This is a genomic window from Saccharophagus sp. K07 (assembly GCF_014336955.1).
Taxonomy (GTDB): Bacteria; Pseudomonadota; Gammaproteobacteria; order Pseudomonadales; family Cellvibrionaceae; genus UBA5868.
Genome location: NZ_QRAI01000001.1, coordinates 1,266,371 through 1,381,713 on the forward strand (window position 1 = coordinate 1,266,371; position 115,343 = coordinate 1,381,713).

97 protein-coding genes and 2 pseudogenes (1 of these 99 cut by a window edge) are annotated in these 115,343 nt (G+C 49.8%); 42 read left to right on the forward strand and 57 right to left on the reverse strand.

The genetic code is table 11. The annotated features are described in order from the left end of the window. The first annotated feature begins 52 nt into the window (after positions 1–52). Entirely contained in the window at positions 53–1,954 is a 1,902-nt protein-coding gene (locus DWB84_RS05470) for an ATP-binding cassette domain-containing protein (RefSeq protein WP_187408707.1), read from the forward strand. Here the strand turns inward: DWB84_RS05470 and DWB84_RS05475 are convergent. After that, positions 1,951–2,382, reverse strand: coding sequence for a universal stress protein (locus tag DWB84_RS05475; RefSeq protein WP_187408708.1), 432 nt, complete (start codon positions 2,380–2,382; stop codon positions 1,951–1,953). The two genes, DWB84_RS05470 and DWB84_RS05475, sit on opposite strands and share 4 nt — an antisense overlap. A gap of 120 nt (positions 2,383–2,502) precedes the next feature. Between DWB84_RS05475 and DWB84_RS05480 the strand changes: the two genes are divergently transcribed. Next, positions 2,503–3,036, forward strand: a complete 534-nt coding sequence (locus DWB84_RS05480) for a hypothetical protein (protein ID WP_187408709.1) — start codon at positions 2,503–2,505, stop codon at positions 3,034–3,036. Here DWB84_RS05480 and DWB84_RS05485 read toward each other — a convergent pair. Further along, the gene (locus DWB84_RS05485) at positions 2,969–3,760 is read right to left on the reverse strand and encodes a hypothetical protein (RefSeq protein WP_187408710.1); all 792 of its coding nucleotides are present in this window, start codon (positions 3,758–3,760) and stop codon (positions 2,969–2,971) included. The genes DWB84_RS05480 and DWB84_RS05485 overlap by 68 nt on opposite strands. A 365-nt stretch (positions 3,761–4,125) precedes the next feature. Between DWB84_RS05485 and topA the strand changes: the two genes are divergently transcribed. The 3 genes from topA to DWB84_RS05500 are packed head-to-tail and all read left to right on the forward strand — an operon-like array spanning position 4,126 to position 7,625. Continuing rightward, entirely contained in the window at positions 4,126–6,780 is a 2,655-nt protein-coding gene (gene topA, locus DWB84_RS05490) for a type I DNA topoisomerase (protein WP_187408711.1), read from the forward strand. Positions 6,781–6,794: 14 nt separating this feature from the next. Further along, positions 6,795–7,307 (forward strand): hypothetical protein, encoded by a 513-nt coding sequence (locus DWB84_RS05495; RefSeq protein ID WP_187408712.1) that lies wholly within the window; start codon positions 6,795–6,797, stop codon positions 7,305–7,307. A 54-nt stretch (positions 7,308–7,361) separates the two neighbouring features. Beyond that, the gene (locus DWB84_RS05500) at positions 7,362–7,625 is read left to right on the forward strand and encodes a hypothetical protein (protein ID WP_187408713.1); all 264 of its coding nucleotides are present in this window, start codon (positions 7,362–7,364) and stop codon (positions 7,623–7,625) included. Positions 7,626–7,638: 13 nt separating this feature from the next. Here the strand turns inward: DWB84_RS05500 and DWB84_RS05505 are convergent, their stop codons facing one another. Both DWB84_RS05505 and lexA read right to left on the reverse strand, forming a co-directional pair. Continuing rightward, entirely contained in the window at positions 7,639–8,061 is a 423-nt protein-coding gene (locus DWB84_RS05505) for a cell division inhibitor SulA (protein ID WP_187408714.1), read from the reverse strand. A gap of 2 nt (positions 8,062–8,063) precedes the next feature. After that, complete coding sequence (gene lexA, locus DWB84_RS05510; protein WP_187408715.1) at positions 8,064–8,666, reverse strand: transcriptional repressor LexA; 603 nt, start codon at positions 8,664–8,666, stop codon at positions 8,064–8,066. 377 nt (positions 8,667–9,043) lie between these two features. Between lexA and DWB84_RS05515 the strand changes: the two genes are divergently transcribed. The 12 genes from DWB84_RS05515 (at position 9,044) to DWB84_RS05570 (ending at position 20,813) form a co-directional block, all read left to right on the forward strand. Then, positions 9,044–9,700, forward strand: a complete 657-nt coding sequence (locus tag DWB84_RS05515) for a TetR/AcrR family transcriptional regulator (protein WP_187408716.1) — start codon at positions 9,044–9,046, stop codon at positions 9,698–9,700. A gap of 63 nt (positions 9,701–9,763) precedes the next feature. Next, on the forward strand, positions 9,764–10,801 hold the full coding sequence (gene nagZ, locus DWB84_RS05520; protein WP_187408717.1) for a beta-N-acetylhexosaminidase: 1,038 nt from the start codon (positions 9,764–9,766) through the stop codon (positions 10,799–10,801). 184 nt (positions 10,802–10,985) lie between these two features. Continuing rightward, a complete protein-coding gene (thrS, locus tag DWB84_RS05525; RefSeq protein WP_187408718.1) occupies positions 10,986–12,905 on the forward strand; it encodes a threonine--tRNA ligase in 1,920 nt (639 codons plus the stop codon). Between the two features lie 86 nt (positions 12,906–12,991). Next, positions 12,992–13,492 (forward strand): translation initiation factor IF-3, encoded by a 501-nt coding sequence (gene infC / locus DWB84_RS05530; protein WP_187408719.1) that lies wholly within the window; start codon positions 12,992–12,994, stop codon positions 13,490–13,492. A gap of 71 nt (positions 13,493–13,563) precedes the next feature. Next, positions 13,564–13,758, forward strand: coding sequence for a 50S ribosomal protein L35 (rpmI, locus tag DWB84_RS05535; protein WP_187408720.1), 195 nt, complete (start codon positions 13,564–13,566; stop codon positions 13,756–13,758). 37 nt (positions 13,759–13,795) lie between these two features. Then, positions 13,796–14,155, forward strand: coding sequence for a 50S ribosomal protein L20 (gene rplT / locus DWB84_RS05540; RefSeq protein WP_187408721.1), 360 nt, complete (start codon positions 13,796–13,798; stop codon positions 14,153–14,155). A gap of 139 nt (positions 14,156–14,294) precedes the next feature. Next, a complete protein-coding gene (gene pheS, locus DWB84_RS05545) occupies positions 14,295–15,311 on the forward strand; it encodes a phenylalanine--tRNA ligase subunit alpha (RefSeq protein ID WP_187408722.1) in 1,017 nt (338 codons plus the stop codon). A gap of 53 nt (positions 15,312–15,364) precedes the next feature. Next, positions 15,365–17,746 carry a phenylalanine--tRNA ligase subunit beta gene (pheT, locus tag DWB84_RS05550; protein WP_187408723.1) on the forward strand — a complete coding sequence of 794 codons (2,382 nt, stop codon included), beginning with the start codon at positions 15,365–15,367 and terminating at the stop codon, positions 17,744–17,746. Positions 17,747–17,751: 5 nt separating this feature from the next. Continuing rightward, on the forward strand, positions 17,752–18,063 hold the full coding sequence (gene ihfA / locus DWB84_RS05555; protein ID WP_187408724.1) for an integration host factor subunit alpha: 312 nt from the start codon (positions 17,752–17,754) through the stop codon (positions 18,061–18,063). Continuing rightward, entirely contained in the window at positions 18,038–18,388 is a 351-nt protein-coding gene (locus DWB84_RS05560) for a MerR family transcriptional regulator (RefSeq protein WP_187408725.1), read from the forward strand. Before ihfA ends, DWB84_RS05560 begins: the two co-directional genes overlap by 26 nt. A gap of 182 nt (positions 18,389–18,570) precedes the next feature. Then, positions 18,571–19,377, forward strand: a complete 807-nt coding sequence (locus DWB84_RS05565) for an FHA domain-containing protein (protein WP_187408726.1) — start codon at positions 18,571–18,573, stop codon at positions 19,375–19,377. A 20-nt stretch (positions 19,378–19,397) separates the two neighbouring features. Then, positions 19,398–20,813 carry a type VI secretion system contractile sheath domain-containing protein gene (locus tag DWB84_RS05570; RefSeq protein ID WP_187408727.1) on the forward strand — a complete coding sequence of 472 codons (1,416 nt, stop codon included), beginning with the start codon at positions 19,398–19,400 and terminating at the stop codon, positions 20,811–20,813. Positions 20,814–20,847: 34 nt separating this feature from the next. Here DWB84_RS05570 and DWB84_RS05575 read toward each other — a convergent pair whose 3' ends face one another. The 3 genes from DWB84_RS05575 to DWB84_RS05585 form a co-directional block, all read right to left on the reverse strand. Continuing rightward, the gene (locus tag DWB84_RS05575) at positions 20,848–21,954 is read right to left on the reverse strand and encodes a 6-phosphofructokinase (RefSeq protein WP_187408728.1); all 1,107 of its coding nucleotides are present in this window, start codon (positions 21,952–21,954) and stop codon (positions 20,848–20,850) included. A gap of 174 nt (positions 21,955–22,128) precedes the next feature. Then, on the reverse strand, positions 22,129–24,759 hold the full coding sequence (locus tag DWB84_RS05580) for a response regulator (protein WP_187408729.1): 2,631 nt from the start codon (positions 24,757–24,759) through the stop codon (positions 22,129–22,131). A 272-nt stretch (positions 24,760–25,031) separates the two neighbouring features. Beyond that, positions 25,032–25,463, reverse strand: coding sequence for a hypothetical protein (locus DWB84_RS05585; protein ID WP_187408730.1), 432 nt, complete (start codon positions 25,461–25,463; stop codon positions 25,032–25,034). Positions 25,464–25,827: 364 nt separating this feature from the next. Between DWB84_RS05585 and DWB84_RS05590 the strand changes: the two genes are divergently transcribed. From DWB84_RS05590 to DWB84_RS05625, 8 genes are all read left to right on the forward strand, one after another. Beyond that, complete coding sequence (locus DWB84_RS05590) at positions 25,828–28,536, forward strand: autotransporter-associated beta strand repeat-containing protein (RefSeq protein ID WP_187408731.1); 2,709 nt, start codon at positions 25,828–25,830, stop codon at positions 28,534–28,536. Beyond that, the gene (locus DWB84_RS05595) at positions 28,508–30,595 is read left to right on the forward strand and encodes a putative Ig domain-containing protein (RefSeq protein WP_187408732.1); all 2,088 of its coding nucleotides are present in this window, start codon (positions 28,508–28,510) and stop codon (positions 30,593–30,595) included. The genes DWB84_RS05590 and DWB84_RS05595 overlap by 29 nt, the downstream gene beginning before the upstream one ends. Before the next feature lie 235 nt (positions 30,596–30,830). Beyond that, positions 30,831–33,476 carry a glycoside hydrolase family 3 C-terminal domain-containing protein gene (locus DWB84_RS05600; protein WP_187408733.1) on the forward strand — a complete coding sequence of 882 codons (2,646 nt, stop codon included), beginning with the start codon at positions 30,831–30,833 and terminating at the stop codon, positions 33,474–33,476. A gap of 448 nt (positions 33,477–33,924) precedes the next feature. Beyond that, positions 33,925–37,230 carry a TonB-dependent receptor gene (locus DWB84_RS05605; RefSeq protein WP_187408734.1) on the forward strand — a complete coding sequence of 1,102 codons (3,306 nt, stop codon included), beginning with the start codon at positions 33,925–33,927 and terminating at the stop codon, positions 37,228–37,230. Positions 37,231–37,317: 87 nt separating this feature from the next. Next, on the forward strand, positions 37,318–38,064 hold the full coding sequence (locus DWB84_RS05610; RefSeq protein WP_187408735.1) for a SapC family protein: 747 nt from the start codon (positions 37,318–37,320) through the stop codon (positions 38,062–38,064). A 28-nt stretch (positions 38,065–38,092) separates the two neighbouring features. Continuing rightward, on the forward strand, positions 38,093–39,142 hold the full coding sequence (locus DWB84_RS05615) for a cupin-like domain-containing protein (RefSeq protein ID WP_187408736.1): 1,050 nt from the start codon (positions 38,093–38,095) through the stop codon (positions 39,140–39,142). Between the two features lie 73 nt (positions 39,143–39,215). Beyond that, the gene (locus DWB84_RS05620) at positions 39,216–40,700 is read left to right on the forward strand and encodes a tryptophan halogenase family protein (protein ID WP_187408737.1); all 1,485 of its coding nucleotides are present in this window, start codon (positions 39,216–39,218) and stop codon (positions 40,698–40,700) included. Positions 40,701–40,717: 17 nt separating this feature from the next. Next, on the forward strand, positions 40,718–41,416 hold the full coding sequence (locus tag DWB84_RS05625; RefSeq protein WP_222868008.1) for a DUF6445 family protein: 699 nt from the start codon (positions 40,718–40,720) through the stop codon (positions 41,414–41,416). An 86-nt stretch (positions 41,417–41,502) separates the two neighbouring features. Here DWB84_RS05625 and DWB84_RS05630 read toward each other — a convergent pair whose 3' ends face one another. The 5 genes from DWB84_RS05630 to DWB84_RS05650 form a co-directional block, all read right to left on the reverse strand. Next, on the reverse strand, positions 41,503–42,024 hold the full coding sequence (locus DWB84_RS05630) for a hypothetical protein (RefSeq protein ID WP_187408738.1): 522 nt from the start codon (positions 42,022–42,024) through the stop codon (positions 41,503–41,505). Between the two features lie 114 nt (positions 42,025–42,138). Then, the gene (locus DWB84_RS05635; RefSeq protein ID WP_187408739.1) at positions 42,139–42,771 is read right to left on the reverse strand and encodes a hypothetical protein; all 633 of its coding nucleotides are present in this window, start codon (positions 42,769–42,771) and stop codon (positions 42,139–42,141) included. Positions 42,772–42,955: 184 nt separating this feature from the next. Continuing rightward, the gene (locus DWB84_RS05640; RefSeq protein ID WP_222868009.1) at positions 42,956–44,950 is read right to left on the reverse strand and encodes a sialate O-acetylesterase; all 1,995 of its coding nucleotides are present in this window, start codon (positions 44,948–44,950) and stop codon (positions 42,956–42,958) included. A 180-nt stretch (positions 44,951–45,130) separates the two neighbouring features. Continuing rightward, entirely contained in the window at positions 45,131–46,837 is a 1,707-nt protein-coding gene (locus DWB84_RS05645) for a response regulator (protein WP_187408740.1), read from the reverse strand. 38 nt (positions 46,838–46,875) lie between these two features. After that, entirely contained in the window at positions 46,876–52,320 is a 5,445-nt protein-coding gene (locus tag DWB84_RS05650) for a HAMP domain-containing protein (protein WP_222868010.1), read from the reverse strand. 482 nt (positions 52,321–52,802) lie between these two features. Here DWB84_RS05650 and DWB84_RS05655 point away from each other — a divergent pair. Beyond that, positions 52,803–53,690, forward strand: a pseudogene (locus DWB84_RS05655) (PAS domain-containing protein); the annotation flags it as partial. 3 nt (positions 53,691–53,693) lie between these two features. Further along, positions 53,694–54,893, forward strand: a complete 1,200-nt coding sequence (locus DWB84_RS05660) for an ATP-binding protein (RefSeq protein WP_370589683.1) — start codon at positions 53,694–53,696, stop codon at positions 54,891–54,893. Here DWB84_RS05660 and DWB84_RS05665 read toward each other — a convergent pair. Beyond that, on the reverse strand, positions 54,890–57,610 hold the full coding sequence (locus DWB84_RS05665) for a cation-transporting P-type ATPase (protein ID WP_187408743.1): 2,721 nt from the start codon (positions 57,608–57,610) through the stop codon (positions 54,890–54,892). The two genes, DWB84_RS05660 and DWB84_RS05665, sit on opposite strands and share 4 nt — an antisense overlap. A gap of 261 nt (positions 57,611–57,871) precedes the next feature. Here DWB84_RS05665 and DWB84_RS05670 point away from each other — a divergent pair, with 261 nt between their 5' ends. The 4 genes from DWB84_RS05670 to arsH are packed head-to-tail and all read left to right on the forward strand — an operon-like array spanning position 57,872 to position 60,443. Beyond that, positions 57,872–58,204: a metalloregulator ArsR/SmtB family transcription factor gene (locus DWB84_RS05670; RefSeq protein ID WP_370589684.1), complete on the forward strand. Its 333-nt coding sequence runs from the start codon at positions 57,872–57,874 to the stop codon at positions 58,202–58,204. 20 nt (positions 58,205–58,224) lie between these two features. Next, the gene (locus tag DWB84_RS05675) at positions 58,225–58,701 is read left to right on the forward strand and encodes an arsenate reductase ArsC (protein ID WP_187408745.1); all 477 of its coding nucleotides are present in this window, start codon (positions 58,225–58,227) and stop codon (positions 58,699–58,701) included. Continuing rightward, entirely contained in the window at positions 58,701–59,717 is a 1,017-nt protein-coding gene (arsB, locus tag DWB84_RS05680; RefSeq protein WP_187408746.1) for an ACR3 family arsenite efflux transporter, read from the forward strand. Before DWB84_RS05675 ends, arsB begins: the two co-directional genes overlap by 1 nt. A gap of 9 nt (positions 59,718–59,726) precedes the next feature. Continuing rightward, positions 59,727–60,443 carry an arsenical resistance protein ArsH gene (arsH, locus tag DWB84_RS05685; RefSeq protein ID WP_187408747.1) on the forward strand — a complete coding sequence of 239 codons (717 nt, stop codon included), beginning with the start codon at positions 59,727–59,729 and terminating at the stop codon, positions 60,441–60,443. 64 nt (positions 60,444–60,507) lie between these two features. Here the strand turns inward: arsH and DWB84_RS05690 are convergent, their stop codons facing one another. Both DWB84_RS05690 and cueR read right to left on the reverse strand, forming a co-directional pair. Beyond that, complete coding sequence (locus tag DWB84_RS05690; protein WP_187408748.1) at positions 60,508–60,837, reverse strand: four-helix bundle copper-binding protein; 330 nt, start codon at positions 60,835–60,837, stop codon at positions 60,508–60,510. Positions 60,838–60,943: 106 nt separating this feature from the next. Further along, the gene (gene cueR / locus DWB84_RS05695; RefSeq protein ID WP_187408749.1) at positions 60,944–61,354 is read right to left on the reverse strand and encodes a Cu(I)-responsive transcriptional regulator; all 411 of its coding nucleotides are present in this window, start codon (positions 61,352–61,354) and stop codon (positions 60,944–60,946) included. Positions 61,355–61,457: 103 nt separating this feature from the next. Between cueR and DWB84_RS05700 the strand changes: the two genes are divergently transcribed. Further along, complete coding sequence (locus DWB84_RS05700; RefSeq protein WP_187408750.1) at positions 61,458–63,734, forward strand: heavy metal translocating P-type ATPase; 2,277 nt, start codon at positions 61,458–61,460, stop codon at positions 63,732–63,734. Continuing rightward, on the forward strand, positions 63,731–64,090 hold the full coding sequence (locus DWB84_RS05705; RefSeq protein WP_222868012.1) for a cupredoxin domain-containing protein: 360 nt from the start codon (positions 63,731–63,733) through the stop codon (positions 64,088–64,090). The genes DWB84_RS05700 and DWB84_RS05705 overlap by 4 nt, the downstream gene beginning before the upstream one ends. Positions 64,091–64,093: 3 nt before the next feature. Here the strand turns inward: DWB84_RS05705 and DWB84_RS05710 are convergent, their stop codons facing one another. The 4 genes from DWB84_RS05710 to DWB84_RS05725 are packed head-to-tail and all read right to left on the reverse strand — an operon-like array spanning position 64,094 to position 68,391. After that, entirely contained in the window at positions 64,094–65,803 is a 1,710-nt protein-coding gene (locus DWB84_RS05710; protein ID WP_187408751.1) for an EAL domain-containing response regulator, read from the reverse strand. A gap of 11 nt (positions 65,804–65,814) precedes the next feature. Next, entirely contained in the window at positions 65,815–66,249 is a 435-nt protein-coding gene (locus DWB84_RS05715; protein WP_187408752.1) for a response regulator, read from the reverse strand. After that, on the reverse strand, positions 66,246–67,802 hold the full coding sequence (locus DWB84_RS05720) for an ATP-binding protein (protein WP_187408753.1): 1,557 nt from the start codon (positions 67,800–67,802) through the stop codon (positions 66,246–66,248). Before DWB84_RS05720 ends, DWB84_RS05715 begins: the two co-directional genes overlap by 4 nt. 7 nt (positions 67,803–67,809) lie before the next feature. Beyond that, positions 67,810–68,391: a YfiR family protein gene (locus DWB84_RS05725; protein WP_187408754.1), complete on the reverse strand. Its 582-nt coding sequence runs from the start codon at positions 68,389–68,391 to the stop codon at positions 67,810–67,812. A 782-nt stretch (positions 68,392–69,173) separates the two neighbouring features. Between DWB84_RS05725 and DWB84_RS05730 the strand changes: the two genes are divergently transcribed. Both DWB84_RS05730 and DWB84_RS05735 read left to right on the forward strand, forming a co-directional pair. Further along, a complete protein-coding gene (locus DWB84_RS05730; RefSeq protein WP_187408755.1) occupies positions 69,174–69,602 on the forward strand; it encodes a serine kinase/phosphatase in 429 nt (142 codons plus the stop codon). A gap of 109 nt (positions 69,603–69,711) precedes the next feature. Further along, positions 69,712–70,164: an MgtC/SapB family protein gene (locus DWB84_RS05735; protein WP_187408756.1), complete on the forward strand. Its 453-nt coding sequence runs from the start codon at positions 69,712–69,714 to the stop codon at positions 70,162–70,164. Positions 70,165–70,265: 101 nt separating this feature from the next. On the opposite strand, the gene DWB84_RS05740 is transcribed toward DWB84_RS05735, so the two are convergent. Further along, positions 70,266–71,210 (reverse strand): IS5 family transposase, encoded by a 945-nt coding sequence (locus tag DWB84_RS05740; protein ID WP_187408757.1) that lies wholly within the window; start codon positions 71,208–71,210, stop codon positions 70,266–70,268. A 140-nt stretch (positions 71,211–71,350) separates the two neighbouring features. Between DWB84_RS05740 and DWB84_RS05745 the strand changes: the two genes are divergently transcribed. Continuing rightward, positions 71,351–72,130 carry a DUF4010 domain-containing protein gene (locus tag DWB84_RS05745; RefSeq protein WP_187408758.1) on the forward strand — a complete coding sequence of 260 codons (780 nt, stop codon included), beginning with the start codon at positions 71,351–71,353 and terminating at the stop codon, positions 72,128–72,130. Here DWB84_RS05745 and chrA read toward each other — a convergent pair. From chrA to DWB84_RS05830, 17 genes are all read right to left on the reverse strand, one after another. Next, complete coding sequence (gene chrA / locus DWB84_RS05750; RefSeq protein WP_370589673.1) at positions 72,122–73,318, reverse strand: chromate efflux transporter; 1,197 nt, start codon at positions 73,316–73,318, stop codon at positions 72,122–72,124. The two genes, DWB84_RS05745 and chrA, sit on opposite strands and share 9 nt — an antisense overlap. A gap of 65 nt (positions 73,319–73,383) precedes the next feature. Next, on the reverse strand, positions 73,384–73,971 hold the full coding sequence (locus DWB84_RS05755) for a biliverdin-producing heme oxygenase (protein WP_187408759.1): 588 nt from the start codon (positions 73,969–73,971) through the stop codon (positions 73,384–73,386). Between the two features lie 25 nt (positions 73,972–73,996). Beyond that, positions 73,997–74,560: a CinA family protein gene (locus tag DWB84_RS05760; protein ID WP_187408760.1), complete on the reverse strand. Its 564-nt coding sequence runs from the start codon at positions 74,558–74,560 to the stop codon at positions 73,997–73,999. Beyond that, positions 74,553–74,792 carry a hypothetical protein gene (locus tag DWB84_RS05765; RefSeq protein ID WP_187408761.1) on the reverse strand — a complete coding sequence of 80 codons (240 nt, stop codon included), beginning with the start codon at positions 74,790–74,792 and terminating at the stop codon, positions 74,553–74,555. The genes DWB84_RS05760 and DWB84_RS05765 overlap by 8 nt, the downstream gene beginning before the upstream one ends. Before the next feature lie 129 nt (positions 74,793–74,921). Further along, positions 74,922–75,434: a DUF411 domain-containing protein gene (locus DWB84_RS05770; protein WP_187408762.1), complete on the reverse strand. Its 513-nt coding sequence runs from the start codon at positions 75,432–75,434 to the stop codon at positions 74,922–74,924. A gap of 26 nt (positions 75,435–75,460) precedes the next feature. Next, positions 75,461–75,760 carry a lipid asymmetry maintenance protein MlaB gene (locus tag DWB84_RS05775; protein WP_187408763.1) on the reverse strand — a complete coding sequence of 100 codons (300 nt, stop codon included), beginning with the start codon at positions 75,758–75,760 and terminating at the stop codon, positions 75,461–75,463. Further along, complete coding sequence (locus tag DWB84_RS05780) at positions 75,757–76,446, reverse strand: phospholipid-binding protein MlaC (RefSeq protein WP_187408764.1); 690 nt, start codon at positions 76,444–76,446, stop codon at positions 75,757–75,759. Before DWB84_RS05780 ends, DWB84_RS05775 begins: the two co-directional genes overlap by 4 nt. 23 nt (positions 76,447–76,469) lie before the next feature. Further along, on the reverse strand, positions 76,470–76,934 hold the full coding sequence (gene mlaD / locus DWB84_RS05785; RefSeq protein ID WP_187408765.1) for an outer membrane lipid asymmetry maintenance protein MlaD: 465 nt from the start codon (positions 76,932–76,934) through the stop codon (positions 76,470–76,472). Between the two features lie 29 nt (positions 76,935–76,963). Beyond that, positions 76,964–77,746 (reverse strand): lipid asymmetry maintenance ABC transporter permease subunit MlaE, encoded by a 783-nt coding sequence (gene mlaE / locus DWB84_RS05790; RefSeq protein WP_187408766.1) that lies wholly within the window; start codon positions 77,744–77,746, stop codon positions 76,964–76,966. After that, entirely contained in the window at positions 77,746–78,558 is an 813-nt protein-coding gene (locus tag DWB84_RS05795; RefSeq protein WP_187408767.1) for an ABC transporter ATP-binding protein, read from the reverse strand. The genes mlaE and DWB84_RS05795 overlap by 1 nt, the downstream gene beginning before the upstream one ends. 121 nt (positions 78,559–78,679) lie before the next feature. After that, complete coding sequence (locus DWB84_RS05800; protein WP_187408768.1) at positions 78,680–79,324, reverse strand: GNA1162 family protein; 645 nt, start codon at positions 79,322–79,324, stop codon at positions 78,680–78,682. Beyond that, on the reverse strand, positions 79,321–79,689 hold the full coding sequence (locus DWB84_RS05805; protein ID WP_187408769.1) for a DUF4810 domain-containing protein: 369 nt from the start codon (positions 79,687–79,689) through the stop codon (positions 79,321–79,323). Before DWB84_RS05805 ends, DWB84_RS05800 begins: the two co-directional genes overlap by 4 nt. Before the next feature lie 14 nt (positions 79,690–79,703). Next, positions 79,704–80,378: a CsgG/HfaB family protein gene (locus DWB84_RS05810; protein ID WP_187408770.1), complete on the reverse strand. Its 675-nt coding sequence runs from the start codon at positions 80,376–80,378 to the stop codon at positions 79,704–79,706. A 104-nt stretch (positions 80,379–80,482) separates the two neighbouring features. Further along, positions 80,483–81,175 (reverse strand): molybdate ABC transporter permease subunit, encoded by a 693-nt coding sequence (modB, locus tag DWB84_RS05815; protein ID WP_187408771.1) that lies wholly within the window; start codon positions 81,173–81,175, stop codon positions 80,483–80,485. A gap of 97 nt (positions 81,176–81,272) precedes the next feature. Next, on the reverse strand, positions 81,273–81,686 hold the full coding sequence (locus tag DWB84_RS05820; protein WP_187408772.1) for a biopolymer transporter ExbD: 414 nt from the start codon (positions 81,684–81,686) through the stop codon (positions 81,273–81,275). 1 nt (position 81,687) lies between these two features. Continuing rightward, on the reverse strand, positions 81,688–82,425 hold the full coding sequence (locus DWB84_RS05825) for a MotA/TolQ/ExbB proton channel family protein (protein WP_187408773.1): 738 nt from the start codon (positions 82,423–82,425) through the stop codon (positions 81,688–81,690). 47 nt (positions 82,426–82,472) lie between these two features. Then, positions 82,473–83,156, reverse strand: a complete 684-nt coding sequence (locus tag DWB84_RS05830) for an energy transducer TonB (protein ID WP_187408774.1) — start codon at positions 83,154–83,156, stop codon at positions 82,473–82,475. 554 nt (positions 83,157–83,710) lie between these two features. Between DWB84_RS05830 and DWB84_RS05835 the strand changes: the two genes are divergently transcribed. Further along, complete coding sequence (locus tag DWB84_RS05835) at positions 83,711–84,331, forward strand: hypothetical protein (protein ID WP_187408775.1); 621 nt, start codon at positions 83,711–83,713, stop codon at positions 84,329–84,331. Positions 84,332–84,377: 46 nt separating this feature from the next. Here DWB84_RS05835 and DWB84_RS05840 read toward each other — a convergent pair whose 3' ends face one another. The 5 genes from DWB84_RS05840 to DWB84_RS05860 all read right to left on the reverse strand — a co-directional run bounded on the left by DWB84_RS05840 (position 84,378) and on the right by DWB84_RS05860 (position 90,645). Continuing rightward, a complete protein-coding gene (locus tag DWB84_RS05840) occupies positions 84,378–84,986 on the reverse strand; it encodes a porin family protein (protein WP_187408776.1) in 609 nt (202 codons plus the stop codon). Between the two features lie 231 nt (positions 84,987–85,217). Then, positions 85,218–87,389, reverse strand: a complete 2,172-nt coding sequence (locus DWB84_RS05845; RefSeq protein WP_187408777.1) for a TonB-dependent receptor — start codon at positions 87,387–87,389, stop codon at positions 85,218–85,220. A gap of 241 nt (positions 87,390–87,630) precedes the next feature. Next, on the reverse strand, positions 87,631–88,569 hold the full coding sequence (locus tag DWB84_RS05850; protein ID WP_187408778.1) for a FecR family protein: 939 nt from the start codon (positions 88,567–88,569) through the stop codon (positions 87,631–87,633). Further along, positions 88,548–89,057: a sigma-70 family RNA polymerase sigma factor gene (locus DWB84_RS05855; RefSeq protein WP_187408779.1), complete on the reverse strand. Its 510-nt coding sequence runs from the start codon at positions 89,055–89,057 to the stop codon at positions 88,548–88,550. The genes DWB84_RS05850 and DWB84_RS05855 overlap by 22 nt, the downstream gene beginning before the upstream one ends. A 448-nt stretch (positions 89,058–89,505) precedes the next feature. Continuing rightward, positions 89,506–90,645, reverse strand: a complete 1,140-nt coding sequence (locus DWB84_RS05860) for an amidase (RefSeq protein ID WP_222868014.1) — start codon at positions 90,643–90,645, stop codon at positions 89,506–89,508. Positions 90,646–91,326: 681 nt separating this feature from the next. Here DWB84_RS05860 and DWB84_RS05865 point away from each other — a divergent pair. Further along, positions 91,327–92,148, forward strand: coding sequence for a TlpA disulfide reductase family protein (locus DWB84_RS05865; protein ID WP_187408780.1), 822 nt, complete (start codon positions 91,327–91,329; stop codon positions 92,146–92,148). 46 nt (positions 92,149–92,194) lie between these two features. On the opposite strand, the gene DWB84_RS05870 is transcribed toward DWB84_RS05865, so the two are convergent. After that, entirely contained in the window at positions 92,195–93,772 is a 1,578-nt protein-coding gene (locus DWB84_RS05870) for a cellulase family glycosylhydrolase (RefSeq protein WP_187408781.1), read from the reverse strand. 279 nt (positions 93,773–94,051) lie between these two features. Here DWB84_RS05870 and DWB84_RS05875 point away from each other — a divergent pair, with 279 nt between their 5' ends. Continuing rightward, positions 94,052–95,029 (forward strand): cation diffusion facilitator family transporter, encoded by a 978-nt coding sequence (locus tag DWB84_RS05875; protein ID WP_187408782.1) that lies wholly within the window; start codon positions 94,052–94,054, stop codon positions 95,027–95,029. Positions 95,030–95,061: 32 nt separating this feature from the next. Here the strand turns inward: DWB84_RS05875 and DWB84_RS05880 are convergent, their stop codons facing one another. The 12 genes from DWB84_RS05880 to metE form a co-directional block, all read right to left on the reverse strand. Next, positions 95,062–96,078 (reverse strand): FAD:protein FMN transferase, encoded by a 1,017-nt coding sequence (locus DWB84_RS05880; protein ID WP_187408783.1) that lies wholly within the window; start codon positions 96,076–96,078, stop codon positions 95,062–95,064. Positions 96,079–96,256: 178 nt separating this feature from the next. Continuing rightward, positions 96,257–96,487 (reverse strand): hypothetical protein, encoded by a 231-nt coding sequence (locus DWB84_RS05885; protein ID WP_187408784.1) that lies wholly within the window; start codon positions 96,485–96,487, stop codon positions 96,257–96,259. A 48-nt stretch (positions 96,488–96,535) separates the two neighbouring features. Beyond that, positions 96,536–96,772, reverse strand: a complete 237-nt coding sequence (locus DWB84_RS05890) for a hypothetical protein (RefSeq protein WP_222868015.1) — start codon at positions 96,770–96,772, stop codon at positions 96,536–96,538. Positions 96,773–96,795: 23 nt separating this feature from the next. Beyond that, on the reverse strand, positions 96,796–97,557 hold the full coding sequence (locus DWB84_RS05895) for a DUF1698 domain-containing protein (protein WP_187408785.1): 762 nt from the start codon (positions 97,555–97,557) through the stop codon (positions 96,796–96,798). A 79-nt stretch (positions 97,558–97,636) separates the two neighbouring features. Next, positions 97,637–98,743 carry a glycosyltransferase gene (locus DWB84_RS05900; protein WP_187408786.1) on the reverse strand — a complete coding sequence of 369 codons (1,107 nt, stop codon included), beginning with the start codon at positions 98,741–98,743 and terminating at the stop codon, positions 97,637–97,639. Positions 98,744–98,839: 96 nt separating this feature from the next. After that, a complete protein-coding gene (locus DWB84_RS05905; protein WP_187408787.1) occupies positions 98,840–99,949 on the reverse strand; it encodes a glycosyltransferase in 1,110 nt (369 codons plus the stop codon). Positions 99,950–99,962: 13 nt separating this feature from the next. After that, the gene (locus DWB84_RS05910; RefSeq protein WP_187408788.1) at positions 99,963–101,126 is read right to left on the reverse strand and encodes a glycosyltransferase; all 1,164 of its coding nucleotides are present in this window, start codon (positions 101,124–101,126) and stop codon (positions 99,963–99,965) included. Continuing rightward, complete coding sequence (locus DWB84_RS05915; protein WP_187408789.1) at positions 101,123–102,304, reverse strand: glycosyltransferase; 1,182 nt, start codon at positions 102,302–102,304, stop codon at positions 101,123–101,125. Before DWB84_RS05915 ends, DWB84_RS05910 begins: the two co-directional genes overlap by 4 nt. Beyond that, a complete protein-coding gene (locus tag DWB84_RS05920) occupies positions 102,301–103,392 on the reverse strand; it encodes a Gfo/Idh/MocA family protein (protein ID WP_222868016.1) in 1,092 nt (363 codons plus the stop codon). The genes DWB84_RS05915 and DWB84_RS05920 overlap by 4 nt, the downstream gene beginning before the upstream one ends. Before the next feature lie 201 nt (positions 103,393–103,593). Next, positions 103,594–105,672, reverse strand: coding sequence for an NAD-dependent epimerase/dehydratase family protein (locus DWB84_RS05925; RefSeq protein WP_187408790.1), 2,079 nt, complete (start codon positions 105,670–105,672; stop codon positions 103,594–103,596). Positions 105,673–105,802: 130 nt separating this feature from the next. Further along, positions 105,803–106,795: an NAD-dependent epimerase/dehydratase family protein gene (locus tag DWB84_RS05930; protein WP_187408791.1), complete on the reverse strand. Its 993-nt coding sequence runs from the start codon at positions 106,793–106,795 to the stop codon at positions 105,803–105,805. 411 nt (positions 106,796–107,206) lie between these two features. After that, positions 107,207–109,498: a 5-methyltetrahydropteroyltriglutamate--homocysteine S-methyltransferase gene (gene metE, locus DWB84_RS05935; RefSeq protein WP_187408792.1), complete on the reverse strand. Its 2,292-nt coding sequence runs from the start codon at positions 109,496–109,498 to the stop codon at positions 107,207–107,209. Positions 109,499–109,788: 290 nt separating this feature from the next. Between metE and azu the strand changes: the two genes are divergently transcribed. Further along, entirely contained in the window at positions 109,789–110,238 is a 450-nt protein-coding gene (azu, locus tag DWB84_RS05940) for an azurin (protein WP_187408793.1), read from the forward strand. A gap of 419 nt (positions 110,239–110,657) precedes the next feature. Next, positions 110,658–112,715: a TonB-dependent receptor gene (locus DWB84_RS05945; RefSeq protein ID WP_187408794.1), complete on the forward strand. Its 2,058-nt coding sequence runs from the start codon at positions 110,658–110,660 to the stop codon at positions 112,713–112,715. A gap of 39 nt (positions 112,716–112,754) precedes the next feature. Here the strand turns inward: DWB84_RS05945 and DWB84_RS05950 are convergent, their stop codons facing one another. Both DWB84_RS05950 and DWB84_RS05955 read right to left on the reverse strand, forming a co-directional pair. Beyond that, a complete protein-coding gene (locus tag DWB84_RS05950) occupies positions 112,755–113,996 on the reverse strand; it encodes a site-specific integrase (protein WP_187408795.1) in 1,242 nt (413 codons plus the stop codon). 474 nt (positions 113,997–114,470) lie between these two features. Beyond that, the gene (locus DWB84_RS05955) at positions 114,471–115,058 is read right to left on the reverse strand and encodes a Tn3 family transposase (protein ID WP_187408966.1); all 588 of its coding nucleotides are present in this window, start codon (positions 115,056–115,058) and stop codon (positions 114,471–114,473) included. Between the two features lie 8 nt (positions 115,059–115,066). On the opposite strand from DWB84_RS05955, the pseudogene DWB84_RS05960 reads away from it, so the two are divergent. Continuing rightward, a pseudogene (locus DWB84_RS05960) lies at positions 115,067–115,343 on the forward strand (efflux RND transporter permease subunit) (its annotated part continues 754 nt past the right edge of the window); the annotation flags it as partial.

The following is a 115,343-nucleotide window of genomic DNA, read 5'->3' on the forward strand; positions in this document are numbered from 1 at the left end:
CCCGGTCGTTCATGCAAGATGCCGCGCTGTTTCATTTATATGGTGCGCTGCTGTGAATCTGATAAAACTCGAAAACCTTCAACTGCACCACGGCGAGCAGGTTATTTTCGACAATTTGTCGTTGTTAATCCGCAAAGGTGATCGCCTGTGCATCATCGGCCGAAACGGAGCGGGCAAATCCACTTTGCTCAAAACAATAGAAGGATCCGTAGATCCCGATGTTGGTTCCATTTGGCGCGAGCCCGGATGTGTTGTGGCGGGTTTACAGCAGGATTTGCCCGAGTTTTCTGCCACTTCAGTTTACGATTTTGTTGCCAGTGGTCTGGCCGCTCTCGGACAGGATCTGGCCCGCTTTGCGCAATTGGCCAAGCAGAGTGATCCTGCCAGTCTGGCGGAGTTGGGGCGTGTTCAGCAGCGCATCGAAGCGGTGGATGGCTGGTCGGTGCAAAATCGTATTGAACAGGTGCTGACGCGCCTGGAACTCGATGGCAGCAAGATGTTGTCCGAGCTGTCCGGTGGCTGGCGGCGTCGAGTGGCATTGGCCAAAGCATTGGTGACTCAACCCGATGTATTGTTACTGGACGAGCCAACCAACCACTTGGACATAGTTTCGATTGAGTGGTTGGAAAATCAGCTTAAGGATTTCGCTGGTGCCGTAGTGTTTGTTACTCACGACCGAGCTTTTCTGCGAGCGGTCGCAAATCGTATAGGCGAGCTTGATCGCGGACGTTTGACTCTTTGGGACGGCGATTATTCGTCCTTTTTGCAATTTCGCGAGCAGAAATTAGCGGAAGAAGAAAAGAGAAATGCCGAATTTGATAAAAAACTCGCGCAGGAAGAAGCCTGGATACGCCAAGGTATAAAAGCCCGCCGCACCCGCAACGAAGGCCGGGTAAGAGCGCTGAAAGAAATGCGCCAGGAACGAGCGGCGCGCTTGGAACGCCAGGGAAATGCCCGCATGTCAGTGGCTGGCGATCAGGCATCCGGCAAGCTGGTGGCGGAATTTCGCGATGTCAGTTTTTCCTGGGGCGCTGAGCCCATCATTTCTCATTTCACAGGTTCAGTATTGCGCGGCGACAAAATCGGTCTTATAGGCCCCAACGGCGTCGGCAAAAGTACATTTCTCAAGCTTCTGATGGGCGTGCTCAAGCCGACGTCGGGTGAAATACGCCTGGGAAGCAAATTGTCCATCGCCTATTTTGATCAGCTGCGCGATGAACTCGATCTCGATAAAAGTGCCATGGACAATATTTCGGAAGGGCGCGAATACATCGAAATCGACGGCAAAAACAAGCATCTGATCGGTTATCTGCAGGATTTTCTTTTTACTGGAGAAAGAGCGCGAACCCCTATTCGAGCTTTATCCGGAGGGGAACGCAACCGGGTCCTGCTCGCCAAATTGTTTTCCAAACCAGCAAACTGTTTGATCATGGACGAGCCGACCAATGATCTGGACGCTGAAACGCTGGATCTTTTGGAGGATTTACTCCTTTCCTATACCGGAACTGTTCTTCTGGTCAGCCACGACCGGGAATTCCTCGACAATGTCGTGACCAGTACCATCGGTTTTGAAGGTAAAGGCGTACTCAAGGAATATGTCGGTGGCTATCAGGATTGGGTTCGCCAAGGTGGTGTGTGGTATAAGCCAGAGTCGGTGGTTGACGCTCGTCCCCGCCCAGAGCCCGCTGCACAAACACCGCAACCAGCGGAGAAACGCCAAAGCGGTAAGAAGTTGTCCTATAAGCTGCAAATGGAACTCGATGGCTTGCCTGCGCTGATCGAAAAGCTGGAACAAGAGGTTGAAGGGTTGCAAGCGGAGATGTCGGATCCCGCCTTTTACCAGCAAAGCCCTGCGGATATTGCGCGCAAAACCGCAGAGCTCACGGAGAAAAATGAGGCACTAAGCCGGGCTTACCAGCGTTGGGAGGAGTTGGAGTCCATGCGCGACGGCTAAACGCGAACGGCTAAAACGTCGCATTTGGCTCCATGCAGGACATCTGAAGCTGTTGAACCCAAAAGCAGGGCGAGGCCGTGGCGGCCATGGCTGCCAACCACGATAAGATCTGCGCCCAACTGAGCTGCGGTTTCGCGCAATTCAGCCGCCGTTTGCCCTATAACAACTTTGCTGCTGTGAATGGGGTGCTCGAGTTGAGCTGCTAGTGACGTCAGGCGTTTTTCCGCTTGTTCTTCAATCGCCAGCTGAGTTTCCGTCAGATCCATGGGAATGTCTCCTGCATAGGCAAAAGTAACGGGCTCGATAACGTGCAGGAGGCTGAGTTTCGCTCCATACAACTTGGCTAACTCTACTGCTTTGCGGGCAACTTGCAGGGACGAGTCGGGCGATAGATCGAGACCGACCAGGAGATGGGTGTAGATGCTCATAAATCACTCCTCCTTATAGATGTTTTGGGTGATTAGGCGTTTTTGCAGCTGTAAGCGCCTATTGAGCAGTGTAATTCAAAAGCCAAGGCCGATAGTGGGCTTTTTGTTAGGAGTTTCTTGGTGAATTGGTTCTTCTTTTTATTGTTGTTTCTCGTATTTGCGATGATTGTAGGGCCGATTCTATTGATCAAGCCCAGTCCTCGACAGCAACGCATTGCGCAATTGAGGACAAAGGCGGGTTCCCTTGGTCTGCGCGTCAGCCTGCAAAATCACGCCGGACAATCCATCGCAGTGTATGAAAAGCCCTGGCCGCGCAATGAGCAGCAGCGCTATGGAGGGCAGGAATGGTCGCTGGAACGACAATCGTATCAACATGAAATTCACTTTAATGAATGGTGGGCCTGGAAGGGGAATAAGCCTCGTGCCGATGCGGTTCTCGCCATATTGCAGGAGAAGCTGACAGAGTTGCCAAAAGGTGTGATGGCAATTGAAGCCAACGGCCTGGGACTCAGATGCTATTGGACGGAGCAGGGGACTGAAGAAACCTTAAAGCAGTTGGCTGGTTGGTTAACCGACACAAGCGACGCTATTTGGCCTTATGTTCGTCGACCAGAGGCTTCGCCGACTCCAGATTTGTTGGATTCAGATTACTGAAGATAGGCTTTTGCGTTGGATTAAATGCCGATTCCGGCATTAACTCCTCGTCCAGCGCCAAACGTTTCCCTTCCAGAATTTCGTCGATTTCCCGCACCAGCCGATGTCGTCGATCATCTTGCAGGTGCGAGGTCATCAGCAGGTTTTGGGCACGCTTGTAATATCCGTAGGCCACCACGGGATCATTGCGATTGACCGCCTGATGTCCCAACACCACCAGAGATACGACATCCAACATCATGTGTGACCATCCGAGTTCTCGAATGCTCGATTCCATGTCTGCATTCTGTATGCGTCCAAGTGCGTGGTGTCGCCGCACAATACGGCCTGCCTCGGTGAGAAATTGTTTATGTTTGGCGATGGCGGCTTCGTCTGGCAAGACTCGGTAAAAGGGTTGGGACCGTTGGCCTGCAGCAAACTTTTCTGCTAACTCCTTTGCTTGTTCTAACTTTATATCGATGGATGTTGCGTTTGGGTCGAGCCGTTTGATGCTTTGAGCCAAGTCGAGTATCTCATCGTTAATCAGCCTGGGAACCAGGATCGATTCGATAAGAGGCTCAACTCCCGCGCAAATCTCCTCCAGTTCGCCAATACGCAGTGTCATTTGCTGAAGTTTATGTTGCAGTACGTGACGGCGTGTCTGCATATGATCGGCAAATCCTACGAGCAGTAAGGAGGCTGCGATCAGAAAGAGAAGAACAAGGACACCGGTAAAGCCGCTCATATCACCAAGTTGTGAGAAATAGTGTAAAGAATGGACCGCAGGCTGCGCCGGTCATATGGTTTAAGAATAGCAGAGCTCCAACTTGACAATGCCTGTTTAAAAGCTAGGGAAATCAATAGGTTAAAGTTGGCTGGCGAGAGGACTTGGGCGACTGCTGAGATGGGAGGTTAAGAGCTTGGCTTAGATCACAGCTATTGGCACTTTACTTGACCTTATAAGCCTCAGGACTTATATATGCGCACCTCATGTGTCAGACGGCTCGGAAATGCCTTGATTCGCTTGGCTCTGAGCCTAACGGAGTCCGGAGGCGGCCATAAGGCTAATCTCCGGGACACGATTTTCATTTAATTCGATAGCAGGCACCTATGGGGAAGTCACTGGTAATCGTGGAGTCGCCGGCAAAGGCGAAAACCATTAACAAGTATCTGGGTAGCAACTACATCGTTAAATCGAGTGTTGGCCATATCCGCGATTTGCCCACCAGTGGTTCTGCTGCTCCCGTGGACACTAAGGCGCGCGCCGCAGAAGCGGCCAAAACCCGCAAAATGACGGCGGAGGAAAAGGAAGAATATCGGCGTCGCAAAGCCCGCGACCAGTTGATTAAACGTATGGGGGTCGACCCCTACAACAACTGGGAAGCTCATTACGAAATTCTGCCGGGCAAAGAAAAAGTAGTTGAGGAGCTGAAAAAGCTCGCCGCGAGTGCCGATGAAATCTTTCTCGCGACCGACTTGGATAGGGAAGGAGAGGCGATTGCGTGGCACCTTCGCGAATCCATAGGCGGTGATCCCGAGCGCTATCGCCGGGTAGTCTTTAATGAAATCACCAAAACTGCGATTCAACAGGCGTTCAAACAGCCAGGCCGGTTGGACATCAACCGAGTTAACGCGCAGCAAGCGCGACGCTTTCTGGACCGCATCGTTGGCTATATGGTCTCGCCGCTTTTGTGGGAAAAAATAGCCCGCGGTTTATCAGCAGGGCGCGTACAGTCCGTAGCTGTCAGATTGATTTGTGAGAGAGAGGCTGAAATCCGCGCTTTCGTGCCGGAAGAATATTGGACCTTGGCTGCACTCCTCAGCACCGCGAAAAAAGAACAAAGCAAGTACGAAGTCTTTAAATACAAAGGCGAAGATTTTGCGCCCAAAACAGGCGAGCAGACTCAGCAGGCAGTTAAGCAGCTGGAGAACGCGCAATACAAAGTCATCGCCCGGGAAGACAAACCTACCCAATCAAAACCTTCCGCGCCTTTCATTACGTCAACGCTACAGCAGGCTGCCAGTACGCGTTTGGGTTTCGGCGTGAAGAAAACCATGATGCTGGCCCAGAAGCTCTATGAAGCGGGTTACATCACCTACATGCGAACCGATTCGACCAACTTGAGCGCCGACGCCATACAGTCATGCCGCTCTTATATCGAGGAGAACTACGGTAAGCCTTATCTGCCTGAGAAGCCAAACTACTACGCCAGTAAGGAAGGTGCTCAGGAAGCTCACGAAGCGATTCGCCCCTCAGATGTGTCGATTCTGCCGAATCATTTGTCTGGCATGGATCGGGACGCGGAGCGCCTGTATAACCTGATTTGGCAGCAATTCGTTGCTTGCCAGATGACCCCGGCGCAATTTACCAGCACCACTGTCACTGTGGCGGCAGGGGATTATCAGCTCAGGGCCAAAGGACGCGTTATCCGCTTTGATGGTTTCCTGAAAGTGGCTCCGCCAGTGGCCAAAAAGGACGATGAAGGTCTGCTGCCGGATGTGAAGGTCAATGACATTCTCACTCTCGATCAGCTTGTACCAACCCAGCACTTTACCAAAGCGCCGCCGCGCTACAGTGAAGCGAGTTTGGTGCGAGAGCTGGAGAAACGAGGTATAGGGCGTCCCTCCACCTACGCATCCATCATTTCCACTATTCAGGAGCGCGGTTATGTCCACCTTCAGAACCGTCGCTTTTATGCCGACAAAATGGGAGACATAGTCACAGATCGTTTGGTTGAAAGTTTTAGCGATCTGATGGATTACAGTTTTACCGCCAATATGGAAGAAGAGCTAGATGATGTAGCGGAAGGTAAGCGGGATTGGCATGAATTGCTGGACACCTTCTATGCAGACTTCTCCAATAAATTGACCAAAGCCCAGGGCAGTGAATTCGGCATGCGTGGGAATGAACCCACAGAAACCGACATCGTCTGCGACAAATGCGGGCGTCATATGCAAATTCGCATTGGCTCGACAGGTGTTTTCCTGGGGTGCTCCGGATATGCGCTGCCGCCTAAAGAGCGCTGCAAAAATACCAAGAATTTGGTTCCCGGCGACGAGGCGGTGGATGTCGATAAAGACGAAGAGGCCGAATCCCGTCAGTTGCGTAACAAGCGCCGCTGCAAACTGTGTAATGCAGCTATGGATAGCTACTTGTTAGATGAATCGCGCAAGCTGCATATCTGTGGCAATAATCCGGACTGTCCCGGCTATGAAGTAGAGCAGGGGGCTTTCAAGCTCAAAGGTTACGAAGGCCCAGTAATCGAATGCGACAAATGCGGCAGCGAAATGCAGCTGAAAACGGGTCGATTTGGTAAGTATTTCGGCTGTACTAACGAATCTTGCACCAATACTCGCAAGCTGCTGCGCAACGGTGAAGCCGCGCCACCCAAAATGGATGCCGTAGATATGCCTGACCTCCGTTGCGATAAAGTGGACGACCATTATGTCCTGCGCGACGGCGCATCAGGTTTGTTCCTGGCGGCCAGCCAGTTCCCCAAAAACCGCGAGACTCGCGCGCCTTTGGTACGAGAGTTGATTCCTTATCGAGATCAAATTGATCCCAAATATCATTATTTACTGGATGCGCCTCAGGCTGATCCGGAAGGGATCCCTGCGGTGATCCGGTTTAGTCGTAAAACCCGCGAGCACTATGTGCAAGCCGAGGTGGACGGCAAACCTACAGGATGGAAAGCGTTTTTCGATGGTAAGCGCTGGCAGGAATCCGATGGTGGCAAAAAATCGACCGCCAAGGCCAAGTCGTAAGTGGTGGAGTTCTAATGTCTAGAGCAGCGCGCCGAGTCGACCAGCATCTGTCAATCTGCCAGGAATTAGTTCACTTGGCAGAAACTTCCGGGGCAAGTACGGCGCTGCTGACTTCTCTGTGTTTGCAGTTGGAACTCAGTATTTGCCTCTATCTTATAGAGGTGCAGCAGCCCGGCGGGAAGAGTGTGGTTGCACCGCGCTGGACGCTCGATCGCGATTACTTGGTGGCAACCGCGCGGCCCACATCCAATCCTGATCTGAAAGAGTTGGCTGATTTGGCGGAGGATGAAGATTCTTGGTTAAATCTACTCTTGGGTTATTTTTACCGCCTGCGGATGGTGGAGTCGTCTCCCTCTATAAAGGGGGCGATTTTCGAGTCAGATCTTGAATCTCCAGCATCTGCGCCATTGATTGCGTCATCTCGGCAACAGCCGTTACCGGTGATTGAGCTTGCGGGTTTGAGCAATGGACTCCACAAGTTCAAAGAGCTGGTTGAGCGACAGCGGCTTGCTCGCGAAGAATTTTGACGTTTATTAACAATTGTTTTCCCTCTAATTCCGCCGTGCGGTTTCAAGGTCAATATGCCGATTTTTGAAGACTCCTCCTTTTACGAGATTGTTGAGCTGGATAATGGAGATATCGCGTTGCAACGATCAGACGATAAAAATGAAGAGCCTCTTGTGACGGTGCACTTTTCCAAGTTATCTGATGCCTATCTTGGAGCAGCGCGTTTTGAAGTGGCGAAAATCATGATTGAAGCAGGGCTGGACGCTGTTGCGGACCTGGCAGAGGAGCAGCAGGATGATCCTCAGGGTTTTATTGAAAGCTCAAGTCTCCTGCACTAAGCCTTAGACTCTTCTACCCCTCTATCTCGCCGTTGCGTCCTCGCAGTAATAAACCATGACAACGCCCCACGTGGGCGGCAGTTTCCAAACGCATGATTTGACTTTCTGTAAGTCTGCCAAGACTCCCTACCACAGTGTGGCTATTACCTTCTTCCAGCGCTCTGACCAGTATCGAGAAAGTGTCAGCGCTTGAGTCCGGATAGACGAATCGGGTTCGATAAAGATCAAATCCATAGAGCCGTAAACTTTCTTTATCGACCTTTTCTGTAACGACCCAAGTCAACCAGCGGCTATCTTTGGTTTGACTCAGAAAAGCAAGAGACGGCAAATAAACTGAAGCGTGCTGATCATCTGGCAGGATGATCTCAGTAATACCGCCAGTTGGTGCTTTACTGGTGGCATTACTGTTTCGGGCAATGGCTCTGATGGATGACATGATTAGCTCCTTCGGATAATACCGACGCTCAAGCCTTCAATAGCAAAAGTTGTATCTCGCAAATCAACTTTAATGACATCAAATTCCGGGTTCTCCGGCCAAAGTTCAATAACAGAGCGGTTGCGCTCGCGGCGAAAACGTTTGACCGTTACTTCGTCTTCGATACGCGCCACCACTATGTCGTTATTGTGTACTTGGGTGGTTCTGTGCACGGCGAGCAAATCTCCGTCGAGAATGCCCGCGCCCTTCATGCTCATGCCTTTCACGCGCAGGAGATAGTCGGCTCTCATGCGGAAAAAATTCTCTGGGATGGGGCAGTACTCTTCGATATTTTCCTCGGCCAGAATGGGATGACCTGCTGCGACCCTGCCAACCAGCGGTATGCCGCGAGCGTGATCGGGTAGCCGTATGCCTCTTGAGGCGCCTTCGACGATTTGAATCACGCCTTTTCTTGCCAGCGCCTTGATGTGCTCTTCTGCAGCATTGGCCGATTTGAAACCGAGGATCTGAGCAATTTCGGCTCTGGTCGGGGGGAATCCAGTCTCTTCAATCTGATCCTTGATGAGTTCAAATACTTGGCGCTGTCTCTGGGTGAGATCGCTCATGCTGCCTCCGGAAAGGGCTGTTGATATGTACAGGTGCTGTAATTATATACAGTGGTGGACCGATGGCAAGTGACATGATTTGCGGGGTAGGGTAGGGAAAGGAGGGGCATGGACTGGGGAGGGTTTCCGCCCCGAATGAAGAAGGTGTACGAAAGTAAACAAAATCTAACTTGTTAATACATTTGAGATCCCTTTGTAGGGGTGATTATGTAATCAATATTTTTGAAAGTTTTAAGGAGGGTGAAAATAAGAGTGCAATCTCACGACGCCAAGAGCATTGGCTCGACAATATCCAGTGTTTTATAAGGGGTTTTCTTGACAAATTTGCGAGTGCGCGCGTATTTTCCCGAACTTCATGGTTTGAAAAGGGCACTCTCATGGCTAACGGAGATACGGTAGAAAGAATTTTGCGTGCAGCTACGATTTTGTTCGCCGAACGGGGGTTCGCAGAAACGTCGTTGCGCACCATCACCGGAATGGCCGATGTGAATCTTGCAGCCGTTAACTATCATTTCGGCACAAAAAAGTCGCTGATACAGGCTGTTTTTAGTCAGTTTCTTTCCCCTTTTTGCCGAGAGTTGGAACGTCGTTTAAATGACATGGAGAGTTCTCTAAGTCCGGGGCAGGTGCCTGGCGCGGAGCGGCTGCTACGGATATTGATCGACTCCTTAACCGAGTCCGTCCACTCAATTAATGAAAAGCCACAGCGTTTTATGCGCTTGCTGGGGCTTGCCTATACACAGTCGCAGCAGCATCTGCGCACATATCTTTCGCACACTTATGGTTCAACCTATAACCGCTATATCGGGTGGCTGAAGCGAACTCAGCCAGGTCTAGATCCCATAGTCTTTTACTGGAGGCTTAACTTTATTTTGGGTGCGTCCATTTTTACTCTGGGAAGTTTTGAATCCATTCAAGCGATCCTGCGAGAGGATCACCAGGAAGAAACCGATATGAGACAAGCGTTGGTTTATTTGGTTGATGCATTGACAGGCTTGTTAAACAGTCCAACAAGTGAAAAAACAATAGCTTGATGAGCTGGCACACCTACGCCAAGTGATCAGATAGAATGGTCAATTTTAAAAGTGGCCTCAAATATGCCGTCTCGTTCCGACTATCCGCTTGGTCCTGTAGTGCTCGATATTGCGGGCACAGAATTGCAACCCGAAGAAGCTGAAGTCCTTCAGCACCCGCAAGTCGGCGGGTTGATTTTGTTTAGCCGCAACTTCGAGTCTCCTGAGCAGCTCTGTTATTTGGTGGGGTGTGTCCGCTCCGTCCGTCCTAATCTGTTGTTGGCTGTGGATCAGGAGGGCGGGCGAGTGCAGCGCTTCAAAAGTGGATTTACTCGTTTGCCCGCATTGCGCGATGTGGGTGACCTGTTTGAGCAGGATTCGCAGCGTGCAATACAAACTGCCCGTGAATTGGGGTGGTTGATGGCGTCGGAGGTAAGAGAGTGCGGCGTGGATATCAGCTTTGCGCCAGTGGTAGATGCTGATGATGCATTTGGCTCCGTGATTGGCGACAGAGCTTTCAGCCCGGATTTTGCGATCGTGGCCGAACTAGCCAAGGCTTATATTGGTGGTATGGGCGAAGCCGGTATGGCTGCGACCCTCAAACATTTCCCTGGGCATGGGGCTGTTGAAGAAGACAGCCATGAAGAGTTGCCCGTGGACGAGCGATCTTTCGAAGAGGTTTGGGAAGAGGATATGCGGCCTTTTCGCGCTCTTCTTCCTCTGGCTGGCGCAGTCATGCCGGCTCATATCTTGTTTGCTTCTGTTGACCCCAATCCCGTCGGCTTTTCTTCATTTTGGTTGCAGAAAATACTCCGCCACAAACTGGGTTTTGGGGGGATCATTTTTAGCGATGATTTGTCGATGGAGGGTGCCTCGGTCATGGGAGATCATTGTGATCGAGCTGAGGCTGCTCTCGCTGCAGGTTGCGATGCGGTGCTGGTATGTAATAAACCTGCCAAAGCCATTGAAGTAATTGAACGGCTAAACGCGGTAGCTCATCCTGCGAATAATCGTTTATCCCTTATGTGTGCCCAAAAAGCGACTCCCTCCGGTTCGCCGGCAACCCTGCAAAAGGCGGAGAGATGGCGCAGAGCGGTTGCTCTGGCAGAAACGCTTCTGTGAGGTGGCTCTGACCAGATTGGTTCAGAGTTAGCAAACGAGACTTCTATTGTTTGCGCGGCATCAGGATTGGCCCCGAAGACTGGCAATCCTCTGATGCTGTCTATATACTGCGCGACTATTTTTCTTTTCCCTCCCCATCATGTGGCCTTTGGTAGGGGTCACCACTGAGTAAGGACTGTTTTGAATGCCTCTGATTACCTTGCCTGATGGCTCCCAGCGAAGCTTCGATGCTCCTCTAACTGTGCTTGAATTGGCCCAGTCGATAGGTCCTGGTCTGGCAAAGGCGACCTTGGCCGGTGTTGTCGACGGCAAAATGGTTGATGCGAGCTTTGTCATCGAGAAGGACGCTTCTGTTTCTATCATTACCGATAAGTCGCCAGAAGCTCTCGAAGTTATTCGTCACTCCACTGCGCACTTGCTTGCCCAAGCGGTTAAGCAACTGTTTCCAGAGGCCCAGGTCACCATTGGCCCTGTGATTGAGGATGGGTTCTACTACGATTTTGCGTATAAGCGCCCGTTTACGCCGGAAGACCTCGCGCTGATCGAAGAGCGCATGAACCAATTGGTTCAGCAGAATATCGATGTTCAACGCCGCGTTTTGCCGCGCGACGAGGCGGTGGCTTATTTCCTTGGTCTCGGAGAGACATATAAAGCTGAAATCATTCAGGCAATTCCCGCAGATGAGCAGCTTTCTTTGTATCGTCAGGGCGACTTTGAAGATCTTTGCCGCGGTCCGCACGTCCCGTCCACAGGTAAATTGGGTCACTTCAAATTGATGAAAGTGGCGGGCGCCTATTGGCGTGGCGACTCGAAGAACGAAATGTTGCAGCGGGTGTACGGTACGGCCTGGGCCAATAAAAAAGATTTGGCTGCCTATCTGCATCGCTTGGAAGAAGCGGAAAAGCGGGATCACCGCAAACTGGGTAAAAAGTTCGACCTCTTTCATATGCAGGAAGAGGCTCCGGGGATGGTGTTCTGGCATCCGCGCGGTTGGATGCTGTACACGATCATTGAAAACTATATGCGCGAGATCCAGCGCGCGAACGGTTATAAAGAAATCAAAACACCGCAAATCGTGGATCGCACGCTTTGGGAAAAGTCCGGGCACTGGGACAAGTTTCGCAACAACATGTTTACGGTGGAGTCGGAGTCGCGCGACTATGCTGTTAAACCTATGAATTGCCCCTGCCATATCCAAGTGTTCAATCAGGGATTGAAGAGCTATCGCGATCTGCCTTTGCGTCTGGCGGAATTTGGTTCATGCCATCGCAACGAAGCGTCTGGTACTTTGCAAGGACTTATGCGGGTAAGAGGCTTTACACAGGATGATGCCCATATCTTCTGTGCTGAATCGATGATTCAGGATGAGGTTTCGCGTTTCACGGATTTGCTATTTAGCGTCTATGCTGATTTCGGTTTCAGCGATGTCATAATCCGCATTTCCACGCGCCCTGAACAACGCGTAGGCAGTGATGAAATCTGGGATAAAGCCGAGAAAGCATTGGCTGATGCTTTGGATGCGAAAGGCTTGGCTTGGGAGTTGCTGCCGGGAGAGGGTGCGTTTTACGGTCCGAAAATCGAGTTCTCGCTGAAGGATTGCATAGGCCGGGTTTGGCAGTGCGGAACCATTCAGGTGGACTTTTCTATGCCAGCCCGTCTGGACGCCCAGTTTGTGGCGGAAGATGGATCGCGTCAGACGCCCGTTATGCTGCACCGCGCGATCCTCGGTTCGTTCGAGCGTTTTATCGGTATTTTGATCGAACATTACGAAGGTGCCTTCCCTGCATGGCTCGCTCCTGAGCAAGTGGTGGTGATGAATATTACGGATAATCAGGCAGATTATGCTCGATCTGTCGAGAACTCCCTTAAAAACAAGGGGTTCCGAGCTGTATCTGACTTGAGAAATGAAAAGATCGGCTTTAAAATCCGCGAGCACACAATCCAGAGGACGCCGTACTTGGTCATCGTAGGTGATCAGGAAGTGGAAAAGGGGACTGTTTCAGTTCGCACCCGTGATGGGAAAGACCTTGGTTCCATGACGCTGGCGGAGTTCAGTGAGCTTCTTTCCAAAGATGTTGCTCAACGTGGTCGCACGACTCACTGACGACACGCTCTGGTGTTTATTAATTTTTAGAGGAGCATTTTATTATTAACAAAGATAACGGAAAGGCCCCCCGCGCAAAGAAGGCCATGATCAATGATCAAATTCAAGCGAAAGAAGTCCGCTTGATCGGCGCCGACGGCCAACAGGTCGGCATAGTATCCATCGAAGAGGCATTGGCGGCGGCAAGAGCGGCCAGTCTGGATTTGGTGGCCATAGCGGTGGAAGCGGAGCCGATAGTCTGTAAGGTGATGGACTATGGCAAACACCTTTTCGAACTGAAGAAATCCAAAGCTGCTGCCAAGAAAAAGCAGAAGCAGCAGCAGATTAAAGAAATGAAGTTTCGTCCAGGGACGGAGGAGGGCGACTATCAGGTGAAACTGCGCAACCTGATACGTTTCCTGGAAAATGGGGACAAAGCCAAAGTATCGCTGCGGTTTCGCGGCCGAGAACTGGCTCACCAAGAGCTTGGTATGGAAATGATGAAGCGTATCGAGAAAGACCTTGAAGATTTGGGCATCGTTGAACAACAGCCCAAAATGGAAGGTCGTCAGATCGTAATGGTGATTGCCCCGAAAAAGAAAAAATAGCCGGGCTTTTTAGCTGCCTTGCTGTTTTCTAAAAAACCTGTGCAAATGCACAACAATGCGGAGATTTATCTATGCCAAAAGCTAAAGTACACAGTGGTGCTGCTAAGCGGTTTAAAAAGACCGCCGCTGGTTATAAGCACAAGCGCGCTTTCAAAAGCCACATCCTCACCAAAATGACAACCAAGCGTAAGCGTCAGTTGCGTGGTACTTCCACGTTGAACGGTTCTGACCTGCCTTTGGTTAAACGTATGCTGCGCTCCAACTGAGTCGCGTCATTAATAGTCGAATTGAGAGGATAATCTTATGGCACGTGTAAAACGTGGTGTAACGGCGCGCAGAGCCCACAAAAAAGTATTGAAAGCAGCAAAAGGATACTACGGAGCGCGCTCCAGGGTATTCCGAGTTGCCAAGCAAGCTGTCATCAAGGCTGGCCAATACGCGTATCGCGACAGACGAGTTAAGAAGCGTGATTTTCGTGCGCTTTGGATTGCTCGTATCAATGCTCAGTCTCGCGCTGAAGGTTTAAGCTATAGCCGTCTGATCGCGGGCTTGAAGAAAGCGAACGTTGCTCTGGATCGTCGAGTTCTGGCTGATCTGGCTGTTCATGACAAAGCTGCATTCGCAGTTATTGTAAACACAGCGAAACAAGCGCTGGCCGCTTAATTTGCTGTTGTTTTGAAAGCTTTGAGGGGGAGAAGCGCATTGCTTCTCCCCTTTTTTATTTGGGATTGCTGATACTGTATCGCTCAGGGACGTGATCCACTAAACTGCCGCATTGTTTTGATTCATCGGGAAACCTTAAATGGAGAACTTATCTTCTTTAGTTAACGACGCATTGGCCTTGATTGAAAAGGCCGAGAATCTGGACCAGATTGAACAGATTCGCGTCGACTTTCTCGGCAAAAAAGGTCACCTGACGGGCCTGCTCAAATCCCTTGGCCAATTGTCACCGGAGGAGCGACCTGAAGCGGGTGCCAAAATTAATTTGGCCAAAGAGCAAATTCAAAATGCCCTGGCTGATAAAAAGCAGCAATTGGAAGAAATTGAAATTTCTCGGCGTTTAAGCGCTCAGTCAGTGGATGTCACTCTTCCTGGGCGTGCCGAAGAAGTCGGCGGTTTGCATCCGGTTAGCAGAACCTTGGCGCGCATAGTCTCGATTTTTCAGAGTGCTGGATACAGCGTAGCTGAGGGGCCTGAAATCGAGGACGATTTCCATAATTTTGAAGCGCTGAATATTCCGGCGCACCACCCGGCGCGAGCCATGCACGACACTTTCTATGCAGGTGATCGCCATGTGCTGCGCACACACACATCGCCCGTGCAAGTTAGGACGATGGAGACAAATGAGCCCCCTATTCGAATCGTTTGTCCCGGCCGGGTTTATCGCTGCGATTCTGATTTGACCCATACTCCAATGTTCCATCAGGTAGAAGGGCTTGTCGTTAATAAAGATGTCAGCTTTGCGGATTTGAAAGGAACCGTGGATCAGTTTTTAAAAGCCTTTTTTGAAGCAGATGCACCGGTTCGTTTTCGCCCTTCTTATTTCCCTTTTACTGAGCCTTCAGCGGAAGTGGATATTCAGTGCACCCAGTGTGGTGGCAGCGGTTGTCGAGTGTGTAAAAACACCGGTTGGCTGGAAGTCATGGGATGTGGAATGGTGCATCCGAATGTGTTGCGCTCGAGTGGTATAGACCCAGAAGTCTATACCGGTTTTGCGTTTGGTATGGGTGTGGAGCGTCTGGCGATGCTGCGCTATGGCATAAATGATTTGCGCCTGTTCTTTGAGAACGATCTGAATTTTTTGCGTCAGTTTAAATAAAACGTGTTCTGGCACAGCATCGACAACCTTTGAATTTCGAATGACAGCGGATTATGAAAATTAGCGAAGCCTGGTTAAGAGAGTGGGTCAAACCGGAAATAGGTACCACGGAATTAGTTGCACAACTGACGATGGCGGGTTTGGAAGTTGATTCGGTAGAACCTGCCGCTGCCGCATTTTCTGGCGTTATCGTTGGGGAAATTATTTCCGCTGAGCCGCATCCGGACGCGGAAAAATTGCGTGTATGCAAAGTGAAGGGGCATCCAGATGGGGAGCTTCAAATAGTATGCGGCGCTCCAAACGCGCGCCCAGGAATCAAGATTCCCTTCGCCACAATTGGTGCCGAGCTTCCGGGTGATTTCAAAATCAAGAAAGCCAAACTGCGCGGCGTCGAGTCGTTTGGCATGCTGTGCTCTCAAACAGAGCTTCAGATAGGCGATGACGATTCCGGTTTATGGGAACTGCCTGCAGATGCTCCTGTGGGCCAGGATCTGCGCAAATATTTGCAGTTGGACGATTCGGTTATCGAAATCGACTTGACTCCCAATCGAGGAGATTGCCTGAGTGTTCGAGGTTTGGCTCGCGAAGTGGGAGCCTTGAACCAAGCGGATGTCAGTGCGCCTGTTATTAACGCTGTAGCTCCGCGATCCAACGACCAATTTCCAGTTTCTGTCGAAGCGCCAGCCGCGTGCCCGGTTTATGTGGGGCGGGTGGTTCGAGGTGTGGATTTGAGTCGACTCACTCCGACTTGGTTGCAGGAAAAATTGCGTCGCAGCGGCCTGCGCAGCATCGATCCCGTTGTGGATGTGACCAATTACGTGATGCTCGAATTGGGGCAGCCGATGCACGCTTTTGATCTCGACCGCCTTCAGGGCGGTATCGAAGTCCGCATGGCAAAAGCTGACGAATCCTTGAAATTACTGAATGGTCAGGCGGTTGCTTTGCGTGAGGATACGCTTGTTATTGCGGATAAAAGTGGCGTATTGGCAATAGCGGGAGTTATGGGCGGGGCTGAGAGTGGTGTGAATTCTGCTACTCAATCCATCTTCCTGGAAAGTGCTTTCTTTGCACCAGAAGTGATTGCAGGTAAAGCCCGTTCATACGGATTGCATACGGATTCGTCTCATCGCTTTGAAAGGGGTGTGGACCATCAATTGCAAACCTTGGCCGTCGAGCGCGCTACTCAGTTGCTGATGGAGATCGTTGGTGGCGAGCCTGGACCGGTTATTGAGGTCAAAAGTCAGTCCCATATTCCCGCAGAGCGAGTAGTGCAATTGCGCCGCTCCAGACTGCGCAGTGGGCTGGGGCTGAGCGAAGAGGTGAATGTTGTCGATTTGCTCAGTCGTTTGGGTTTGATGTTGGTGGGTGAATCCGAGTTGGGGTGGAGTTTTAAAGTCCCGACTTATCGTTTCGACATAGCGATTGAGGAGGACCTGCTGGAGGAAATTGGACGGGTGTATGGCTATGACAAGTTGCCAACTCGACCTATGACCTTTGAAACAAGCTTGGCACCCAATAGTGACACTGCAACTCCTCTGTCTTCGGTGAAACAGCATTTGGTCAGCAGGGGTTACCAGGAGGCGATAAGTTACAGTTTTATTGATCCGAAGATTCATTCGCTGCTTTATTCCGAACAGCCTGCAGTCCTGTTGCGAAATCCCATTAGTGCGGATATGTCGGTTATGCGAACGTCTTTGGTTCCCGGGTTGCTGCAGACTCTTCTGTACAACCTCAATCGCCAACAGACTGCCGCTCGACTCTTTGAAACAGGAATGATTTTTGAGGGCGACACGGCGGATTCTGTGCAGCAAAGCAACCGTTTGGCCGCTTTGGTTTACGGTTCTGTGAGAAGCCAAAGTTGGGCGGAAAAGCAGCGGGATGTGGACTTTTTCGATCTGAAAGGGGACTTGGAATCTCTGCTGGCGACCAGTGCGCGTGGTGTGTCCATTCGATTTGCACCCTGGACTGACAGTGGTTTCCTGCACCCTGGTCAAGCCGCGAAGGTGTACGCGGAAGATGTTTATATAGGTTACATAGGCGCGCTCCATCCGGTGAAACAAAAGGCTCTGGATCTCAATAAGAGTGCATATGTTTTTGAACTCGATTTGCGATCAGTGGCCCAGGCGAAACTACCTCGTTTCCAACCTCTGTCCAAGTTCCCAGAGGTTACCCGTGACCTGGCTGTATTGGTAGATAAGGCGCTGTCCGTCGCAGATCTCGAGAGAAGTATTCGAAAAAATGCGGGCGATATGCTAAAAGCGTTGAAACTGTTTGACGTTTATAGCGGCGAAGGTATTGATCCAAAAAGAAAAAGTCTTGCTTTCAGCCTGACTTTCCAACATCCTTCCCGAACGCTCAAAGATGAGGAAATTAATGCGTCCATTGCTTCTGTTGTTCAGGGGCTGGAGCGTGAGTTTGGGGCAAACCTACGGTAGATCCTATGTCTGAGTCTTTAACGAAGGCCGATCTGGCGGAAAAACTCTACGAAGACCTCGGTTTTAACAAGCGCGAGGCAAAGGAGTTGGTGGAAACGTTCTTTGATGAGATCCGCGAGGCGTTGGAAAGCAATGAGATGGTCAAGCTCTCGGGTTTTGGCAATTTCGACTTGCGGGATAAGAAGCAGCGTCCAGGACGAAATCCAAAGACCGGGGAGGAAATTCCGATCACGGCGCGACGCGTCGTGACTTTTAAGCCAGGACAGAAATTGCGGGCGCGGGTAGAAGCCTATGTTGGAAGCAAGCCACAACAATGAGCTGCCGGTTATTCCGGGTAAGCGTTATTTCACCATTGGTGAAGTTAGCGAACTCTGCGCGGTAAAACCCCATGTATTGCGTTATTGGGAACAGGAGTTCCCGCAGCTAAAGCCCGTCAAGCGCCGGGGAAACCGGCGCTACTATCAGCGCCAAGATGTTTTGACCATCCGCCACATCCGCTCGCTGTTATATGAGCAGGGCTTCACTATCGGCGGTGCGCGACAGCAATTGAACTCCGAGAACAAAGTAGAAAGCCGTCAAGAACCGGACACTGATGCTCTCATTGCTGAATTACAGGATATCCTGAAGATTCTACGCGGCTGACCCCGGAAGGATTGATGTGGCAGGCACTCGGAGATGGACGCGCATTAATTTACCTCTGCGCTAAGGGAATGTGGCGCCAATTTCTATTCATTTTGCCAAGCGGTTGATGAACAATGCAGGGCAGACCCTACCTGTATAGTTTTCGGGCCTTTCACACCCAGCTAGCCCATTAGGTAACCTCAATGCAGACAAAATACCGCCTGAAAAGTCTGGGCGACGATCGAACTTATCCTTTGGATAAGTCTTCGACTCTCATAGGTCGCAGCGCTCAGTGCGACATCAGCATTGATTCCGGACTCCTTTCCCGTCATCACGCTTCCGTTTTGGTGGTCAATTCAGACACCGTAATTTTGAAGGACCTGGATTCCACCAACGGTACCTTCGTCAATACCATGCGAATTACTGGCCCAACCAGGCTCAAGCATGGGGATGTCATCACTATAGGGGATGAAAAATTTATTTTTATTGATCTCGATTTTGGCGAAGCCCAGGTCGAGTATGAAATGGCCGCATCCTATGAAATGGCGGGATTGGCGGATGGTGCCAACCACACGATGATTGAGTCGGCCTTCTTTCGCATGGTGAGTTTGCCTGAAGTCGCGGTATCAGAGCCTCCACCCATCGATGACAATTCGCTTTTTATGGCGCGCGTTCTCGGTAAAAAAACGCTGGATGCAAACCTGACCCCCGCTGTTTTATTGGTGAAAACAGGGATTAAAAGAAACACCCTGATTGAGCTGAAATTGCCGATGGGAGTGGATCGGGAGTGGAGCCTGGGACGCAGCCAGTTGTGTGATGTGGTTTTAGAAGATCCGACGGTTTCGAATCTTCACGCTTGGATTCGCTGGGAAAATGGCTTTTGGGAAATTCAGGATAATCATTCGACCAATGGTGTGTCGGTCAATGGGAAAAAGGTAACGCGTTCGATTTTTCAAAATGGCGATACCTTGACCATTGGTAATATCAAAATGGTTTTTCGAGTTCTATAACAATTAACTAAGGAGTTTTTGTGGCGGTCATTAGTGTGCGTTCAGGGATGATGGTGTTTGGCGAAAATCGCCATCAAGAAATTCAATCCTCTGCAAAATCTCCAGCGTTAAAAGTTTTGATTATCGGCAATTTTTCTGGCGCAACGGATCGTTCATTACCGTTGCATGCCCGCAAACATCTTCGAATTGATGCCGACAGTTTTGATGAGGTTTTTGCTCGTCTCGGCGTTTCGATAGCCATTCCGTTTTCTCAGGAACCCCTGAAGTTCGCAAGTTTCGACGAGCTGCATCCGGACCATCTTTACGACAACGCTGCTTTATTTAATCGCTTCCGCCATCTAAAAAAGCAGCTGCAGTCTCCTTCTCAGTTTGACGCTGCGGTTAGTCAATTGTGGCAAGAGGGCATTATTGAGCAACCTCACTTAGCCGCTCCTACAGAAACCAAATCAGCGGAAAATTTACTGGATTCACTGCTGTCCGGTACCCTTAGTGACAGAACGCCGGGAATTGCCGATCAATTGATTCAGCAAGTCATAGCCCCTTACGTGCAGCCAAAGGAACATCCAAAAGCGGCGGAATATGTGACTGCGGTGGATTTTGCGGTTAACCAAGTTATGCGGCAAATCATGCACTCTGCGGCGTTCCAGCAGCTGGAAGCAAGTTGGCGCGGTCTTGATTTTTTGCAGCGACGACTCGACCTGGATCACTCAGTTCATTTATCCATTCTTGATGTCACATCCGAGGAAATTCGACAGGGCGCTCTTGAAAGCGAAAATATTGAATCCACAGATTTGTGGCAAAACCTACAGGCGGTAATGGCAGGGAAGGGTAATTACGATGTGATTTTGGTCGATGAGATACTCCTGCCAAACAGCGAAAGTTTGCAGGTTCTCAAATATTTTTCTCAGCTCGCAGAAAAAGCTGATGCAATTTTGCTTGCGGGAGCGGATTTAAAAATTGCAGGTGGTGTGGAAACAACATCTGCTGGAGAAAAGGTGGTTTTGGCGGATGCGGTGGCAGATGCCTGGTCTTCGCTGCGTCAGGAAACCTTTGCTGAGCGAGTGTTTGTCGCCGCACCGCGTGTGCTTTTGCGTTTGCCATATGGCAAAGCCACCGCACAGACTGAGCAGTTCCGGTTTGAAGAGCTACCTGAAAATGGGGCGCATGAATACTACCTGTGGGGAAATGGCGCTTACCTGCTGTTATGCGGTTTATTACAAAATCGCGCTTCCCAAGTCGGTGCAAGTTTTATCGATAATCTACCGCTGCATATTTATCGCGATTCTTTTGGCGATGAAACCATTAAGCCATGTGCGGAAACTTATCTGACTGAGTCGCAAGTCAGTGATTTGGAAAATTCAGGTTTTACAGTATTGCAGTCGGTGCGCGCCAATAATCGCGTAATGATTCAACGCTGGCGCTCTTTGAAGGCCTGATTCAGGTAATCAGGCCGTTAAGCGAATTTAGATATCAGCGCAGACGCGGATGAGCTGCTTCAGGTTCATACAAAAGCTTGCTGATATCGCGCACACCAAAGCTCACTCCTGAATAAATGGCGCTGAGCAGCGTCATATCGTCTTTTGTAACGGTTCTGGTTCGATTAGCTACATCAGCCAGTGCTACTGACGTCAGGCTATTGCTCAAGACGCTTACCATGCGGCCGTATTCTTTTTGGATAACCAGGCGAGCCGCGTAGCAGCCCAGATTGGAGGCAAAAATTCGGTCAAATGCGCTGGGTTGGCCTCCGCGTTGTACATGGCCGAGGACAGTTGTGCGCACTTCCATAGGAATATGCGGTTCGATTTGCTTTTGCAGAAAATGGCCAATGCCACCAAGGCGGATTGGGTCAGGGCTATCTGCGATATTCTGGGCGACTACCAGTTGCCCATCTTTAGGTGCCGCACCTTCAGCCACAACAAGCATTGAATAGTGATGGGTTTGGGCTCGCTCATTAAGCACCCGTATTACCTCGTCCAATTCATACGGAAATTCGGGCAAGAGAATCATATCTGCACCGCCAGCCACACCGCCGTATAGAGCAATCCATCCTGCATATCGTCCCATGGTTTCTACAATCATCACCCGACCGTGACTGCGGGCTGTTGTGTGCAAGCGGTCCATGGCTTCGGCAACTATGCCGACCGCGGTGTCGAAGCCGAAACTGCGATCGGTGTGCATCAGGTCGTTATCAATGGTTTTAGGAATTCCTACGAAATTCATACCTTTCTGCGACAGCGCATGGCACAACGACATGGTGCCGTCACCACCAAGCGCAACTATGCAGTCCAGATCTAGCTCGCGATAGAACTCCAAGACGCTGTCAGAAACATCCTGACCTTTGTAGTTGAGGGGGGAAGAGCGATTGCAGGTGCCCAGAATGGTGCCGCCGGATTGGATCAGACCGATACAATCCGATGCGACGAGCGGTCTGACACGGCGTTGAATCAATCCCAAAAAACCGTCCTGAATTCCGATCACTTCGGCCTTTGCTGTTTCGATCAGCGTTTTGGTGACGCCTTGTATGGCGGCATTCAGGCTGGAACAATCGCCACCACCGGTCAAAATTCCTACGCGCATAAAGTTCGCTCCGTATTCATAAGTATCTGATCGTTGCCGATCGTTTAACGAATCACTTTCGCCTCTAGACATACGTCTTTGGCATCTGATAAGGCCATTATGTTTCATTGGCCTTGCATTGCCTTTGTTTAGTATCAAGCGCAATTAAAGTTTAGCTGATTCTAGGCGAAGCACTCAGTTCAGGTGGTTGCGGAGCAGATTCAACATTTGCCCCTTGTCGAGGGGTTTGCCGATATGGCCGGTAGCTCCAGCGGAAAAACAACGATCGCGGTCTTCAAAACTCACATTGCCGGAGACAATATAAATCGGCATATCGTGTCCGAGTGCGCGGATTTTTTCGGTGGCCAGTAATCCCCCCGTTATAGGCATTTCCATATCCATCAAAATCAAGTCAAATTTATGCTGATTAACGAGATCTACAGCCATTTCTCCATTGGCGGCGAGGGAAATCTGGGCATTTTCATTCGCTTTGGTGACATAACGAAATAAAATCATTTGGTTGACTTCATTATCGTCAGCAATCAAAACTCTGCAGGTTGAGGTTGGCGGTTTTTCTTTTGCAATTCGTCGAAGAGTGGCAAAAAGTTTTTCTCTGGCAATAGGTTTCTCTACGACGCCAGCAAATCCCAAATTTTCGTATTCATCAATTTGGTGCTTCATCACATTTGCGGTAAAAGCCACTATAGGTGTGGTGATGCCTCTTTCCCGAATAAGAAGTGCAGCTTGATGACCGCTCATAGTTGGCATCTGCATATCCATCAAAATCAACGTGTATTCTTTTTGGGTAGCGGCTTCCACGGCTTTAAAGCCATTGTCGACAACATCGACTTCCATTCCAGCCTGTTTGAGCAACCGCTCGATTAAACATTGATTTTCCTGATTGTCTTCTGCAACCAGGGCTTTGCCGGAGATTTTGATAATACGGCTATAGGATTGCGCTTCTAAAAGTTTATCTGTCAACTTTTGGAAGTCGTCTTGGCTGCGGACGAAATCGGAAGTTCCTGTGCTTAGCGGAAGCGAGAGGGTAAATGTGGCGCCGGCACCTTTTTTACTATTAAAAGTGACGTCGCCTCCTAACAATAAAGCGAGATTTTTGGATATATAAAGACCAAGGCCTGTGCCTCCAAACAACCGGGTAGTGGAGGTGTCCGCCTGATCGAATGCGTTAAAAACCCGATTCTTTTCATTTTCATCTATTCCTATCCCGGTGTCAGACACTGAGATTTGCAGCTGGTGTTCCGCTGCCATACGTACATTAATTGTGATATTACCTTGTGCGGTGAATTTAACTGCGTTGTTGCATAGATTGAGCAGAATTTGTTTGAGGCGAGTGGGATCTGTTACCAGATGTAGTGGAATAGGGAAAGCGATAGAGAGATCGTAGGCGAGATTTTTCTCCCGTGTTTTGATTTTCATATAGGAGTCGATATCACTCAAAATCTCCAAAAGATTACATCTGAGGAGTTCTACTTCGATTTTTCGTGCCTCGATTTTCGATATATCGAGGATATCGTTGATCATGCTCAAAAGATGTTTGCCGTTGCGTAAAATATGGCTGATAAAGCTGGTGCGTTCTTCGTTGGTAATGCCTTCTTCGGTCAGAGCGTCCGAATAACCCATGATGGCTGTCAGAGGGGTCCTAATTTCGTGGCTCATGTTAGCGAGAAAGCGACTTTTGGCTTCCTCCGAGGATTGCGCTTTTTTTCGTGCAATTTCGGCATTCTCTTTTGCCAAAGCAAGTTCCTTAAAGAGAGTGGCGTTACGTACAGCGGTGCCAACTTGCACGAGAAATTGCTGGATGCGCTCGATATCGCGTTGACTCAATTGAAATGGGCGCTCGTAGTTGATAAACGCCGCGCCTGCAACCACCTTATCCTTTACAAATATCGGAAAGTAAGCCAGAGACACACTGGGTTTGACCCGGTACAACTCGTAATCGATTTTGTCTCCCTGACTTACCATGTGTTCGTCTATATGAGGCAGATAAACCGCTCTGCGTTTGATCAAGGTTTTAACAAAAATACTGTTGTGATCGCGTGCCGTATCGAAGCGCAAACTGCGAAAAGCTGCGTGTTCCTCTTCAGTAATGGATGAACCGTAAATCCCCAAAACCTCCAAACGTTGAGCGGTTTCATCAAATGACAGAATGTACAAAGCTTCGAACGGATAGAGTTGCTCGATGGTTTGCATCACGCTTTGCATGATTACGTCCACATCGAGATTGGCATTGACCGCCAATGCCAGAGTATTGAGATGAAGCAATTCCTCGCGCTGGTCCCGCAGGCTGTTTCTTATGGCGCGCAAGCGGCGATTGATTTTGTAAATCTTCATTCCTAGAACCGCCATAAACAGCGTCAACCCTGTGGCGGTGATGAGTTGGGTGGAAATAGGCAGGTAAGGTCGATAATAAAAATCCGCGATCAGTCCTCCCGCTAAAGCCCCGATACCCAAAAATACAAGACTGCGCCTCAAAGCAGGCAGGCCTCCGGCCGCAGCATTGACAATACTGTTCGACGCAATATACGCGGATGCCAAGAATAGGTTGTAACCCCATATACCAAGACAAAAGCTGTAAAGCGTCGAATCAATTAGAAGGTTATAGGAGGAGTTGCGGCGAAGAGGGGGCAGATAATAAAGAACCGAGGCGTAGAACAATAAATGGCAGGTCGCAAAAATCCATAGCAACAGATTGTCACTTCCCCAGAAAAGAGAGAGGTGAATCAGTGCGGTTACGGTTGAGGCTCCCTGGCGAATTACAAAATTTGACTTATTTTCAAAAGCCTGAAGGGTGCTGGTTTGAATCATAGACTTTCCTTAATCGTGCTCCCAGGTTGCGTGGAGTATAACAAAGCGGCACTTGCAATTCTCTGCAGAGCCTATGCGCCATTGTTCAGCCGCTTCGTTTGTGACTCGTTCCGTGTCGGAGGCATACGATCAACATCCCGGCAATTAGTGATATCTGCTCTAAATTTATTGAGTGTCCTTGCCCGCTGGTGCATAGAGCCGTGTTAATCGTCATGAGCAGGAGTTCTACGCAAAAGTGGGCTTCCGGCGGGATACGATCTGCAAATTGGTGATCAGCGAGAATGGGTTAAACGAGATGGGGATGACTGGGTCTGGGGAGTGAGTTTACCGTCCCGGCTTATCGTAATCTGAAGCTTGGCGCCAGTTTTCAAACCACCGCCTTGAATGGGGATCGTTTGACCTTGCTTGGGTTGAATCTGCAATACCATTTTGACGTTCGCAGAAGCCAATAGCATATCAGGTGCTATTGAGTTCTCTTCAAAAGGAAGTGCCTCGCCACTTCCTTTTTTCTTCATGAAAATCTGAATTTTGCTGCTTTTTGGTGCGCGCTTTGTAACCGGCAAAACACCAGTCTCTCGCTCTAGTCGTCCTTCAAAATTTTTTTGGCGCCGAATGATGCGTTTGCAAAGATCGCTGCTAATCTCAAAGCGGGACCAACTACCAAAGGAACTGGTTATAGCGGCACGGTTTGCCTCTTGATTCATACGATCATCAGTAGATGAGGGGAGATTTGATTGCCGCGCTGTCGTTTTACCTCTGTGCTCCCGCGCTCTGAGTCAGCCTGGCTTGCTGGCATCCGCCCTCAAATTCCTCAGTCTCACGCCTTCATGATCAGCCCGGTTGTCGGGTTGTTCAATGGGGCGCTTTCGCCGCTCATCTTCGACACAAGTCGTCAATGGACGGAGCGTTTGCATCAATTGCTCGAATTCTTCGCTGACTTCAAATTGATTGGTCGCGCGCGAATCCGTATGTGGATTAGGGACGCAGGGATGAGATGACGCATACCAGAAAATGATTTTGAAAAATTCTTGTTTAAAACTATTTAATTGATCGTATCGAGAAAATCTTATGTCGCGGATGAATTCCAGCAAGGCTAAAAATGTTAAATGGCTTATTTTTGTCTGCGCACTTTTTCTAGGCTTGATTCAAAATGTTTATGCGGTTCCGGCTGATGAGAATTACGACGATAATTCTGGAGCCACATTTAACAATACAAATACCTTCACTCTGGATGGCGTCAAATACACCATTACCGGGAGTACCACCTATAGCTCAATAATCTCAAACAGTCCAATATTCTCGCCTCTGGGCAATGGCGCAGACGATTACTTCATATTGTTCGATAGCGACGCCGAATTCAATGTAACGAGCATCACAGTCGAAGCTAGTGACTCCAGCTATTTCAGGCTCAGCGGCATGAGTTTTGATGGGGTGGCAGATTCCAACATCACGATTACTCCCTATAACGGTGTAACCGCAGGAACGGCGATTAACTACTTAAGCAATGGTGACTTCATAGCGCATCAGAACATTGATTTGTCAGGCAATACTAATTTTCAGTACATCACCAGCTTCACAATCTCGGGAAGCAACATCTCGTTGGCTCTTGATGACCTCAACTTCGAGCCCGCTATTTCCCCCAATACCAACCCCACCATCAGTAACCTCAATGGGGACAGCGTTAACTGGGCCGGTGTTAATAACTGGGTAACGCTCGATGCAGCCAACAACGCCACAGTTGCCGATGCCGAACTCGATACCACTAATAACTGGGCCGATGCCACCCTGACCGTACAGCGCGTTGTCAGTGGTGTGAATAAACCGCTCGCGGCAGATCTATTTCAATTTAACGAAACCGGCTTCACCGTCAGTGGCAATAGCTTGCAAAACGGTGCAACTACTTTTGCGACTTTTAGCAATAGCAATGGCGTTTTGTCCGTTAATTTTAATTCCAGTGCCGATGCTCCTCGGGTCCAAAGTGTTATACGCGGTATCCAGTACCGCAACGACATGCCAACCGGCGATACAGTGATTCGTTTTACTTTGAGTGATGGTGATGGCGGTTCCGCCAATGCCGATGTGATTGTCACCAGCGACACCATTTACGTCACCTCTGCCACTGACACTACGGTCATGGATGTCAGCGATGGTGTGAGCTTCCGCGAAGCTGTGGCTATTGCAGCAGCGGATTTTACCGGCAGCCAGACCATTGTCTTTTCCAGCTCGCTGGCCGGTTTGACGCTGGGCATCAACGCCCCGACCATTAACATCAATGAAAGTCTTACCTTTGGTATGGATGCCACCAGCGGTATCACCCTGAGCGGCGACCCCATCTCCCTGGGTATGGGTACTACACAGACTTTCATCAATGGTGCGGGTGACACGGCCACTATAACCAACGCCATCCAAGGTCCAGGCGCCATTACCAAGACAGGCGCTGGTAACCTGATACTGTCGGGCCTTAATAGCTTCAGCGGTGCTACGACCATTTCTGCCGGTACACTCACCGTCAGTGGTGCGGGTGCCATCTCGACCAATAGCAACGTTTCCGTCGCCGCGGGCGCAACCCTGGCACTTACCAGTAACGCAACCATTGGCAATCTTTCCGGTGCGGGAGATATCGACCTGGGCAGCAGTGTTCTGACCACAACCCAGACAGCCGATACTGTTTTCTCCGGTAATATCAGCGGTACAGGTGGTCTGACCGTCACCCAGCATATCAACGGGGGCTATTCGCTGAGGCTCTCGGGCACCAATAGCTATAGCGGCAACACCACCATCACCAATTACGGCTGGGTGCGGCTCAATGGCGAAGCTTCTGTCTCCGCCAACAGCGCCTTGCTCATACAGGACAGCAGCAAGGTCACACTCCTCTCCGACCAGACTGTCGGCAGCCTCGCCATGAACCTTACAAGTACCACGCTGGATCTTGGTGTTGGAGGCTACACCCTGACCGCCGGTGGCAATAACACCAGCACGGATGTTCTCGGCGTTATTTCCGGCTCCGGCAATCTGTGGAAACAGGGCACTGGTACCATGACAGTCACTGGTATAAACAACACCTATAACGGCAACACCATAGTCACAGGCGGAACCTTGTCTATTGCCAGTGATGCCGGCCTCGGCAGTGGCGCTGTTGAACTTGCTTCACCAGACGCCACTCTGGCGATCATAGGCAACACCACCATCGACAATGCCATCGACATTACGGACACGGCCACCATCAGCGTTTCTGCCAATGCGACCATTTCCGGCATCATCAGCGGCGACAACCTGATAAAAGCCGGTACAGCGAAATTAACGCTTTCGGGCAACAATACCTATACAGGAACCACCAGTGTTAGCGCCGGTATCCTGAGCATTGGCGCCAGTACCGCCCTTGGTGCTGGCAATATACTGCTGGCTGCGGGTACCACACTCGAAGTGACAGGCGTTACGGATATTACTAACGGCGTAGTGCTGAGCGGCAACGCCACCATCAGCAACTCCGCAAATGCCACTGTCTCCGGAAATATCAGCGGCCTCTACCATTTGACCAAGTCTGGCGGTTCTACGCTGACTTTGTCTGGTGAGAACTCCTACACCGACACCACTGTAAGCGCAGGTACTCTCAGTATCGCCAGTGACAACAATCTCGGCGGTGGAACTGTGAGCCTCGCGGGTGCAACCGCTTTGTCGATCATTGGCGATACCACCATCGATAACTCTATTGCCTTGACCGGTAATGCCACCATCAACGCAGCAGCCAATGCCACTATCTTATTTACCTGCGTTTAGCATCACGGTAGTCAATGTAAATGATGCTCCGGAAATTTTCGGCACTCCGACAGCCAATATTAATCAAGGAGAGCTTTACAGCTTCACCCCAACGGCGAGTGACGTGGATGTCGGTGATGTTCTGACATTTATCGTTACGGGTTTACCAAATTGGATGACGTTCGACCCTGCAACCGGCGCAGTTTCCGGGACACCGTCGAATGACGATGTCGGTACTACGGGTGCCATCGTGATCACCGTGAGCGATGCGGCGGGTGCAACGGCGGATTTGCCTGCATTCAGTATCACTGTTGCGAACGTAAACGATGCGCCTGTCATCTTCGGCACTCCGGCAACCAGTGTGAGTGAAGGTGAGTTGTATAGCTTTACCCCGACAGCGAGTGATGTGGATGAGAGCGATACACTGTCGTTCTCCGCCACAGGTTTACCAGCCTGGTTGTCATTTGATTCTGCAACCGGCGCAATTTCCGGTACGCCGTCCAATGCGGATGTAGGCACTACTGATTCCATCGTGATCAGCGTCAGTGATGGCACTCTTTCTGCCAGCTTGCCAGCGTTTAGCATCACCGTAGTGAACGTGAACGAGGCACCGGTCATAGTGGCAGATCAGTACAGCGTGGATGAAGGTAGCGCCCTAACCCTCGATGCCGCTGAAGGTGTTCTCGCCAACGATTCCGATATTGACGCAGGCGATACATTGACAGCGATTCTCGTCAGCGGGCCTCAGTACGCCAGTCAATTCACCCTGAATGCAGACGGCGGTTTCCAATACGTGCATGACGGTTCGGAAACCCTGGCTGATAGCTTCACCTACGCCATCAACGCCGATCTGAACAACGACGGCTTGGCCGATGTGGTTATCTACGAACCTAATAAAGAACAGGTGGATGTGTATCTGTCGGATCCGAAAGGTGACACAGGGGATATGGCGGATGTCTCTGTCAGTGCCGCCGCTCAGGCAGTGCACGGTGCCAGCAAACAAGTGGCCTACAACCTGACCTTGAGCAACCAAGGACCGAGTGAAGCCCTCAACGTCAGGGTCACGGTTTCCCTGGACAACCTTGGTGTCATCAACCTGCCAGTCAACTGTGTGCACGATGCAGAAGTCGCTGAGGTTCACTGTACCGTGGATGCTTTGGCGGCCGACGCCGAAGAAACCTTGAACCTTATATTAGGCAGTACCAGTTCGGTCACTTCACAAACCGTTACCGCTGTTGTGCGCTCCGATGCCCTCGAACGGAATCCGGCTGACAACACCGCAACCACCACATTGTCCGGCTTGTTCGAACCCGTGCGTGCCCGGGTCAAAGGCGGTGGCGGCAGCGTCAATAGCCTGTGGCTGACCAGTCTTTTAGGCTTGGCGGTATTCCGCCGCCGAGGCAAACACACAGGAAGAAAATCCGAGTGGTGGTGCAAAGCGGCCGCACTGCTTCTGCCGCTCACCGCTGGGGCTGTGGTTCTGCCATCGCAATCGGTGCAGGCGAATGACAAGAATTCCTATGTGGAAGGCACGTTCAATGCTATCGGCAGCAGTTGGAACTCTCGGAGCTTCTACCAAGACTTGTCCGATAGCACGCAACCCGACGTCCTAATGGAAAAAGATAGCCAGCGGTTTGGTTGGCAATTGCTGTACGGCTATCGTTTTCATCCACAAATTGCCCTGGAGCTGGGGTACCTCGACAGCGGTCAAACCGAATTGAGCGTGGGTGCGGAAGTCTCGGACCCCGAACCTTTGCGGCAAGCGCTGCGCAAACATGCGCCTATAGCGGGGGAGGGGCCTTACGCGGGTATCCGCTTGAGCCTGTACAACCCAAATGACCTGGAGTTCTACGCCAAGCTAGGCATTTGGTCCTGGGCTGCAGGTTACGATTTGCAAATCGGTGATCAACGGGAATGGATCAAACGCGATGGAAACGACTGGGTCTGGGGTGTGGGTTTTACGGCACCGGCCTATCGCAATCTGAGGTTTGGGGCGAGTTTTCAGACCACGTCGTTGAATGGGGATCGCTTGACCCTATTGGGAATTCAGGCGTCCTATATGTTCAGCGTCACCAAGTAAGTTCTTCTATCGCCTGTTATTTGCCCCTTTGTCCTGCAAGTGCACAGGGGCAAAATTCCCGCTAGTTCTGGCCAATCTTCCATCTGCAGCTACACTGCTTGATAGCCCCGCGAAAACTTGGCCCATTCGCGGGGTCATGATTCCGGGCTCAAGTCGGTCAGCGTGTCGAAAACAAAAGAAAAAGAACACGCAACGCTTGAGATTCATACCTATAAAAATTGTTTGGACCATCAACATGAAGAAACTAATACTCGCCGTCGCTCTCGGTATTTCCATCGGGTGCGCTCACCAAAACTCCAAGGATGAATCTCAAGTCGATTTCCGCAATTCCTCTCTTGACATGGAAGCGCGGTTGGATGATCTGGTGTCCCGCATGACCACCAGCGAAAAAATCTCCCAGCTTTTTAACGATGCCCCTGCCATAGAACGCCTGGGAATCCCGGCCTATAACTGGTGGAATGAAGCTTTGCACGGTGTCGCCAGGGCGGGGAAGGCGACGGTATTTCCTCAAGCTATAGGACTTGCCGCTACTTTCGATGAAGATTTGATGTTCCGGGTTGCCACTGCAATATCAGACGAAGGTCGAGCCAAATACCACCACTATATCGACAACGATGTTCACACCATTTATGGCGGACTTACTTTCTGGTCTCCCAATATCAATATTTTCCGCGACCCGCGCTGGGGAAGAGGGCAGGAAACCTACGGCGAGGACCCTTATTTAACTGGTCGTATGGCCGTTAATTTTGTCCGCGGTATTCAGGGCGATGATGAAAAATATTTAAAAGCTGTAGCCACTATCAAACACTACGCCGTACACAGTGGCCCGGAAAAATCTCGCCATAGCGATGACTATCATCCGTCCAAAAAAGATCTGCATGAAACTTATTTGCCAGCGTTTCGCACAGCCATAAAAGAAGCATCGCCCGAATCCTTGATGTGTGCCTACAACCGCGTAGACGGAAAGCCCGCATGTGGAAATGAAGAGTTATTGCAAAAAATTCTGCGCGAAGACATGGGGTTTAAGGGATTCGTTGTTTCCGATTGTGGAGCGATTTCTGATTTTTACGATCGCAAAGCGCACGACGTGGTGCTCGCTCCAGCCGAAGCTGCAGCTTGGGCATTAAAAACTGGAACCGATCTGGAGTGCGGTGACAGCCACCTGAATACCTACGTGAATTTGCATACTGCGCTGCGCGAAGGTTTGGTATCCATGGACGATATAGACCTCGCTGTAAAACGCGTATTTCGTGCGCGCTTCAAGCTGGGAATGTTCGACGAACAAAATCGCGTTCCTTACAGCTCCATTCCTTTAGCCAAAGTTGCCTCCGCAGAGCATATTGCTCTAACTCAGGAAGCTGCGGAAAAATCTCTGGTGTTGTTGAAAAATGATGGGATCTTACCTTTGAAAGAAGGTGTGAAGGTGGCCGTGATCGGGCCCAATGCAACGAATTTCGAAGTCTTGATAGGAAATTATTCTGGATATCCTTCGCAACCGGTATTGCCGATACAGGGTATTATCGATCGTATAGGAGCAGAAAATGTCGTTTACGCTCCAGGTTCTGCAATAGCGGAAACAGCTTATCGTCACCACCAGGTCATCCCGGCAGTGAATTTTTATCATTACGATGACAACAGTATGCTGGTTCCAGGGTTGCAGGCAGATTACTACGTTGGCAATTATGGCCCGAAAGAATGGCTGGAAAAAATTCCGTCCGCAAAACCCGATTTAACTCGCGTGGATTCCAATATTGATTTTTATTGGGATAAATCGCCGGTGAATCAGAAATTGGACGAGCAGTTTTTGGTAATTTGGCGCGGTGTAATCAAACCGGAAAAAACCGGCAACTACAGTTTTTCTGGCAATGTCTTGCTAACCATAAATGGTGAGCGGGTCACCAAGCCCGTTGAATTAAAGCGCGGCCAAACCTACAACGTTGAAGCGCGTTATTTCGCTTTTAAATGGTGGCCGATTAATTTGGGATTGGAAGCCAATGCACGATTGACTTGGGCGGATGTGTCGCTGCCGCTTGAAGCAGATGCTATAGCTGCAGCTAAAAAAGCGGATGTCGTGCTTTTTATGGGAGGAATCGATCCAACCTTGGAAGGCGAAGAAATGGCCGTACAACTGGATGGCTTTGAAGGTGGAGATCGTACCCATATCAATCTTCCAGAGGTGCAAACCAAATTACTGAAGAAACTCAAATCACTCGGCAAGCCAATTGTGTTTGTTAATTTCAGCGGCTCAGCTATGGCGATGAATTGGGAGAGCGAAAACCTGAATGCTATTGTTCAAGCGTTTTACCCAGGTGAAAAAGCAGGAACTGCGATAGCGCGGGTTTTGTGGGGTGATGTGAATCCCTCTGGTAGGCTGCCCATTACGTTTTATCGCGGCGTGGAGGACTTGCCAGCTTTCACTGATTACACAATGAAAAATAGAACTTATAAGTTTTATTCCGGCAAGCCTCTTTATCCTTTTGGCCATGGACTCAGCTATACCAGCTTCCGTTACGAAAACTTGGTTGTTAAGGAAAACAATGCTGGATTGGATATTTCCGTCAAGGTGACGAACGTTGGTGAGAGAGCGGGAGAAGACGTTCCGCAACTCTATATCAGTCTGCTGGACGCCCCAGCGGGAAGTCCGATTCGTCAACTGAAATCGTTTACACGGGTTCAGCTCACAGCGGGTGAAAGCACCCAGGTAATCTTTAATCTTCCTTCACAACACATCAGCTTCATCAATGATCAGGGAGAAGAGGTTAGCTATAGTGGCCGCGTGAAAATTTCCGTCGGATCCGGCCAAGAAGGTTACGTTGCAAAAGAAAGTATTGATCAAAAAACAATCAAACATGGAAAGATTGCTGGTGCATTGGGACGGTAAATGATGCATTGGAGGCCGCAAAGAAGATTAAAATCCCATTGTTTTGGTTAAAAAATGATCTTTTTTGTGGCCAAAATCTTTTTTGTTTGTTATTTTTTCTCAAAATAGTGGTATAACTTTGTCCGTTCGTCTTATTTGCCAATATTTCCTAAAAAAAACTCTATAAAGCATTGCGTAAGTAGGAAGTTGGACGTAAAGTTTCGGAGAATATATAGGTTCGTTTCATAAGGTCTCTAATTTTAACTATTGCCTTAGAAATGAAACCAAAAAAGCATCGGTTTTAAAGCTATAACAACAATAAGTGGTTTTGGGCAAGGAATCAGAGCGCCTTCCGCATCGCGGAAAGTGTTTTGCATGGTTGGTCTCATAAGTTATCTGACTTCACTAATCAGGCAGTTTGTGGGCCATCAACACAAAGTAGAACCATATCTCCTGGGGAATCTCATCTATGCTTTTGAAAAAGAATAAACTTTCGGCCGCTATTGTGACCCTTCTGGCTGGAGGGGCCAATTATGCGATAGCTCAAGAAAACCCAATTGTTGAAGAAGTCATTGTTACTGGTATCCGAGCTTCTGCGCAGGCATCTATGGATGTTAAGCGTGACGCGACCGGGGTTGTGGATGCCATTACCGCAGAGGATATGGGTAAATTCCCTGATACCAACCTGGCGGAATCTCTTCAACGTATCACAGGTGTTTCCATCAGCCGTACCAACGGCGAAGGTTCTGAAGTAACCGTTCGCGGATTTGGTGGTGAATTCAACATGATTACCTTGAACGGCCGTACCATGCCGACCGCTAACGTATATGGTGGTGGTAGTGGCGCCGGTGGTACCAGAGGCGGTTCTACTCGAGCTTTTGACTTCGCCAACATCGCTTCCGAAAACGTATCAGCGGTTGAAGTTTATAAAACTGGCCGAGCTAGCGTAGCTACCGGCGGTATCGGTGCGAGCATCAACGTAAAAACTGCTCGTCCGTTGGATAACCCAGGTTTGCAATTCAGTGTTGGTGCCAAAGCCCTGCACGACACCACCAATCGCACTGGTGACGACATTACTCCTGAATTGTCAGGTATCATCAGCTGGACTGATGACAGCGAGAAATTCGGTGTCGGTCTGTCATTGAGCCGTCAAGAGCGTCACTCAGGATCCACCGGTGTATCTGAGAACGAATGGCAAATCGGTGTATGGGGTGAAGATAACCTGTTCTCCTTTGCTCCAGGTGTAGTGGAAAAAGGTGGTGTTCCTGATCTGAATTCACTGCGCAATGGCACCAATCAGCCTTTCCCAGAAGAACTGAAAGGTATTTATAACGCGCCTGCAGCCGGTCAGTTGTACGGCCGTCCTAACGATATCCGTTATGTATTCTCCGATATGGAGCGTACTCGTACCAATGCTCAGTTGGTTCTGCAATTTGCACCCAACGAAAATGTTCGCACCACTTTGGATTACACCTTCGCGAAAAACGAATTGTTTGAGCGTCGCGGTGAATCTACTAGCTGGTTGGCTAACGAAAACTCTATCGATGCGGTAGTGTTCAGCAATGATGCGGTAGCTACTCCAATCTTCATTCATGAAACTGCTGGTCCACGCGACCAAGGTTTCGAGCAGCAATTGCGTCAACAAGAAAACACCTTGGAGTCTTTGGGCTTTAACTTGGAATGGCAAGCAACCGATAAACTCAAGCTTGCTTTCGACGTCCATGACTCTTCAATGGAAAGCTTGCCTGTTGGCCCCGGAAAAAGCGGTGAAATCGCTGTTAGTATCGGCGCCCCAATTCAGACTTCACACTGGATTGATTTCAGTGGTGATTTGCCGTTGTACAACATGAACTTCAACGACGGTATCCAGGCAACAAAAACTATCAGAGACCCGCGCAGTCCAGATTACGCGCCCAAAAACTACCAGGATGCTAATGGTGCAGATATTCGCTTCCCTGACTGGGTGCAGGATTGGGAAGTGGCAACAGATGCTGCTGGCAACCCACTTTTCGATGCTGATGGTAATCCGCAACAACTCTTTGGATCGGGCGTTACCCCGACTCCTAAATACCGTGGAAATAACAACAACGAATTCGACGCGGGTGACATAGGTTCACAAGTGGTTCGCGTGTTCTATGCATCGCAAGTTACTGACGTAACCCAAGTGCGTTTGGATGGATCTCTGGAATTCGACAATGGTCGTTTCGATTTCGGGGTTGAAAAACGCTCTCTGGAAATGTCCGCTCAAGGATCTGATCGCTACATGGCGATGGGTGACTGGGGTATTGCTAATGTTGGTGATATCCCTACGGATTTGTTCGAGTTCTATAACCTGTCCGATTTTGATGACTATGATGCGTCACAGTCATTCCAATTCGGCTTCAAAGGCAATGCTGAAGACCTCGCGCAAGCCTTGGTTGATCGCTATGGCACTGAGGACAATGGTTATGTAGTTGCCTACAACCCGAACATGTCTTTGAATGACCGGGTTAAAGAGGATATTACTGCCGCTTATGTTCAAGCGCATTTGCAAGGTGCTCTTGGTAACTTCGAAACAAACACCATGATTGGTTTGCGTTATGAAACCACTGATGTGACTTCTGTTTCGGATATGCTGGTTCCCAAGTATCTCCAGTGGCAGGATAACAACGACTTCCAGGTCATCCGAGCTGATGAAATTACTCCGTTCTCTGCTAAAGCAAGCTATGACAACTTGTTGCCAAGCATCGACTTTGACATCAAGTTCTCTGAAGACCTCGTAGGTCGCGCTTCTTACAGCAAAACCATTGCTCGTACTGGTTTCGGTAACCTGACTGCGTCCGCGAGTAACTTCTCTGCAGGTGGCGGTTCCGTATATAACGGTTCTCAGCCTACCGTTAGCTTGGGTAACCCAGGGTTGATTCCTCTGGAATCCAACAATATGGATGTGTCTTTGGAATGGTATTTTGCTGACACAAGTTATGCGTCTATCGGTTTCTTCGAGAAGCGTGTAAATAACTTCGTTGGAACAGAGCAAACTATTCGCCCATTGTCGGAATTTGGTCTGATTCAAGACGTAACCAGCGGTCCACGAGTGCAAGAGGCAGCTGCTGAGTTGGAGAGATTGGGTATCCCGCTCAACGATACTTCTCTGTTTACTATGACTGCGCTGATTGCTAATAACGAGGACCCGACCAGATATTCAGCTGCAATTGCAGCTGACAACCAAACTGCTTTCGAGCAGGAGATTGCCTTCCTGTATGACATCGACGCAGTAGCTGATGACCCAGAAACTGTTTGGCAAGTTAGCCAGCCTGTTAACAACAGAGAAGCCAAGTTGTACGGTTCTGAATTGGCTGTTCAGCACTTCTTTGGTGAGACTGGTTTCGGCGTAATGGCCAACTACACCCTGGTTCGTGGTGACGTGAAATATAACGACACTGCTCCTCCAACCGAGGCTCAATTTGCTCTGTTGGGCTTGAGCGATACTGCCAACTTGGTATTGATGTACGAAAACTATGGTTTGCAGGCTCGTTTGGCTTACAACTGGCGTGACAAGTACCTGAGCAACGCTAGCCGCAGCAACGCTCGTAACCCTGTGTATGTTGAAGACTACTTCCAAATCGACTTCAGCATCAGCTACGAGATCCCAGCTGTTGAAGGCTTGAACGTGTCATTGGAAGGCTGGAACATCACTGGCGAAAACATTCGCACTCACGGCCGCTCCAAGGCAATGGTTGAAGAGTTGTATGATCTGGGAGCTCGTTACGCTCTCGGAGTTCGCTACACCTTCTAATGCATTGCTATTGAGTTGACAGTTGTTATCATACAAGGCCGCTGCAAAGCGGCCTTTTTATTTTTGGTCTTGTCGTGAGCGTCTCAAATGCCTAAGTACGTTTTATTAAATAATGTCGAACACAAGGATTTAAGGGTAAAACTGGGTTACTCAACCGCTTATGGGGACAATGTTGCTAGCACACTGACATTTCCCTCCGAATTTGGAGATGTTCACAAGGAATATCCCATTCTTTTCCAAAAGAACTCGGAAACAGGAAAATTTCAATCAATCGTCTTGCTGGGTTTTAAAAAGGGAGAGAATCTTTTTTTGAGTAGTAATGATAAGGGCATAAATCCTGGTTGGAATGCAAACTATGTTCCTGGAATTGTCGCGCGAGGGCCGTTTTTAATAGGTTTTCAGGATCAATCCTCGCTGGGCGGAAGTGAGCAGGAGCCTGTAATTTATGTGGATATGGAGAGTCCCAGAGTGGGTTATGAAGAGGGGGAGCGAGTTTTTCGAGAATTTGGCGGCGCAACTCCTTACCTGGAAAATATCAGTGATATTTTGCGTGGAATTCACGCAGGCATGGAAATCAGCAATGCCATGTTTGCCATATTTGAAGAGTTTGGGCTAATTGAACCGATTGCCATCAAAATTGAGCTGAATAACGGCGAAAAATACAGCGTCGAAGGAAATTATACGATTAGCGAAGAGCGTCTTAGAAGTTTGGATGGCGCTGCTCTTGAAAAGTTAAATCGATCTGGTTTTCTTCAGGGTGCTTTTTTGGTTTTGTCCTCATTAGGAAACGTAAAAAGATTGATTGACATCAAAAATGCCAGCTTGAATGTATGAGATGTTGAATGCATCGGGAGGGCTTGAAATGTCCGAGATGATTGTTGCTAATAAGGTTGAGCAAATAGAAGGATTTAATGCGGATAATATTCCGGATGAAATCTTTTGCTCTGATAAGCCGGTGCTTATCAAACAAGCGGTTCGAGATTGGCCGTTGGTAAAGGCAGGTATGCAGTCAGTTGCATCTGCAATTGATATTTTGCGGCAGCATTATTCCGGTCATCCGGCCCCAGTTTATTTTGCTGATGCAGAAACGAAAGGGTATCTTGCATACAATCAAGACGTAAGTGCTCTTAATTTTAAATCGCAAAAGGCGGATCTTGCGGTTGTTCTGAATGAGTTGCTTGAATTTTCGGAAATCCCTAATCCGCCAGTTCGATATATTCCTTCTAATATTGCGGATGTGTTTTTCCCTGGTCTGCGTGCGGCGCATGAGATCAATTTCAATAAACAATGTTTTGTTAATGCGCCTCTAAGTAACGCAAATCTGTTGTACGGCATTTGGATTGGTAATAGAACCACAGCACCGTGTCATTACGATGCCCAATCCAATATGGCGTGCTGTGTGGCGGGCCAACGACGCTTTACTTTATTTCCGCCCGAACAAATTCACAATCTGTACCCCGGGCCATTGGATCTCACGCCTGGTGGGCCTGCCATATCAATGGTGGATTTCCGCAATCCCGATTTTGACCGATATCCACGATTTGCCGAAGCTGTAAAAGCAGGTTTGGTCGCCGAAATGGAACCGGGAGATGTTCTATACATCCCGTGTATGTGGTGGCATCACGTAGAGTCTCTGGCCCCATTCAATATTCTGATTCAATACTGGTGGAACACCTTTCCAAAGGTGCAGGGGCAAGCTATTAACGCTTTCGAGCTGGCTTTGTTATCCATTAGGGATCGGCCCATGCAGGAAAAAATGGCCTGGAAACACATATTTGATTATTACATTTTTGGCGATTCCAATATCCCTCGCGAACACATTCCAAATTCTGCCTGGGGTACTTTAGGAACTATTGATGACGCGCTCGCCAGACAAATGCGAACCAAAATTATCAACAAATTAAACAGATAAATCAGTTGATATTTGTTGAAAATAAATTCATTAGCGGCATTGGGCCGATAAATCAATCAGAGCTTTGTTAATCATGATTAAAAGGGTTGTTATCGCAGGGGGCGGTACTGCGGGGTGGATTACCGCTGCTGCACTTTCAATTCAAATGGGAGAGCTTTTAGAAATTATCCTGATTGAATCAGATGCTATTGGCACAGTGGGTGTCGGCGAAGCTTCTATTCCGCCCATGCGAACATTTCATAAGCTGTTGCGAATCGATGAACAGGAGTTTATGAAAGCCACCTCCGCCACGTTCAAGCTTGGTATTAGCTTTGAAAATTGGGGAGCGCTTGGTGATCACTATTTGCACGCATTCGGCAAAGCGGGTAAGGAAACATGGCTGGCTGATTTCCATCATTTTTGGCTATGTGCAAAAGAAAAAGGATTGGCGAATGATGAAATTGGCGAGTACTGCATTGAGCATCAGGCGGCCAAAGCCAATAAGTTTGCTACCAGCCCTGATTCACCGATAAGTTATGCATATCATCTGGATGCAGGGCGTTATGCCGGTTTTCTGCGCAAAATAAGCGAAGAAAAAGGCGTAACGCGGATCGAAGGAAAAATTACTCGAATCAATCAAAACAGTTCCACGGGTTTTATTGAGTCAATTGATCTTGAATCGGGCTTGTCGATCAAGGGTGATCTTTTTGTGGATTGTACGGGCTTTAGAGGTCTCTTGATTGAGCAGACTCTCCATACCGGGTATGAAGATTGGTCGCACTGGCTTCCGTGTGATTCGGCCGTTGCTGTGCAAACGACAGCGGTGGAACCTGCAATACCCTATACCCGCTCTATATCTCGAGATTATGGTTGGCAGTGGCGGATCCCTCTGCAGCACCGCGTAGGTAATGGCTTGGTTTATTGCAGTCGTTATTTATCGGATGAGAAGGCTAAAGAGAATTTGTTGCAAAATGTGGTTGGGGATCCTTTGTCACAACCACGAGTCATCAAGTTTAAGACAGGAAAACGCCGGAAATTCTGGAATAAAAATTGTGTCGCCATCGGACTTTCGAGTGGATTTTTGGAGCCCTTGGAGTCGACAAGTATTCATCTGATTATGATGGGTGTTACACGTCTGATGCAGCTATTCCCATTCTCGGGCATCAATGACTCAATTGTGAATCACTATAACCAAGCGTCCAGCGACGAATTTGAGCAGATTCGAGACTTTATCATTCTTCACTATAAGGCCACTTCCAGAGAAGATACGGCCTTCTGGCGGTTTTGTAAAAATATGGAAATCCCCGATACCTTGCGTCAGCGGATGAATTTGTTTGTGGAAAACGCTCAGGCATACCAAGCTGGAGGAGAATTGTTCCGGGTTGATTCATGGTTGCAGGTGATGATGGGGCAGGGAATTATGCCCAAGTCATACCATCCGTTTGCCAGATTGATGCCGGATAATCATTTGCGCGAGTTTCTGGGACAATTGAAATCGCAGGTTGCTCAAGTGGTGAATAGACTTCCAGAGCACGAAACTTTTATCAAATCCTATTGCGCTTTCAGTGGAACCAAATAGTTATCATGTCTGATTCTGTGATCGATATAGCTCCACATCCCCAAATATCTGTCAGAATACACTTTATCGGTGCGGAAAAGACGCCGTTACTGATTATCGATAATTTGGTGGCAGATCCAGAAGCATTGATCGATGTGGCGGTCCGATCAAACTTTACGCCTTATGGGCGTTTTTTTCCTGGGGTTCGTGCGCGCGCCCCTATGGAGTATGAGACATTTTTGCGGCAGGTTTTAACACCTTATTTAAAAGAGCATTTTGCGCTGGGGGAGCGGGAGTTGAAATTTGTGATGTGTCACTACTCTCTTGTCACCACTCCCGCCAATAGACTGAATATGTTGCAGCGTATTCCTCATTTTGACTCTGTGGAGCCGAATGGCTTGGCGTCGGTTCACTATCTGTTTAAGAAGGATCTTGGTGGGACAGCATTTTATCGCCATCGAAAAACGGGATATGAAAGCATTGACCTGGGTCGACAGGAAAGTTATTTCCGCTCTCTGGAAGGGGAGAACGACGGCCCTAATTTGCCTGATGCAAAATATATTAACGGTGATACCGCTCTTTATGAGCAGCTGCTTAATGTGGAGGCGTGTTTTAATCGTCTAATTATTTACCCGCGCAATTCTTTGCATTCTGGGTCAATTGGTGAGAATTTTGTGCCTGACCCAAATCCTGCAACTGGGCGTTTATCAATTAATACTTTTATCGATATGGTGTAACTGCTGATCAAACCCTCTTGCGCAACGTCACGGTTTTGGTTGACTCTAACTGAGGTGCCCGTCAGAAATCTGACGGGCCAGATACATCATTTCTTGTATATACGGAAATTATTGCAGTCTCCCTCTGAACGATAGTTGGCATTTTCTCCGGAAAGAGTGCACCAGTTACTTTGGTTGGTTTTGGAAACTACCAATAGTGCTTTGCCATCTTTGGCGATCTCATAAGCAACCGTATTGCCGCTACCAGCGATCCCTCTTTGTGTGCAACCGGGAGTTGTGCCGGTACGGGGGTCGTTGAACTCACAAACTTTGGTTCCTGGTGCCGGATCGCTGCCGACAAAGCGTATGTCGGGAGTGACACAGTTTCCGTAGTTGGCATACTGGTTATTGTTAATCGTGAGTGAACATGAAGGGGCTACTTTTGCTTGTACGGTGACTGTCTTTGTTGCCAATACGCCATTAGCTTGGCAAGTAAAAGTATTGGTGAATGTTTGATTGTTAATCGAAAGGCCGCTCGGGATCCAAGTGCAGTCTTCTGCGTTTGCGCTGATTGAGAATGATCCTATGAATGCGGCAAGAGTGAAGGATGCAAGTGTAAATTTTTTCATAACTGTCTCCTAATTAATAATGATATTTCCATGATTGTCAGCAATACTCCAAGCTGACTCATTTCCATCCGCTGGAAATGATTTTCGACATGCCAATGTCGAAAATTCCTAGTTTTATTTTTTGTCACTTATGTAAAGTACGGCTATGCCGCTCGGGGTATTGAGATCAAAGGCAACACTCAGTTCTTGAGATTCAGACATAAGTCTTTCCACGAGTTTATTTGTTATATCGTCTCTTTGGTTCTCGTCATTCAGAAGGAAAGAAAGTTTGCACTGAATGCCTTCGCATTGGGCTTCGGAGAGCACAAAGCCGGCTAGCGACTCCTCTTCACTAAATAGATTTATATAATAATTTTCCTTTTCAAAAGCCCAGTGAGGATTAGGCTCTTCCATGTAATTCGGCTCGAGCACTGAAATTTCCTCATTAGAATCGGAGTTCGTCTTATCATGGGTGTCAAGCTCCGAAATCGGCTGGGTTTCGATTGATATTTGTGAAATGCGTGTTTCGTCCTTTATTTCATGAGGCTTTTCATTGTTTGTTATTAGATTGTTGGTTGTAACAGGAGAGTTGGGATGCGTGGGCGTGATGTTTGTTGCTTGTTGAGGGTGCCCTATTATTTCTTCATCTTCAGAATTTGATGGGTAATAAAAATAGGCAAGGGTTGCGATAAGAAGCGAAATGCCAAGTATGGTGTATTTTTTAAGCAAAGATGGCATCAGAAAAATCCTTTTAATTTTGGTTGGCATTGGAATTCTTCAATGCTTTGTTGAATTTGTTAAGTTGTTATTTGGTGGGCGCATTATATGCGATTGAGGGATGCTTGCAATAAGCACGGGAAAAGAATGGCGCAGAAATTTTTGATATGGCGGTGTGGAATTTAATGAAAGCTAAGAATCTGAGAGACTCTTAGCTTCGCTCTTTGATTGCGGCTTATTTGTTTGCTTTTATTTCTAAGGACCCAATCGGCAATCCCGCTGAGTTAAATAAATTGGCTCCCTCGGGGTTATCCGCCCAGGCATAACGAACCCAAGTTGGTTTTTCAATGGAGTCGTGCCACACGATCAATCGGTTGCCATCTATTTTTGCATTTGCCCAGACAAATTTTTTGTCATCGCTCGCAATGGCCACATGTTGCGGCGAAGGGCCGCGGACTTGCAGCTCTTTACCAGCATTGTGGAATTGAACAATCAACTGGTTGCCCTTGCGCTTGACGGATTTGACTGTTGGACTTTCGGCGAGCAGGGATTTTTCGCTGTAGGCGATTTTACGCGCAGTGAGAGCAAGGCGATGGCCTACGTCTTTTTTATTGAGCGGGTGGATATCGTTCCATTCGCCAATATCAAGCGTGACGGCCATCCCAGTATTTTTTAGCTGCAATGCTGCAGCTGCAGCTTGACGCAGGCTCGCCCATTCGCTGTCACCAGGCTCGCTCTGCGCTGGACCGAAGTTGGGCAATTGCACGAACAGGAAAGGGAAGTCGCCTTGCTTAAATTGTTTACGCCAGTCGCGGATCAAGTCCGGGAACAGGGTTTGATATTCTTCCGCCGAAGTGGTTGTTGGAATCAGGTCTTGCGGAATAGGATGCAGGCTTTTTGAACGCTGAACATTGGATTCGCCCTGATACCAAAGAACGCCTTTGATATTGAATGCAAAAGCTGGAGCCAGCTTGGCTTTGAAAAGGCTGCCGGGCAGATAGTGCAGGGTAGTGGTAGGCTGCATAGGCTCAGCGTGCATGCCAATTTTGTATTGCCATTCGCCTTGCAGATCCACTTTTTGGTCGCCGATTTCCAATGCGTAGGTTTTATCCGGGGTAAAACCAGGGTTGCCGGAATAGCTGGTCAATCTAATCGTGAGGATATTTTTGCCGGCTTTCAGAACGCCAGTAGGCACGGGGTAAATGCGCGGTGGATATTGATAACCGATACCACCAATTCTCGCACCGTTGATATAGGTTTCATCGCCATCAACCAAGGTGCCGAGCCATAGGGTAGCATTGGGCTGTTTGGCTTGGGCTTCGGTCAGCTCAAATGTTTTTTTCAACCAGACAACACCGTGCTTAAATTCTATGTTTTGCTCGCCGAAATAGCCCGGAACTTTAAATTTGGGCCAGTCTTCAGTATTGGTGCCGACAGAATGCCAAGCTTTTTCACCTTTTAAACCTAAATCTTCGTCTTGTGATTTTTTATACCAGGCGTCGCTGCTGCTTTTGTCTTTTTCAATGGTTTTTTGCAGATAATCAGGGTCCTTAAATAAATTCGCTTCTGCTAAATAGTGCGGATATTTTTGCAGCGCTTCTTCGCTTATCCACGCTTGCGCAGGCGAGCCGCCAACAGCGATGCTCAAAATACCAATAGGTACTTGAGTGTGTTGATGGATTTCTTCGGCAAAGAAAAATCCAACGGCGGAAAATTCGGGCAGATTTTCCGGTACTGCAGGTTTCCAGCTGCCTTGTTCGTAATCCTCTTTGACTTTATCTACGGAATAAATCAAAGGAACCGAAAATTGCCGCACTTGCGGCAGATTGGTGTTGGGAATAACTTCAGGATAGCGTTGCGCAACGCGTCGCAATGGCAGCTCTATATTGGATTGGCCGGCGGCGATCCAAAGATCGCCAAACCAAACGTCCTGCAATTCGATTCGATTATTTCCCTGGACAACAATGGAATGCGGGCCGCCCGCTTTTTGTTTGGGAAGAGCAACTGACCAGCGACCGGATTTAGTGGTGGTTGTATAGGTTTTTCCGCCAAATTCCACTGTGACTTTTTCGCCTTCGTCTGCCCACCCCCATATTTCTAGGGGTTTTTCCCGTTGCAGAATGGCGCCATCGCTCAACAAGCGCGGCAGTCGAACATCTGCAAAGGCAGGTGCGGAAAGGAGTAGGGAGGATACGAAGAAAAGATTCAATTTGCGCAAGAATGTGATCATTGGTTTCCACTTATTATTTATTGGAGTTCAAGCGATCAATCAAAATTAGCTCATCCACGAAAAAATGCTTAAGCGTCACCGAGCTTTTTCCGTAGAGGCCAAAGGAGGGTAGGTGTTCCCTGGCGGGTGAGGTTAAACATCTTTTGCTTTGAAAAGAACACCTTTTTGCCTGGAGATCTCTTACGCAGCGCAGGTTTGCGCGTCCAGCAGGTCCAACAGTTTGACCAGTTCTACCGGCTTGACTAGATAGTGGTTAAAACCAGCTTGTTCCGCACGGTTGCGATCAGCTTCGCCGCTGTAACCCGTCATGGCAATGATGCAGATTTCCTTCAATTCTTGTTCTCGTCGGAGGCGCTGTGCGACTTCGTAGCCGTCGATATCGGGCAGTCCTATGTCGAGCAACACCACATCAGGCCGTTGGAGCCGCGCCGCCATAAGGCCCTCTTTTCCGGAGTGAGCGACGCGTAGGTCGTAACCTTGGCTTTGCAGGCAAAGGGAGAGTCCGGTAGCGGAGTCGCTGTTGTCGTCGATGATCAGGACGCGCAGCGGCTGCGAGGAGCGCGGCGGGGTGGGGATGGCGGTCTGTGCCTGAGGCACCCGGTCGACCAGTGGCAAGCAGACGGAAAACTCTGCGCCCAGTCCCGGGCCATCGCTGGTGACCCGCGTGGCGCCGCCGTGCAGCTCGACCAGCGCCCGTACCAGGGCGAGGCCAATACCCAAGCCGCCCTGCGCCCGATTTAGCGCTGAGGGCGCTTGTACGAATAAGTCGAAGACCTTGTTGAGCAGTTCTGCCGGAATCCCTACACCGCGATCACGCACGCGAATCTGCGCGACCTTGTCGCCCTGTTGCTCCAAAACCAGATCGATTTGGCCACCGTCGTCCATATATTTCGCGGCGTTGGTGAGCAGGTTGCCCAATACCTGCGACAACCGCACTGTATCGCCTTCGACATAGAGAGGCCGGTCCGGCACTACTACCTTGAGCTGATGGCGATGTTTTTTCAGCAGTGGAGCTATGGTATCCGCAGCGTGATTCACCACCTGGGCCAGATCGACCACCTCGGTATGCAGCTGAATGCGGCCGTTGGAAATGCGCGATACATCAAGCAGGTCATCCATCAGGCAGGTAAGGTGTTTGACCTGCCGTTGCAGCAGTTCATGCGCCCAGGCTTGTTGCTGCTCGGAAGAGGTCGGCATTTGCATCACCATAACCGCGTTATGGATGGCCGAGAGCGGGTTGCGCAGTTCGTGCGCCAGCACCGCGATATATTCGTCTTTACGTTTCATCGATTGAGACAGTGCCTGCTCAGCGCGTTCTCGCTCGCCGATTTCCAGTGTCAGTCTATTGTTGGTGGCGGTTAGAGCCGCGTTGGCTTGTTCGAGCGTCTGGTTGAGCTCTTGCAGTTCGCGCATATTGCGCGCTTTTAACTCTTCGTGGGCTTTGGCTAATTCGGCGTTTGTCTGGGCGAGTTTTTGATTGAGGCGCGTGAGTTCAACGCGCTGCAAATACAATTGCACTAACGCCTGCACTTTTCCGCGCAGAATTTCCGGAATAACCGGAATTTGCACATAATCCACCGCGCCCATGGCATATCCCTTGCGTTGATCCAGGTCCGTGATATGCAAACCTGTGACAAAAATAATCGGTGTTTCTTCAAAACGCGGATGGTTGCGGATAAGTTCGGCGGTTTCGAATCCGTCCATATCCGGCATGCTGACATCCAGCAAAATCGCGGCAAATTCCATCACCATTAATTTGCTCAGTGCTTCTGTGCCAGACTGCGCCCGTACCATGTTGTAGCCCAGACTTTCCAGGGCTACTTCGTAGCTCAGCAGGCGTTCTGGCTTGTCGTCTACCAAAAGAATATTCACTTCGTGAGACGCCATAGCAAATTTCCCGCTGTCCTCGGTCGATATGTTTTTCATCAGCGATGCAACCACGTGCGCAACAGAGCTACCAGTTGTTGGTTGCTGACCGGTTTGGAAATGTAATCCGATGCGCCGGCTTCCAAACATTTTTCCCGGTCGCCTTTCATGGCTTTGGCGGTCAATGCGATGATGGGGAGTTTTTGAAATTCTGTGCGGGCGCGGATTTGCCGCATGGTGGTGTAGCCATCCATTTCCGGCATCATGATGTCCATCAAGACCAGCGCCATATCGTCAGTGCGTTCGATTAATTCAATGGCATCGCGACCGTTGTTGGCGGTGATCACTGCCATATGATGGCGCTCGAGAATGCTGGAAATCGCAAATATATTGCGCACATCGTCGTCCACTACCAGAACTTTTTTGCCCACCAGAGCTTCATCACTTTCATTGAGTTTTTTCAGCATGGCTTGTTTGGCCGCGGGCAAATGTGCGACCGGGTAATGGAGAAATAACACTGTGTCGTCGAGCAGGCGCTCGGTGGAGCGCGCATATCTGAGCACTGAGGTTTTGGTCAGAGTGCGGAGATATTCTTCTGCATCGACTGGCAGTTCTGCCGGGCAGGCGACAATAATGGGTACGCTGCGCAATTCCGCGTCGCGCTGTACTTCCGCCAGCAATTCAAATCCTTCTCCACCCGGAAGCAAAAGATCGAGCGCAACAGAATCGAATAGTTGTTTGCGCAAAGCGTCTAGCGCACTTTTACCGTCGATAGCGATAGTGGTTTCGACATTTTCCAGATTAAGTAAGTCCACCATGTCGTGATTTTTATCATCCGGATTTTCAATAATCAGCAAACGACGAGTGCGCTGCGAGGTAAACGCAAACAGATTTTGCAGCGCTTCACCAATTCGTTCGGAAGAGGCGGATTTATTGAGATATGCAAAAGCTCCGCGCGTCAGGCCGTGTAGGCGCTCTTCGTCCACGGTCACTATATGTACGGGAATATGGCGGGTTTCCGGATTTTGTTTTAAATGGCTGAGAATCGTCCAGCCGGTGGTGTCCGGCAGGAAAATATCCAGTGTTACGGCGGCCACATTGAATTGTTTGGCGAGATTGAGTGCTTCAGCTCCGCGCATCGCCACCACCCCTTTAAAACCTTGTGCGCGTGCCAGGTCGAGCAGTATATGGGCGTAGTGGGGATCGTCTTCGACGATCAATAAGACTCTGTCCTGCAAATCAATATTGTGGCGATCGTCGCTGACGTCCTCGGAGCGCGCCGCGGCAACTAGAGTGGGCGGATAGCTATTGTCTGTATTACGCAGCTGCGGCAGAAAGCGTGCGGTAGGATCGCCGTAATTCAAGGGCACATACAGCGTAAAAGTACTGCCTTGGCCGGGCGCACTTTGCAGACGAATTTCTCCGCCGAGCAATTGGGCGAGTTCGCGGCTAATGGCCAAACCGAGTCCTGTGCCACCGTAGCGTCGGGCGGTGCCAGCATCCGCTTGCTGGAATGCTTCAAAAATCAGTTTTTGTTTATCGAGAGGAATACCGACTCCGGTATCGGAAACGGAAAATGCAACCACTGTCTCCGCTGCATCCAAAACGGGATGGCCTTGCGTCCAGCCGGATTTCACGACATCCACACGCAGTTGCACACCGCCTTGATCAGTGAATTTAAAGGCGTTGGAAAGCAGGTTTTTTAATACCTGCAACAAACGTTTTGGATCGGTGTAAATAAAGCGGTTGAGCAGATTGCTGCCGAAGTCCGTAATAAAAGCCAATTTGCGCGTTTCGGCCTGATGGCGGAAATTGCGCTCCACGGTTTCGCGCAGGTTGGCAAACGGCAGCTCTTCGCATTCCACAGTGACGGTACCGGATTCGATTTTCGACAAATCCAGAATATCGCTGATCAAATTCAGCAAATCAGTGCCGGCGGAATGAATGGTGTGGGCAAATTCCACTTGGCGCGGCGTTAAATTGCCGTCGACGTTCTCCGCCAATTGTTCACCGAGAATCAAAATACTGTGCAATGGCGTGCGCAGTTCGTGCGAAACGTTGGCAAGGAATTCGGATTTATAGCGCGAGGTGAGGGCAAGCTCGGCGGCCTTTTCTTCCACTGCGCGTTTGGCCTGATCGATCTCCTGATTTTTACGCTCCACTTCCGCGTTCTGCGCGGCAAGCAATTGGGCTTTTTGCGCAAGCTCTTCGTTGGTTTGCTGCAATTCGAATTGGCGTGTTTGCAGTTCGGTTGCCAATTGCTGCGATTGTGCGAGCAGACGTTCGGTGCGCATGGTCGCTTCGATATTGTTGAGCACGACTCCCACTATATCGGTGAGTTGCTCCAGAAATGCGGCATGGGACGCGTTAAATTCTTTCAGAGAGGCGAGTTCAATAACGGCTTTGACGTGGCCTTCGAACAGTACCGGCAGAATCATCACCATACGCGGCGCGACTTCCAACAGGCCAGAGGTAATGCGCAGAGGTTGCTGATCCACGTCTTTGATAATCAGGCGATGGCGTTCCAACGCGCATTGGCCGACCAAGCTTTCACCCAGCCTATATTCGCGCCCCAGCGGGTCTCCGTAGACATGATCGGCGTAGCCAGCGAGCTGGCGCAGGCGATAGCCGTTTTCAGTTTCCACCATGGCGTACATCACACCCTGGTGTGCTTCCACCAGCGGGGCGAGTTCGCACAACAACATTTGTGCAACGGCGGTAAGGTCGCGCTGCCCCTGCATCATGCGGCTGAATTTCGCCAAGTTGGTTTTCAGCCAGTCCTGTTCGGTATTGCGCTCGGTGGTTTTGCGCAGGTTGCCGATCATGGCGTTGATGTAATTTTTCAGGTCGGCCACTTCGCCGCTGGCGTCCACCTGAATATAGCGGGTGAGGTCACCAGTGGTTACGGCCGTCGCTACTTCGGCGATGGCGCGCACCTGGGTAGTCAGATTGGCGGCCAGCAGGTTTACGTTGGCGGTCAGGTCTTTCCAGGTACCGGCGGCACCGGGCACGTTGGCCTGGCCGCCCAGGCGTCCTTCCACACCCACTTCGTGGGCGACGGTGGTCACCTGGTCGGCGAAAATCGCCAGGGTGTCCGTCATGCTGTTAATGGTATCGGCGAGCGCCGCCACTTCACCTTTGGATTCCACGGTGAGTTTTTGGGTGAGGTCGCCGTTGGCCACGGCGGTCACCACTTTCACAATGCCGCGCACCTGATCGGTCAGGTTGTGCGCCATGACGTTTACGTTGTCGGTCAGGTCCTTCCAGGTGCCGGCGACACCGGGTACACGCGCCTGTCCGCCGAGTTTGCCTTCCGTACCCACTTCCCGCGCTACCCGCGTTACTTCGGAGGCGAAGGCATTGAGCTGATCCACCATGGTGTTGATGGTGTTTTTCAGTTCGAGAATTTCACCTTTTACGTCGACGGTGATTTTGCGCGAGAGGTCGCCGCGGGCGATGGCGGTAGCCACTTCTGCAATGCCGCGCACTTGGTCGGTCAGATTGGCGGCCATTACGTTTACGTTATCGGTCAAATCTTTCCAGGTGCCGGCAACACCGGGCACACGCGCCTGTCCGCCGAGTTTTCCTTCCGTGCCCACTTCGCGGGATACCCGGGTTACTTCCGAGGCAAAGCCGTTGAGCTGGTCCACCATGGTGTTGATGGTGTCTTTCAGCTGCAGAATTTCGCCTTTTACATCCACCGTGATTTTGCGCGAGAGGTCACCGCGCGCTACCGCCGTGGTTACCTCGGCGATATTTCGTACCTGAGCTGTCAGGTTGCCCGCCATGGAATTCACATTGTCGGTGAGGTTTTTCCATGTGCCTGCGACGCCGGGCACTTCTGCCTGTCCGCCGAGTTTTCCTTCGGTACCTACCTCGCGCGCCACCCGCGTCACTTCTGCAGCAAAGCTGTTGAGCTGGTCCACCATGGTGTTGATGGTGTCTTTCAGCTGCAGAATTTCGCCTTTTACATCCACCGTGATTTTGCGTGAGAGGTCGCCGCGCGCCACCGCTGTGGTCACCTCAGCGATATTTCTTACCTGAGCGGTGAGGTTGGTGGCCATGGCGTTTACCGAGTCGGTCAGATCCTTCCAGGTGCCGGCGACGCCGGGCACGATTGCCTGGCCGCCCAGCTCGCCTTCGGTACCCACTTCGCGCGCTACACGGGTTACTTCGGAGGCGAAACCGTTGAGCTGATCCACCATGGTATTGATGGTGTTTTTCAGTTCGGAAATTTCGCCCTTAACGTCCACGGTGACTTTGCGGGACAAATCGCCGCGCGCTACTGCGGTGGCCACTTCGGCAATATTGCGCACCTGGGCGGTGAGGTTGCCCGCCATGGAGTTCACATTATCGGTGAGGTTTTTCCAGGTGCCGGCAACGCCGGGTACTTCTGCCTGTCCGCCGAGTTTTCCTTCGGTGCCTACTTCGCGGGCAACCCGGGTTACTTCCGCAGCAAAACTGTTGAGCTGATCCACCATCGTATTAATGGTGTTTTTCAGTTCGAGAATTTCGCCTTTTACGTCGACGGTAATTTTGCGTGAAAGATCGCCGCGCGCGACCGCTGTGGTCACTTCGGCGATATTGCGCACCTGGGCAGTCAGGTTGCTACCCATGGCATTTACCGAATCGGTCAGGTCCTTCCAGGTACCGGCAACACCGGGCACGATTGCCTGGCCACCGAGTTTTCCTTCCGTACCTACCTCACGCGCTACCCGCGTTACTTCTGAGGCGAACGAACGCAATTGATCCACCATGGTGTTGATGGCTTCTTTCAATTGCAGAATTTCACCGCGGGAATCCACGGTAATTTTGCGCGAGAGGTCGCCGTTGGCCACGGCGATGGTCACCTCTGAAATATTGCGCACCTGATCCGTCAGGTTGCTGGCCATGGAGTTCACGTTATCGGTCAAATCCTTCCACGCGCCGGATACACCTTTTACTTTTGCCTGTCCGCCGAGCTTGCCTTCCGCGCCCACTTCGCGAGCCACCCGCGTTACTTCGGAAGTAAACACGTTCATCTGCTCGATCATTTTGTTGACGATTTTGGCGGAGTGGAGAAATTCGCCCTGCAGTTCGCGGCCTTCAATTTCGAGGGGAACGGTTTGAGATAAATCGCCTTTGGCTACAGCGGCGATGCTGCGGGTGACTTCGGTGGTGGGCCAGAGCAGGTCGTCGATCAAGGTGTTAACGGAGGTTTCCATCGCGCCCCAGGCGCCGATGCGGCGATCGCATTGCATGCGCTGACGGGTTTTACCCTCCTGGCCGACGGCTTGGCCGACGCGCTCCAGCTCGCTGGCGACGCGGGCATTGGCGATGGCTATGTCATTAAAGGTATCAGCGATTTTGCCTTCGATGCCGGTCCAGTGACCGGGAAGGCGCACCGTGAAATCACCGTCGCGCATGGCCTGCAGCGCGCTGAGAAGAATGCCTGGATCGTAGCGGTCAGCATTTTTCGGTCGAGTGGGTTCTTCCATCACAACAACATCGTCATGGTTTCGCACGCGCAATTCCCGGGAAATCGAAAAGCAAAATTGTGGGTTATGTATCGCCGCGTCAACGGTGGTTTACCGAACAGACGGGACATTCGGTGTCAAATTTTCTGAAGCAGTGCACGTGCGCTGTATATAAAGATGCATAAAGTGCTCTGGACGTGTGCCAACCGATATACAAAACGCCAAAAGACTGAAAAAATCCCGCTCCTTAGCCTCACGTCTCCCGGAGACTCCTTTTGTTTGTAGAAGCCGATACTCATACACCGGTTGTTCTGCTATTGGATGACATACCGGAAATTCGCGGCCTGGTCGAAAAGTGGCAGGAACAGCATGTTCGATTAATCTGCGCAGCGAGCCGGGAGGAAGGGCTGCGAGCTACAGACATCGCGCCCGATCTGATTATTTGTCTCTGCTATTCCCAACTTCCCGAGTGCACGGAAATCATCGGCCGCATTCGCGGCAACCCGGCGCTTACCCAAGTGCCTATATTGATGATCCTGGAAAACATTCTGGGAGAAGTGCCGGCGAGTGTGGTGGACGATCCTCTCCAGGACTTTCTCTACCGGCCGTTTCATCCGGCGGAGCCGCTGATCCGCTGTCAGAAACTACTCGCTCTTAAAAGTGCAACCCAGCAATTGGCAGCGCGCGAACAGGAGCGCTCGGCGCAATTGCTGTTGAGCGAAAATCGCTTTCGCCTGATGGTGGAGAGCGTGGAAGACTACGCCATGTTTATGGTGGACCTGCGCGGCCGCATTACCAGTTGGAACCGCGGCGCGGAGCGTCTTACCGGCTACACCGAGGCGGAAGCCATCGGCAAACCCTTTTCCATGTTGTATCCGAGCGAGGATCTGAACTCCGAACACGCCCTCTACGAATTGGCCATGGCCCACAAAAATGGCCGCTACGAAGAAGAGGGGCTGCGGGTGCGCAAGGACGGCTCAAGTTATTACGCGCAAATCCAGGTTTGGCCGATGGAAAATAAATCCGGCGAGATTATCGGCTTTGTGAAAATCACCCGGGATATCACCGCGCGGCGCTACGCGGAACAGGCGCTCAAAGAGAGCGAGGCGAAATTCCGCACCATTACCGATGCCATGCCGCAAATGGTGTGGTCGACGCTGCCTGACGGCGATCACGATTATTTCAACGAGCAGTGGTATGACTTCACCGGTGTATCTCTGGGGGAGATCAATGGCGGCAACTGGAACAGTATTCTCCACCCGGAGGATCAGGACAGGGCCCTCAAAGCCTGGCAGCACAGCTTGAGCACTGGATAGATCTACGAAATCCAATATCGCCTGCGGCATTTCTCCGGCGGCTATCGCTGGACTCTCGGCCGCGCGCTGCCGGTGCGCGATGAGTCCGGTGAAATCGTGCGCTGGATGGGAACGCTCACCGATATTCACGAGCAAAAGCAGGCGGAAGAAGCGCTGAAAGATGCCGCCCGCCGCAAAGACGAATTTCTGGCGATGCTCGCCCACGAATTGCGCAATCCGCTGGCCCCCGTGCGCAACGCCACAGCGTTGTTGCGCCGGTTCATCAACGGTGGCGACGAGGGCGCGCAGAGTGCGTTGAATGTGATCGAGCGCCAAGTGCGCCATATGACCTGTTTGATTGACGATTTATTGGACGTTGCGCGTATCTCCCGCGGCAAGATCGAAATTCGCAAGGAAGAAATGGATCTGCTCGAAGTGGTGAGCCACACCGTTGAAGATTTTCAGAGCGACTATCACGCGCGCGGGGTAAATCTAAAGGCGGAAATCACCAGCGAGCCGCTGTACCTGGAAGGCGACCGCACCCGGGTAGCGCAGGTGATCGGTAACCTGCTACACAATGCGCTGAAATTTACCGAACCCGGCGGGCAAGTGACTGTGCGTTTGGTGCGGGAGGAAAAATCCAACCTGAAGCGCACCGGCTACGGTGTGGCGGTTCTGGAAATTGCGGATACAGGCGCTGGTATAGAAGCGGACATAGTGGCAAATCTGTTCAACCCGTTTATTCAGGCCAATCAGGGCCTGGCGCGCAGCAAAGGCGGTTTGGGTCTCGGTCTCGCGTTGGTAAAAGGTTTTGTGGAACTGCACGGCGGCACTGTGGAGGCTCACAGCGACGGCCCGGGCAAAGGTGCGGTCTTTACTTTGCGTCTGCCGTTGGTACAAAAACGCGACAGCCAGCCAGTTAAAAATGAAACGGCGCTGCCGCGACAGCACCTGCGAATTTTGCTGATCGACGATAACGCCGATATGTTGCAAACCCTGAGCATGCTGTTGGGTATCGAAGGTCATCAGGTCATTACCGCCGGCGATGGCGAAAGCGGCCTGCAAGCCATTCGCGAAAATTTGCCGGACTTGGTGTTGTGCGATATCGGTTTGCCCGGCTTGCTGGACGGTTACGCAGTAGCCCGCGCGGTGCGCGCCGATCCGAAACTCGCCGGCCTATTTCTGGTGGCGGTATCCGGTTACGGCCAGGAGCGCGATCGCCAGCGCGCGAAGGACAGTGGTTTCGACAGTCATCTGCTTAAACCTCTGGACTTCGGCGAACTGGCTAAAGTGCTGGCGGACGTAAAGCCGCAGCACACCCGCTAAACTCGCGCTGCCGCCAAGGAATTCAGCGAGCGCAGGCGCAAACGCAATTGTTTTTCGATTTCGATAATGGCAAACAGCACAACGCCGATGCCGACCACAACAAATCCATCTTTTATCGAAACCGCTTCTGTACCAAATACGGCTTGCAGAGGCGTTAGATAGGTCACCGCAAATTGCGCAATTGTCACCACAACAACCGTTGCCCAAACAATTTTGGTTCCGCGCACTGCTTCCCATGTCAGTGATGTACCGTAAATATTGCGGATAAAAAATAGATGGAAAATTTCCATCACCACCAAAGTATTCATCGCCAGTGTCCGGGCCAAATCTTCGCTATAACCTTGGTTTGCCGCATAAGCGTGAATGCCAAAAACACCGGCAAGAAATAACAGCGAAACCAGGATGATGTGCCACACCAGTTCGCCGCTGAGAATGGGCTCACCCGGATGGCGCGGCGGGCGGCTCATAGTGTTGGCTTCAGTCGGTTCAAACGCGAGTGCAAGGCCGAGGGTAATCGCGGTAATCAAATTGACCCAGAGAATTTGCACCGGCGTAATCGGCAAACTCAAACCCAATAACAAAGCCGCAATAATGGTCATGGCTTCACCGGCACTGGTCGGCAAAGTCCAGCTGATCACTTTTTTAATGTTGTCGTAAACCGTTCGGCCTTCGCGCACAGCCGCAGCGATGGTGGCGAAATTATCGTCCGCCAATACCAATTGCGCGGCTTCTTTTGCTGCTTCACTGCCTTTTTTACCCATGGCAATTCCGGCATCTGCGCGCTTGAGGGCAGGCGCGTCGTTAACGCCGTCGCCGGTCATGGCAACGCTGATGCCGTGACTTTGCAATGCAGTGACCAAACGCAATTTATGTTCGGGACTTGTGCGCGCATAGATATCGCAATCGAGCACTTGTGCGCGCAATCGAGCATCGTCCAATTTATCCAGATCCGCACCGGTCATGACTTTATCGGTGCGCTGCAGACCGACTTGTTTGCCTATTGCCGCTGCAGTGGCAGCGTGGTCGCCGGTAATCATTTTTACGCGTATGCCCGCTCTGTGACATTCAGCAACGGCTTCTATGGCTTCCTGCCGCGGCGGATCGATCATGCCGACCAAACCTACGAATACGAGTTTTCCTTCTAAATCTTCGTGGTTGAGGGTCGTTTGTTCGGCGGGAATTTCTCTATAGGCAAGACCCAAAACTCGCTGACCTTGGGCGGCAATGCGTTGAATGGAGTCTTGCCAATCCGCGCCCAGAGGCTGCTCTGCATTTTTAATTTTTTCCGCGCGGCAGAGAGACAGAATTTTTTCTGGCGCGCCTTTGACGAGCGCAATTGCGTGTCCGTCGTGATGGCGGTGAAGTGTCGCCATAAAACGGTGGCGGGAGTCGAAAGGAATTGTATCTATGCGCGGCCATTCTTGCGCGGTTTGTTTTGGGTCCAAACCGGCTTTGCGGGCTAGGCTAAGCAGGGCGCCTTCCATAGGATCACCTTCCACTTGCCAAGTGCCGTTTTTCTCGTGTAGCGCAGCGTCGTTGCAGAGCGCGCACACTTGGGCGAGTGTGGCTATAGAGTTATCGCTTGTTGCTTTGACTGTTTTGTCTCCGCGCAAAATATCGCCGTCCGGCGCGTAACCGACACCGGTGACCTTCAGCGTTTCTTCCGACACTGCCACGGACGCCACCATCATTTCGTTGCGCGTGAGGGTGCCGGTTTTATCGGTGCAAATGACGGAAACAGCCCCAATGGCTTCGATGGCAGGCAAGCGTCTGACAATGGCATTGCGGTTTGCCATGCCTTGCACGCCAACCGCCAGAGTGATTGTGAGCACTGCTGGCAGCCCCTCTGGAATGGCGGATACCGATAAACCGACCACCGCCATAAATAAATCCGCAAACGGCATTTGCGAAACGAAATAGCCAAATATCAGCAGAATGACCGCCACCAACAAAATCATGAGGGTCAGCCAGCGCGAGAAAATACTGATCTGGCGAGTCAGCGGCGTGGCCAGCGATTCCACTCCCGCCAGCATATTGCTGACACGGCCGATTTCCGTATTGGAACCTGTGCCCACCACTACCGCTTGCCCCTGGCCCCCAGTGACCAGTGTGCCGGAAAACACCATATTGTGGCGGTCGCCCAAAGGCGCATCTAATGCGACGGGATCGAGTTGTTTGTCCACCGGAACGGACTCGCCGGTGAGAACCGCTTCCTGCACGCCAAGGCCGTGGGCTTGAATCAAGCGGCAGTCCGCAGGTACCCGATCGCCCGCTTCCAGAAGGACGATATCCCCCGGAACCAATTCAGTACCGTCAATGGAAGCGCGGTGGCTGTTGCGCAGAACATTCGCCTTGGGCGCCAGCATTTGATGCAGCGCTTCCATGGCTTTTTCCGCTTTGCCCTCCTGCAGAAACCCGACAATGGCGTTGACGATGACCACTGCGAGAATTACACCGCTGTCCGTCCAGTGGCCGAGGGCCGCCGTTATCACGGAGGCAACGAGTAACACATAAATCAAAATATTGTGAAACTGCAGCAAAAAACGTTTTACAGGACTTTGTTTCGCTGCTTCGGGCAGGCGGTTGGGACCGTACTCGCCAAGGCGGCGCTGCGCCTCTTCAGTGGACAATCCTTGCGCGGACGTATTTAGCGCCGCCAGGACGCCGTCGGCGGTTTGGGTGTGAGCAGTCTGTAAACGATTGGCCTGCGTCGGCATGTCTGTACCTTATCTTTGAAATTGTCGGGTTGTATCACTTTGCCGCTGAATCGCGCAATAACCCTGTGTTTTTAGCTCATGACCATTTGATTTGCAGCAATACACTGAATTACGCGTATTTAAATGTGCTAGGTGAGTTATAAAGAAAATATAGCTTATCGCGTTTGGTTGCATGACAATATGCGGATATCCATATATATTGGTGCGCTTGTTCGTGGAGTTCGGAGCAAGCGGTGACTCGACTATTAGAGATGCAAGATGATTGACCCAATACAATTTTTCAAATGTCTTTCCGATGAAACTCGTCTGAACGCTACCTTGTTGATTTATCAGGAAGGGGAGCTTTGTGTATGTGAATTGGTGGAAGCGCTCAACGATAGCCAACCTAAAATCTCTCGTCATCTGGCCCAGCTGCGCAATTGTGGAATTCTCGATGACTCTCGTCGCGGTCAATGGGTTTTTTATTCCATGTCAAAGCAACTTCCGGGTTGGTCGCTGGAAGTCTTGCGCGCGGCGCAGCAAGCCAATTCCGATACTCTCAAAGTTTTACAAAAGAATTTAAAGGCGATGAAAAATCGTCCGCAATGTTGTTAAGCCAATTTTTAAGGATATTTGTGAAAATTCTCTATATATGCACCCATAATCGCTGTCGCAGCATTTTAAGTGAAGCCATTACCAATCATTTAGGGAAGGGCAGGCTAAAAGCGTTCAGCGCTGGCAGTCAGCCCACCGGTCAAGTTCATCCGCTGTCATTAAAATATCTGGCGGAAAAAGGCATCTCGATTGAGGGTTTGAAAAGCCAATCCTGGAACGATTTCGCGGTTGAGCAGCCGGATATAGTGGTCACAGTCTGTGACAGTGCCGCTGCGGAAACCTGTCCCGTATGGTTTGGCGACACCGTAAAAGTGCATTGGGGTTTACCTGATCCATCTAAATTACAGGGCTCAGAGGTGGAAGTTAGAGCTGCATTTTATGCGGTGATGGAAACCATAGAGCAGCGCGTGCAAAAGTTATTAGCGCTGGATCTGGAATCGCTGACAAAGGCAGATCTCCAGGCGCAACTGAATCAATTAATCCAGGAGCAACAATAATGGGATTATTTGAACGCTACCTGACTCTGTGGATTGGCCTTTGCATTGGTACTGGAGTGCTGCTTGGCAATTTAATACCGGAGTTGTTTCATCGGTTTGCTGCTTTGGAAGTTGCCCACGTCAATATTCCTGTTGCCATTTTTATCTGGGTGATGATTTACCCCATGATGGTTCAGGTGGATTTTTCCTCCATCAAGGATGTTCGAAAAAAGCCTAAAGGTTTATTTCTTACCTTGGTGGTCAATTGGTTGATCAAACCTTTCACCATGGCCGCTTTGGGTTGGCTCTTTTTCCGCGTGTTATTTGCAGATTGGGTCGATCCTCAAACCGCCACCGAATATATCGCCGGCATGATTCTGTTGGGCGTTGCCCCGTGTACAGCAATGGTATTTGTCTGGAGTCAGTTAACCAAAGGTGATGCCAATTACACCTTGGTACAAGTCTCCGTCAATGATCTGATTATGATCTTCGCCTTTGCACCAATTGCCGCATTTTTATTAGGCGTTAGCGATGTGACTGTTCCCTGGGATACCTTACTGCTGTCGGTTTTGTTGTATGTGGTGATACCTCTTGTTGCCGGCATAATCACTCGTAAAGTGTTAGATTCAAACCAACGTGGTTTGCGAGTGGGTCATTTTATTCAAGCCTTAAAACCTATTTCGATTGCAGGCCTGCTGGCGACTGTAGTGCTGTTGTTTGGCTTTCAGGCTGAATTGATTTTGGCTAATCCTCTGCCAATTTTATTGATTGCCATTCCGTTGTTGATTCAAACCTATGGAATTTTCGCTATTACTTACGCCGCAGCGAAAGCGATGAAATTACCTCATAACATTGCTGCGCCGGCGTGCATGATTGGAACTTCCAATTTTTTCGAGTTGGCGGTTGCGGTGGCTATCTCGCTATTTGGTTTGCAGTCCGGCGCAGCTTTGGCGACGGTTGTTGGTGTCCTGGTAGAAGTACCCGTAATGCTTACCCTTGTGAGTTTTGCCAATCGCACGCGGCACTGGTTTGAATAGGAGTAGATTGTGAATCTTTTCGACTTACCCAATGTAGACACAGAATGTTTAAAACCAATCGACGAAAAGCACTTATTTGAGCCTGAGCGCAGCCAACATAAACCTCGTATTTTGTTGCTGTATGGTTCTCTGCGAAAACGATCTTTCAGTCGTTTGGTAACGGAGGAATCTGCGCGCATATTGCAAGCCTTCGGCGCAGAAACCAAAACGTTTAATCCTTCCGGCTTGCCGCTGCCTGATGATACTGATGATCAACATCCGAAAGTTCAGGAATTGCGAAATCTGGTGGCTTGGAGTGAGGGTATGGTCTGGTGCAGCCCTGAACGGCATGGCGCTATGACCGCAGTAATGAAAGCACAGATCGACTGGATACCACTGGCCATGCAGGGAATGCGTCCCACACAAGGAAAGACGCTTGCGGTAATGCAGGTTTGTGGTGGCTCTCAATCGTTTAACGCGGTGAATCAAATGCGCGTACTTGGCCGGTGGATGCGCATGGTGACCATTCCCAATCAATCGTCAGTCGCCAAAGCTTGGTTAGAATTCAACGATAACGACCGTATGAAACCATCTTCTTACTACGACCGCATTGTGGATGTTATGGAAGAGCTTATGAAGTTCACCTTATTAGTCCGCGATCGCAGCGACTATCTAGTAGATCGCTATTCGGAGCGTAAGGAAACGGCGGAAGAATTTCGGAAACGTATCGATCAGAGTGCAATGTAACGTACACGAGACGGTCTGCCGACTCCGGCAGACCATTTTTCTTCCATTCCTGGGTGGCTGGATTTTAAGCCGCCATTTTCCTGCATTCCTCCGCACAAGCGTGGCAGGCTTTGGCGCATTCCTGGCAGTGGTCGTGATCATGCTGTTGGCAAATGTCGCCACAGCGCTGGCAAATTTCTGCGCACAATTGACAAATGGTTTTTGCAAATTCGCTATCGCGTGCCATGGCTCCGGCTGCCAATCGGCAAAACTGCGCGCAATCGATATCCGTACGAATACAATCCGCCATTTTTTTCGGGTCCGCCTCGCTCAGGCAGGCAGTGGCACAGTGATCGCAGGCTGCGGCGCATTCATAACAGGCTTTAATACAACTGGCATAAAGATCATATGACATAGGGCATTCTCCGGCATGGTTGCGGCCGCATTGCTGAATCCGTTATTCAACGGCGACCCTTTTTCGTCTTTGCAATGCATATGCCGGACAGGCGCCGGTAGCATGTCTATTCTTTGGAAGGAGCGCAGCAGCGGGCGGAAATTCCATTCAGAATTGGGCAATCCGGCCGCGTGTTGCCGCTGCAGGTTTTGGCGAGGTTACTCAAGGTGTCGCGCATGGCGGACATTTCGGAAATTTTCCGGTCCAGCTCCGCGATATGATTGATGACAAGCGCTTTGACATCGGCGCTGGAGCGATTCTTGTCTTGCCAAAGCGACAACAATTGGCGGATTTCCTCCAGGGAAAATCCAAGAGAGCGGGCCGTTCCTATAAAGCGCAAATTGTGCAGGTCGCTGTCGGAATAAATACGATATCCGCTGTCATTTCTACTGGAGCGCGGCAGCAAGCCTATGCTTTCGTAGTGACGGATCATTTTGCTGCTGACGCCGCTGGCTCGCGCGGCTTCGCCGATATTCATATGGCCTCCCTGAATTGAGCTAAAAATGTGGATAAAATCCACTTGACCTTACCACGATGGGAAGGTTCACACTTTGCACCAGAGTACACGAGGAGAAAAACCTATGGCTTCAATAGTCGCCCATAAGGGCCACTCCACTCAGTCGAACGCGACCCAGGAACTGCTGATCGAGGGCGCGGGCTGCGCGAGCTGCGTTAGAAAGATTGAAACCGCTCTGAGCAATGTTGCAGGCGTGGAGAGCGCGCAGATGAATTTTGCTCTGCGCAGCGTCATGGTTAGTGGATCGGCATCAACGGATGCCTTGGTGCAAGCGGTTGAGGCCGCGGGTTACCGCGCAATGCCCGTCGCCGCCAATAGCGAAGCCGACACCTTGGAAGAAAAAGAGCGCGCTGATGCAGCGTATTTTCGCCGCCTGCTGCGCCACACCCTGGCGGCGCTCGGGTTGGGTATTCCGCTGATGCTCTACGGTTTTATTGGTGGCGATATGACCATTCACGGCGGCGCCGACCGCTGGGCATGGCTGATTGTGGGCGTGCTGACTTTGGGCGTAATGGTATTTTCCGGCCGCCATTTTTACATCGGCGGTTGGAAAAGCTTGCGCAATCATTCGGCCAATATGGATACGCTGATCGCCTTGGGAACCGGTACAGCGTGGATGTATTCCATGGTGGTTGTGCTTGCGCCGCAAATAGTTCCGGAAGTGGCGCGTCACGTTTATTTTGAAGCAACGGCGATGATTATCGGCTTGATCAATCTCGGTCTTGCGTTGGAAGTGCGTGCGCGAGGACGTACCTCGGCGGCAATTAAAAGGTTGATCGGTCTGCAACCTAAAACCGCCAGAGTGGTGCGCAACGGCCAGGAATTCGATATTCCAATAGAGCGAGTTCTGCTTAACGACAAAGTGCGCGTTCGCCCAGGTGAGCGTATCCCGGTCGATGGCGTTGTGGTGGAAGGCCAAAGTTCAGTGGATGAATCCATGCTGACTGGTGAGCCGGTTCCCGTAGCAAAACAAGCAGGCGATGCTGTATGGGCCGGTACTATCAATAAAACCGGAACCTTGATTTTTACCGCAACTAAAGTCGGTAAAGACACAGCGCTCGCGCACATTATCCAGATGGTCAAGCGCGCGCAAAATTCCAAACCGCCAATTGGCCGCATGGCGGATGTGATTTCTTCCTATTTTGTTCCTGCGGTCATGATTATCGCCATCCTCAGTGCTTTAGTGTGGCTGAATTTCGGTCCAAATCCAGCGCTGGCGTTGGCTGTTGTATCTGCCACTACTGTGCTGATTATTGCTTGTCCCTGTGCCCTCGGATTGGCGACACCTATGTCAGTAATGGTAGGAGTTGGCAAAGCAGCTGAGGCGGGAATTCTGATTCGCAATGGCGAAGCGCTACAAACCGCATCCAGTATCACGGCAATGATTCTCGACAAAACCGGCACTATTACCCTGGGCGCGCCGAAAGTGACAGACATAGAACCGGTTGAGTCTTGGACACAGGAAGATTTATTGCGTCTGGTGGCAAGTGTCGAGCAGGGCTCCGAACATCCGCTTGCGCAAGCAATTGTCGAGTCTGCCACGGAGCGCAATTTAGTTTTAAGTCCGGTTAGTCATTTTCAGGCAATTGCCGGCCAGGGGGCGGAAGGCTCTGTTGAAGGAAAAACCGTCGCGCTTGGCAATCGCAAATTAATGAATGAAAAACATATCAATGTCAAAAAATGGGAAACACGAGCTCAAGCCATGGCAGCGGAAGGAAAAACGCCTATGTACGCCGCTATCGGAGGACAGTTCGCGGGATTAATTGCCGTAGCTGATCCCATAAAACCAGACTCCGCCGCCGCGATTGCGCGCTTGCAAGAGTTGGGGATTCGCGTGGTGATGTTGACTGGCGACAATCGAATTACTGCCGAAGCAGTAGCAAAACATGTCGGTATTCGCGAAGTGCACGCGGAAGTTCAGCCTTCAGAAAAAGCCAAACATGTAGAGACATTGCAGCGCGAAGGCGAAATTGTTGGCATGACCGGCGATGGAATTAACGACGCTCCTGCACTGGCCCTTGCTAACGTCGGTTTTGCTATAGGCACTGGAACCGATGTGGCGATTGAAAGCGCGGGAATTACCTTGATGCGCGGATCCCTTCACGGCCTTGTTGACGCCATCAGCATCAGCAAAGCGACCTTGCGCAATATTCGGCAGAATTTATTTGGCGCGTTTGTTTATAACGTCGCAGGCATTCCGATTGCGGCAGGTGTGCTCTATCCGATTTTCGGCATTTTATTAAGCCCGGTGATTGCGGGTGCTGCTATGGCGTTTTCATCGGTCACGGTTGTTGCCAACGCCAACCGCCTGAGATTTTTCAAATCGGAGAAAGTCGCATGATTTGGGTCATTAATATCGTCGGGTTTTTATTGGTTGCGGTAATCGTCTGGTGGTTCTGGCTGTACAAACCGGCACGTACAGCTGTGACAAAAGAAAAGCCATTGGTGATTCTTTTGGAAAACGGTGTTTATCAACCGGCGCATATTCAATTGCCGGCCAATCAACCGGTTGCCCTGGAATTTTTCCGCAAGGATGCATCGCCTTGTGCAGAAATGGTTATTTTCCCGGCATTGGATATCAGCGAAGAATTGCCGGTGAATAAATCGAAGACGGTTCGTTTACCTCCGCTGCCAGTGGGAAACTATGAATTCCATTGTCAGATGCGAATGTATAGAGGGGAATTAACCGTCGCATGACGATCACTTCGTTATATGTCCCGGAGCATTGCGCAGTTTTTCTCGCATCATCCAAGGTTCAAGGATTCCGCTAATAAAGTTTCCCTGAGCCAGATCGCATCCTGCATTGCGAAGTGCGGCATATTGTGCGGCAGTATCGATTCCTTTGGCGATGGTTTGAAGGCCTAGTTTATGGGCCATGGCAATGCGATCGGCAGCGGTGTCAATATCTCCTTGCAGAAAATTTGCGCCTATAGTGATGAAATCGGAAACGAAGTCTTTTAAATACGCAAGGTTGGAGTGACTGCTGCCAAAATTTTCCAGCGCTACTTTAATGCCTGCTTGTTTGATTTCTCGTAGTGCAATAGCGGCTTTTTCGCTGTTTTGCATAATGGCTGCTTCGGTGATTTCCAGTCGGAGAGCACTGGGGGAAAGATCGTGTTCCTCCAGTAGCTGCTTCAACATGTCGAGGAGGTTTTCCTCCAGTAGTTGCCGTCCTGTAATTGTCACTGCGATACAGGGCGTTGATATTCCGCTGTATTCCCACAGCTTCAGTTGATGGAAAATTTGTCGAACGGTCCATTCGCCGAGAAGAAAAATAAATCCACTTTCTTCTGCCAGAGGTAAAAAAACGTCGGATGTGATAATGCCGCGCTCTGAATTGTGCCATTCGATGATGGCTTCTGCAGATACAATATCGCCGGTCTTCATATCAACTTGCGGCTGGAACGTCAAAATAAATTCCCGTTTCGCCAGTGAATCATACAAGCTGCGTTGCAATGCCAAACGGTTTTCAATAAGTCGCGACATGTTCGCGCTATAAAATGCGGAGCCTGTATTAGGCTCAATGCTATTTGCGGCAACTTCCGCCTTGCGCAGCATATCTTGCGCGTCGAAAGCGCCACCCGGATAAACAGCTACGCCGATGCGGACACTGCAATAAACTGGCATTGTATCCAGGTAATAGGGTTTAGAAAGGGTATCTGCGAGGTTTTCTACGGTAGATTCGATCGGATCTTCTGCAGTAAAGCCCGTATGAATCAGCGCAAATTCGTGAGTGGACAAACGCGCGATCAACCCTTGGTCTTGAATAAAAAATTGCAGCCGATTGCTGATTTCCAATAAATACTGAACTTCGGTGTTGTAATCGAGAACTTCATGAGTCGAGTTCAGCTGTGCAAAGCGGATATACAAAACCAGAATAATGCGCTTGTCGCTGTTATAGGTGTTGATCAGTGTTTTAAGGTGTTCCAAAAGCGTGTGACGGGTGGGGAGGCCGGTCACGCCATCATAACGTGCCAAATAATTCATTTGCTGCTCGGCGCTGCGGTGTTCTTTGCGGGCGCGGGCGTCTTGAATTTCGCGACGGATAACGGCTGGCAGGCGATTGAGTTTGTCTTTTAAAACGTAGTCCTGCGCGCCCATACGTATGGCTTCAACAGCCCGTTCCTCGCCTATGGTTCCGGATACAAAAATAAACGGAATATCCAAGTTGGAGGCTCGTACTTTCATCAGTGCGTCCATTCCACTCATGGTAGGCATGGAATAATCGGCGAGGACCACATCCCAAGGCTGCCGCAATGCTTGCTCCAATGCAGTCATGGTATCAACGCGCTGATGTTGCACACTAAACCCATTGCGCTGCAGATGACGACAGAGCAGGAGTGCATCGTCTTCGTTGTCTTCAACAATAAGGACTTTCAAGGTATTTTTTCGGTGAAAAAGCGAAACCATAAATTGCTCCGCTAAGCCTCCGGCACTTCGTTGAGAATTAACCAGTAAAGCCCCAATTGTTGGATGGCTTTAAGAAATTCGTTGAAATCGACCGGTTTGCGCACATAGCTGTTGACACCTAAACGATAGCCTTGGGCAATATCCTGTTCCTCTTTGGAGGAAGTGAGTAACACGACCGGCAGGAAGCGAGTTCGCTCCTGGGCGCGAATTTCCTGCAATACTTCCAGACCGGTTTTGCGCGGCATTTTTAAATCCAGCAGGGCGACGGCTGGCAGAGGTGGTGGTTCTTCACCGCTGAATTTGCCTCGGCCGAATAAATAATCCAGAGCTTCCATGCCGTCGTTGACCACTATAATGTCATTTGAAAGATTGGATTTGCGGAATGCCCGCAGGGCCAACTCCTGGTCGTCCGGATTGTCTTCGGCCAACAAAATCGGCTTATTCATGATATTTGTTCCTCATTACATTCATACATGGATCGTTCGCGAGGTGGAATAGTGAAATAAAATGTCGCACCTTGGTTGGGCGCCGACACGGCCCAAATATCGCCACCATGGCGGGAGATGACGCGTTTAACTGTAGCGAGGCCAACGCCCGCTCCCGGGAATTCCCCGTGGGAATGAAAGCGCTGGAAAGCGCCAAACAATTTTTCAGCTTGACTCAAATCAAAGCCCACACCATTGTCCTGCACAAAAAATGCCGCTTGGCCGTCCATGCGGCGCATACCAAATTCAATAATGGCGTTGTCGTTTTTCGAGGTATATTTCCAGGCATTGTTAAGTAGGTTAATCAGAGCGATGCGAATAAGATGGTTATCGCAAAAGACGGTCAAACCTGAGGTTACTTTGATCGATACTTGACGCTGTGGTTCGGCGTCATGAAATTCCTGCAGAATCGTTTCCACCATATCTGACAGATTGACTTCTGTCATGATAATTTCCGTGCGGTTTACCTTGGCCAATTTCAACATGTCGTCGATTAAGCCGCCCATTTTTTGGGCCGCAGCACGCACACGGTTTAAATAGTCTTTGCCAGTTTGGTCGAGAATTTCCTGATAGTCTTCGAGCAAGACTTGGCTGAAACCGTCAATTGCTCTGAGCGGTGCCCTCAAGTCATGAGAAACCGAATAGCTGAATGACTCCAGCTCTTTATTGGCAATTTCCAGCTGTGCAGTACGATCTTGCACCCTGCGCTCCAATTCGGCATTTAAGCGCAGAATATTTTCCTCGGATTTTTTCAGCGCATCTTCGGCTTCGCGACGTTCTGCTACCTCTTTTTTGAGTTCTTCGTTGGCTTGCTCCAAATCCTGCCGACTTTGGGAAACCTCGTCGAGCATTTCATTAAAGGCGTCCACCAGATGACCGATTTCGTCCTGGCTGGTCTTTTGTGCGCGCTGGGTAAAATCGCGCGAATCGGCAAGGCGGCGTGCGAGGGCGCTGAGAGAGAGTAGAGGTCCAATGACGTTTTTTTGAAGATACAGCGAAATAATGGATGAAACGGCGACGGCCAAAAAAATTGATCCAACTGCAATGGCCAAATTGCCTATCAACTTGGCGAAAATGTTATAGCGCATTCGCACCAATACAGTTCCGACAATTTCGTTATCAAATATAATCCGTTGGTGAAGGACGAGCGAGTCGACATCGGTTTGAACACCTTCCGGCCTGGTCAAAATATTGTCTGGAATTGTTGAGTCCTTATCGCGCTGATAGGATACAAAAAGGCGGCCTTTTTCGTTGTATATTGCCGCTTCCATAATATGTGGTTGGTGGCTTAATAATTCTATATACATTTGCGCGGATGCAGGATCATTGAACTGCAGGGCAGGGGTTACGGCGCGGCCAATCAGCATGGCTTGAACGGCCAGATCATTTTGCACGTCTTCACGATAATCACGCAGATTAAATCCTACCATTGCGCCGCAAGCGACCATCAACGCGATAACGGTAATAAATAGAACCGCAAGAAGAAATTTTCGTTTTAGTGATTGTCTTACCACTGGACCCTCAATGTACCTGAACAGCAATCGCCAACAGCTGCGAACTTAATTTAAGACTCGCCGCTGTTGCGCGAGAATTGGACGCCTCGAAACGCACCTTGTCTTCGCGGAGCACAAAATTGATCATTGAACCATCTGGTATGGTGGCTTCTTCTGTGACTGTTAATATCGGGGACTTTGCAGTCAGCTTTTGGAAATCTTTTAAGAAAAATCCACTGTCATTGGTGACGTATAAAATATTGATGCTTTCCAGATTGTCCGATGGGGCCACAGGACGGACAATCAGATTAAATCGGTTTTTGTGAACTCCCGCCAAGGTGCGTTCAAAGTAACCGAGACTGCGCCTGCTGCCCGCAATCCCAATTACTATGGTCGCGGTTCCATTTACGGTAGAGATGTTCGGCCACTGCACGTATGAACAAAAATGGTAGAGGAAGGCCGCTTTTATCTGTTGTTCGGAACTTTGTGCGCTGACATCTAAAACAAAAAAAGAGCACAGGGCGCCAAATACAGAGGCAAGGATCAGGACGCGGAAGCTTGCGCGTGTACCTAAATTAAATGCGATCCTTGTGTTCAATACCCCGGTCATATTGATCTCTTAGGATTTAGGCGTGCGCTGACTGGCATTTTTTGAAGTTGGAACTGCAACGCTGTTCTTGGTTATCAACCAATTGGCTTGGGCCAACATGGTGACATCGGGTTGATGATCATTTTTATGCTTATCTTGAAAGCGTTGGCCAATAGTAAACGGTGCCTGCTTAAGCTTAGTCTGTTAGTTAAATGTTTGCGAGGCTTTGCATTTCTCTTTGTATGAGGTGTTTCGTTCACTCGAATTTTTGTCGCAAAAATTACATTTTTGTCGTGATGCACATTTATTTCAGATGTTTGAATTGTCCGGGTTCGACATTTCTTCGCAGCTTGCGGCGCATATACGACAGGCGGATACGCAATCATCCATATCACCTATACCTTCGCAACTGAGTGCGCAGGCTTCGCAAACATCAGCGCACAGCTTTCTGACCGCTTCACTGAAAATCGATGACGACAATTGAAAATCGGCGCACAGTCGACAAATCGCTGCGCATTGCAGCATCAGCCGATAATGTTCCGGCTCCACGTGTTTGCCTCCCTCAGTGAGGCAATGTTGGGTTGCGGTTTGCCAACATATGCGCGCACAGCGCAAACAGGCGTCGACACAGGCATCGGATACGGAGGCGAGCGATGACATAAAAACTCTTCTAATTTACAAGGAATGATATTGCCATTAATTGCCAATCAATAATTCACGTCAGTTCGGTTTATCACACTCGTCGGATCTGGAATTTTTTGTGCATCGGTAAGATCAGTACCAATCCAAACGAGGTAGTCCTTATGGCTATGCAGAAACAAGGTTATACAAAGGAAAAAAAGCTGACTCCCTTTCAGCAGTTCGAACAAAACACGCGTGATACAGATGAAATGGATGCAAGACCACATATTGGTGACGAGCGTCGCGGCGGTAGTGATCTCGATCGCGCCCGTCGAGCAGGATTGACCGAGGCTGCTCGCCCAGGCGAGGGGCCCGGGGAAGATGATCTGGCTCCAGAGACCTTGATTCCCGAAGACGGCGCTTTATCGCCCTTTGAAACAGGTTCTGATATGCCTGCGGACCGAACCTATAGGGTTGTATCGGCCGATGAGATAGGTGCAGGGGTTGGTTTGGACGAAGCAGAGCTGGCGCACGTGGATCCTTTGGACGGCGAGCCATGGGACGATGAGGAGGAGTTGGAAGGCGAGTTTGATGATGACGATCAATATTGAAGTTACGGTCAGATCCCAGCTAGCTTAAACAAGTAGCGAGACGAGGCCGAGTAATATTTCGGACGCCATTTTGGTAATCTGACGCATCCTGAATACGCGGAAATCCAAAATGAACGAATATGAACTCGGCCTCGCGCAGTTTTCTTTGTTTGCCCAGAGCCTGGGTATCGGCTTTCTGATAGGCCTGGAGCGGGAGCGGCACGAAGAAAAAATCGCAGGCGTACGCACCTTTACCCTTATCGCTTTGGCAGGCGCACTTAGCGGGTATGTGGGCATTCACGGGGAATGGACCACAGCTCCATTGGTTTTATTAATCCTTATCGTAGCAAGTCTGTTGCTGGCCCAGTACAGAATGCAAACGGCGCTGCCTGATCCTACCACCATAGTTGCGGCCATTTTGGTATTTGTATTGAGTTACGCTGTCTGGCTGGAACAGGCGTTTTTTCCAGCGGCGCTTGCTCTGGCAGTCACCGCGGTTTTGTATTTCCGGGAAGAATTGCGCAATTTACCTAAGGAAGCTCTGATTAAGTTCAAATTTTTTCACTCATATTTTTTTGAATAATTCTCAATTTCATTCATGGCGGAAAAGGCATGATTTTTCCCGTTTTTCCTACTTGTTTTGCCTTAAATCTGGCCAATTGCCAGATTTAAGGCGCACTGACCCTAGGTCAGCAAGAATTTCTTGCAGGTAAGCAGGTTTGCAAAACCCGCTAAAACATAAAGCCGGTTGGTATTTTTGGCGAGTCCCCGGTAACGCACTTTGGCATAGCCAAACTGCTGTTTGATCTTTAAAAATACGTGCTCTACTTTCGCTCGCACTTGGGCCTTGGCTTTTTCTGCCCGTGCGGCAATTCCTCTTAATGTTTTGCGAACACCGGGACGCTGACTAATTAGCCAATCCACTTCCACATCTTTTAGATCGGGTCTTTTTTCTGCGCCGCGATATCCCGCGTCGCCCCAAACGGTACCCTCTTCGCCGTGCAGCAGTTCCGACAATTGCGTTATATCGTGCTCATTGGCAGACGTGGTAGTTAGCGTATGAACAACACCCAAAGTATCATCCACGCCAACATGCATTTTCATCCCAAAATGCCATTCGTTGCCTTTCTTGGTTTGATGCATTTCGGGATCACGCTCACCATTTTCATTTTTGGTCGAGGTGGGCGCTTCGATAATAGTGGCATCAACAATACTACCTTCTTTCAGTATTAATCCCTGTTTGTCGAGATGGCGGTTCACTTCTTTAAAAAGGGCTTCGCCTAAATTGTAGCGCTCTAACAAATGGCGGAATTTCAAAATAGTGGTTTCGTCCGGTATGGAACCGCTCAAGCTCAAGCCTGCGAATCTGCGCATGGATTCGATCTCGTACAGTGAATCCTCCATAGCTGGGTCGCTGAGATTGTAAAACAGCTGCATGCAGTGAACTCGCAGCATGACATTTAACGGGTAGGGATGGCGCCCTTGGCCATTTTTGGGGTAATGCCGCTGGATCTTGCGCTCCAATTGCTTCCAGGGAATCAGCGTATCCATTTGTTCGAGAAACTTTTCCCGCCGGGTTTTGCGCTTCTTTGCGTTATATTCGGCTTCGGCAAAAGTGAGCTGATTCATAATCGATTACCCTAAGAGTTGAGCTGTGCTAATTATGCCAAATTTTTGGACTTAACCAGAGGCTCCCTAAGCGACTGAGTCGCCAGGACATTACGTCGTTTTTTCAATTTGGCGCTGTCGCTTTTATTCTGTTGCCCATTTTGCCTAACGAAACCTATGGACCTTACGATGTAATTAATCCATCGCAGGTGGGTTGGATGGTGGTATTGATCAGCGGGCTTAGTCTCGCCGGTTACGTTGCTTTGCGATTGGTGCGCGGACAGTCCGGGATTATTTTGGTCGGACTTTTAGGTGGTTTGGCTTCTACCACGGCAACCACTTTGGTGTATTCCAAACACAGCAAAAATATTCCGAATTTTGCCGGCAGTGCCAGCACAATTATTTTGCTTTCGCATTTGGTGTTGTTCGCTCGGATTGCGGTACTGGTTGCGATTATAGAGTTTTCTCTTTTGGCATCCATCGTCCCCTGGATTATAGGTGGACTCGTTGCTGGCACTGGCTATTTGGCGGTGCTGTTGTTTCATCGTGCGCGGCAAGACCAACCTCTGCCTGAACTCACGGTTTCCAATCCTACTGAACTCAAAACCGCATTCGGGTTTGCCATAGCCTTTGCGCTAGTGTTGGTCCTGTCTGCCTGGATGAACGATGTATTTCAGAGTGCAGGGGGTTATGTAATTGCTTTTTTATCCGGGCTTACAGACGTAGATGCAATTACGATCGCCAACCTGAAATTGTTTTCCATGGGGTCGATAGAAGCCAAAACTGCGGGCATTGCTATAGTGATCGCATTTGTCGCCAACTTGATTTTAAAAATGGGGATTATTTTCACTGTGGCTGATCGTTCTCTCTGGCGACCGGTAGCTACAGGGTTTGCGGTATTGCTTGCAGGCGTAGGAGTAGGGCTTTTGGTTTCATCCTAATGACTGAGCCATGACGGAAACGGCGGCGGTAAATATGACCACCTTCCAAGGCGCTGCTTTGCCAAGGGTAAGTAACGCAAAAGCAGCGCAGGCTAACGCAAAATCCCTGGCGGAAAAAATGGCGCTGATCCAGAGGGGGTGGTAAAGCGCCGCCGCTAAAATCCCCACCACTGCAGCATTGGCTCCCGCCATAATTCTTTGCATTTTGGGATTGCGCCGCAGGTTGTCCCAAAACGGCAGTACGCCTAAAACCAGCAGCATGCCCGGTAGAAATATGCCCATCAGGCAGATCAAGGCGCCCAGCAGCCCTTTGGGCTCAGGTTGCATTACCATTCCGAGATACGCTGCGAAAGTAAATAATGGCCCGGGAATGGCCTGAGCAGCCCCGTAACCTGCAAGAAAATCGTCGGCATTTACCCACCCGGTTGCGACCGTCCGAGCTTCCAGCAAGGGCAAAACCACATGTCCACCGCCAAATACCAGCGCACCCGTTCGATAAAATGCGTCAAACAGCGCAAATGTTTGTACAGGAAAAAAGTTGGTTAATACGGGCAGGCCAAACAGCAAAACAAAAAACAAAATTAAGCATATGGTTGCCAGAAAGCGCTTAACCGGAAAACGCAATTGGCCGAGCGTATTTATATTGGTCGAGCGGCAAAATAAAAAACCACTCAACGCGCCTAATAGAATCGCGCCTAATTGGCCGATCGCTGTGGGCAATAAAATCACGGTTGCGATGGCTGCAAGAGCAATGCTTATGCGCTGAATATCCGGGCATAAAGTTCTGCCCATGCTCCAGACCGCTTGCGCTACCACGGCAACGGCGACTAGCTTTAACCCATGAATAAGTCCTTCGCCATAGAGACCGTTCAACTCACTGGCACCCAGTGCAAATAGCATCAGAACAAGTGCGGCGGGCAGGGTAAAAGTTGCCCAGGCGATGCAAGCACCCAATAAACCGCCACGCTGCAAGCCGAGTGCAAAACCGACCTGACTGCTCGCAGGGCCGGGCAAAAATTGGCAGAGCGCAACCAGATCTGCGTAGTCGGCTTCGCTCAACCATTTGCGTTTTTGCACGAATTCGGCGCGGAAGTAGGCGAGATGAGCGATGGGCCCACCAAAAGAAGTGAGCCCAGCAAACAGAAAAGCTCGGAATATCTCGGACAGGCGCGCGCTATCTGTTTTCACGGGTTAAATCCAGGAAAAGAAAACGGCATTTTAGAAGCAAGGTAAGGCTAGGGGATAGAGGCGGATCAGCTTGTGTGGTGAGATTCCGCGAACAAGCGCTTAAGGCGATAAAAATGGTATACCGCGCTTTTCACCACTGAAGCTCCATCTATTTCGGCTTCTCGCTCTTCCAGAAAGTGTAAAAATTCGAGCCATATTTCCCGTGTGCTTGCGCCGTAGCCAGAGAAAAATCGCAGTCCTTCAGTTGGTGACAAATGCAGATTTTTTTGTAATGCGCGGGATATGGCCTGCCCGCCGAGAGTGGAGCCTTGTTTAACGTACAGGTAACCCAAATAACTCGCAATATCACTGTATGGTTTTATGTAGTCGTGATGAATCTGGGAGTCCAAAGCACAACCTAAATATCGCAAATCCTCCTGTAGCCAGAGCAAAACTGGCGCCTCATGAGCAAAACGGATTTCCGTTTCCAAGGAAAATTCGGCCGTACAATAAAAGCGATAAAAGATTTGTAAGATCGTTTGATATTCATCCAGCGAGCAATCGGGCATTAATAAGCGGCGCAGCAGGGGATCGGCATGCAGCGCTTGGTGAACGTCTGCGGTGGCTTCTTTTAGTTGTTGATGAAGGCTTAGAGTTACAACGTCAGATGGCACAAAGAATTCCGTTATTTACGTACACCTATGATTTGGTAAATCTTTGGCAGAATGTCGGCAAGTATAAAATAGCGTGATGGGCAGCGCGACTTCTGACTTCATTGCGGTGAGCTTCGAATTTCACGCTTTCGCTAAATACCGCAATGTCATCGCCGTCCCGCGCGGCATAGGCAAAACAGACCACCCCGTCCTGTTCATCGTCCGACTCCGCTGTGCCGGTTATGGCAACCGCCAAATTGGGTTTTGGTTTTTCGCTTGAATCATTGGCGGCCGGTTTGTGATTGTTGAGGGCTCCCAGCACCATTTCCCGCGCAACTTCTTCACTCGTCAGGCCAAATTGTTGGATGGTTTGAGGACTGACGCCAAGGCACTCTTGTTTGGCTTGCTCGGAATAAACCACATAACCGCTATATAAAACACATCCAGAACCTGAGACATCGGCAATCAATGAGCAGACCTCACCTGCAGTGCAGGATTCGGCAGTGGTCAGAACGCGACCGTGGTCTTTCAGAAATTTGACAACATTTTTTATCGCCTCAACTTGAGCGTCGGATGAATTATCGTGAGGGTCAGTCGAAATCTTACTCATGGCGAGACTTTTTCTCCATCCAATACAGATAAAAACCTTTAGCCCAGGCAAAGGTGTACACAATGCTGAGAAAAAAAATGCCCCATTGTTCTGCTTTCCAGGTGGTGTATAACCACAGAGGTTGCCCAATCAAGCCGAAAATACAAGCGTATTTACGCCGATTGTAGCGCTCGTCCTGGCTCAGCCAGACGGCAGCTATACCGAGGACTGCAATCAATATCTGAACAGTCACGCGCAATTCCTCGAAACATATCCTGCAACGAGAAATTATCTCAGCGGACTTGAGAGCTCTGTTTGTAAGCACACAGAGCGGGAGGGGCCATCTCAGACGTGTATGTCTGAGATGGTATTGAGATGACTTCTACTCCAAAGCGCTCACGCGCGCATACACACTGCTGGTGCCATCTTTTTTGAGCAGCAGCACATCGTAAGGGGTTATGCGGTCACCCATTTCCATACCGGGGCTGCCGATGGGCATGCCTGGCACGGCTAATCCCAATGCGTCTGCGGGCTTGTCGGCAAGAAACTGCTTGATCAAACGAGCTGGAATATGGCCTTCGAAGATATAGCCGTCGGAAGAAACACTGGTGTGGCAGGACTGATATTTGCGGGCGATACCAAAGCGGGCTTTGACTTCGTTCAAATCCTCAGTGTTGTGAATGGTTGGCTCAAAGCCGTTGGCTTGCGCATGTTCAACCCACATCTGACAGCAGCCGCAGGTGGAGCTTTTATAGACTTCCAGGGCGGCGCTGCTTGAGGGGGTGGAAGATGAAGGGGAGGCTGTTGTGGAGTTCGCTGGTTTATCGCAACTACTAAGACCGATAATCCCCAAAAAAAGAAAAGACAAAATGGAAAGAGAACGAAAAATCTGCATTGAATTGCCTTATTAACAAAAAAGATTCAGCTGTTTAACAACCAGTCCAAGCCGCCAAAACGAATCATGGAGACCAAATTTTCCGGAACGCCGACAAGCGTCAGTTGTTTATCGCGTTTTTGGGCAGCACGACGCAAGCCCATGATAAGTGCGACACCCGCACTGTTGCTATAAGTTACCGCGGATAAATCCAAGGAAGCGTGAGGTGCGCACGTTTTTAACCATTCGTCGGCTTCATTTTTCAGCTCAACAACATTGGCAAAATCCACCTCGCCAGTGAGCAGCAATGCTTTGGAGCTTTTCACCCATTCGGCTTTGACGGTCATTTTTTCGTCTCGGGTGTGACTTTTGACATCAGCTTCGGCCAATTTTCCACCACGTAATCCACGTTGCCTTTGTTTTTTTCCACTGCATCGGCAAATTGGTTGCGATAGGCTTCACCCAAATTCAAACCTTCAACAACCACGTTCTGAACCAGCCAGCCGTCTTTGGTTTTTTTCAGGCGGTATTGCGCTTTGTATTGTTTGTTGGATTTTGCGTGAATGATTTGCGTGAGTGTCAAATCATCACCTTGGCTTCCTTTGGGGGCTGGCTCCCAGGTAATTCTTTCACCATCAAAGGTCAACAGCGCATCGGCGTAACTGGCCATCAGAGAATCTTTCAGAACATTGCTAAAGCGCGTAATGCGTTCGCGGAATGCAGCGCGTTCTTCGTCAGTGGTCAAGGCTTTATAGCGGCGCGCACTTGCATGCGTTGCCATAACGCCGCGGGCAAAATATTCCAGGTCGACGATTTGGCTCAGCACATCATCAATGCGTTTGTAGAAGGCTTGTGAGTCGCGATTGGTACGCTGTTTGGTTTCTTCGACGATTTTTAAAACTTCATCCGTCGCGGTTTGCAGCATCTTTTGCGGATCATCTCTGGAGATGGTGATCTCTGCACTCAATGCAGAGCTGATTTGTAGAACAACCGCCATCAATGCGCTGAATATCAGTGTTTTGTATCTGTGCATGGAGCACCTCATTATTGGGGTATTCAATCTTTTGAACCCATATTGGTTAAGAATTTACCGATCAGATCTTCCAAGACCACGGCTGATTGTGTGTCGATAATTTTGCCCCCGTCTTCCAACACATCCGGCGCTCCGCCGACGCTGATGCTGATGTACTGCTCACCCAAAACCCCGGCGGTTTTGATGCCGGCGATGCTGTCCGTGGTCAGATAATCCACGTCTTTGTTAATGGCCATTTCCACCACGGCCCGCGCACTCAGCGGATCCAAGCGGATACTGGTGACCTGGCCGACGGTAACGCCAGCGATGCTCACTTTGGCGCGCGGCTTCAGGCTACCGATATTGTTGAATTCGGCAACCACCGTATAGGTTTGCGTGCGCGAATCCTGAAAACTCAAGCCGCTGACTTTCAGCGCGAGAAAAGCCAAAGCAATAATCCCCAGTAAGATAAAAACCCCCACCGCGAGTTCCACTTGACGTTGCTGCATGTTAATTCTCCGATCTGTTTAGTCGCCAATCAGCTGATGCCGAACATGACGGCGGTAAGGAAAAAATCCAAAGCCAATACGGCCAGGGATGAATGCACTACGGTTCTGGTTGTCGCCGCGCTTATGCCGGCTGAGGTGGGCTCGGCGTCGTAACCCTGGAAAACCGCAATCCAGGTTACCACCAGACCAAACACCACTGATTTGATAAACCCGTTCATCACATCCGCGCTGAAGTCCACGGAGCTCTGCATATTCGACCAGAAAGAGCCCGCATCAACACCCAGCCAATGGACGCCAACCATAACCGCGCCCCAAATGGCCACAGCGTTGAAAACCTGCGCCAGCAGCGGCATGGACAGGATACCGGCGAGCAGCCGCGGCCGCAGGACCCGGCGCAGCGGATCGACACCGATCATTTCCATGGCGACCAACTGTTCCGTTGTTTTCATCAGACCAATTTCGGCGGTCAGTGCTGACCCCGCACGCCCGGCAAACAACAAGGCGGCCACCACCGGGCCGAGTTCGCGCAAAAGCGTAAGGGACACAAACTGTCCCAAGGCCGCTTCCGCGCCGAAACGCACCAGCACTGTGTAGCCCTGCAGAGCCAGCACCATGCCGATCAACACGCCGGAGACCACAATGATGATCATGGAGAAGACGCCGACGTAATAGATTTGCTGGATCAGCAGGCGAGGGCCGTAGCGGAAATCCGGCAGAGCGAAAAGCGCGCGGCACCAGATTTGCGTCGCCCGGCCAAGTCCTGCAGTAACGCCAAGTCCCCAGGCGCCCAAGGCTTGTATATGTTTGAGCATCAGCCGCGCCCCCCTACGAGATCGTCCTGCCAGCTGGCGGCGGGATAGTGGAAGGGCACAGGCCCGTCGGGCAGGCCGCGCAAAAATTGGCGCACCATGGGGTCTTCACTATTCATTACTTCATCCGGGGTTCCCTGGCCGATAATCCGCCCGCCTGCCAGGACAAAGATATAGTCGGCGATGGATGCCGTCTCCGCCACATCGTGGGATACCAGAATAGTTGTGGCGTGGATGTTCTCATTGATGCGCTTGATCAGATCGAGCAGCACACCCTTCAGAATGGGGTCCTGACCGGCGAAGGGTTCGTCGTACATGATCAATTCCGGGTCCAGAATAATGGTCCGCGCGAGCGCGACGCGCCTGGCCATACCGCCGGACAGCTCACTCGGCATTAAATCCCGCGCGCCGCGCAAGCCTACGGCCTGAAGTTTCATCAGTACCAGGTCGCGAATCATGTCTTCTGGAAGCTTGGTATGGACGCGCAAGGGAAAGGCGACGTTTTCGTAAACAGAGAGATCAGTAAACAGGGCGCCATTCTGAAACAGCAGGCCCATTCGGCGGCGCAGCGCGAGCAAGCCGTCGCGGTCGAGCGCGGAGACGTTCACGCCATCGACCATCACAGTGCCTTGATCGGGCTTGAGCTGACCACTAATGAGCTTGAGAAGGGTAGTTTTGCCGCAACCGCTGGGGCCCATGATGGCCGTGATCTTGTTGCGTTCGATATTCATGTCCACGTCTTTGAAGATCCAGCGGGACTCGGAGCGGCGGTAACTCAAATTGCGAATTTCGATCCAGTTAGAGGACGAATGCATGAGAAATCCTGTCGTAGTGGCCGGAAGTAATGCCGCAATTTAACGCAAAAGCCACGCGAGATCGAATCTCAGCGCGGCTTTTTTCGGACTTCTTGTATGGAATTAAGTTGCCAGACGCGCTCTAAGGATGCTTCAGCTCGTCTCGATAGGGGCCGTCTGGTAGTCCTTGTGAGTGATTATAGATGGCATTGCGGTTGGCATTCCGCGCGATACCCGGCGTATGGTCGGTGAGAGATCCGATGATTTGATCTGCCACTGCATTGGCCACCGCAGCAAGAAAACCGCTTTGATTGGGACTGGTTGAATCCTGAGTTGCCGAGACATCCGCCTCCCATAATTGGGTAGCGGTGCGGGTGTCGACCAGACGCATATGGGCGCGCACGACGGTTTGCGACGAAATGATCTGGAATTTCTGCCCCCAGTCGGAAATATTCACATATAAAACAGCGTCGGCGCCTATATGCTGGCGAATTTTATCCAGCGGGATCATATGCATTTCATCCGGTGTCGGCACACCATTTTCCTTGAGAAATTGATCGATCACAGCGACGGGAAATACGTAATAGCCTTTTTCCGCCAAAGGCTCGGAAATGGTCGATAAAAACGTATAGGGCGCGTTGACTTCAATTGACGCATTGGTTGGCGGCAACACCAAAATGGACCGCGGGCGGAGTTCGTAAAATGCTGCCTTGTCGTATTTGCTCGTTGCTGCACAACCGGTAATTACAACAGCGATTAATACAAAGCCTATCCATTGCAGACTCATCGACTGGTTCCTTTTTTCTGACTGGCTTCGTAAGCGCGCTGCAACATGCCGTCCAGCAGAACGGCAGATTCAGGGTACAGAGTTTTTTCGTTGGTGAACGCCGCTTCCGCAGCTGCCATATTGCCAACCGAGGCGTACATCAATCCCAAATGCGCGTGGATGCCCGGCGCGATTTTTTTACCTCTGTTGCGGGCGCGCTCTATATCGGCGCTGAGTTTATCAATTTGCAACTCTGGGGGAGCTTTGCCCGGCCGGTTGTACATGTCGTACACCAATTGCTCGTAATCTCCCCAGTAATAAAGCGACGAGGTGCTTTCGCATGCCGCCAATAAAATTACGGCGGCAAAAAGTGCGACTCTCAACATAAATCATTCCTTGATTATTCGCTCAGTTGTAATACACCTGTGTTTTGCGCCCGAACCAATTCGTTTACGGCTTCGGTAATAGCGAAATTCAGCACCTTGCCATTTAAAGTTGCGTCATAACCTGTGTTGGAGCCAAAACCAATAATTTCTCTTTCACTCAATTGATATTCTCCGGCACCCTGAACAGAGTGAATAATTTCGGATGTCAGCACATCAACCACATTAAGAGAAACCTTGGCATAGGCAATTTGATTTTTGCCGGAGCCAAGAATCCCAAAGAATTGTTTGTCGCCAGTGACCTTGCGGCCGAATTCTGTAACCGCACCGCTGATGGCGTAACGGGCGCCTTTTAATGATTGTTGCTGGCCGCGCAACTGCGCTTCTTCCTGAATCTGCGCCATATTGTCGCGGTCGACAACTTTAAATCGATTGGTTTGTTGCAAATGGGTTTTCAATATGGTTTTGGCCTGATTTCCCAGCTGATCATCCCCGGATGAAAAAAGGCCCTGCATATAGTTGGAGCGATTCTGAAAGTTGCCAACGACCAGTGTTGTTTTAGGCCCGTTATAGGTTGTGCCGTAGGACTCGACTTTGGGCGATTCCACAACTCTATGAGATTCGGTGGCGGTGCAGCCAAACAGAAAAAGGCAAAAAGTGATCAAAGCTGCATTTAAGCGAAAGATGTCCATAACAAAATCCTTGTATTAGAGAGAATAAAATCAATCAATAAGTGCAGAGATTGCTGTCTTATTGTGAACTGAGGTGAGTTCTGCGGTTGTAATGTTTTGTGCGCTTAAATATGGAAGCGTGTGACAGAACCATTTTTTCGCTGCAAGCCATATAACGCCAATAAGGTGACAAAAGAAAATAACACCATAAGTCCCGCAAGCTTGTGTGCGCTGGCGTATTCCAAGCCTTCAACGTAATCGTATATTTGCACGGATACGACACGCGTTTCTCCTGGAATATTGCCGCCGATCATTAATACCACGCCAAATTCTCCCACTGTATGGGCGAACCCCATAATGGCAGCGGTGATAAATCCGGATTTTGCCAGCGGCAATACAATGGAAAAAAAGCGATCCCAGGGACCTGCTCGCAAAGTTGCGGCTGCTTCCAAATGACGTTCGCTAATAGCCTCCATAGCGCCGCGAATGGGTTGGACAACAAAAGGCATGGAATAAAAAACGGACGCCACCACCAGACCCCAGAAGGTAAAGGGCAGGGTGCCGAGGCCGAGCTGTTGTGTCAGCTGACCAATAAATCCATTGGGTCCCAAACTCAACAACAAATAAAACCCGAGTACTGTAGGCGGGAGAACCAAAGGCAGGGCAACCAAGGCGCTGATGGGACCTTTTAACCAGGATCGCGTGCGGGCCAGCCACCAGGCTATAGGCGTACAGATCAATAAAAGAATCAGAGTGCTGATGGAGGCTAGCCGCAATGTCAGGTCAATGGCTAACCAATCAGCTTCAGTGAGGGTCATAAATCAATACCAACGGCATTGATTTGGAGCCTTGGCCCCAAACCTGGTTTGGACAGACGCACAGGGTAGCAAAGCCCGCGAACGCGGGCCAAGTTGATCAGTTGCTGGGTTCTGTAACAAAACCGAGTTTCGCAATGCCCGCTCGTTGCACCGCTGCCATAACCTGAGCCACATGTTCATAGGCAACTGTGCGGGCGCCGCGCAGATGTATTTCCGGTTGCGGTTGTTGCTGGGCCGCTGCCTGTAGTTTCAGCTCCAGTTCTTCCAGGGTGACTAGGGTTTCGTTCCAGTGAATTACGCCATTGTCGGTCACCGCCAATGCAATGGTGTCCGGCTTGAGCTCGGTCGGCGTATTGTCCGCACGCGGCAAATCGACTTTTACCGAGTGGGTAATGACCGGTACGGTAATAATGAAAATGATCAGCAACACCAACATCACGTCCACCAGGGGCGTCATGTTGATTTCGCTCATGACTTCAGTTTTGTCATCCAGTCCGCCGCCAAAGGCCATATCACACAGCCTCCGGTTGTGACTTGCCGCGTGAATCGAGGCGCGTTACGGGGGCTACTGCCTTGGTCGGTGGTGCGCCGGTAATCAGGTACGCGTGCAACTGGTGGGCGAAACGGTGAAGCTTGGACAGAATACCTTTGTTGCCGCGGGTGAGCGCGTTGTAGCCGAGCACTGCTGGAATCGCGACAGCCAGACCGAACGCCGTCATGATCAAGGCTTCCCCTACGGGGCCTGCCACTTTGTCGATGCTGGCCTGGCCGGAAACACCAATACTGACCAGTGCGTGATAAATCCCCCATACGGTACCGAACAGTCCCACAAACGGAGCAGTTGAACCAACGGAGGCCAGGATCGCCAAACCGCGTTGCAATCTCTCTGCAGCTTCATCAATAGAACCGCGCAGACAAGCGGTTAACCAGTCGGCCAAAGGCAAGTGTCCGTGCAGGTCCGTTTTGTGGTTGGTGTGGTGGTCGAGCGCGGCTTGACCTTCTTCCGCCAGATGACGGAAGTGGTTATCGGGGCGGCTGGGTCCGAGCAGATGCAAACCTTCAGCAAAACTTTGTGAGTGCCAGAAGTCGGCCAGTGCGCGGGCCGGTTTGCGCAATTGAAACAAACCCCATGCGCGTACAACAATCACGAACCATGATGCGATCGACATCAGCAGCAAAATGATCGCAACTGATTTCGTCACCCAATCGCCTTGACTCCAAAGCGCCTCAATACCGTAAGGGTTGTTCATGATGTTGTTACCTCCAAAAAGGATCAAAACTTAACGATCTTACAAACTCAATGTAGTGAAAACTCCACCGGCTGTTCATGCCAGTGATCAATAGGCTGAGAACCGCGGCGTGCTGGAGTGTAACGCCAGCGTTTAACCGCTTTTACGGCGGTTTCATCCAGCCGTTTATAACCACTGGACTGCTTAATATGTATTTCGCCTACAGTACCGTCCGCCAGGATCAGAACATCCAGGATTACAGTACCTTGCTCCTTCAGCCGGCGTGACAAATTTGGATACGCCGGTGCGGGAGTATTCATAGGGTTAGCATCCTTCTGCGGTGGAGTCACCGGTGCGCCCAAAGTGTCATTGTCTTTTTGTGCAGGTACTGCCACTTGCGGAGGTGGCGCAGCAGAAGCTTCTTCCACCGTTTCCTCGGGCAGAGAGATCGCCTTTTCTGACGGTGGCGGTTGAATAGGTGGCTTCGGCTTAGGTGGTTCTTTCGGTTTGGGTTTGGGCTTCGGCTTGGGTTTTTCCGGTTCTGGTGGAGGCGGTTCCGGCGGGGGAAGCTCTTTGGCGCTAGGAACCTGGACGGCTTCCGCTGGCGGAGCGGGTATCAATATTCCTTGCAGAGTGGGCAACACCAAATCCTGAGTTTTGGGTGCTGGAGTCCATAGCGCCAGACCTATAGCCGCCGCATGAACCGAAATCACTGCCACCAGGGCAAATATTGAAGACAGACGGTTACTCACCTGACCGCATTCCTAAGCAAACCGTGCTGGCCGATACCTGACTTCGAACTACAAGGTCCTCAGGCATAGGATTTGAATAAAAAATCAGCAAGGTGTTACCTTGCTGAAAGCTCGTACAGGGTAGGGAAGCATCACCCGGGTACATCATGAAAAACCAATAACGCTGACCGTGAAGCATTAATCTAAATGAAAAGTATTCTCAATTAAAAGTAATTCTATCTGGCTGTTTCGCATCGCGCCAGCATTTTTTTAAAAGAGTGCTTAAATATGTGCCGGAGGTTTGCGTTTATTGCCGAGTGAGTCAAATGTCTCGCTTCGTACGGCTGTCCGCGGCCGACGATCGGAAGGCAATGAAACTTGGTAAAAGCCCAGTAGGAATTGCGATTGCTTTTCTAATATTAAGATTCTTGGTTAATTTAAAAAGAATCCAACCGTGCGGTTGGCAATCACCGCACAATGATCATCCTCGGATGGATCGCAGAGCGTGTCTTTGTGTCTAGAGAAAGCGGAATGGTGCATTTGTAAACTTGTTCAGCGATTGGCTGGAGGTAAATATGAACCACAGTTATTCCTTTAGCAGAGAGACCATCAACGAGCGTTTTATACCTCGGCATTTGGAAAAGGCCGGAGAGTTATCGCCGGAAATCAAGAAAGCCTTGGAGCACAGTCGGAATCAGTATTTGCGATCCACCCAAGCGCTACTGGATAAAAAACCTTCCGTTGATGCGCTGCGAAACCATCTGACGTTCTTGCGAAAATCGCGTGACAGTTACGATACGCAGTACAAAAAGATTCGTAACGATAAGCAGAAAAAAGAAACCATCCACGAGGTGATAGACGCTATAGATGAAGCCGTAGCGCAGGTGTCGAAATATGTCGTTATGCAGCTCGCCGATCAGGGGATAGTAGGTGGGGCGGCTTACGCTTACGGGCCTCGCGAAGGCGTTCATTACGATATCCACACTCCCGGACGTGATCATTTTCAGTTGGCGCTGCCCTTCGTTCATGGGCGTTTGGTACGGCAATTGGGTGATTTGATGTGCAAATCGTCGCGGGAATTTTGGGGATTGAGAGTTACCGATGACCCTTATCGCATTACTTGTCGGGCATGCATGAAGAAAATGCTGGAGTTGTTGGAGTCTAACGAAGAAAAGAAAAAAGCAACCAAACGCTGAGTCGTTTGGCTGCTTATTGGATTCGCAGCAAACGCTGCGTTTAAGATCAAAATTGGTAATGAACACCCACTGCCGCGCGGGCTATGTCGACATCCACCCGTCGAACTGGCGCCCATCTGTCCGAGGATTCATCGAGTTTACCCGTCACGTAGTCATAGACGACGCGTAGCTGAATGCCATTTGCGATATCGATATTCACCCCGACTGCAGTGCCAAACAGAGTTTCACTCCAGTCAGCATCGTCATCCCAACGGCGGCGATCGCGACGCCAATCGTCATATTCTTCCGTATAAAGAACAAAAGTCGGACCAAATTTAGCAAAAAGGCCAACTTTACTGCCGATAGGGATGGTGAATTTCGGCATAAATGACAGAGTGAAAAGGTAGGCACTGTCGAGATTTTCACGGTTATCTGCGAGGTCTTCTGAGTGGAAAGTCGACGCTTCGAGACCAAACCATTCATTAAAATTGTATCCGCCGTACGCGCCAATTCCGACAATGTTGTCTTTCAAAGCGTATTCGCCGACATAAATATCTGCATCCGCGTAGCCAATTTCACCGCCGACATACCAGCCGCGGTTGTCCGCGGCAGCACTGACCGCTTGCAAACCTGTTGTCGCGATCAATGCTGCTATTCCAATTCGTGCCAACATCATGGTTTTTCATCCTTTTTCTAGTCAATGAATTTACCCTGCCCAGTTTAGGCGCCGGGTATTCTAACGTACCGCATATAGTTGAACTTAGGTGCTGAACGTTAGCTTAACCATATTTTCGTGGTTGTTCGGTACTTAAGAAATATATGCGCCTGTAAAACTTTGTTATGTGCGCAACATGACTTTGGGTTTAATGCGGAAAGTGCGGGGCCATGGGAGGCCCGCAACGGACGATCAGAATTGATAGCGCAGGCTAATTCCCACGGAGCGGCCTGGCTCATAGATGGGGACTACATCGACAAATTCCTGTCCGTAGGTAGCGCGGTCTGCGTATGCCCTGTCTGTTAGGTTGTCGGCAAACACGCGCAGTCGCAATTGCTCTGTCAATTGGTAATTGGCGTATGCGTTAAGCACGAGGTAGCCGCGCTGCGCACGTCCTTCTTTTTCGATTTTCTTATTCTTTAATGCCTTTTCACCGTTTAAACCTAGTTGGACTTTGGTGTCATGGAAATTCAATTCGGCATTCAGGGTGATGAGTCTGCCGAGCGGCGCAGTAAAGTAGTTGCCGTCATAGGATGTTGCGGCTTTGCCATCTTTTTTTGACTCTATATCGGCGTATCCCAATGTAATTTCACCGCGTTGGCTAATGTATCCGAAGAGAACGTCAAATCCTTCGATCAAAAAATCAGCCACCAAATCTCCACCTTCACGCCAGGATGGAACGCGCCCATTCTGGATATCGGTTTCGAATAGGTTGCCTTCCAAGATAAACCCGTTGTAGTGGCTTTTGATTCCAACGCTATAGTTGTCAGATTCCACCGGAAGAATGGCGCGGCTGTAGTCCCAGGCATCGTTGAGAATATAATTCTCGGCCAGAGCAACTCCGCCCCATACTTTTGCGAAGGCTGCATTTACTGATACGTATTGCCCTAGATGAAGATCAGTGGACAAATTGGCGCTTGCACCTTGTTCGTCAAAACTACTGCCGTCAGTTCCGGTAAATTTTTGATCGTCGTAACGAACCCCATACGAGAGGTCGAGATATTTCGCCACTTCATGACGAACCTGGGTAAAAATTCCAATGTTCTCCGCTTTTTCCTGCATAAATTCCGGGTTGATTTCTTCCCTAAATTTCGCTGTATCGTCGTAATAATCGACTCCTGCGCTGATATGGGCAAAGCTGGTGTGGAAGACGTTTTTCAGCTTGGCTGAAGTACTGGAAGTGCCGCCGTTGTTGATGATGATCTGATCGTTAGGAGATAGGGGTACTTCCGTCGTTACTACCCGCGTTGCGGAATCTGAAATCAATATGCTGGGGTTAAATAGACCTTGTCCGGTATCTCTGCTGTATTCAAAAACTGTGGTTTCCCGCTCTAAATCATAGCGACGCGATTCCGGCACAGGACGCCCGCGCACGGACATCAAATTCGCTCTATAGGGGCGAGCCGAATCATCCTCGGTCCTGTCATGACTGATTTCAAAGCGACCTATGTCAGCGGAAGAATATGCAGCTTTTAACAATACACTGGTTAAAGCCGGTTCGGTAAAATGAACCTTGTTGCTATCGCCGTCCTCGTAGTCGCCGCCGTGAAGTTTATTGGCGTAAGCTAAAAATTCGAATCCATTGGTTTGCGCCATGAGCGCGCCTTTGGCCCCAAAAATTTCGCCATTGGTTTGATAAGCGAGATCGGCAAATCCACCGAGAGTCTCATCGGCGTGTAACACATCAGCTACGTCGATGGTTTCGTACACAAGGCTGCCGCCAAGAGCGCCGGGGCCGTCATCTGCTGGTGAAACGCCTGCGGATGCACGCACGGTTTTTAGCAGTGCGGGATCGATCAAATTGGTGGCGTTGTGGTGAAAAACTTTATTGTTTTGACGCGCACCGTCGATAGAAACCGCCATTGCTGTTTCTTCGATTCCACGTACATAAACCTTTTGGTTTGCGGTAATGGATCCTCCGACGGCTACAGATGCTTCCCGTTTAAATACGTCTTTGATGTCTTGCGGATTAATTTTGTCGAGCTGTTCGCGATCGTAACTGAGCGTTTTTTCCGTGCTGGTGCTAACGGCCTCAGCTCGCACATTGACGGTTGGCAGTGCTCGAGAAACTCCGGGCACCAGTATATAAGCGCCGGAAGCTGTGCGATTAGCTTGTAGGCCGGTATTGGCGAGCAACATGTGCAATGCATTGGAGACAGAGTATCGATCGTGCAAACCGTTACTGTTCAAACCGCGGACTTGTGCAGGATCAAAAGTTAAAGTGATGCCTGCAGTGCTTGCGAATTCGTTTAGGGTGGAGGCTAGGGGACCGGGTGCAATTGAATACAGAATCAAGGTGCTTTCGCTTCCATTTTGCTCTGCCGCATTGACCGGCAGGGCCGCCAATGCGAGGCCGGAACTCATTGCGCTTATCACTAAGGTCAATAATGTGATGCGATAAGGGGCTGCCAATTTTGGTTTAATCGACGTGTTTTGGGTTTGGGGTACAGCAAACTTCATACGATTTTCGACCTCATGGTTCGGTTAGCATTGGCACATAGTCGAATAAGGTGGAGAAAAAGGGACAGCCAAAAATAAATAAAAGAGAAATCTGCCTAAATTGGGCGGTATTAAAGAGAATTTGTTAAATATTGGCTGGTGAAATTTACGCAGCTTTAAGTAGAACCCAATAATCGGTGTAGTGGGTCAACTTCAAGTTAAGCAATTGGGCAAGTACTTCAAGGGCTTGATCTGGATTGTTCAATTGAAATACGCCAGAAACTTTAAGATCTCCAATCGTTTCCTCACAATGAATAATTCCCCTGCGGTATCGGTTTAATTCTTCCACCAATTCTCGCAGTGGCATTTCCTCCGCAATCAATTGGTCGCGTAGCCAGGCGACCCGGTTTGTTGGTAGCGGATGAATCAGGCCAATGGCATTTTCCGTAAAGTCGCAGGTTTCGCCCCGGCTTACCCAGCGAGTTTGTTCTGTGGTCAGACGACGGGGGCCCGCTTTGACAGAGCCTTGAATCACACTGATGCGAGTTTCCTGCGGCAGGCAGCGCACGGTGAAATCGGATTTGACGGCTTGAACGGTCCCTTGCGCGGTAATAACGGACAGTGTTCGATCCGCGGTTCCTGTGCGTATAAAAACTTCACCCGTATATAGACGGATTTGCCGGCCAGGCTCCGTATCGATTGCGGTGGCAGTATTCAGGGTCATTTTCGTGCCGTCGCTCAAGGTCAGTTCCAAGCGCTCGCCTGTTGCTGTGCGATATTGAGCGAACGTCTTTTTATCGACCGCGAACCATCCGATCGGCAGGGCTAGGCCTGCACCGACAACGCATTTCAAAAGTGTCCGGCGGGAATGGCGCGGGCGTTGTAAAACTGGTTTGGCGATACCGCTTGGTAATAAGGAGAGATCCCGATTTAATGCGCAAGCGGTTTGCCAGATTCGCTCGTGCTCGGGGCTCTGGCGTCGCCAGCGATGCAAGTTCTCCTGATCGACATGGCTCAGCGGAGCCTCGTCCAGTTTTAGTAACCACTCGGCGGCTTCTTCCAGCAGAACTCGCTGGTTCTTCGTTAAAGCATCAGAGCGAGACACTGGACGTACGCCTGCTGCATATAACGTTTTACGGTGCGTTCGGAAACTCCAATTTGTACGGCAATTTGTTGATAGGTCAAACCGTCGACGCGGGATAGCAAAAAGGTTTCGCGCACGGGCGGGGGCAGGGCGTCCAGCATTTTGTCCAGGCGCTGCAGGGTTTCCAAAATAATCTCTCTTTCCTGCAGATCTATAACGACCTCGTGTGGAAGTTGCTGCAGTGCTTCTAGGTACGCCTGCTCGACTTTGCGCCTGCGGAAATGATCAATCAATAACCCGTGCGCTACAGTGCGCAAATAGGTGCGTGGATATCCGATGGTGAAATCAGCCTCTTTGCGCTGCCGCTGAATAACGCGAATAAATGTGTCCTGCGCTAAATCTGCAGCCTCATCTGAACAACCAACGCGACGCTGAATCCAGCCCTTCAGCCAGCGCTGATGCTCGCTATAAAGATTGGTGACACTGGCGCTTCCTATCGAGAGTGACATAAGAGGGAACGACTAGGGTGGGAATAGAGAGCGATCATGCTTACACAAATGAGACTCATTCGCAACAAGGTATGGCAGAAACTCTGCCGGTTTTAATGGTTCAGTTATGAGAATCAGTCTGGGTGTTCATTATTGTGAACGCATTGAAATTACTTTAAATTTCGATTTTTAATCATTGATTTTGCTTGAAAAGTCTAGAATTGCTGCGCGCATCGAACTTAAGAAGTTACCTGAAGTTTTTCTGCGATATTGCTTTAATTAGGTATTTTGGACTTTTGATTTAATTAAAGATTTTGCGGGGGGATGACTTAGATTGAGGAGAGTGACAGAGAAAAAGAATAAAAGCCCCCGCGCAAGGCGGGGGCTGGGTTTTATTTTTTCAGTTCAGGGAACAGAGCTGGTGGTTTGCGGTGATGAGTTGCTTGCTCATACGCGTAGGCGAATTTGATCAAATTGAACTCATCGAACGGATAACCAAAGATCTGCAGGCCCAGTGGCAAACCGTCGCGATCGAAGCCCATGGGAACGGTGATCGCTGGTTGTCCTGACGCTGGAGCCTCGCACCTTGTGCTTTCAGATCGGCAATCGCCTGTTCGAATTTCTCCAGTACGTCCGGATCAGCGGTGTCGTCGATCATCTGACGGAATACGCCGATGCGCGCGCCTTTCAAACCATCTTTTTGCAAAGCTTCAAGATAATCTGGATGAACATTGCCTTCGCTCAATTCAGTGATCGGGTCAGCGGGATCGTAGCCAGCGATTACGTTGAGAACTCGCGCGGTATCTTCAACAGTGCGAGTCATACCGCCCACTACGTCGCGGTCCAGGTTCAGAGGGATTACGCCGTCACGGCTGACCAGGCCCATGGTGCTGCGCAAGCCGACCAGAGATGCGTGTGAAGAAGGGCCGCGGATGGAGTTACCTGTGTCGCTGCCCAAACCTATGGTGCCGAAGTTGGCTGCAACAGCAGTTGCGGTACCGCCGCTGGAACCAGCAGGTGTTCTGCCCAAGTGGTAGGCGTTGCGGGTAATGCCACCAACGGAACTCACTGTGTGAGCTGCTTTAAATGCGAATTCATCCAGGTTGGATTTGGCGAGCATGATCGCGTCAGCGTCGCGCAGCGCTTTTACAACATAAGAATCATCAGGTGGAATTGAATAGGCCAGTGCGAGGTTGCCGCCGCTGGTGGGCATATCGTAGGTGTCGTAGTTGTCTTTTACGATTACAGGCACGCAATACATATCACCCAGCTGTTCACCAGCTGCAATGCGCTCGTCTAATTCATCAGCGAGTTCGAGTGCTTCTGTATTAGTGCGAATAATGGCATTGAGGCCAGTGGTTTTGTCGTAAGCCTCGATGCGATCCAAATAGGTTTGCACAACTTCACGACAAGTAACGTCTCCAGATTCCAAAGCTTCATGCAAAGAGGAAATCGTAATTTCCATTACTGAAAATGGCGCCTCAGCTTCCTCTGTTTTAGAAGAAGATTTGTTTGAACTGCCGCACGCCGTCATAGCAGAGATAAGAGCAACAACAAGAGCTTTGCGCGCAAATTTTGCGTTTGCGCTATCGTTGGAAAAGGGTGACATCAGAACACCTCAAGGATAAAAGGAAAGGTTGACATCAATTCAGAGTGCGCATTTATTTGCGCATCTCAAATTGGCGGAAACGAAATAGCACTAAGCGTACCAATTTTTTCTTAATCAGTAAGAATGCGTATGGCGCGTATTTTTTTGAAATAAATAGAAGAATTTTTAAAAAATAAAGCACAAATAAAATGCATCCTGAAAATTAATGTTCCAGTGTTGTGCCTTGAGAAAATATTTTAAATTTTTTTGGGTATAACTACTCAGTCGATAGGGTATAGGCTGAAAAAATATTTTCAAAAATGATTTTTGAGTCGAAAAATTTTTATTTTTCCCTATCAAATTAATAAAAATTCTCTTTGAGAGTTGCAAGGCAACAAGGGTGTTTGTTTAATTTTTGATCTGGTTTTGGGTGGAAAAAATTTTTTATTTAAGGCTGTGAACTAAAAGAGTGCGAAGCCTGTTGCAGAACTGCTGAAGCGAAAGGGGGGAGCTTTGCCACTTATCAGTCTCGCCAAAATGTGGTTGAGTAATAACCCCAGCGTGCACGTGCGTGACTTAACTCGCCCGTTGTGCGTTAACGGCGATTAAAAAATAGACAAAAATATATATCCGCATATCAAACCAAGATTGAACCCTTAACACCCGCTATCATGGGCACAGAGTCAATTCCTCGGAGTTTCCATGCTGTCTATTTCATTCGGGCCTTTTGTGGTCTCACCTGAACGCCTCGTTTTTTTATTGGCGTTCGCTATTTCTCTGTTGGTGGGTTGGTTGTCCGGGCGGCGCGTGCGGGTAACAGTGGAGCCCGCGTTAATGCAAATGTTTTTCGGCGGTGTTGTCGCCGGGCGCTTGGCGTTTGTAGTGGCTTATTGGAACGATTACCGGGCTGATCTCTGGCGCATCATCGATATCCGCGATGGCGGCCTGTGGTTTACGGTAGGTGTTGTAGCCGCAGCGTTGATAGGTTTGCTGCATAGCTGGAAATATCCCGTCATCAGACGCCATCTTGCCGCGGCAATTGTCAGTGGTGTTTTGGTGTGGGCTGGCGGCTCGCTGTGGTTGAAGAACATTCCTCAGCAAAAGACCGATTTAACGAATCTTCAATTGTTGGGTTTGGATGAACAGGTAATAGAGGCGTCTTCTTTTGTTGGCAAACCGCTGGTCGTCAATTTATGGGCAACTTGGTGTGCGCCGTGTCGCCGGGAAATGCCGGTCTTGGCGGAAGCTCAGCAAAAACAACCGGCTTTTGAATTTGTGTTTGTCAGTCAGGGGGAGGGCAATGCAGAAGTGTCCGCATATTTGCAGCGCGAGACGCTCGCATTGCGCAATGTTTTTCTCGATCCCTATGGCAACTGGAGTCAGCAGTTAGGCGCATCGGCTATGCCGACGACTTTGTTTTTTGATGAGCAGGGAATATTGCGCGACTCTCATACCGGTGAGCTATCGCCAGCCACCTTAAAAGAGAAGCTCAAATCCATAGAGGCAAAAAAAACCCGGCCTTAGCCGGGTTGCTTGAGAGGGATTTGGTGGGGTGCAAGCCAGTGACTTGTTACCAGCCCTTGATAATGCTTCTCACCAAACGACCTGAAGTGGTCAATTGTGATTCGCTCCAGCCGCCGTTAATGCTCGAGCCGGGTGTCAATGCTGATGCACCTTCCTCTTTGTCGTTGAGCGACCAGTTCGCGTGGCTGATACCGTTGCTCTTTAAGAAGTTCATCCAGTTTTGGGTTTCGCCTTGATTGACTGCACCGTCACCATCCGCGTTAACCGTACCCCATTCGGTAACAAACAGTGGTATGCCCCGTTGCAAAGCTGTATTGGCTTTATCACGCAGGAAACTGTGGCTGCCCGCATAGAAGTGCAGGGTATACGCAATATTGATGGAGGAGCGAATCGGATTGTTCGCCGCAACATCCACATCCTGCGACCAGTTGGGTGTGCCGACGATGATCAGGTTGTCCGGGTCGTTGGCGCGGATCGCGCGAATCACATCTTCTGCATAAGGTTTGATGTCACCATCCCAGGATGCGCCCACGGGTTCGTTATAGATCTCGTAAATCACGTTGTCATAGTTGCCGTAAAGGGCAGACATTTCCGAGAAGAACTCTATGGCCTGCTGCTTTTGCTTGTGGGCGGAATGGCTGTGCCAGTCGATGATGACGTACAGGCCGTTTTCGATGGCTGCATTCACGACCGTTTTGACGCGGCGCAAATTGCCTTCGCGATTTTCCAGATAACCGCCTTCCTCATCGCCTACACCCATGGCAACACGAATCAGCTTGGCGTTCCAGTCTTGCTTGATCCAGCGCACTACATCTGCGTTGTAGTACTTATCGCCACCCCAGCCATCGTTACTCCAGAACAAACTCATGCCGGCGATGCTTGCGGGTTGTCCGCCGAACAACACTTTATTGCCCTGGGTCGTGATTTTGGCGATGCCGTTGCCAGGATTGCTGGGGCCATCGTCCGGATCGGGGCTGACGCCGTCGTTTTGTCCAGGTACGTCGCTCAGCGTGAATTTATCCAAATTGAAAATGCCGCCGCCGTTTATGCCGTAAAAGCACAAAGTGTGTGAGCCGGAAACTTCTTGCGAAAGGCCGACGTTGACTACGCGGAAGGTTTCCCAACCGCCGGTAGGCATAGTGATTTTTTCTCCCAGATTGGTGGCTTCTTTCGGTTTGTTGCCGTCGATCAGAATGGCAAATCGGCCTGGATCAGTACCGCCCTTGGCCATCAGGAAATCGATGGAGCGAACACCGGTCAAATTAACGTTGCTATAACAAAGCACGCTGCCTGTATCGAAATAGCCCACGATTTTTTGGTTGGGATCGGCAGTCATGCCATCAATCTGATAGCTCGAAGACAAGGAAGCATTGAGGTTTTCCGCTTCAATAGTAGAACCGACGCCGCCAGCGCCTGAGCTGGAGGAAGACGAACTGCTTGAAGAACTGCTCGATGAGCTGGAGCTTGAAGACGAGCTACTTGACGAACTACTGCTGCTGGAAGAGCTGCTGCTCGATGAGTTGAGATTTCCTCCGCCACAGGCGACCAACGCCCCCATGGTCAAACTTAAGACCCCGGCCTTCAGTAATGCCAGTCCCTTATTTCCTGAGCTTGCTAGTGTCATGCATGTCACCTTGTATTTTTCTGGGTCGACCGGCCGGAGCCGCTTCTTATTGTCAGGAGAACAACAATGGGGCGACAAGGTAGCCTGCAAATAGGAAAAATTCTTGAATACTGGTCGCATTTTCGAAACGGCTCGAAGAAAAAGAGCCGAAATTGTCGGGTAGACTGCTTTTACAAACCTGTGCGCTTGACAGGGTGGGCATGAGCCGGGCAGTAGCGCGTTATCCGGGTGCGCGCGCTATGTCATACACTAAATAAAACCAATAGCTGGAGAGCCAGCATGTCGCATCACCACCACGGTCATAGTCATTTACATCATGGTCATAGTCATTTACATCATGGTCATGGTCATTTACATCATGGTCACAGCCATTCTCACCACGATCATTCCCACGACGGCGTTGCATCATCCCGCAATATTGCCTGGGCATTTTTCCTGAATTTGAGCTTTTCGCTGATCGAATTTGTCGGCGGGCTTTTATTTAACAGTACGGCAATTCTGGCCGATGCCATTCATGACTTGGGCGATAGCCTGGCGATTGGCCTGGCCTGGTGTCTGCAGAAATTCAGCAACCGCACCGCAGATCACCGTTTTACTTACGGTTATCGCCGCTTTTCTTTATTGGGGGCTTTGCTGAACAGTGTGATTTTGGTGATTGGATCTATCTGGGTGCTGACGGAGGCGATAGCGCGGCTTGCCGATCCGGTTATGCCGCATCCCACCGGCATGCTGGGACTGGCGATACTCGGTATCGCTGTGAATGGTTATGCGGCTTGGCGCCTGAGCAAAGGATCGAGTCTTAACGAAAAAACGCTCAATTGGCATTTGTTGGAAGATGTTCTCGGTTGGGTGGCAATTCTGATTGTCGCCGTCGTACTGCATTTTGTGCATTGGCCGATCCTCGACCCGATTTTGTCCATCGCTTTTACTGCCTTCATCTTATTCAATGTGGCGAAACTGCTATTCAGCACCGCCAAGGTTTTTTTGCAGGCTGTGCCCGATGCGGAATTGCGCGAAGAAATTCTGGAGAAACTTGAGGAGATAGCACAGGTTAAAGAGGTTCACCATCTGCATTTTTGGTCGCTGGATGGTGAGCATCATGTGCTCACTGCGCATTTGTTGTTGCGCGATTGTTTATCGCTGGAAGAGCAAGTTGCGCTCAAGCAAGACATCGCGTCTCGCTTGCAGGAATATCAACTTGCTCATACGACGATTGAATTTGAGTTCCCAGGAGAGTTATGCCGGGATTTTCGCTGAGCTAGGGGCGGGCCCGCCCCTGAGATAATTATTTATTTGTCAGTGACAGATACGCCCTGAATTTTCTGCATAGCCTGGCTGCTGGTTTCTATTAATTTATCGTCGATTTGATCGATAAACAGCGCGGCCAGGGATTCGCGGTTGGCGACTTCTAAGCCTTCTTTGCTACCCAGACACAACAACGCGGTGGACCAGGCATCGGCCACGGTTGGATCTTCGTGCAATATCGCCACAGATACAGTCGCGTGTTCTACGGGCTTGCCGCTGCGAGCGTCGAGGATATGAGCGTAGCGTTTGCCTTCGCTATCGAAAAAGTGGCGATAGGTCCCGGAAGCCATAAGAGACATAGGTTTGCCGTCATCGAAAGCGACGATTTTATGTAGCGATCTTTCATTAGGGAGAGGTTTCTCCAGCGCGATACGCCAGGGGGTGCCGTCTGGCTTATGGCCGCGTACTTTCAGCTCGCCGCCAATTTCCACCAGGTATTGCTCAATACCGCGTTCCTCCAGTAGCTCGGCGATGCGATGCACGGTATATCCCTGGCCGATGGAGGAGACATCAATACGTAAATCCGCCAATTGTTTGCGCAGTTGGTTGCTGCTGACGGTCTCCAATTTGTCCATACCGACTTGTTCCAGCGTTCGGTTCAGAGCTTCTTCAGTCGGCGGACTAAATTCGTGCTTTTTGAAGCCCCACAAGTCAAACAAGGGCTTTATGGTCAAGTCGTAACAGCCGTTGCTGGCTTTGTGGACGCTGCGGGCAGTTTCCACCAAAAATACCAGTTCATTGCTCACTTCAATCGGATCAGTGGTCTTGTTGGCATTAAACGCTTCAATGGCAGAATCATCGCGATAATTGGAAAGAGCTAGATCTATACGAGCAAATTCACGATTAATGTCGCTTTGAATCGCTGCAATATCAGCGTCTTTCGGTGCTACAAAACTGAAGTGATAAGTGGTGCCTTGAGTGAAGCCTTCGAGCTTGGTGACAGGAGCGGTTTTTTGGCAGCCGGTGAGTAAAAAGATTAACAGCAGGATATAGCGGTACATATTGTGTCTGTTTCAGATGGTTAAACGGTACCCTTCAACGAGGGCACGCCTCGGGGACAACCGAAAAAGGGCGAGGTATTGTACCGATTTCCCGGCTGAGGACCAGCCCGAATTTCGCTGTACTTTGGCAGGAGAGTGCCTGCAAATACTGCGCAGGCGCATGACGATCCTTCCGATTTCAGAAGTCTTCCTGATAAAGAAAGGTCAGTTGATTTTTATCAAAAGCGTCGAAAAATTCATCCCAGCCAATTTCATCCAGATGATCTTCGCTGCGATCGAATTTGATACGCAGTTGTCCGATGGATGCATTTTGAGATGTTCTTAAAACCGCAGGAACCCCACCGCGTTTTTCGACCCATTCACGAATTTTTTGATGGTCCTGCGTTTGTTCTGTGGATATGGAAGTCATGGAAGTCCCTCCAGAACACGCGCATTCTTTGCGAATGCGCGATTGATTTTATGAGTGTCGATCTTTATCGGGGCCACCTGTTGTTGTCGGACTCCAGGACGGCGGATCGCTTGCAGGAAAAGACTCTTCAGACGCTTCATCAATCAGTTCGTCTTCCGCGTCAAATTTTTTCTGGTTTTGCTTGGTAGATTTTTTTTGCTGCGCGGATTTTCCCGTGTGAACCTTATATTTCCCTCTGCGCACTGGATGGCGTAGGCGGGAATTGTCATCTGTTTCGTAGGCCATAATCGTTCTCCAAGGGGTATCTATTAGTGCTTTGACTGCAATACAGACTGGAGTTCTGCAACGGCAATGGACGGCATAGGGTCTACGACATCACATGTATAGATCTCTGGCGCTATAGTTTGGATATTGCAAAACCCGGCAGAACGCAGCATGGCACCAACGCAGGCATGATTTGGCGCCCACCAGCTGCGCGGATCATTGGCGATTTTGTGTTCGATAAATGCCATTTTGGGCCATCCTGGATGATTCATAATGTCGCGCTGACTGATATCGTAATTAGCGTCGGCCTCAAAAATTGTGTCACCAGGCAAGGTCATTGCTTGAAAAATCATTTGCCCTCGGCAGCAATTACGCACTATATCGAGCGCTAGCATGGGGTAGCGTACTTGATAAAAAACGCCCATAAACCAAACGAGATCATAAACGTCTTCGTCGTACATTAATTGGTATATCGGCATTTGGCGGAAATCAATTTTATGTTTTAGATCGAGCGTTTCCGCCATCCGGCGTGCCTGTTTTAAATAATGCTCTTCGATATCAATCGCTGTGACTTCCGCGCCGCGTTTCGCCAGTTCAAAACTGTAGTACCCAGCATTACAGCCGATATCCAGTACGCGCATACCCGACATATCCTGCGGAAGATAAGGTGAAATTTGTTGCCATTTAGACGTCGGAAAATCACCGAGGTTGGGGTTTTGTGCTGTTTGTTCACCATTGGGCAACTGGATATTGTGAAACCAGGGGCCGAGTTTTTCGATCTGCTTGGTAATTGCGGTGGAAGCCATGGTGATCTCCGTTATTTTATCTTTTAATTGCTTTTCATTTTTTTAATCGTATCTCAGTTCAGTTAAATAACAGCCAGAACTAATGGTTGGCGGCCAATGAGGTAGGCGCGCTAATCTGGTCAAAGTGGTGTTCAATTTCCATAGCTCTATGGCGAGAGGTATGAGCATCCAAGACGCGTTGGCGAAAACGCAAGCCGAGCGCCAAACGTTGTTCTTCATCCATTTTCAGATATTTCACTACGTCGTCTGCGGTGCGCGCGACCAGTATTTCTTCGCCAATATGAAAAAATTTATCAAGCCCAGGCCAAAAATCGCTGATCACAGGTGTACCACAGGCAGCTGCTTCAAAAAGTCTAACGCTGGGGGAATAACCGGCGCGTACCATCTCCCGGCGAGTAACATTTAGCGAAAATAATTGATCATTATAAAAGTGGCAGTGTTTGCTTGGAGGAATATGTTCGAATGTCGTGACATTACCTGGCCAATGGATGCTGGAAGGATAACGTGCGCCAGCAACACAGAATTTTAAATTAGGTAATCGTCGGGCTGGCTCGATTAATAATTTGGCCAAGGTCGATTGGCGGTCTGTGTTGTAGGTTCCGATATAACCCAAAGCATATTGGCGGTGATCGTAATCATTGCCAGACACCGGTTCATGAAAATACAAATCCAAATCGACAGAGCAGTAAAGTGGCAGCGCTCGTCGCGCTCGATACTTTTTCTCCAATGTTTCTAGAGTAGGACCGCCACTAAATGACCAATAAATATCGAATTCTGGGATCATGGATGGATGCAGATATTCGTAATCGCCTCGCTCCAATTTGGCCAGCGTCACCGGAGTGTCCATGTCGTAAAAGCCGAAGCAGGCGGGGCGTTTCTTTTTGATTTGTTGAGCTATGTCGTAAGCATCTCTGACGTAGGAACCCAACATCACTAGGTCAGCATTTTTCCAAAAGTCCTGAAAGACTTTCAAATCTGTGACATTTTTATAAAGCACCGTTCGGCAAAATTGAGGCTCGGGAAGGTCGCGATTCGCAGCGTACCAGGGAACATCTTTTTCAAAAAAAGTGACTCTGTGTCCCCGCATCGCCAGCGCTTTAACCAAACTGCGATAGGTGGTTGCGTGGCCGTTGCCCCAGGAGGAGGTAATAGATAGCCCGAAAATCACTATATTTAGAGGTTTCATGGCAAAAGAACCTTTTTTTAATTTTTATCTGTTTGCCGAAACCGTTCGTAATAAATGTATTTTCTGCTGCGTGACGTATTACTGTTTCGGCTGTTGTTACGCTGTCTCCCGCATTTGAGATCGCTCGGCCATTATCTCTTGCATGTGTCGTGCCCGATGAGTGTAAGTGTGTTCAGTCAATAATCGAATGCGCGCCGCTCCACCAATTGCTGTTGCACGTTCTGGCGTTAGAGTGCGCAAATGCGACATAACTTCCACGCCATTGGATGCCAATAAAACTTCTTTTCCGGGTTTTAAAAACATTTCCACACCTTCCCAGCGATCCACAATTAAACAGGCGCCTGCACCTGCGGCTTCAAAAACTTGTTGCGAGGGCGAGAATCCGCATTGTGCCGTACTGTCGCGATTAATATCGAGAACAGCAAGAGGGCTGCAATGAAATGTATTACGGTCTTGCGAATGGATCTGGCCGCAGTAATTCAAATTATCAAAAAGTGGGATATGCGAATCCCAGCCACTGCCGCCGAGCAGAAATTCTGCGTCGGGCATGGCGGCGGCAACTTGAAAAAAGAATTCAAAAACACGAGCATCGCGATCCGGCAGGCGATTTCCTAAAAATGCGAGTGTTGCTTGATAGCGTGGATCTGTCGGAACAGGATAATGTGTTTTCGGATCAAGTGCGTTATAAAGCGGTTGGCAAAAACGTGCGCCCAATTCTTTATAGGCATCAATAACCGGTCGTCCACCGCCGTAGGTAAAAATAATGTCATAGCGGGGAATGAGTGAACGGAAGGCGTCATAAGGGTTTCGTTTGATTCGCTCCAGCCTCGTTGATGGATCCATGTCCCAAAAAATTCGGAGCGCACGTGATGGTTTGCCATGAATATTTAAAACTTCTCGCTCCAGCCATTCGTCCACAACGCCTATATCGCTGATTTTGATAATCACATCTGCCGTGCTTGCGTGTAACAAGGCTGCGCGCGTGCCGCTCTCATCCGCAGGAAAAACGACATTGGCCCATTCGGGATCGTCCATTACCCGATGTTTCCGACCGTCAAAAGAGTCGGGTGCGTAGAAAGTAATCTGGTTACCTAGCTCAGCCAGGGCTTTGATAATGCCACGTTGATAAGTCGCGGCATTATTCCTGTAAGACGAAGCCAGACCAGAGCCAAAAAATGCAATTTTCAGGGAGTTTGCAGCGCGCATTCCGTGAACCCTCTTAGGCGATGGCAGCAGCCGCGCTTATGACGGGTCTGCGCACCTGCAGTACATGTAAATCCTCAAGAATTTCCAACAATTGATCGACGCGGTGTCCACAGGTGTGACGCTGGCGGATCGTTTTTAAAGCGTTGTCACTCAAATATTGGGCAAAATCCGTATCGAGTAGGATAGTAGCTAAATGACGCTGCATCTGTTGATTATCTTCAGCCATTAAATAATCCTGCCCGATCGTAAAAAGACCTTCTACGTCATCCCAGGGGGCGCTCACCAGGGGTATGCCGCACGCCATAGCTTCGAACGGACGAATTGTGGGAATTCCCGGCAGGCTTTCTGCGTAATAACGGCGGGGGACATGCACTGTTACGCGATGGTTGGCAAAAATTTCCGGCGCGCGGAAATTTGGCAGCCAGCCGCAGTAATGCAAACCCTTAAGAGCGAATTTTTGCAGAATTTCGCGCGGGTAACGCACACCGTAAACGTGCGTGTGAAGTTCGAGAGCGCGCACCGGTTTAATCAAAAATTCATTTAATTCTGCCGCGCGCTCGTCGTCACCACAATTTCCCACCCAAACGAGATCGCCGAAGGGCAAATCGGGATTGGGTTCGCGTGGGTAAAATACGCGAGTGTCCGCTGCTTCGTGCCAAGTCCAAACGGCGTCGCTCCAGCCGTGTTCCTGATAAAGGCGGGTGAGCACTTCACCGAAGGCGAGTATGCCGTCGTAATAGTCGAGGCGAAAACGGTGCAGCCAACGGGGATCGCTGACGACGCGGTGATGGGTATCGTGAAATAACAAACAGAATTTCTGATCGGAATTGGCGCCTTGTTGCAGCCGATTGCGTAATTCACCGAAGCCGTTGACCAACCACGGCTCATTCCATTCATGCACGATTACTACGTCCGAATCCGCTGCAACCTGCTCCAAATCCAAACTTTCCTGGGTATAAATTTGGCTTTTAAGCGACGGGTAAACTGCATAAAACGCTTCAATTGCGGCAGTGCCGTGATCGTGCAGTAGATTTTCTCTGCTCCAACCATCGGCAGGTTCGTAAATCTGAACTTGGTGGCCGCGCTCCAATAATTCGGAAGCTATACCTCTCAAAAAATGCGCATTACCGTGATTCCAATCCGATTCCAGCGAGTGATAAAAAAGGCTGAATTTCATTTCTGAGCTCCAGATAAGGTGGTGGGGGAAGCCAGTACGCGAGGCACCAGCTGGAATGCCGGTTGCCGCAGAGGTTGGTTTTGAGAGAATTGTTGGCGCAAAGATTGATAAAGATGGACATAACCTGCAGCCATCCGGCTGGAGGAATAACGCTGTGCGCGACGCCAAGCGCGTTCCATCAACTCACGCAACCAGGATGGATTGGCAATCAGATTTTGTATACAGCGGCGTAAATCCGCTGGATCGTCAGGATCGACGTATTCAGCGGAATCACCCCAAATTTCTCGCAAGCTAGGAATATCCCCTAACACCAAAGCGCAGCCTGAGCGGGCTGCTTCCAGAATTCCCAATCCGAAAGGTTCGTAATGGGCTGGCGCTACATAAATGCTGGCGCGTCTCAGCCATTCACCGAGCTTTTCCTCGGATAAATGCCCGAGGGCGATAACGCCCGGCAATTCAATACGCAAGCCTTCCGGCGATTCCTGCGCACCGGCGACACACACTTTCCAGGGTAAACGCCGCGCAATTTTCGCAACGGTACTGACATTTTTGGCCTCATCCCAAACACGTCCCGCGCTCATTACCAAGGGTTCCATAAAAGGAACCTTAGCCTCGGGTGAGGATAACAGCGGGGGAAAGTCTCGCCCATTAAAAATAACTGACGGATGTTCCACCGGACCGTAATGCAACAGCAGCGAATCCAGCATAGCCGTTGAAGGTGCAACCACTCGGTCAGCTTGGCGAACGCTGTGCCGGACAATTTCCCTGTAACGGTGCCATTGTTCAAACGGCGCAGGTCTTTTTTTAACTGCCTCCCACCAGGATAAGCTGCAGGAATGGCCGACGAGCACCACCGGGCTGCGCCAGTTCAAACTGCCGTAAATAAGATGATTTAAATGAATTATTTCCGGATTGAGTCTACGCTCTAGCGCCACTAACCACTCGCCGGTTTTTTCCATATTATCCAGAGGCGATTGTTGCCAGCGCGTGTGATAAGGGCTTTCGTATAGGGTGACATGTGAGAGCGCGGACAATTGTCGCCTTTGCTGCGGATTTATCTCGGACGTGAGAGCCGCAAGGGAAATATGTACGCCGTAAGAACGCAAAGCAGTGCAGAGCTCCATGCAGTAAGTCCAAATACCGCTGGCGGGATCCGTTGTCATTAATAGCTGCATCATCGGCAATAAATCCTATCGATGACCTGTGCAACATGGAGCGCCTGTTCCACCTGCGGATCGTATTGATCGCAGCGCGCCAAACGATTTATCCAATCGGTCAATGCCCGACCACCCCAGGAATCCGGATAACCAGCGATTCGTTGGCTTGACGCGCCTTGATGATGGTAAATCTCAAAATCGTAAAACGAGCCTGCTACGTTGCGCACAGCGGCGCCGCCATGGGTACCATGAAACTGCGCTTCAATTACCGCGTCCTGGCCAGAGTGGAGGTGCCAGGAACAAGTGAGGCGAACTCGGGTATTGCCCAGGCCGAATTCGGCGATCGCGAAATCTTCCACTTTGTCTTTATAAGGTGGACGCAATTTTTTTCCTTGATGGAAAAGCGTGCTGGATAGTTGATTGACTTCGTTGGAGTTCATCAACCACATCACCAAGTCGACCAGTTGAATTCCCAAATCCATCACGCAGCCGCCACCTGCAGAAGTCATGTCATAACACCAAGGATTATCCGGCCCATTGGCATTGTGGAAAACCAAATCCACCGCAAACACTTCTCCCAGGTCACCTTTCGCAATCAATTCTCTGAGTGTGTGCATGCCTTGCAAATAATGATAGGAAAAATCCACTGCAAGTAGTTTGTCGCTGAGTCGTGCGGCGTGAATAACACGAGCTGTTTCGGCGCTGGTGCGAGCTAGGGGTTTTTGGCAGAACACGGCTTTACCGCTTTCCAGCGCCGCGACACATTGGTCTGCATGCAACGCGCTAGGAGTGGCTATTACCACGCCGTCCAAATCCATTTCCAACAATTCATCGAGTGAGCTGCTGATATGTGTCCGAGCCGATAATTTTGCCGCCTCTTGTGCCGCCTCAGGTGACGGATCAAACACGGCATCAAAGTGGGCGAGGGGACTCGTCAGTGCATTTTGATAATCCATCAAGGCCTGCATTCGCAGTTGCCCCAACCGTCCAGTGCCAATAAAACCCAGGCGGGGAATAGTCGTAGTAATGTTTGTTTTAGCAGATTTGTTGTGCAGAACAGGTCTTGTCAGAACAGGAGCGTCCGCTCTCATGGTAATTGCAGGCGTCATATCTTGATCCATCCGTTGATGAGGTGATTGGTGACATCGACCAACGTTTGGAATTTTTGCTTTAGGTGGTCGTCGCAGACTTCTTTAAGCGTTGTTAACTCTCTAAACATTTTTAATTGTTTAGGCGTTGCTACTTGTTTAATCGTAATTACTTCGCGAAATTCAGTGGTATCGCAATTTGATAGGTGTGAAAGCAAGGCGCTAGCGAATCCAGACATTGTTCAAGGCTCCCTGTTGTAAAAGATAAGCTGGTGTCGGGCTTATGACGTTGGTGGAATCAAAGCGATTTTCCAATGCCCATTCACAGAATTGCGCCAGCCCTTCTTCAATGCCAATGCATGGTTGCCAACCCGTTAGTTGGCGGAATCGTTGCGTATCTGCAATGTAGAATTTCTGGTCGCCAAATCGCCAATCCGCAAATTGAAATGGGCAAGGTCTGCCGATCAAGCGTTCGAGGTGTTGCATCATTTCCAGCAAGCTGATGCTGATGGCGGGGCCACCGCCAATATTGAAAGCTTGGCCCGATAGTCGGCCCATATGTTTTTGTGCGAGCATTACGGCATCTACCAAATCGTCGACAAATAAAATGTCGCGCACTTGACGGCCATCGCCTTGCAAAGTCAGAGTTTTTTCCGCCATCCACTGACGTAAAAAATGTGCAACCCAACCTTGCTCTTCTGTTCCGTATTGCCGCGGACCATAAACACAACTTAAACGGAATACGACGGCGGGAATTCCGAAGGTGCGGGCATAATCCAACACATATTGGTCTGCAGCTCCTTTGGAACAACCGTAGGGAGTGCAAAAATCCAACTGCTGCGATTCGTTAATGCCGTTTCGATGTTGAGAATTTTTTGGCTGATATCGAAGGCCGACCTGTTCTACAGCAATCTCATCCAAGGTTCCGTAAATTTGATTTGTCGAAGTGAACAATAACGGAGGAGGTGATTTCATGTGCCTTAGGGTTTCGAGAATATTCAAAGTGCCATGCACATTGATGTCGAAATCCCGCTGAGGATCTTTGATACTGGCACTAATCGCGGTTTGCGCGGCGAAGTGAAAAATGCGTGAACAACGTCGCACCGCTTCGCCTACCAGATGCCGATCACATACGTCAGCAACTTTCAGCTCCACGTTGTTGCCATAGGTGTCGCACAACCATTCCAAGTTTCGTTCGCTGCCTGGATGGCTGAGGTTATCGAAAATCAAAACCTTTTCGCCTTCTTGCAACAGACGGTCTGCGACATTAGCGCCAATAAAGCCTGCTCCACCAGTGATCAGTACAGGTTTTTTGACAGTTTTGGCGATGTGAATGTGCAATGTTTGCTCATTACTTTTCGCTGCAGAGGGGCTTAAATCCCCGTTGCGCTGGAATGCTCTATCAGCCAGTTTGTGTAAGCCACCGAGACCACCTTGCTGCCACACGCGATAAATTAATTTCGCTGAACCATCCGCAGTTTTAAGGCCAAAATAATGATTGCGATTGTTTCTAGGGGAGCTAGGTTGAGTATCTCTGTGAAAATCACCATGCTGCAGCATGTCATACGCGGAGTGCCAATACACTCGTTCTACCGGTGCTTCCAATGCGTCCATAAGAGTTTTGATTTGGCCAATTTCATCATGTTGCCACGTGGAATAACATGCTTCGGTAATCCAGATTTCCGGATCCAAATTGTGTTTATCGAATATCTCCCGGGCTTTCGCCAATTTTTGTGGCCAGGAATTGGAATCGAATTCTGAAGTTCCGGCCAAGCCGCGCAGACCAATGGCATCTATATATATAAGTACGCCGTGCGAACCAGCCATCTCCAACCAATTGAGATCAGTAGGGCATACACCGGAAAGTAGTGTTTTTTTGCTGCGGCTTTTGCTCCAGTGGGAGGCCAGACCGATCATTTCGCAAAAGTTTTTCCAGTCGGGGATATCTGATTTAGCGAAATTGATTGGCTCATTCCAAAGGTCTAGCCAATCAAAGTATTCTCCGTAGGCAGTGATGATTGTGTCGATAAAATCCACATAGTGGTTTGGATTTACTGCTGCGAAGGTTATGCAGGGCACTAATTCCATGTGTTGACAAATCCGGGGAATCAACCAGTCGAACCATTTCCGGCCATCTGGTGATTGCCAGTCAGCCCAGGAAATTCCCGTACGCAAACGGTTGATATTCAATGCTTGCAGATCCTGCAAAGTTTTTTCTACCTGCTCATGATTACCTGGGCGCAACCATTGAGATACGCCAAGCCTTGCTTGAGCTGCCTGCCACTTAAAATTGACAGTCATAAGCTCAATCCTCGCCGCATGGATTCGTTGCCATCTCGAATACTTTTATCGAGAGCGCGCACCAAGTAACCTCTCAGGCTAAGGTGAGAGCCGGTCCATCCAGCTTCGCCTTTTGTGTGAATGCGCGGACTCATAGAACAATTTCTCCTTGATAACGTGGGCGAGAATTCTGGAGCGCTGCGAAAGATGCATTGTTTTGCAGCAGACGTTCGAAATAATCGATGGTGCGGGCCAGGCCAGTTTCGAGCGGTGTTTGCGGTTCCCAATTCAGCAGCTGTTTGGCTCGGCTGATATCAGGCGCGGGCTTGGTATCGTCTTCGAGATGGGGCTCAAAAATCAGCGGCGAGGATGAACCTGTAAGAGCAATAATTTTTTCCGCTATTTCCAATACAGTAAATTCACTGGGATTTCCCAAATTGACTGGTCTTACGATCGGCTGAGGCGAATCCATTAAGGCGCGCAAACCGGCGATAAGATCGTCCACATAACACAATGATTGTGTCTGCTCGCCATCGCCATAAATGGTAATGGGCTGATTGCGTAGTGCTTGGACAATGAAATTGGCGATGATCTGCTCATCATTGGGCAGCATGAATGGGCCGTAGGTATTGAAAATTCGTGCAATTTTGACTTCCAATCCATACATGCGGTGGAAATCCATGCAAAGACTTTCTGCGCAGCGCTGGCCTTCGTCAAACGATGTTTGCTGTTGAAGCTCGGGCTCGCCGTAACTTTCGCTGTCGGAAGATTGCAAAATTTTGATGCGGTGCTTCATGGCCAGTTTCAAAAGGTTGCTAATGCCTTCTGTGCTGGTTCTTAAGGTTTGCAGCGGATCCTTCTGGTACCGCCTTGAGGGCGTGTCCGCCATCATATTGTAGATCTCGTGCATTTCCAGATGGATCAAATCCATATGGTGGGTGACGTTTTGTTCAAGGATCTGCAATACGCCTTTGGAGGATTTTTCCGCTTCGAATTGGTAATCAATTTTGTTGCGGCTGCCGGCAGGGAAGCTATCGAAAATAAAGACTTCGTGACCATCTCCCAGCAGGCTTTTGCATAAATTTATCCCCAGGAATCCCGCTCCCCCCGCGATCAGTATTTTTTTCCGTATTGCGCGCGTCATCGCATACCCTGTTCTTTATGAAATAAGTAAGGATCCGGCGGCAAGACGATAAAGATCGTCCCGAATTCATCGCCAGCTGGAGAGTCGCACGCAGGTTGCTCACCTATGTGCGGCGTCAAACATATGAGGTTCCTAACCAAGAACGTACATTGCCAAAACTGCAGCTAAGCGAGATATATGCCAGTTAATAACATTGAAAACAGGGAAATGAACAAATGAAATAAATGCTCGTGACTGCAGCACGAATTTTCTGCAAATATGGTCGTGCTTATAAAAACGCAGCTTGACGCAGCTATTTATTTTACGAGGCTTTGTAAGATTTACAGGTTGGCTTCAAGTCGGTAGGAATAGGGGACGAAGCGAAGAATTCGCATAACAAACGAAAAACCCGGCCGTGGCCGGGTTCCAAATTCACGCTGTTTCGCGCAGCACTTTCGCGGCAGTTACCATATTGGTTAAGGCCGGAATGACTTCTTCCCACTGCCGTGTTTTTAGACCGCAATCGGGGTTAACCCATAGACGTTCAGCTGGTATGCGCTCCGCAGCCTTTTTCATCAAAGCGACAATATGCTCAACGCTCGGCGTATTGGGAGAGTGAATATCGTATACACCGGGGCCGATCTGGTTGGGATAGTTGAAATTTTCGAATGCATCGAGCAATTCCATATCCGACCGGGATGTTTCAATGGTAATAACATCCGCATCCATTTCCGCGATGAATGCAATAATGTCGTTGAACTCCGAATAACACATATGAGTGTGAATTTGCGTTTCGTCCGAGACACCATTAGCGGCGATGCGGAAGGATTCTATGGCCCAGTCCAAATAGGTTTGCCATTCCGATTTACGCAGCGGCAAACCTTCGCGCAGTGCCGCTTCATCAATCTGGATAATATGCACGCCCGCTTTTTCCAGATCCTGAACCTCTTGTCGAATAGCAAGCGCCAGTTGGTAACACGAGACTGAGCGCGGCTGATCATCGCGCACAAACGACCAGTTGAGAATGGTTACCGGGCCAGTCAACATGCCTTTCATTGGCTTGTTGGTCAGTGATTGTGCATAACGAATCCACTCCACCGTCATAGGTTTGCGACGACTGATATCGCCGTACAAAATTGGCGGTTTTACGCAGCGGGAGCCGTAACTTTGCACCCAGCCATTTTGGCTAAAAGCGTAACCATCCAGCTGTTCACCAAAATATTCCACCATGTCGTTGCGCTCAGCTTCGCCGTGCACCAGTACATCGAGCTCCAAATCTTCCTGCTCGCGTACGCAGCGCGCAATTTCTTTGTGCATACGGCTTGTATAAGTCGCTGCGTCGATTTTTCCGATTTTGTAGTCGTGCCGCGTTTGGCGAATATCAGCCGTTTGGGGAAATGAACCTATGCTCGTGGTGGGGAATTTAGGTAGATTCAACAGTGCATCCTGTTTAGCTGCACGTATCCCATAAGGGCTTTTGCGCTTGCCGAGCTCCCCGTCAATTTTTGCGAGTGCGCTTTGCACAACGGGGTTGTGGACGCGGGATGATTTGCGGCGCGATTGAATCGCTGCGGCGTTCGCTTCCAGCTCTGCGCGGACACAGGCGTAACCGTGCGCCAAAGCCGAAGACAAGATCGTTAATTCATTTAATTTCTGTTTGGCAAAAGCCAGCCCGGATTTGATTTCCGGATCGAGTTTTTCTTCACTGTTCAAATCCACCGGAACGTGCAACAGCGAACAAGATGGCGCCAGCCAAAGACGATCACCCAGACGTTGATGCACTGGGAACAACCACTCTAGCGTTGCATTTAAATCGGTCTTCCAAATATTGCGACCGTTAATCACACCCAGGGAAATCACGCGATCATTTGGCAATTGACCGATCAGTGGATCTATTTCATTGCGGGCGTTGATTGCATCAAGGTGAACACCTTGCACTGGCAGACTGGCGATCAACGGCAAGTTATCCTGTAATTGGCTAAAATAGGTCGCGAGCAGCAGTTTTATTTTTCCTGTATTCTGTGCCTGATATGCGTGTTTAAAGGCTTGTTGCCATTCTGGCTCCAAATCTGTAACCAAAATCGGCTCGTCGATTTGAACCCATTCCACACCTTGCGCAGCTAAAGCGTCGAGTAATTCACCGTAAGCTGCAATCAGAGGTTGGAGGAGGGCAAGTTTGTCGCAGTTGTCCTTGGTTTTCCCAATTGCCAAATAGGTAATAGGACCGACAATAACAGGTTTTGCTCTAAGACCAAGCGCTTTGGTCTCCGCCAATTGTTGCAATAAACGCGAGGCATTTAGTTTAAAGATGGTGTCGCCAGTAAATTCTGGGACTATGTAGTGATAATTGGTATCAAACCATTTTGTCATTTCACCTGCTGCGACACCGCCACAGCATTGCGCGTGATCGCTTGCGGTATTTGTTGAGCGCCCGCGCGCAACGCGAAAATAATTATCCAACTCGTGTCCATGAAAATCGCGCACGCGCTGCGGCAGATTGCCGAGGATAAAACTCAAGTCCAATATTTGGTCGTAAAAAGAAAAATCGCCAACCGGTACCAGATCAAGGTCTGCTTGGTCTTGCCAGTGACGTTGGCGCAGTTCTGCGCCGACTTTTTCCAGCTCATCCAGGGAAGACTGGCCTTTCCAATAAGTTTCGAGGGCAAATTTCAATTCGCGCTTGGTCCCAATGCGCGGGAAGCCGAGATTATGTGTGATCGCCATAAGAAGTGTCCGTATCAGTTTGAACCCGGCAGCCATCCTAGATAGTTCAATGCATGAACAAAAACGCATTATTTTCATTGATCGATGAATTATATTCATCGTTCTATGCGCGGCGAAACGATTCTTAATTTATATGCTGTTAAGCAACGGAATGCCAATATGACGACAAATATTCCAGATGCTGGACGCCTTATTGGAATAAATGCCAAAGTGGATACTTTTCAACAGCGCCGGTCTTATATTTTGATGTTCCGGCTTTATTTAAGCGCAACAATCCGTGGAGATTAGCAATGAAAATGAAATATTTGGTAGTGCCAGTTTTGTTAGCAGCGTTTTCAGCTCAAGTCATGGCCGCCGATTGCAGCGTAACCGTTGATAGCACCGACGCGATGCGCTACGACAAAAGTGAAATCGCGGTAGATAAATCCTGCAAAGAATTTACGATTAATCTCAAGCACTCCGGCAAACTCGCAAAAAATGTGATGGGCCATAACGTCGTTATCGCAAAATCATCTGATGCCGATGCTGTAGCTCGCGATGGCATAGCTGCTGGTTTGGACAACGGCTATCTAAAGCCCGGCGATGACCGAGTTATTGCCCACACAGATTTAATCGGCGGTGGTGAACAAACATCTACAACATTTGAGGCGGCCAAATTAAAAGAAGGGGAGAGCTATACCTTTTTCTGCTCTTTCCCGGGGCATATTTCCTTGATGAAAGGAACCCTTGCAGTGAAATAACCGAAAATTAACAGCAGCTGGAATACCAGCTGCTTTTTTTATCGATTTTTTCTTTTCTCCGTGGCTAACCACTAGTCCCTTCATTCGAATCCGTCTCGCGATTGTCTAATTATTCATCACTCGTTTTTTTCAAGGTGGCGATTTTTTATTCACCTTCGTTTGGGGTACAGAGTGCGCAGATTTATGCAGTAGAAAATGCACACTTATGGTGCCCTAGTTGTTTTGTGAGCAGTGCTTATGCATCAAGGTCGTTCACAATTAGTTTCTATCCCCATGATTTATTTGTAAAAATCTGCTTATTCGATTCGATTCGCTTGGTTTGGTATGGTGCTTGCTATGCGGTTGCTCGCCGTTATTTGCACATTTTTGAGGCATTGATCAAATCCAAATTGAATGATTGGGGAACATAGATGAGTTGTATGTGGAAACCGTACTGTTTGGGCGCTGTGCTGTTGAGCGCGACCCACTCGTGGGCGCATATGGGAGTCGTCGAGGAAATTTTAATAGTAGGCCGAAAATCCCAGGAAAACAGCGTAGTTCGCGGTACCAACGCGGGATTTGTTGAGCGCGAGTATCTAGATAATTTGGCGCTTGAGCGTCCTGGAGATGTTTTGGAGTTGGTGCCTGGATTAGTGGCAACACAACATTCCGGATCGGGCAAGGCCAATCAATATTTTTTGCGCGGCTTCAATCTCGATCACGGAACCGACTTTTCCACACGTATTGATTATATGCCGGTCAATATGGTCAGCCATGGCCATGGTCAGGGTTATACCGATCTCAATTTTTTGATTCCTGAATTAGTCCATCGCATCGAATATCGCAAAGGGCCGTTTTACAGCGATTTGGGCGATTTTTCCGCTATTGGCGAAGCTCATATCAAAACGGCGAATTTTCTCCAGCGCAATTTAGCGTCTCTGGAACTCGGTGGATTTGGTTATCGCCGTGCGCTATTGGCAGGACAAAAAGCAGCGGGGGAGGGAGCTCTACTCCTGGCAGGGGAATTTCAAAACTACGATGGTCCCTGGAAAAATATCGACGAGGATGTGAAAAAGACAAACATCTGGCTCAAATATTCCACCGGAGATGTGGAACATGGCTTCGATGCGAGCCTGATGATTTATGACAACAACTGGAATTCCGCCGACCAGATTCCTCTGCGTGCGATTGAAAGTGGCGATATAGCGCGCTTGTCGACCATTGATCCTTCCAGTGGTGGAGAATCCTATCGTTATAGCCTGGCGCTGCAGAAACGCTCGCACTTCGCTCATAGCACCTGGTTTGCCACAGCTTATGCCGTGCGTTACGGCATGGATTTGTGGTCGAATTTTTCCTATTTCACCAATCCTGACGGCGACCAGTTTTACCAACAGGACGAGCGCACTTTGGTTGGTGGAGACGCTGGCTGGATTTGGGAAGACAGCTATTTTCTGGGTATGAAATCCTCCCATTCGTTCGGCTGGAATGCGCGTTACGACATCATCGATCCGGTAGGGCTGTTGCTTTCCAGCGAACGAAATACAACGGGTGTTGTTCGCCAGGATGAAATCAATCAATGGAGTAGTGCGCTTTATTGGCAAATGGCGGTGCAAATTCTGCCGGCATGGACCAGTACGATTAATTTGCGCTGGAATTTCCATCAATTCGATGTAAATCCTCTGGATGCGGAGCTGCCCGAAACGCTATCGGTAAATGGTGGCCAACGAAATGCCAATCTTTGGACAGGCGCTTTACGCAATCGTTTTTCACTGAGCGATCGCAGCGAATTCTATTGGAATATCGGCCGCAGTTATCACAGCAATGATGCGCGCGGCGTATTGGCAAAGCTGGATCCTGTGACTGGCGAAGAAATTGAATCCGCCGATCCATTGGTGCCGGTGGATGGTACGGAATTGGGTGGCGATTGGTATTCGCAAGATAAACGCTGGCAATTGTCTGCATCACTTTGGGCATTGCAGGTCGACTCGGAATTAATGTTTGTCGGTGATGCAGGCACTACCGAAGACTCGGGGGCCAAAAGCCGTCGTTACGGTGTAGAACTGGGATTGGCGTTTCAGCCACAGGAAAATTGGCTGTTATCCCTGGATTTTTCCCGTTCGCGCAGCCGCTTGCGTGATAAAAGTGTGGAATACCGGGAAATTGCCGGTGCTTTGGATACCATCGTCAGTCTGCGCACCATGTACAGTTGGGATTCGGGCTGGCAGGCATCTTTGGCGTGGCGTTATGTCGGCGATTACGCGTTGGATGAAGGTCAGCGCGCTGCAACTGCATCTAAAGCTGATTTAAAAATTGTCTATCACGACACCAGCCCTTGGCATTTTGGTTTGAGCGTATTGAATCTATTTGATTCGTCGGATTACGACATCGAATATTTTTACGAATCCCAATTGGCAGGCGAGGCTGAACCTGTAGCCGACCATCATGTGCACAGCTTTGTGCCGCGCACGGTGCGTATAAATATCAGTTATGAGTTCTGAGAGATTGCCAGCATTTGGACTGCAAGTGCAGGCAAAATCTTATTTAACGCGTCGGGATTTTCCGCTTTCAGCACGTTTGCGGCTTTCGGTTTGTACGTAAATCGTATCTGTTGTGGCCATGCTGGCATGGCCCAAATCTTCTGACACATCTTTTAAGGCCCGACCGCGTTCAATTTCCATGCTGGCGCCCGTGTGGCGCAACCAGTGGCTGGATGCCTGGCGCAATTTGCGCGCGACTTCTTCGCCTTTTTGTTTGCGCATGGATTCATAGGCCTCGTCGAAAACCTGTTGCACCAAACGAATAAGGTGTCGCGCCGTCATGCCACCTTGACCGCGAATTTTTTCCACCAGCGGCGAATAATCGGTGGAATAAGGAAGCTCCGACAAACCGCGATACAGCCGATAGCGCTTCAAATAGGGCAAAAAATCGTCCGGCACGGAAACATCGCGCAATTTGCGGCCCTTGCCGAAAACTTTCAGCCACCAGTTCGAATATTCGTCCTGCCAGAAATGGTTCATCGCCGGAATCCATTCTTTGCGCTCAGAAAGCTCGGAAATACGCAAAAACAGGGTTTTCAGAGTGGCAATAACAAATAAAGAGCGCTCATAGACGCTGTCTTGATTGGCCATGGATTCCGCAGCAGTCAAAACAAATTGCCATTGTTCATCGCTTAAACGGCGAACTTCTTTGACCTGGACGTCCTCAATGAAATAGCGGCAATCGGATTTGGCAACCTGAGCAGGATTGCCGTAGCAGATTTCCTCGTTGACCAGATATTTGTAGAACGCAATAACGCCAGTGAACATGGAATTGAGCGTTTCCTGGGACGGACGGTACTGGCGGCGATCCGGAGTTTTATCCACAGACTGGTTCTTAGGTAGCTTTAAACGAAATGGCAGCCATTCAGGGTTGGCCATATAAAAACCATCCTGGGGAACAAAATGATCTGCAGTGGCCAAGCCAATCCATTCAACCGGTGGTTTCCAGAAAAAATCCGCGTACAGCAAGATGTCGGCTTTGCGCAGCGTATCCATGGGTTTGTCTTTAAACAGAAACAACCAAAGCAGAAAGCGTTCGGTCTCAGCGCGAAAGCGCGCAAAGGTATGCTCAGACTTGTTGCGAGCCACATAACGCAAAAAATCCAAACCCCAAGCCCAATGCTTAAGCCGCCAATCCGGCCCGGACTCCAGAAAAGCCCTGAGATCCGGATAGTCAGCAAGCCGCATATCGGCGATTTCAGAATGCGTGGGATATAAAGGAACCGGCTTTGGAACGCCCATGGATTGGCCTCAGAAACTGGATCTGAGGATTATAGACGTGCGTTGGCTTATAGACAAATACGTCACGGTATTGGACATAAGGATCTGCTAAGGTTGGGACATGCTCCTGTTGATGAGTTGTAGGACCGATCCCCCTACGCGCTCGCTGGGTGCAATCGCACCCAGGCAATCGAGCAAGAATCCGGTCCATTGCTGTATGAAATTATTCGTCAGCTACCCCTTTTCAATAGAGTAAACGCCAGATCGTCCCATCAGCGCGGACAACCCAAGGTTGGCCATTGGGAGCTACTGCGATGGCCACCCCAGGGAAATCCTAAACAAAACTCGAAAAACTACTATGGGTTTTCGATAATAACCTTTAAATACAACAAGTTATACGACAATTCTTTTCCCGAAACGATGCTAAAAATCGTTGTTAAATTTGGGAAAACGAGGAGAGTGGAGGCCACTCTCCTGCAAAGCGGCGAAGATCGATTATTCTTTGATCAGGTCTGGATCAAGGATTTTTTGTAGATCTATCTGTTGAGAGTCTTTTAGCGAGTTCTGTGAAAAATCAAATTCACCATGAAAGACAAAATGTTCCCAAGACAGCATAGAAGAAGCCTTAATCTTCTTAAGCAACAGGGAATACTCAACATCTGTTTTGGCCTCTGACAGACGTTTGGAGAGATACATAAAATTCCAGCAAACGATGACATTTTTAAGTAGTCGCTTGCAGGTCTCTGCGATCTCCTGATCTTCTTTAATTGTCTGCACATAATCTGCTCGTCCAATGGCCAGCGCTCGATCAAGCTTATTCCCTGCCTCGCCTTTATTTAACTGGCGGTGGATGGCTTTTCGCATGCCCACATCGTCGGCATACCGGAGCAAGAACAACGTTTTTGGAATACCTCCAAATGCTTTTAGTGCTTCGTAAAGTGGATTGTTTTTTGAGTATGAGTTCAATCGCTTGAAGATTTGAGACGCCGTAACTTCGCCTAGCTTTATTGATGCGCACAAACGAAGAACGTCTTCCCAATTATCAATAATTTTATCTTTATTAATCCGCTCTTTTGGAAAGATCGGATAGCTTTTATTTTGCGCGTAACCTGATTAACGCCAGGCTGGGCGCGATTAAAAGTGTTTTGCCCCCGGACTTGAGCCGGAGATGGGCCCCATCTCGACCGGCTTAGGCGAGATTTTTATGTACACGGTACAGGCGAAAGCGGATGCGCGCATGGCCAATGGCGAACCCTATACAGCTACGGCATTGCGAGAAATCCAGGACTGGATTATCAAACCTCAGCTTGCGCAAGTAAAAGGCGTGATTGAGGTCAACAGTATTGGCGGTTACAACAAGCAATACCA

Coding starts and splice junctions, on each gene's coding strand:
- DWB84_RS05880 (WP_187408783.1), bottom strand. CDS start 96,078: ATGTACCGCTATATCCTGCTGTTAATCTTTTTACTCACCGGCTGCCAA.
- DWB84_RS05865 (WP_187408780.1), top strand. CDS start 91,327: ATGCTGTCTATTTCATTCGGGCCTTTTGTGGTCTCACCTGAACGCCTC.
- DWB84_RS05515 (WP_187408716.1), top strand. CDS start 9,044: ATGGCTAACGGAGATACGGTAGAAAGAATTTTGCGTGCAGCTACGATT.
- DWB84_RS05930 (WP_187408791.1), bottom strand. CDS start 106,795: ATGACGCGCGCAATACGGAAAAAAATACTGATCGCGGGGGGAGCGGGA.
- DWB84_RS05775 (WP_187408763.1), bottom strand. CDS start 75,760: ATGACCGTCAAAGCCGAATGGGTGAAAAGCTCCAAAGCATTGCTGCTC.
- DWB84_RS05725 (WP_187408754.1), bottom strand. CDS start 68,391: ATGACCGGGGTATTGAACACAAGGATCGCATTTAATTTAGGTACACGC.
- mlaD (WP_187408765.1), bottom strand. CDS start 76,934: ATGCAGCAACGTCAAGTGGAACTCGCGGTGGGGGTTTTTATCTTACTG.
- ihfA (WP_187408724.1), top strand. CDS start 17,752: ATGTCTGAGTCTTTAACGAAGGCCGATCTGGCGGAAAAACTCTACGAA.
- DWB84_RS05575 (WP_187408728.1), bottom strand. CDS start 21,954: ATGCGCGTAGGAATTTTGACCGGTGGTGGCGATTGTTCCAGCCTGAAT.
- DWB84_RS05875 (WP_187408782.1), top strand. CDS start 94,052: ATGTCGCATCACCACCACGGTCATAGTCATTTACATCATGGTCATAGT.
- DWB84_RS05605 (WP_187408734.1), top strand. CDS start 33,925: ATGCTTTTGAAAAAGAATAAACTTTCGGCCGCTATTGTGACCCTTCTG.
- DWB84_RS05660 (WP_370589683.1), top strand. CDS start 53,694: ATGGGAACGCTCACCGATATTCACGAGCAAAAGCAGGCGGAAGAAGCG.
- metE (WP_187408792.1), bottom strand. CDS start 109,498: ATGGCGATCACACATAATCTCGGCTTCCCGCGCATTGGGACCAAGCGC.
- DWB84_RS05560 (WP_187408725.1), top strand. CDS start 18,038: ATGTTGGAAGCAAGCCACAACAATGAGCTGCCGGTTATTCCGGGTAAG.
- DWB84_RS05845 (WP_187408777.1), bottom strand. CDS start 87,389: ATGAGTTCCGGCCTCGCATTGGCGGCCCTGCCGGTCAATGCGGCAGAG.
- pheT (WP_187408723.1), top strand. CDS start 15,365: ATGAAAATTAGCGAAGCCTGGTTAAGAGAGTGGGTCAAACCGGAAATA.
- DWB84_RS05740 (WP_187408757.1), bottom strand. CDS start 71,210: ATGAATCAGCTCACTTTTGCCGAAGCCGAATATAACGCAAAGAAGCGC.
- DWB84_RS05870 (WP_187408781.1), bottom strand. CDS start 93,772: ATGACACTAGCAAGCTCAGGAAATAAGGGACTGGCATTACTGAAGGCC.
- DWB84_RS05895 (WP_187408785.1), bottom strand. CDS start 97,557: ATGGCTTCCACCGCAATTACCAAGCAGATCGAAAAACTCGGCCCCTGG.
- thrS (WP_187408718.1), top strand. CDS start 10,986: ATGCCTCTGATTACCTTGCCTGATGGCTCCCAGCGAAGCTTCGATGCT.
- DWB84_RS05565 (WP_187408726.1), top strand. CDS start 18,571: ATGCAGACAAAATACCGCCTGAAAAGTCTGGGCGACGATCGAACTTAT.
- DWB84_RS05715 (WP_187408752.1), bottom strand. CDS start 66,249: ATGAATAAGCCGATTTTGTTGGCCGAAGACAATCCGGACGACCAGGAG.
- DWB84_RS05635 (WP_187408739.1), bottom strand. CDS start 42,771: ATGCCAACCAAAATTAAAAGGATTTTTCTGATGCCATCTTTGCTTAAA.
- DWB84_RS05500 (WP_187408713.1), top strand. CDS start 7,362: ATGCCGATTTTTGAAGACTCCTCCTTTTACGAGATTGTTGAGCTGGAT.
- DWB84_RS05810 (WP_187408770.1), bottom strand. CDS start 80,378: ATGGACATCTTTCGCTTAAATGCAGCTTTGATCACTTTTTGCCTTTTT.
- DWB84_RS05950 (WP_187408795.1), bottom strand. CDS start 113,996: ATGGGCGTTCCAAAGCCGGTTCCTTTATATCCCACGCATTCTGAAATC.
- arsB (WP_187408746.1), top strand. CDS start 58,701: ATGGGATTATTTGAACGCTACCTGACTCTGTGGATTGGCCTTTGCATT.
- DWB84_RS05690 (WP_187408748.1), bottom strand. CDS start 60,837: ATGTCATATGATCTTTATGCCAGTTGTATTAAAGCCTGTTATGAATGC.
- DWB84_RS05915 (WP_187408789.1), bottom strand. CDS start 102,304: ATGATGCAGCTATTAATGACAACGGATCCCGCCAGCGGTATTTGGACT.
- DWB84_RS05820 (WP_187408772.1), bottom strand. CDS start 81,686: ATGGCCTTTGGCGGCGGACTGGATGACAAAACTGAAGTCATGAGCGAA.
- DWB84_RS05890 (WP_222868015.1), bottom strand. CDS start 96,772: ATGGCCTACGAAACAGATGACAATTCCCGCCTACGCCATCCAGTGCGC.
- DWB84_RS05825 (WP_187408773.1), bottom strand. CDS start 82,425: ATGAACAACCCTTACGGTATTGAGGCGCTTTGGAGTCAAGGCGATTGG.
- DWB84_RS05730 (WP_187408755.1), top strand. CDS start 69,174: ATGGCTATGCAGAAACAAGGTTATACAAAGGAAAAAAAGCTGACTCCC.
- DWB84_RS05645 (WP_187408740.1), bottom strand. CDS start 46,837: ATGGCGTCTCACGAAGTGAATATTCTTTTGGTAGACGACAAGCCAGAA.
- DWB84_RS05590 (WP_187408731.1), top strand. CDS start 25,828: ATGTCGCGGATGAATTCCAGCAAGGCTAAAAATGTTAAATGGCTTATT.
- DWB84_RS05630 (WP_187408738.1), bottom strand. CDS start 42,024: ATGAAAAAATTTACACTTGCATCCTTCACTCTTGCCGCATTCATAGGA.
- DWB84_RS05700 (WP_187408750.1), top strand. CDS start 61,458: ATGGCTTCAATAGTCGCCCATAAGGGCCACTCCACTCAGTCGAACGCG.
- DWB84_RS05610 (WP_187408735.1), top strand. CDS start 37,318: ATGCCTAAGTACGTTTTATTAAATAATGTCGAACACAAGGATTTAAGG.
- DWB84_RS05910 (WP_187408788.1), bottom strand. CDS start 101,126: ATGAAATTCAGCCTTTTTTATCACTCGCTGGAATCGGATTGGAATCAC.
- DWB84_RS05945 (WP_187408794.1), top strand. CDS start 110,658: ATGTGGAAACCGTACTGTTTGGGCGCTGTGCTGTTGAGCGCGACCCAC.
- DWB84_RS05780 (WP_187408764.1), bottom strand. CDS start 76,446: ATGCACAGATACAAAACACTGATATTCAGCGCATTGATGGCGGTTGTT.
- pheS (WP_187408722.1), top strand. CDS start 14,295: ATGGAGAACTTATCTTCTTTAGTTAACGACGCATTGGCCTTGATTGAA.
- DWB84_RS05925 (WP_187408790.1), bottom strand. CDS start 105,672: ATGACTGTCAATTTTAAGTGGCAGGCAGCTCAAGCAAGGCTTGGCGTA.
- DWB84_RS05735 (WP_187408756.1), top strand. CDS start 69,712: ATGAACGAATATGAACTCGGCCTCGCGCAGTTTTCTTTGTTTGCCCAG.
- DWB84_RS05840 (WP_187408776.1), bottom strand. CDS start 84,986: ATGATGTTGGCACGAATTGGAATAGCAGCATTGATCGCGACAACAGGT.
- rpmI (WP_187408720.1), top strand. CDS start 13,564: ATGCCAAAAGCTAAAGTACACAGTGGTGCTGCTAAGCGGTTTAAAAAG.
- rplT (WP_187408721.1), top strand. CDS start 13,796: ATGGCACGTGTAAAACGTGGTGTAACGGCGCGCAGAGCCCACAAAAAA.
- DWB84_RS05595 (WP_187408732.1), top strand. CDS start 28,508: ATGCCACTATCTTATTTACCTGCGTTTAGCATCACGGTAGTCAATGTA.
- DWB84_RS05855 (WP_187408779.1), bottom strand. CDS start 89,057: ATGTCACTCTCGATAGGAAGCGCCAGTGTCACCAATCTTTATAGCGAG.
- DWB84_RS05710 (WP_187408751.1), bottom strand. CDS start 65,803: ATGGTTTCGCTTTTTCACCGAAAAAATACCTTGAAAGTCCTTATTGTT.
- modB (WP_187408771.1), bottom strand. CDS start 81,175: ATGACCCTCACTGAAGCTGATTGGTTAGCCATTGACCTGACATTGCGG.
- DWB84_RS05615 (WP_187408736.1), top strand. CDS start 38,093: ATGTCCGAGATGATTGTTGCTAATAAGGTTGAGCAAATAGAAGGATTT.
- azu (WP_187408793.1), top strand. CDS start 109,789: ATGAAAATGAAATATTTGGTAGTGCCAGTTTTGTTAGCAGCGTTTTCA.
- infC (WP_187408719.1), top strand. CDS start 12,992: ATGATCAATGATCAAATTCAAGCGAAAGAAGTCCGCTTGATCGGCGCC.
- DWB84_RS05580 (WP_187408729.1), bottom strand. CDS start 24,759: ATGATTCAAACCAGCACCCTTCAGGCTTTTGAAAATAAGTCAAATTTT.
- DWB84_RS05770 (WP_187408762.1), bottom strand. CDS start 75,434: ATGCAGATTTTTCGTTCTCTTTCCATTTTGTCTTTTCTTTTTTTGGGG.
- DWB84_RS05860 (WP_222868014.1), bottom strand. CDS start 90,645: ATGTCACCCTTTTCCAACGATAGCGCAAACGCAAAATTTGCGCGCAAA.
- DWB84_RS05705 (WP_222868012.1), top strand. CDS start 63,731: ATGATTTGGGTCATTAATATCGTCGGGTTTTTATTGGTTGCGGTAATC.
- cueR (WP_187408749.1), bottom strand. CDS start 61,354: ATGAATATCGGCGAAGCCGCGCGAGCCAGCGGCGTCAGCAGCAAAATG.
- DWB84_RS05600 (WP_187408733.1), top strand. CDS start 30,831: ATGAAGAAACTAATACTCGCCGTCGCTCTCGGTATTTCCATCGGGTGC.
- DWB84_RS05760 (WP_187408760.1), bottom strand. CDS start 74,560: ATGAGTAAGATTTCGACTGACCCTCACGATAATTCATCCGACGCTCAA.
- nagZ (WP_187408717.1), top strand. CDS start 9,764: ATGCCGTCTCGTTCCGACTATCCGCTTGGTCCTGTAGTGCTCGATATT.
- DWB84_RS05620 (WP_187408737.1), top strand. CDS start 39,216: ATGATTAAAAGGGTTGTTATCGCAGGGGGCGGTACTGCGGGGTGGATT.
- DWB84_RS05495 (WP_187408712.1), top strand. CDS start 6,795: ATGTCTAGAGCAGCGCGCCGAGTCGACCAGCATCTGTCAATCTGCCAG.
- DWB84_RS05905 (WP_187408787.1), bottom strand. CDS start 99,949: ATGCGCGCTGCAAACTCCCTGAAAATTGCATTTTTTGGCTCTGGTCTG.
- topA (WP_187408711.1), top strand. CDS start 4,126: ATGGGGAAGTCACTGGTAATCGTGGAGTCGCCGGCAAAGGCGAAAACC.
- DWB84_RS05485 (WP_187408710.1), bottom strand. CDS start 3,760: ATGAGCGGCTTTACCGGTGTCCTTGTTCTTCTCTTTCTGATCGCAGCC.
- DWB84_RS05585 (WP_187408730.1), bottom strand. CDS start 25,463: ATGAATCAAGAGGCAAACCGTGCCGCTATAACCAGTTCCTTTGGTAGT.
- DWB84_RS05640 (WP_222868009.1), bottom strand. CDS start 44,950: ATGATCACATTCTTGCGCAAATTGAATCTTTTCTTCGTATCCTCCCTA.
- DWB84_RS05665 (WP_187408743.1), bottom strand. CDS start 57,610: ATGCCGACGCAGGCCAATCGTTTACAGACTGCTCACACCCAAACCGCC.
- DWB84_RS05920 (WP_222868016.1), bottom strand. CDS start 103,392: ATGACGCCTGCAATTACCATGAGAGCGGACGCTCCTGTTCTGACAAGA.
- DWB84_RS05800 (WP_187408768.1), bottom strand. CDS start 79,324: ATGAGTCTGCAATGGATAGGCTTTGTATTAATCGCTGTTGTAATTACC.
- DWB84_RS05505 (WP_187408714.1), bottom strand. CDS start 8,061: ATGTCATCCATCAGAGCCATTGCCCGAAACAGTAATGCCACCAGTAAA.
- DWB84_RS05900 (WP_187408786.1), bottom strand. CDS start 98,743: ATGAAACCTCTAAATATAGTGATTTTCGGGCTATCTATTACCTCCTCC.
- DWB84_RS05475 (WP_187408708.1), bottom strand. CDS start 2,382: ATGAGCATCTACACCCATCTCCTGGTCGGTCTCGATCTATCGCCCGAC.
- lexA (WP_187408715.1), bottom strand. CDS start 8,666: ATGAGCGATCTCACCCAGAGACAGCGCCAAGTATTTGAACTCATCAAG.
- mlaE (WP_187408766.1), bottom strand. CDS start 77,746: ATGCTCAAACATATACAAGCCTTGGGCGCCTGGGGACTTGGCGTTACT.
- DWB84_RS05795 (WP_187408767.1), bottom strand. CDS start 78,558: ATGCATTCGTCCTCTAACTGGATCGAAATTCGCAATTTGAGTTACCGC.
- DWB84_RS05835 (WP_187408775.1), top strand. CDS start 83,711: ATGAACCACAGTTATTCCTTTAGCAGAGAGACCATCAACGAGCGTTTT.
- DWB84_RS05885 (WP_187408784.1), bottom strand. CDS start 96,487: ATGACTTCCATATCCACAGAACAAACGCAGGACCATCAAAAAATTCGT.
- DWB84_RS05805 (WP_187408769.1), bottom strand. CDS start 79,689: ATGTTGAGAGTCGCACTTTTTGCCGCCGTAATTTTATTGGCGGCATGC.